Source organism: Lysinibacillus sp. NPDC097162 (assembly GCF_044762185.1).
GTDB lineage: Bacteria > Bacillota > Bacilli > Bacillales_A > Planococcaceae > Lysinibacillus.
The window spans coordinates 1,454,075-1,569,417 of the sequence record NZ_JBIWDT010000001.1 but is presented as its reverse complement, the minus strand read 5'-3'; the positions used below and the strand labels follow the sequence as shown (position 1 = coordinate 1,569,417).

Genomic DNA, 115,343 nt, shown 5'->3' with positions numbered 1-115,343 from the left:
AAACAGGGATGAATGTGGGGTTATTAAATATTCCACCGGAGACGACAATGAAAATTATGAGAGATTCGGTGGATTTCCCTTCGTGGATTACTGTTAATCCGAATAAGGCTGAAATTTATATTGACTTATCGCGAGTGAATATTGCATCAGGGTCTCGTGTACGTGCGAAGGAATTAGACTTACCAAACGATAAAATCTTATTAGAAATCATCGTCCCTGGAGAATAAGGAGTGAATATAAATGGCAATGAAAAAGGCAACATTTGCAGGTGGCTGTTTTTGGTGTATGGTCAAGCCATTCGATGAAACACCTGGCATTGAAGCTATAGTTTCTGGTTACACTGGTGGACATGTTGAAAATCCAACCTATGAACAAGTCTGTTCGGAAACGACAGGCCATGTAGAAGCGGTTCAAATTACGTTTGATGATGATATTTATTCATACGAGCAATTATTAGCTACATTTTGGACGTTAATTGATCCAACAGATGCAGGTGGACAATTTTATGATCGTGGACAATCCTACACTACTGCCATTTTCTATCATGATGAAGAACAACATGAATTAGCAGAACGTTCAAAGGCAGATTTACAGGCATCAGGTAAATTTGATAAGCCAATTGCTGTAAAAATTTTACCTGCAAGTACATTTTACGCTGCTGAGGACTACCATCAATTTTATTATAAAAAAAACCCAATGCATTATGAACGCTATGCAGTGGGATCTGGGCGAAAAGCATTTCAAGAACTACACTGGGGGCATAGAAAATGAATAAAGAACAACGATTAAAAGAACTAACAGATATCCAGTACTATGTAACTCAGGAAAATGGTACTGAGCCACCGTTTCGCAATGAATATGATCAACATTTTGAAGAAGGCATTTATGTAGATATCGTTTCAGGCAAGCCATTATTTAGCTCGCATGATAAATTCAACGCAGGCTGTGGTTGGCCAGCTTTCTCAAAACCGATTGCACAAGAACAAGTTATAGAGCATTTTGATACATCCCATGGCATGCGCCGTGTTGAAGTACGAAGCAAGGACGCGGATTCTCATTTAGGACATGTCTTCCCAGATGGTCCAGCAGAGTTAGGTGGCTTACGTTATTGCATCAACTCTGCATCACTTCGTTTTATCCCGAAAGCTGATTTAGAAAAAGAAGGCTACGCTGAATATTTATCATTATTTAAATAATAAAAAAAGTACGTAAGCGCGTTACGGTAAACCTAGGTAAATCGCCGGTAGAAGCTCGCAAATCGTCGGTTAGACAGAAAAAATCGCCGTTAAAAGTCTGTGAAACGCCGGTAAACTATCGGAAATGCTTGGCATAGCGGACAACGGTCACTGTAAAAAAGTGTTAGATTGATTGTAGTCAATCTAACACTTTTTCTTATTTGTCCCAACCTCGTTTTGAAGAGAAACTTTGTAAATAAAAAAGAATGCCTCTGCGGAGACATTCTTTTTTTGTTAAATTTTAAACGCACCGACGACATTGCGTAAACTATCTGCTTGGTGGGCTAGTTCCGTAGCGGCTGCATTAATTTCCTGCATGGATGCAGAACCTTGTGTAGCAGCAGCAGCAGACATCACCGTATTGGAAGCGGTTTGTTCAGCATAAGCGTTAATATGCACAAAATCATTTGCTACAGCATTACTATAATCAAGTGTTTGCGCTATTTTATCAACCATTGTAGCAATAATTGTAGTCGTTTCTTTCGTTTGCATTAGGATGTTGGACAATGACTGGTTTGTTTCATTCGTCACTTCGACTCCTCGAATAACTGATGTTACACCTTCATGATTTTGTGTAATAATTGATGCGACTTCATCTTGGATGGACGTCACAATCGTTGTTACTTCTTTAGCAGCCGTTTGTGATTGCTCAGCGAGTTTGCGCACTTCATCTGCTACAACAGCAAAGCCACGGCCATGTTCACCAGCACGTGCAGCTTCAATTGCGGCATTCAATGCAAGTAAATTTGTTTGCTCTGAGATGGCTGTAATGGTACCAATTATAGATGTTATATCTGCTGATTTTCGACCAAGTGCCTCAACTGTTGTAGAGGTAGAAGCAATCGTTTCTTCAATAGATTGCATAACTAATGTAGATTGATGAACTGACCGACTACCTTCATCAGCGGCTTGTTGCATGGCCAATGATGCCCGTTGAACAGCATTCGCCTGCTCATTTAATTGATGCATAGAATGATCTAAATCACTCATTTTTTGTTGGGCACTATTCATACTATTGATTGTATTTTCACTATCACTTGCTATATCTGCACTTGCATCCGCTATATTTTGGATTGTACGAGCATTCTCATCTGCTAATGTCATCAACTCCTGGCTACTGCTTGAGACGTGATCAGCGAGTTCGCTAACACGTTTAATAAGGTTTGAAATTGAAATGATAAGGGTATTCGTAGAGTTAGCAATAATAGAAAATTCATCGTTATTACGTACATGGACACGTCTTGTTAAATCACCACCAGCTTGGGCAATATCAAGAATAGAGTGGTTAATAGCATGCGTATTGTTTTTTAATGATTTAAATAACATAATGCCAAAAATAACGATTGCTATAAGACCGATAATTGAAATAATTAAAAACGTACTGTTTGACAAAGTAACCTGCTTATTCAACGTATTAAGTTTAGCTTTATTGGATTTATCCATTACATTGTTGATGGATTCAATATTTTGATCAATATGCAATTTCATCGTTTCGCCTGTACCTTCGATCATTAGCTTTCGAGCTTGTTCAAGCCCAAGCTCATCACGCATCGTCATTACCTTTTTCGAATACTCAAGGTAATTTTTATAATATTGACCGATTGCTTGTATATGTCCAAGCTCAACTTGGCGGTCTGCAAATTTTTGTTGTAAAGCAGCTATTTTTTTATTGATAGAATCGATTTTCATTTTGTAAGAAGTAGAATAACTACCATTTCCCGTAATTATATAGGCTTGTTCTAAGTTGGTTAATCTAGCAATTTCATAGGCTAGCTGATTAACGGTAAGTTGCTCCTGTACATTCTTCTCAGTAAAATCTTTCATTTGCTGTTGAAGATTCGTTATATTGTTGTACGACAATATACCCATTGCGGCGGTAATAAAAATAAGAAGAGAGAAAATAATAAGTACTTTGCCGCGAATTAAATGATAAAAACGTTGTCGTTTTTCTGTAGTAGGAGGGAGATTATGCCTACTAACGTTAGAATCAATAGCTTTCTTTCTTTTAAAAAAGCTAGAATCTAAGAGAGACGGGCGTTTTCTCGTTGGTTTACTTGATTTTTTCTTGTTTTTCATCGCCATCACCTTCCTAATTTTTGCAGTATTGTCTACAATTCTATCGCATAATACTAAAAATTTCTATCTTAAATTCACAAAATTTTCATTTTTCAGATAAAAAGCGTAATATTTTTGCATGACAAAAGTCTAATAAAGTGAAAAAGACTTTTCGCATTTTCCTTACTAGGAAAAATTACTTAAATAAAAATATGGGCCATTTTATGACGAAATCTATTTTTTTTGATAAACTAGCGGAAAGTAAAAATGACAAGAGGAGGGCACTTTTCAGTTATGAAAAAGAGCTTTTATTTATATGTATTAACATTTCGAGGAGGAGATTGGTCGGATGCTAAAGTTCGCTTTGCCGAAGAAGTATTTAATGAACATAACTTTCCTAAACAAAGCATAGATTTTGATGAGCTATCTACATATATCGAAACATATGCAACAGATAACTTAACGACAGAAGTATTTGATGAATTATGGGATTTATATATTGAACAAGGTAGATAATATCGGAATACTCTAATTATTCTTTCTTTTAGAGTTGCTAGACGTCTAGCATTGCGTAAATACGTGAAACAAAGTATTATTTATAATGATAACTGACAGAAAAGAGGGATTGCAGTATGAGTATTCATATTAATGCAAAAAAAGGCGAAATCGCTGACACTATTTTACTTCCGGGAGATCCACTACGTGCAAAATACATTGCCGAAACATTTTTAGAAGATGTTACTTGCTATAACGAAGTCCGCAATATGTTTGGTTATACAGGTACGTATAAAGGTAAACGTATTTCTGTACAAGGTACTGGTATGGGTGTGCCTTCCATTTCTATTTACGCAACAGAATTAATGCAAGAATATGATGTACAAAAATTAATTCGTGTAGGTACTTGTGGTGCAATTCAAAAAGATGTAAAAGTACGTGACGTTATTTTAGCTCAAGGTGCAACAACTGATTCTCGTATGAATCAAATTATTTGGGGTAACAACATTGACTTTGCACCGATCGCAAACTTTGACTTATTATTAAAAGCGTATAATGCTGGGAAAGAAGCAGGTTTAAGCCTTCAAGTTGGTAACATCTTCACAGCTGACCTGTTCTACTCAGATGAGCACCAAAATGAAAAGTTAGCTAAATACGGCGTATTAGCAGTTGAAATGGAATCTGCAGCACTTTACACATTAGCAGCGAAATTTGGCCGCCAAGCTCTTTCTGTCTTAACAGTAAGTGACCACATCATTACAGGCGAAGTAACAACGTCTGAAGAACGTCAAACAACATTCAACGACATGATCGTTGTTGCTTTAGAAGCAGCTATTCAAGAGTAGTTGATAAATCAACGTTTAAAGCAAGCATAAAACAATAAGAATAAGAGCAACCGACTAAAAAGTGACCATTTCTCAAAATGGGATCGAAAAAGTCGGTTGCTTTTTCTTTAAATGGATGGGTGTTATAGGCGATAAAGGCCATTTACAAGATGACATAGAACAAGTTACTTGCCTTTATTTTATTAAGGCTTTGTTATGTATCCTTTCTTTACAATCGAGCAATTAGCAATTTATTTATTTATTTTTTAAACCAGTTTTGAGTTTGAAATCTTCATAAAATCGAAGAAAGATAGATAAATAACATGGGAAAAAATATTGTCTTTGTTGTATTACTAGTTATGATAGTTAAAGTGATTTGTATGTAAAATATTGTATAATGAGCTACGTAATTAGAGAATAGGAGTTGGTTTGTTGTCTAAAAAAATAAATGTTCGGTTTGGCATCTGTTTTATTTTTGTAATGCTTTTAATAGGCTGTATAAATAAAGTTCCGAATAAGTTTGATTTAAAACAACTCACTAGGATAGATATTGAAGAGGTTAAGGCAGATGGAAGCTATGGAGAATCTGTAATGATTACTGAAGAAAAAACAATGGAGATCATAAGAAAAATATTTAAACAAATTAAATGGGAACCAAATGTAGAATTTAAAATGGCTAGAGAAAAAGATGTAAAGGCAACACTATTTTATAAGTATGATGAAAATATGCCTGAACGATTATTTGAATATCAGATTTGGTTCGATCAAAATAATGATACAGCAACAATTATTAGCAATAATGAAAAAGAAGGCTATGGAAATTTAGATAAAGAAAATGCACAGGCATTAGAAAATATTTTACTAAACAAGTAAAAGAGTAGGGAATCTCTACTCTTTTATTTGTGATTTTTTAAATTTGAATTCTATTTAACCTAGAGGTGCCAGAAAATGTGGTGCTTGAAGAAATTTTATATACCAGATATTTTTTCTATCTCGAAAAAGCTTATTCAGATTTTATCATGTGTCCAAAAATAGATAAAATTGAAGGAATAGATGGCGATACAAGAAGAAATATCGCTCATGCAAGTGCGATAAATTTTAGTGCACATCATGGTGGTGCTCCCTATGATAGAATCCATATGATATTGATGGATACTCCAGAAAATGGTGTTAAAATAAATAAAGTTACAATAGAAAAGGTTATTTTGGAAAAAGAAAGTGCTTATACAATGGAGGCGTGAGGGTTAAAGCATGTTGTTGAACTCAAATTGAGATAATAAAGTTGTTAAAAAATCCTTCTTTCACTCACGTGAAAGATCTCAATAAACTTTCATTTTCTGATATGTAGTGTTGATTGTATGTGACATGGGCTTCTAACTGTGCAGCATAGTAGAAGAAGGGGAAATTGGAAGCAATGTAGAATATAAGGATTAATACAGAGCCAATGGTTTTACCCCGGTACAACGAGACGGGGGACGGTATTATCAGAAAAAAGTCCTTTTAAGGGACACTACGATTTCATCATGTTGTATCCCTTGAAAGAAGCGAAAGGAGTGGATTTACGAATGAAAGAACCATCTGAACTACTCATTGAACTGCTTGGCCATCCGTATAATCCCAGGAATGTTCAAGCTTTACTGCAATCATTCGGTGTCAAGAGAATGCCATCCCCGAACAGCTATTTTAAAGACGATATTATTTGGTCTGTGAAAACATCGATACGCATCGATATTTATCGTGCACCAAAAATAAATGATCTGACTGGACTCAAATATACAAATCAAGATGAATGGATCATTGGCGCACTCCATTTTCTTGCGCCCGGGTCGGATGATAGAATTAAAGCTCCGTTTTCTGGAAAGCTTCCAAAGGGAATTACGATGAGCTCAACACCAGACCAGACGATAAAGGCATATGGTCAACCTGAAATGGATGAAGAATGTAGGTGGTCTGGATTTTCCGGTCGAATTTTGGCATGGCGCAAGCAGGGCGTAAATCTCGTAATTGAATATGCGGACAGTGAAATCGGTAGCGTAATGAGAAGCTACACGGTCTGTCTAATTGGCTGCATAGGCGCATGGCGAGGCGATAATCCAGAGGTCTTTGCACCCTGATTAACTGTCATCCGTATCCGCGGCGATGACAACCTTTCTCGTTCTCAAATGAATGGCTAACATAGAGATAATATCGCAGCGATATGATAAGCAGAAGAAGAGAAAGCTGTCTTTTTTCATAGCGGAACTATATAAAAATGTTGGATAGAAAATGATTTTTTAACAGTTGAGGAAAACAATAAACTACTTCATTTGCTCTTTTTAATGCATTTGAAACAAAGTTTAATAATTAGAATCATCAGTGACTAAGAGGGCTTATTTGATAGGCGTCTTGGCCTTTTTTATGCTAAAAATACAACGACTAATAAAGATATATTGTAAAAAATTAAGGACTACAGCCGTTATTGATGAGCAATGGTCCGTCCTTGTATACGTGTTATAATTAAAAAAATCTTGTTTCTTGCAAGATGTATTTTAATGAAAGTTTCGGGCGGTGAATTCATTTTCCTCTCAATCACCGCAACCATCCATAATAAAACGGTCACGCAAAGCATTTGACATAAAAAACGAAAATACGGGAACATTCTTCCCTCGTTTGGAGTGATATTATGTTTATTACTATATGTGATGTATTAAAAATGGAGGGGTATGAAGACGTAAAAGTGATTGCTGGCGATTCTGGTTTGAACCGCAGAGTTGAAAACGTGTATTTTATGGAAGTACCCGACATTTACGCATATATCGATCAAAATGGATTACTGCTTACCACATTGTATCCTATTGCGGATAAACCGGAGCATATTCAAACATTGATTCCAAAATTGGCAGAAATGAATCTTGCAGGAATTGCAATTAAGCCAGGAAGATATGTCGCTGAAATTCCCGAAATTATGGTGGAGCAAGCTAATGAGCTCGGGATTCCGTTAATGCAGCTCCCAGATGGTGCAAACTTATCAACACTTGCCAATCAGGTACTGACAAAGTTTTTAGATGTAAAGACATCTCTGTTGGAATTCCGAAATAAGATGCACCAGCAATTGCTAGAGCTATTATTGGAAGGCACTGATGTAAACAAGTTCGTTCTTTCTATTGCGAATCTCGTTAACGCCCCTATCTTGCTTCTAAACAATGATTTTGAATATGTTCGGTCTTCTATACAAAAAGAAAATGAAATATTAATTCATCGCAAGCCATATAATTCGGACTCGAGCTACAGCGCGTTTTCAGTTCAAGTGGGTAATACCTTTTATGAAAAAAATGACATTTTTATTCAGTGCATTTACGCTGGAGGCAACGAGTATGGCTTTTTAGTCGTTTTGTTGGATAAAGAAAAAAATCTGACAGAGGACATGATTATTGCCATCGAACAGGCATCCTTTATAATTGCTTTTTTATTTCAAACAGAGCAAACATTGCTTCAAAAAGAAAGGAATCATTTAAGCAGTTTTGTCAGGGACATTTTTCATAATCAATATTCCTCTCAAACCGAAATGATCGAAAAAGCGAAAGTGTTTAAATGGAACTTGCAATTCCCGTTTGTCTTGGTGAGCATCAAAACAAATGAGAAAGAAAGCGAAAAGAAATTAGCAATATTCCACAAAATGCTCGATTCAGGTTTGATTGAGAGGTCTGCTTCAAAAATTGTCGATGTTCCTATAGAAAATTGCAAGGTTCTTTATATTAATGACTCGTTAGTTTGTTTTATTAGTCTCGTTTCAGAAAATAATGTTCGACAAAAACTCCAAAATCTAGGGGATGTGATTCTTTCACTGTTTGAGAAGTACGGTAATCTTGGAGTCAGCATTTCCGATACAGTGCACCGTTTTAACCAGATTAAAGAGTATTACGACAATTCAACATTAGTATTTCAAGTGTATAAAGAAAACTTACAAAAACAATCCTATGTTCATTTTTATGGTGATATCGGCTTGTTCCGCCTTTTTCATTACGTTGAGAATCTTTTTATCCTAGAAGATTTCGTAATGGAGAAATTAGGTAAAGTGTTCGAATATGACAAAAAGAAAAATACTAACCTTATAGAAACCCTCAGGTACTACATTAAAAACAATACAAATGTGCAAAAAACATCAGAGGATATGTTTGTTCATTATAATACGATGCGCTATCGGATAAATAAGCTGAAAGAACTTGGAATAGACGGTGAGGACGGATTTGAATTAACAGAAATTGCATTGGCCTACCAATTGCATCAATACTTGCAACTGAAAAAAGGGTAAGGGTGGGGGAACTCCCAACTGTCGTTACTTTAGACATTGTCTATAAGACAATGTCTTTTTTTTGTTAAAAAGACGTTCCGCTTCGTAGAAAGTTGCCAATTAAAAGTGAAATAAATATCAACTTCTTACAATGATTAAACCGCTTTCAAGTGCTATTATTTAGGTATTAAAGGATGGAGGTAATCAATATTCAGCCGCCATAGAAACAAGATTCAAGTAATAGGTTTCTGTTTACACTTTGGGATACAAGGAGTGTTTAAAATGCGTGACTATCTTTTGTCTTTAGCAGGTGGTTTGATTGTAGGCATTTTATTTTCATTAGTTAAGTTGCCGTTACCTGCCCCTCCGTTAGTTGGAATATTTGGAATGGTAGGTATATTTTTAGGAGGTGTACTGATGGATTCTCTTTTCAAAGCTCTTAAAGAAAAGAGAAAGGTGAGTACATAAAAAAATTAAAAGTGTATGATTGGTCGCTATGTTTTTTGATAAATACATCCCACATAAAAAGGAGCAAGTAAGATGTTGCAGATCGTTCTGTCTTTAATTGGAGGTTTACTAGTAGGCATATTGTTCAAATTCATTAAGCTGCCAGTTCCGGCGCCTCCTCTTATCGGAATTGTAGGGGTAATAGGAATCTTTCTTGGCGCAGAGTTAGTAAACGCTGTCCTTCATCTTTTCTAAAGAAGACATTAAATCCTCCTTCCTTTATTGTATAACCGGTTAATAGAATAGTATCAGTTATTAACCTATGGAAGTTTGTATATATCTCAAAATAATGAACTATAGTTTTTTCTGTATTTTATTCAGTTCAACAAAAAGAATCTTTGTAAAAGGATTGCGGGTAGTATCCAAGATCTATCTATTTTAAATTACATTTGAGAGGGAGATTTACATGAGTAAAGTATATGCAATAGATGCGAAACCTTATAGTTTTGAATTTGAGTTAGAAAAAACTGCCCTAATTATCATTGATATGCAGCGTGACTTTTGTGCCCCTGGCGGATTTGGCGAGAAACTGGGGAATGATATTACGCTAACACGCGCCATCATTCCTACCACTCAGACAGTACTGGAAGTTGCACGTGAGAAAGGCTTGATGGTGATTTATACCCGCGAAGGGCATCGACTAGACTTATCGGATTGCCCACCAAGCAAACTGAAACGCGGCAGCAAGCAAGGTGCAGGCATCGGTGATGAAGGCCCAATGGGAAGAATTCTTATCCGAGGTGAATATGGTCATGATATTGTGGATGAGCTAAAGCCGGTTGAAGGCGAGATTGTTATTGACAAACCTGGGAAAGGCGCTTTCTATCAAACAGACCTTGAAGTGATTTTGAAAAATAAAGGCATTACACATTTGCTTGTCGCTGGCGTAACGACACATGTCTGTGTTCAAACAACAATTCGTGAAGCGAATGACCGTGGATTTGAATGCTTACTGCTCGAAGATTGCTCAGCGGCATTTGATCCAAGAGACCATGAAGATTCCATACACATGATTAACCAGCAAGGTGGCATCTTTGGGTGGACAGCATCTTCTCAGAATCTGCTTGCTTCACTAGGTAAATAAGGAAAGCAACTTTCCACCAGATAAATCCATGAAATTTTCTAATGTTGAATAAAGCTTTTTGAGGGCATGCTCTATTCCCATGTCCATAGCATGCCCCTATATACCTCTCAAACTCATTCTGCCCCATGATGATAAGTAAGAAGTCCGAAAATATCTATTATTGTTGTAGATAGGGAGAACAATTCTCGGTCGTTTGCTGAAATTGTCAATCTTGAAAATTTGGTGATATCAATGGTTAGAACTTATACAAGTAAAATCAATCAAATGGACGGCCGTCTGCTTGAATGGTTACGCCACCAACCGATTGGCGAACAAATCGGAGCAATCCACAGTATTTTTGATAAGGTGGTCAATTTCATAACCAATGACGGCACTTTGCTATTTTCTTTGGCAAAGAATGAGGTGATTCAATCACCAGGAATGATGAAAACCTTAGAAAATGATCTTTTTTCTGAGATGTGTTCAACTTTAAAGTCGACTAAAGAAATTTATTTAGTAGATTATAATCTCTTGAATATTAGCGATTGGCAATGGGATTTTTCAAATGCTGCGCTTTGGAACAGAGGTATTAAGCCGCGCTGGCAAGCTAAGCACGAGCCAACTTGTTACCACTTGTCGCTATTGAACCATTTCATTCTAAACAACGGAGCAACGGCAGGGATTTTTCCGGCATGGAAAAGTTTCACTTATCCAGATTGGGAAGTTCCTATTGCCACACGGAAGGATTTCTACTTTTCCTCTTTCTTGGAGGGGTTAAATCAGCTAAATCAGGAAATAAAGGCAGATAAGCTCGATACGTTTTTATTAAAGTTTGCCGGTCTTGGGATCGGGCTGACGCCAGCAGGCGATGATTTTCTAACAGGGCTGCTGGCAACTTGGAAGTATTTTGAAGCCCCTCTATACAAGAAAGTTGAAAGTTGCAGCGCCGAGTGGCTACAGAAGTTGAAAGGAAGAACAACCACTGTTAGCTATTTTATGTTAAAGCAATGCTTGGAGGGGCAGCTTAATGAAGCCTTGCTAGATGTATTGGACAGCATGGATAGTAATCCAATTCCTCATTTACAGCGAGTGTTAAAAATTGGATCTACCTCTGGGACGGATATGTTGACTGGTGTCAGTGTGGCATACCAACAGCTTATAGACCATAAGGAGGAAATACATAATGGCATCTAAAGTATTGATAGAAAGGAACGCCTATCATGATTCGGTAACGCTAATGTCACTGTCTAGCAAAATGAATAGTATCGAGGGTGTCGAACAAGCAGTTATCTCGATGGCGACCCAAATGAACAAAGATTTGCTGGCAAACATTGGACTGCTGACAGATGAGGCAAAAGAAGCAACAGCAAATGATTTGATTATTGCCTTGATTACAGATACAGATAAGCGTGCAGAGGAAGTGATGGAGCTCATCTATACAGAATTAACAGCTAAGAAGGAAAAGAAAGGGAAAGAAAATAATCATACAGCGAAAACTATAAATTCAGCATTGAATCTAATGCCGGGAGCAAATATGGCAATTATCTCTGTTCCTGGGAAATATGCTGCACGCGAAGCGAATCAAGCATTAAAGAAAGGCATGCACGTCATGCTGTTCAGTGACAATGTTAGTATCGAAGATGAAAAAGTGTTGAAGGAAAAAGGTAGAGACAATGGGTTATTCGTCATGGGGCCAGATTGCGGTACAGCAATTATTAATCGCAGCGGACTTTGCTTTGCGAATAAAGTAAGCGAAGGAGGCATTGGTTTAGTCGCAGCCTCCGGTACTGGGCTACAAGAAGTGACAGTGCAAATCGACCGCCTGGGGTTTGGCATTACACAAGCGATTGGCACAGGGGGTCGCGATCTCGATGAATCAATCGGCGGTATTATGATGCTTCAAGGGCTTAAAGCATTGGAGAACGATGAGAATACGAAGGTCATCACATTAATTTCCAAGCCGCCTGCCCCAAGTGTTCAGGACAAAATTCTTGCAGCAGTGAAAAAATGTAAAAAACCAGTAGTAGTCTGCTTCCTGGATGGAGATGCAAAAGCAGTAGAGGCAGCAGGAGCAACTTTTTCACCAACATTAATTGATGCTGCCCGCAAGTCTGTTAAATTGCTTGATGCACAAGCAGTAATTGAAACTGAAATTACGGATGGTGTGGAAAGATGGATCACTGCAGAAAAAGCAAAATTAAAGGATTCTCAACAGGACATTCGCGGATTATTTTGCGGCGGTACGCTGACGGCAGAAGCATTGTCAATTATCCGATCTACAGGAAAAACTGTCAAAAGCAATGTAGCAAAGAAAGTGGAAGAGAAACTTAGCGATATTACCTATAGTGTAGGCCATACGTTGCTAGATATGGGGGATGACGAATTTACAAAGGGGAAACCTCATCCGATGATAGAGCCCTCACTTAGAAATGATCGGATTCTTCAAGAAGCAAAAGACCCAAAAACGGCTGTCTTATTATTGGACTTTGAATTGGGATTTGGAGCTCATGATGATCCAGTAGGTGTGACGCTAGATACGATTAAATTAGCAAGGGATGAGGCCGCACAGGCAGGAAGGTACTTGCCGGTCGTTGCCTATATTTGCGGAACTTTCAAAGATAAGCAAGATTATCAGCAGCAGGAAAAAAAACTTCAATCTGTTGGTGTTTATGTAGCTGACAGCAATGAAATGGCAACGAGAATTGCAGCAATGCTTGTGCAAAAGGAGGTCAATTAAATTGAGTACGCTAAATGAGCTTTTTAATCAGCCATTACGTGTGATTAACATCGGAACGTCCAAATTTAAAGAAGATTTAGACCTGCAGGGCATCGAAACAATCCAAGTTGACTGGCAGCCCCCAGCAGGAGGCAATATTCAACTACTCAAAGCATTAGATTTCTTTCTGGACAATGAAAAGGTGGAAAAGGCAAACCAGGAAGCCATTCAACGCATTAAGGATGCCCATCCTTTCTTAATCGATATTGAGCGGGCTATCGATGTCATTCCAAGTATGCACAGCAAAAAAATACTGCACTCTGGACCTCCTATCGCCTGGGAAAACATGGCTGGTCCAATGCAAGGTGCAATTATCGGAGCACTCATTTTTGAAGGAATGGCAGCGAACGAGGAAGAAGCGAGAGCATTAATTAATGCTGGAGAAATTGAATTTGGCTCATGTAATGAGCATTCAACAGTTGGGCCAATGGCGGGCATCGTCTCCCCATCCATGCCAGTACATGTCATTGAAAACAGAACACATGGAAACAGAGCATATTGTTCGATTAATGAAGGTCTAGGCAAGGTATTGCGTTTTGGTGCTTTTTCCAGCGAAGTAATTAATCGGCTAAAGTGGCTGCGCGATGTTTTCACCCCTGCATTGAAAAAGGCGCTTGTGCTAACAGATGGAATTGATTTGAAATCCATCACGGCTCAAGCTCTTCATATGGGGGATGAATGCCATAACCGCAATAAGGCGGCAACAAGTCTTTTCTACCGGGAGATTGCTGATTATTTCATGCAAATCGAAATCGAGACTGACACATTACGAGAGGTCTTGCGTTTTATCCAAAACAATGAACACTATTTCTTAAATCTGTCCATGCCAGCATGTAAAGCTGCACTTGATGCAGGGCATGGTGTTCCATATTCCACTGTTGTCACGACAATGGCCAGAAATGGTGTGGAATTTGGCATTTGCATTAGTGGGCTAAGTGAAAAGGAATGGTTTACGGCACCTGCAAACTTTATCAAAGGTTTATTTTTCCCAGGGTATTCTGAGGAGGAGGCAACTCGGGATCTAGGAGATAGTGCCATTACAGAGACGATGGGAATTGGCGGGTTTGCGATGGGCGGTTCCCCTGCAATTGTTCAATTTGTTGGAGGCGAGGTAAAAGACGCAATTCAATATAGCGAGCAAATGTATGAAATTACGGTAAGTGAAAATAGCAATTATTCCATTCCAACTTTAAACTTTCGCGGAGCTGCCTTTGGAATTGATGTTAAAAAAGTAATTGAAACAAACATTCTTCCAGTCATTAATACAGGTATAGCACATAAAGTAGCTGGAATCGGGCAAATTGGCGCTGGTATCGTCCATCCTCCTATGGAATGCTTCGAAAAAGGCTTCCTTCGTTTCTATGAAGTTTATGGAGAGGGCGCTGTAAATGAGTAGAATCTTAATAGCGCTTGGAGGAAACGCTCTTGGTTCTACGCCCCAGGAACAGCAGCAATTAGTACACGGTGCGGCAAAACCGATTGTCGATTTAATTGAACAAGGCCATGATGTAGTTATTGCCCATGGAAACGGGCGGCAAGTCGGTTCTATTAATCTTGCATTTGAAAAAAGCTCGAAGGAACATGCAAGCATTTCCAGCATGCCATTTGCTGAGTGCGTGGCAATGAGCCAAGGGTATATAGGCTACCATTTGCAAAATGCAATCCAAGAAGAACTGTTAAAGCGCTCCATCAATAAATCAGTCGCAACGATTGTCAGTCAGGTGGTGGTTGATAAGAACGATCACGCCTTTCAAAATCCTACAAAACAGATTGGTTCCTTTTATTCAAAAGAAGAGGCACAAAGATTAATGGCTGAAACAGGTGACATTTATATTGAGGATTCTGGCCGCGGCTATCGCCGGGTTATTCCATCGCCTGTTCCTATTAAAATCGTTGAAAAAGATATTATTAACGACTTGGTGAATGCAGGCCGCATTGTGATTGCTGTTGGTGGCGGAGGTATTCCGGTAGTCGAGGAAAACAACCATTCCTTAATCGGCGTGGAAGCGGTCATTGACAAAGATTTGGCAAGTAGATGCTTAGCTGATGAGTTGAATGCAGACTTTTTGTTCATTTTGACAGCCGTCGAAAAAATCGCGATCAACTTTGGTAAGCCGAATCAGCAAAACCTTGATCATTTATCTGTTGACGAGGCTGAAAAATTGATTAGAGAAGGACATTTTGCACCTGGAAGTATGCTTCCTAAAGTCCAGGCAGCTATTTCATTCGTCAGAGGCAAGCAAGGCAGAAAGTCGATAATCACCTCGCTAGATAAAGCAAAGGATGCAATCCTTGGAAGGACAGGTACCGTTATTTTCGACTAAACGAGTATCGCACGGACATGAAAATATCATATAAGGAGTGATTGGAATGACCGAAAAAAAGACGAAGGTGAAAATTGGTGATGAATTAAAGTGGAATGCATTTACAGAGCACCGCAAAGTCCATCACCATGAGCTCCTAAGTGCCAAAGAGGCGGATGAACTAGGTGTAAGTGTCAGCTCTGTCTTAAGAGAACGCATTGAGGTGGGCGGAGCCGTATTGCCCCATTATCACGACGTGGCTGAAGTGATTCATATTACAAAAGGAAAAGTAAAACTCCTACAAAACGGTGAATGGAAGTCTTATAAAGAAGGTGACACATTCCTAGTTCCAAAAGGAGTCGTTCACTCTGTTGCTAATGACGATGTCGAACCTACCGAACAGATAAGCATCTTCATACCGGTTCATGAAGGAATCCATAACGAAAATTTTACATCACATATGGTAGATGTAGAAAATTAAATTCATCAATACCAAAAAGGGCAATCCACAAAAATAGTCGGGATTGCTCTTTTGTTGTGACGTGCATGGCGATTGGCTAAACGGTGAAAATATTAAATTAATAGAAAAAATAGTAAGGATTTTTTGCATCTGAAAGGTTTGATTTTATAGTTCCCACGTATCCGGTAATTAAATATTCTCGCCAATAGAATTTCACAAAACCATTTACATATCCATTTGTTCGCTGGAGAATCCAATTTCAATTCCTTCTAAAATACTCTTTGCCTTGTCAACTAAAGTCGCTTTCATATAAAACTCCTCATTTCTTACATTATTAGAAAGCCTCTAAAAATATAATAATCTATTCTAAAATAGATTCACCGTCAACTGTAAAAACCTTGGATTAGAAAACTCATTAATTAGGGTTTTACAAGCCAAGGTATCCTTTTGTTAAAGAAAAAACCGCTCATTACCATGCTTTTACTAGCGTTCATAGTCACGCTTTTCTAGCTTCAATTAACACGTTCTTATCAAATATAATGGCTAATTTATCCTTTGAGCCAAAACAAGGTCAACTGGAAATTGAGGTATGCTTTTCTAATTACATTTGTAATTTCTCATATAAGGCAATACAACCATAATTAATCTAAAAAATTGTAACTATATATTACCGTTTTATTATGTATTAATCATTGATAAAATAAATTCTTGATATTTATGGACAGAATATCAAAAATATATAATTTTTTAGGAGAGAAATGTAAGTGAAGGAATTTTGGGAAAAGTGGTTGAGTTGTAGCGTTGTACTTGCGCTCTTTATAGCGTATATTCCATTTGGAAACTTTACGCTACACGCAGAAGCAAAAAACAACAAGGAAGAAAATAAACATGAACAAAAAAAGCCAACTGAATTAGTTGAGTTGCGAACGGAGAATGCAAAAACGTTCGATAATATGGATGGGACGTATACCGCAGAGATTGCACAAGAACCTATTCACTTTCAAAATGAACAAGGTAAATGGGAAGACATCGATAATGATTTAGTTGAAACGAAGAATGGACAAACCGTGAAGAATAAGGCGAATGACTTCTCTATAGTGATTGATAAAGCTACGAGTTCTTCACAACAAAACATCACGATTACTGATGAAACGAGTAAAATCGATTTTGGCCTAGTTTCAGCCCAACATAAGAAGTCAAATATAACAGAACCAGTTCGAAATACAGAAGGTCTTGTACAAGACAATACAATAAAATATCCGAATATTTTAGAGGATACTGATGTCATTTACACAATAGGTTCTGATCGTGTAAAAGAAGATATTGTTTATCGTGAAAAGCCTACGGGTGGTTTTCCGCAGAAGCTTACTTATAAAGTAAATGTGGATGGGTTAACAGTCGAACAAGTTAACCAAACCATTTATTTAAAGGATGCCACTACCAATGCTCCTTTATATTTAATTGAAGCACCGTACATGTATGATAGCTATAAACCTGAAGGATACCAAAGTGTTGATGAAATACAATCAGTTCCTGAAGAAGCAAAATCATATTTATTAACATTAAGTTATGAAGTAATTGGACAAGATTTATTTGTTTACTTAGCACCAGATGCTACTTGGTTAAATAGTGAGGACCGTGTATACCCAATAACGATTGATCCTGCGATTGTGCGCCTACAAACTTCAGCAAACATGGAAGATACGACAATTCGTAGCGCTGCACCTACACAAACTGGGGGAAATGACTTTGAACTCGGCGTAGGGACTGCAGTAGGGGGCAATACGGTTAGGAGCTTATTAAAATTTGATTTAAGTGCTGTACCTTCAAGTACAACAATCGTATCTGCTGATCTAAATCTATGGTTTTCATCGACAAATAATAATTCACCTATTGCAATTAATTTGCACAATGTAACAAGCCCGTGGGAGGAAAATCAAGCTTCTTGGACCTATGCCAAAGTAACTCCATACACAACATGGAAAACTGCAGGTGGAGATTTCTCAAGTAATAAACTTTGTACGGTAAAGGATATTGGAACACCACCAACATCAATAGCAGACGCAATGGTTAACTGGAAGGTTCCACTTAATGTTGTACAAGGATGGATTAATAATCCATCTACAAACTACGGTTTGTTATTGAAGGGTGATAATGAAGCCACACAAATTTATAAAAAGTTTGCTAGTAGTGAACAATCAACTTTAAATAAATACAAACCACAACTAGTAGTCACGTATAAAACAACTGCAAGACTAGGTCTAGAAGATTACTGGGATTATGATTCACGACCATTGGTGAATGGTACAAATTATGTAAACTTAACAACAAATAATAATATTTTACAATATGAAGATATGTTTATTTTAGGGCGTGCTGATGCAAGCTTAACTTTTACTAGAACTTACAATAATAAGGACTATGAACAATCAGCTTTTGGTTATGGCTGGAGCTTTACTGGTGATGAGAAGATTTTCATTAATACAGGAAGTCAAGGTAATCAACTACAGTATAAAGATGCCGATGGTACAATTCATGTTTTCACTTATGATACACCAACAAACCAGTATAAAGGTGACTACGGTAATTACGACAAAATAAAGAAAAATACAGAAGATACATTTACTCTTTACGATTTATACGGCAACCAAACAATTTTTAAAGTTCGTGAGTCCACAACTGATACAGATGTAAAGGTTGCTTATATTACGACTCAAATAGATCGTAAGAATAATAAAATTAATTATGTTTATGATAGTAGTAATAAATTGACAGAGATTGCAACGGATTTAGGTAAGGATGTCTTAAATAAAAAACTTCAGTTTGGTTATGATAAAGATGGCTTAATTAGCACAATGACTTATGGTGACCAACAAATTACGTATCGATATACTACAGATGGCTATTTACAATATGTAGATGTGTTGAAAGACCGCAAGGATAACAAAATTTCAAAAACTACAACACAATTTATGTACACGAATAAATTTCTAACGACAATTGTTGATGCAAATGAAAAACGAACAAAATTCGAATACAATGGTGCAGATTTAAAATATGTGTACGAACCAACTGAAGATACTGTAAATCAACCGAAAACAGAATATTCATTGGATCGAGCAACGGGCGTTGCAACAATTACCGACCCAGAACAAGGTGTAACAAGATATTTTGTTAACAATAATTATGTTGTAGAAAAAATCATTTCTCCTTCTGGGGAGGAGAGAACGTATAAACTCGATCAAAACTACAACCTTTTGCAAGAAACAGAGACTATTGATGGTGTTTCTAAAGTTTTGCAGACGAATGAATATGATGTTAACGGTAATCTATTAAATACAACGGATGCGGAAAACAACAAGCAATCGTATACGTATACTGCATTCCAAAATGTTGAGACGCATACGGATTCGGGAAATAAGGTAAGTAAGTATTGGTATGATAAAGGGAATTTAACAAAGTCAGAAATACCATCTACTTCAGGTATTGCTACGACTAATTATAAATACGACAACTTTGGTGATTTAGAATGGATGGAGACATCCGATGGGGTTAGGGAAAATTACGCAACAAATTATAAGGATTCCCAAAAAGTCATTACCCATACGGATGCATTTACTAACATGACAACTACTGTGCAGGATTTGTCTGGCAACATTTTATCATCTAAAGACGGCAAGCTAAATGAAACAAAGTATCAATATAATTTGAAAAATGAACTAGAAACCGTAACCGATGCAAATCAGCAGAAAACTGCCTATGAATATGATGGAAATGGCAATTTAAATAAGATAACGAATGCAAAAGGTTTTACGACAACATTTGAATTTAATGGTAAAAATCAAATTACGAAAGAAACAAATCCCAATAATAATACAACTTCTTATCAATATGATGAAAATGGTGAGTTAGTCCTGCTTCAAACAGCTAATAAAAATCGTATTGAATATAAAATTGACCAAGAAGCCCCAAGTTCCACAGTTGTTGTTAATGGAAAAGTAGTATGGCGTTATACAAAAGATGGGGACAATCAGCTAATTTATGGAGAAAATGAATCTACTTTAAAACGGATTAGCTACTATGATAATGGGTTATTAAAATCGATTGATAAAGGGGATATTGACGGTGATATTAGCTACGAATATTTAGGTGATGAATATTTATCAAAACTGTCATACCCAGGATTTAAACGATATAATACATTAGAATATAAACCAGACGATGCTTATAATACTAAGCAGATAAAGTTAAACGACAATCCACTTGCAACCTTTACTTATGACGATGTGACCGGACAATTAAAAGATACTAATTTCACGAACGGTAGCAAACTATCAAAAGTTTATCAATCTGGTCGTTTACAAGAAGAGACATTATCGCTATCAAGCCCAACTGAATGGCATAAGTTCACATATGAGTATGATGCAAACAACAATATTAAAAGCATTATTAATAAAGTAAATTACACTTATGATGCTTTAAACCAATTAACGCAAGAAGCATATATTGATGGTCCACAAATGGACTACACGTATGATGAAGTTGGGAATCGTCTTACAAAAAGCGTGGAAAATGCAGGGAAAACTGAATCAACTACCTATAAGTATAATAAAGCGAATCAATTATCGCTTGTAAACAATCAGGAATACTTGTACGATCTAGATGGAAACTTAACAAGTGATGGAAAGTATACGTATGAATGGAATGCATTTGATCAGCTAACAAAAGTAAAAAATAATGCAGGTACTGTTATTGCTGAATATGGCTACGATGAAAAAGGAAGAAGAATTTATAGTAAAGATAGTAATGGACCTATTTACTATGCTTATGATGGAGATAGCAATCGTGTTCTTTATGAAAAGGATAAAAGCTCCTACGCAGTTAAAAGTTATGTTTACGATGATAACGGTCACCCACTCACAATGATTTACAAAGGCGAAACTTATCATTACCTTACAAACTATCGTGGTGATGTACTTGGGATGACAAATGCAAGTGGCAAGCTTGTAGCATCCTACACATATGACGCATGGGGTAACATTTTAACGCAGAGTGGTATAGATGATATGGACTCTATCAACCCATATCGTTATGCAGGATATCGTTATGATAAAGATACAAAGCTCTATTATTTAATGGTACGATACTATAATCCTAATACAGGAGTTTTTCTTTCATTAGATCCTGTGGGTGGGGATACGATGAATCCCCAAACATTAAATAGCTATAACTATGCTCATAATAATCCTGTATTGTTTGTGGATCCGGATGGAGAATGGGCTAAAATTGTTATTACTGTATTGAAAAAAGCAGTAACTAAGATTAAGGTTAAACCTAAAATTGGTGTAATTTCTTCAATTAAAAAGGATCAACGTTTAGTAAAAGCTGCTGAGCAAATGGGTAAAAATACAGCAGTTCAAAAAGAGGCTGATGATTTAGTAAATAAGTTTCTTCATGGTAATACCAATCCGGGATTGGGAAGTAAAAATTTATTTGGTAATATTTCCTATTTGAGAGGGAGAGAAGGGGCACGAGTTTTTTATAGAATGAATCACGGAAAAATGGAAATATTAGCTAAATCAAGTAAGGCAAATGAGCAAAAAGTAATTGATGTATTAAAACAATTGTACGGTAAATAAATTTATACATTGGAGATGAAGAAATGGATATTATTAGAGTAGAATTTCCAACTCCTCTTAGTGATATTAAAAATATTGAAGATGATAATATAGATGTTTTCATTGAATTAGAAGATGGCATGACCTATACGCTTGTAATAACTACGCCAAAAAACTTATATACTTTAATGAGAAATGAGAAAATTAGTTATATTCCTGCAGGACCTTCGTTTGTTATTGTCGAGTCGTTAACTGAAAAGAATATTATAGATGTGATTAAAACATATGTTGTTAATGAAGCATATTGGTTAAAACTCAATTTTATTTCAGGTGAACTTGATATAAATTTGTTGGATAAAAAGGTACAGCAGATTAGGGTAGATAATGATTTATAAAAAGAGCTCAAGGTGTTTGTTTTTATTTATTAAAACTTAATAATCTTTTATTAAATGTCTATTGGTATGGACTATTTTTATAGAGAATTAAATAACTTATATTTTGGAAGTTATTTTTGAACTCCTTAATTTATCAATTGCAAAAGCAAAAGCATTAAGGAAATATTATTACAACTCTTTATTTTCAATTTCCTCACCAAGTAGCAAGGGATACTGATAAATGAAACACTTTTTAAGTGAAATGATGGGATAGCATTGCTATGTCCTTTTCCTTAAAAAGTGTTTTTTATTTCTCAGGTAAGTAGGTGGAATGTAAATGGTTTTAATTGTATTAATTATTGTATTAATGATTTTTGTGATCGTTTCACAAATGGATTATACATAGATGAGGTTGGGAATCGTCTTACAAAAAGCGTGAAAAATGCAGGGAAAACTGAATCAACTACCTATAAGTATAATAAAGCGAATCGATTATCGTTTGTAAACAATCAGCAATACTTGTACGATCTAGATGGAAACTCAACAAGTGATGGAAGTATACGTATGAATGGAATGCATTTGATCAGCTAACAAAAGTGAAAAATAATGCAGGTAATGTTATTGCTGAATATGGCTATGATGAAAAAGGAAGAAGAATCTATAGTAAGAATAGTAATGGACCTATTTACTATGCTTATGATGGAGATAGCAACCGTGTTCTCTATGAAAGGATAAAAGCTCTTACGCAGTAAAAAGTTACGTTTACAATCAGAATGGGTATCCACTAACAATGATTTATAAATGCGTACCTTATCATTACCTTACAAACTATCGTGGTGATGTACTAGGGATGACAGATGCAAGTGGCAAGCTTGTAGCATCTTACACATATGACGCATGGGGTAACATTTTAACTCAAAGTGGTACAGATAATATGGACACTATCAACACATATCGTTATGCAGGTTATCGATATGATGAAGATACAAAATTATATTATTTAATGGCGAGGTACTATAATCCTGATACCGGAGTTTTTCTATCATTGGATCCTATGCTTGGGGATTTAACTGAACCAAAAAAGCTTAATGGATACAATTATGCAAATAATAATCCAGTAACGAATATAGACCCAGACAGGGAATATTGGAAAAACGCTTGGTGGAATAAAAAAGGTTTTTTATCTAAAACAATAAATGCACTAATATTTCTTGCAGCTGCAGCATTAGGCGGAGGTGCAACTAAAATATTAGCTAGCTATGCTAAAAAACAATTAAGTAAAGCTAAGCGATTGTTTTTGCTAATACCATAAAAAAATCATTAATTAGGAAAGGTGTATCTGCAAGTATTGATGGTTATATTGTTTCTGCGGTAACCTTTGCTGCTAATCTAGCTGGATTTTATTTCGACCCAGGCACGCACATTTTCGATTATTTAGATCGAAGAGATAAGTATCCTAAGAATGGTTATTACAATGGTTTCTAACATTATTAGAAATATAAGGGGTAAAATATGAATAATCAATTAATAAGAATGTCTTTGTACAGTTTATTTATACTAATATTATTATTTTTAAATAAATTAAATTTTTTATTGTTAGCTAGTTTATATTTTATATTTATGTCACTAGAATTTGTTTTTAGTATAATGGATTATAAGAAAGATAATAAATTTATAGTCGTAGGATGTCGAATACTCTTTGTTTTTATAACAATAATTGTAATTTTTAACAGAGAGAATATTATAAGATAATAATTTGGAATAACGAGGATTTTTATGTATACCGGAATAGGTAGTTAAACTTCTTGTCCTAAGTAAAAATGTTATATTTATTTTACTGTATGTAATTTAAATTTATTACCAAAATAAACCTACCCATTTTGATTAGCCTTTTTTTCAAAATGGGTGGGTTTTATCTATGATGTAAACTAGAGTTTTTAGCATACTCTTAATATTATAATTAGTGGTTTGTGAACCCTGTAATGTTGAATGTTTTAGTTATGCAAATTAGCTTGGTGAATAGTAGCAGCAATACCAGGAAGCGTTATGAACGCTTTACCTATGCTTTTAAATTATTTAGTTAAACATAAAAACTTAAAAGGATTTAATTGATATAGGTTTGGAACGGCTTTTGTGTAGGAGCCATTACAGGAATAGGGGGAATAGCGTTATCTATCACATCAAACCAAGAATGGATATTCATCACGATTTATTCACTATAGAATTTGGTAAAAATAAACCCAAGCTACCTTGGAAATAAACGGAGTGAAAAAATTGAAGTTACGCTATCATATTTATTTGTTAGAGGAATATTCCACTGTTGACATAATAAAAATTCAAGAGTTTATTGAAGAATATCTAAAGATGAATTCCGTAGAGGATGTATCAAATCAGATTTCTGAAGGTAAAATCATTTACTATGCACATTTAGAGACAAAGATTTTTGAAGAGTTAGCATCAAAAGTTTTGAATCAATTTGACTATGAACTATCTGAATATACGATATTTATACACAATCATTGCCATATTGATAGATATAATGATATTAATGATATCATTCATTCAGTAACAGCCTACCAAATAAGTGAAACTGTTTGGGAATTTTATTACGAAGATGGTATTTTAGATGTACCGAAAAATACCGGTATTGTAGAGGGGCAAACTTGTTATTTGTATAAATTGGAAATAGAATCCACTCAGAAGAATCTAATAAATACCATTGAAAATTCTTTTGATAATTGGCTTAATACTTTAGCTTAAAGTTTATTGAAGAATTTTATTTTAATACTTGATAGTAATGGACCTATTTACTATGCATATGATGGAGATAGCAATCGCGTTCTTTATGAAAAGGATAAGACCTCTTACGCAGTAAAAAGTTATGTTTACGATGATAACGGTCACCCACTCACAATGATTTACGAAGGCAAACCTTATCATTACCTTACAAACTATCGTGGTGATGTACTAGGGATGACAGATGCAAGTGGCAAACTTGTAGCATCCTACACATATGACGCATGGGGTAACATTTTAACTCAAAGTGGTACAGATAATATGGACACTATCAACACATATCGTTATGCAGGGTATCGATATGATGAAGATATTATATGGGATAAACAAACTTATTAAAGCTGGAAAACCTAAAAATGGTTTTTAATTTGTTAAAGGGGAAACAGAATACTCTTAAATTGAAAAGATATTTTACTCAATTAGGTGCAAAAATGAATGTAGCAATAGCTCTATCAGGAGTAATTGTTAATGAATTGATGACTGTTTTTAGTACTTCCATAGGTGGTATTGCGGTATGGGTAGTAAAGTGCTATTTCTTCCAATATTATAAAAAAGCAAAGAGATATGGTAGTTGGGGACCATTAGTGAAATATGAATATATTGACTTCGGTAAAAGAAAATAAGAAAGAGGCACACACATGCTCGAATTTTTCCAAATAGTTTTTTTAAAATCGATTATAGTAGTTACCATAATCATATTGGTTTTGTTAATTTTTGAAAATAAAAGAACAATAAAATTTATTAAAAATGATATCAATAAAACACTAAAAAACTTTAATATTATTATTATATTGTCCATAATAATTTGTGCCTTAAATATAAAATTAAGTATTATATACCTGGAATTTAATGTTCTGTTTCTGCTAAACATTATGATAGTTCTGATTAATTTTAAATTCAATAAGTTGAATAAATTTGGGGTGATAAATTTAATTGGAACATTTATAGCTTTAACAATTATACGATTTATTTATCAAAATCAATGAGTAGTTAATACCATCAACCCATATTGTTATGCAGGGTATCGTTAATTTTTTACGTCAAAGAGGTTTCAAAGTATAAAAATAAAAAAGAGGAATATCAGAACAGAATGTTTCAGTAAATAAAGGAGCAAATCATGAAAAAATTAGTTGATGAGGATGCTGGATCAGATGGGGTTTATATCCATACCCCTAACAATAATGATAACAACTTCCCGCTTAAGTTAGAAGATATAAAGTGGGATTGTACTATTCCAAAACAATACATGGATTTAATAAATCTAAATGAGTATAATGTAGGGCATTATACTGGAGAATCGAATAGTTACTTTATAATTCAATCAAAAAATCATGGGGTAAGATTATAGTTTTTTATTGAGCCGTAAATTATCAATAAGAATTGTGGGGATTGTATTATACTTGTTCTCAAGCACGGATAGTTTGATTTATATATAAGAATATATGAGATTAAGTAAGTATCAGGTATCTTTGCGATCATTTATAACCGAAAAAAGTCGAATTTTGTAACATTCTTCTCTATAATGAAAAGTAACACCTGTTATACTAGAAAGGATGCTTTTTATGACACGTATTTTAGCCATTAGTGATATACATGGGGAATTAGAACTTTTAGAAGAATTATTAATAAAGGTAAAGTTCGATGCTACACAAGATAAACTATTTTTGCTCGGGGATTATATTGATCGGGGACCTGCTTCATGTGGTGTGTTGAATATAGTTGCTGAGCTACAAGCCACTGGGGCACGTGTGCTACTGGGAAATCATGAGGCACTTATGCTAAAAGCATGTCGTTTAGGGACTCCAAAAGCTTGGAATCATTGGGCTGTAGTCAATGGCGGGGATGCGACACTTGCTAGCTATGGCTATCATATGGAAGATTTTGAAGATGCTATTCTCACTAATACATTACCTAGTTACATTCAAACATTACCGAAGCTCGAAGAACATTTACAGCTTATAGAAACTTTTGAAACGTATATAGAGTTAGAAGATGCAATTTTTGTCCATGGTGGTGTTGTACCGGGCGTAGCGTTAGCGGACACAGACCCCTTACGACTTTTATGGGTTCGAGAGGAATTTCATACTGGTTATAAAGGCGAGAAAACGGTGATTTTTGGGCATACACAAACATATGAGTTACATCAAGACCCAACAAATTACGATGTTTATTTTGGTGACAATAATATTATTGGTATTGATGGCGGTGCTGTATTTGGAGGGCGACTTCACGCACTCGAATGGCCGAATCGTCAAATTATATCTGTTGAAAGTAAAAATCCAACAAGGTTAGAGTAACTTGTTGGATTTTTTTCGGTTTTACCTATATAACGGTTAACTTATAAACATGGAAGTGGCTATTCAGCAAAGCTGTTGTATAAAATACATTCTGGATACTCTGAAAATTAGGGTGAGTAAAATCAATACGTTTAATGGACTTATACTGAGCTAAAAACTTAGACAGAGAATTAAATGTTGAGAAAATCGAAATTACAAAGCACAGCGCTGCCCTTCAATGGGCGCACAAAGCCAATAAAAAAACTACCTGTTTTTTATAGGTGGTTTTTATTTATGATTTAATTAGATTTGTATCTATCTTATTTACTTTTATAATTTGTTGATTTCCAACATAACGAGGTCCATCTTTATTTTGCGTTATTCGTTCTACAAAATTTAAGTCATTTTCTCAATTCGGTACTATCAAAACTTAGAGCAGATGATTCCCTCACTAATTTAATTCTCCTTTAAATTACAATTCGAAATTTTATTCCTACCGTCAAGTTAGAAATTCATATGCGCACTTTACCTATATATCTCAGCAATGTTAATAAGGATGCACATCGGATTGACAATCCTTTTTCTTTATGTTAACTTTACCAACATACCAATCATCCTACAAATTTAAGGAGGCGTAATTATGATTCAAAAAACAAACAGAATGAACCTAGTAGAACAGGTGGCTTCTCAAATAGAGCAGTTAATTGAATCTGGAAGCTGGCAAGTAGGGGAAAGAATACCTCCTGAAATGGAATTGATGGAAAAGTTTGATGTCAGCCGTAATACACTTCGCGAAGCAATTCGTGCCTTAGTACATGCAGGATTACTTGAAACGAAACAAGGCAGTGGAACAACCGTACGCTCTGCCAATTCTCTTGGAGCAGCACTTAAACGTTATGTAAAAAAATCAGCATTGCTTGAAATCCTTGATGTGCGCTTAGCTTTAGAAAAACAGGCTGCCCAGTTGGCTGCTGAACATAGGACAGAAGCGGATTTAGCAAAACTTGAATCATATATTCAAGAATCGCTTCAAGCTGCTGAAAAGAGTAATCGAGAACACTTTATAGAATTAGATATTAGTTTTCATAAAGCGGTTGTAGTGGCTTCTAACAATCAGCTCTTAATTGATTTATACGAGCCACTGTTAGAAATCATCTATTCGTTTGTGGAAGATTTAATGACAATGAATGCGCCTTTTAAATTTGAAGAAGAACTTCACATTGAGTTATATACAGCCATTCGTAGTCAGGATAAAGTAGCTGCTGCAACCTATGTTGAAAACTATATGGAGGCATTAAGAAAAGTAATTGTTAAATTGATGGAGGAATAACAACATGAATAAGGAAGCCATATCATCCACATTAAATAAAAATACAAGAAATAGTTGGTTATTACTGATTGGTATAATCTTAGTGGGGTCTAATTTAAGAGTGCCTTTAACTTCTGCCGGCTCACTTATACCTTTGATACGAGATGATCTTGGTATCAGTAATGCTCTTATAGGAACGATTACAACAGTACCTTTACTTGCCTTTGCACTGCTTTCACCGTTTGCTCCAAAAATAGCAAATCGGATTGGCATGGAATTAACGATTACTTTAGCCCTTATATTACTTATAATTGGTATTGTAATTCGCTCATTTTCAGGAATTTTCTCTTTATTTTCTGGTACTATTTTAATTGGGGTTGCAATTGCAATGGGTAATGTACTTATTCCAGGGATTGTAAAAATGAATTTTCCACAAAAAATAGGTTTGATGACTGGAATATACGCTATATTCATGAATCTTTTCGGTGCGCTTGGTTCAGGGGTAAGTGTCCCTATTGCTTCTATTGGCAATTTTGGATGGCAAGGGGCGCTTGGCATATGGGGAGTATTGACAATCATCTCTTTATTGCTGTGGCTACCACAACTTAGTAAACGACAAAAAGGTGAGAAAGTACAAGTCAATGTAAAAAACAAAAAAGGTAGTTTGTGGCGTTCTCCACTTGCTTGGAAGATAACAATATTTATGGGTGGACAATCACTAATGTTTTATACTTTAATCACATGGTTACCAGATATTTTAAATATGAAAGGGTATAACTCAAATACTGCTGGTTGGATGGTTTTTCTAATGCAGTTTGCACTCATCCCTGTAACGTTCATTGTCCCAGTACTAGCGGAAAAAATGAAAAATCAAGTTGGTCTAAGTATCACAACAACAATCTTATTTATCATTGGATTTGCAGGGCTACTGCAAGGAAGTTCTGTGCTAGTTCCTTTCTGCGCTATCATTCTTGGAATTGCAGGGGGGAGTGCCTTCAGCCTATCCATGATGTTCTTCACACTAAGAACAAGTGATGGAAAAGAAGCAGCAGAAATGTCAGGAATGGCTCAGTCTTTCGGTTACCTTTTAGCGGCAGTTGGACCAGTGTTGGTTGGCACACTGCATGATATAACAGGTGGATGGTCAATCCCTCTTATTTTACTCATTTGTATTTCATTCGTTCTGTTAATTGTTGGTATAGGAGCAGGAAAAGAAGGATATGTTACAAACGATTTAGATCAACATCATACTATGTTGAAGTAGTAATCCTGACACGAATGTTTGGTGTTGGAATTAGCTGTGAAATTATTGCAAATAAATTAAAGAACAGTGATTTTTCCATTTGAAAATAATAGTTTAATTGACTCGGGTATATCATTATTTTTCTATCGATAAAAAGGAGTATGTATTTTGGTCAAATTAATCATTAAAATACTTATTACGCTATTTGGTGCGATTGTAATTATTACTGATTTAAAAGAAAATACCGCATGGTTATTTAGCTTTTGGATTGTACTCGCTTTGTATATGATTTTCGAAGGATTTTTTTCTAAAAAGAAAAATTTGTAATGATATTTATAGGGAACTTAAAAAGGTGTAGGATTTGATTTACAAATGTTTTAAAAGCCTTCCACATAATCTGTGGAGGGCTTTTCTTATTTAAATTGGAAGGAGTGAAAGGCAAACAGATATATTATCGTATTAGTCGCTTATTTTGTTGGCTGGTTTGACCATTATTATTTCGTTTTCCTGATGCTCCTATAAGAATTCGTTTTTATTCTTTTTTCAAATAACTTTGATTAGTAAGGCATTTTCGATGGGATTTTGGATTTTTACTTTAAAGGAATTAATAATAAATCACATATTGGATAGCTTAACAATAGTATCAATTAATTTTAACAACGAGGAGGATTTCGATTGGCTGATTACAATAACCTTAATAGCCCAAAATTTAAAAGAAAATCGAAACCAAAGTTGAAAAAAGAAGAAATTACTGTTGTTGACACGAGTTCCGCCCGAAAGGCTGTTATAGCAACTGCTGTTGGTAATGGAATGGAATGGTTTGATTTTGGAATTTACTCTTATTTAGCTGCTACCATTGGACAAGTATTTTTTCCTGAAGTAAGTGGTCCTATGCAATTAGTATTTTCTTTTGCGACGTTTGCTGTAGCCTTTATTGCTCGACCTATTGGAGGTATTTTCTTTGGGATGCTCGGGGACCGTTTAGGCCGTAAAAAAGTCTTAGCTATTACCTTAGTCATGATGGCACTAGCGACATTGAGTATTGGCTTAATTCCAGCTCATTCATCCATAGGGTATACTGCCACTGTACTTTTACTCATTGCACGTTTAGTTCAAGGATTTTCATCGGGTGGAGAATATTCGGGTGCTATGACGTTTATTGCCGAGTCCACGCCAGATAAGAAAAGAGGGTTTATGTCAAGTGGTCTTGAGGTTGGAACCTTAGTTGGCTATATCGCAGGAGCTAGTCTTGTTACTTTACTTACTTATATTTTAGGGGAGCAAACAATGTTAGATTGGGGTTGGCGAATTCCATTTTTCTTATCAGCCCCTATTGGTTTAATTGGCTTTTATTTGCGAAATAATTTAGAAGAAACACCTGCTTTTGAAGCAATGAAAGAAAAAAAATCAGAAGATGATAATCATATATCTGTAAAAAATATTTTACAATTTCATTGGAGAGCAATAGTTGTCGGAATGTTTGTTGTTTTCTTTTACATTGTTGTAAACTATATCGTTTTATCTTATATGCCATCTCATTTAACGGCTGTTCTTGGATATGGAGAAGCAGAAGGGCTTTTATTAATTGTCATTGTAATGGTTATTATGATTCCAATTGTTCTATTAATGGGGTATTTTAGTGACCGCATAGGAGCGAAAAAGATTATTCAAGGGGGGTTAATCGGACTAATCTTTTTAAGTATACCTTCGTTTAATTTGATTGGTAGCGGAAACACATTACATGTATTTTGGGGGTTATTGATTCTAGCAGTATTTTCCGCTTCTTTTCAAGGAACAATGCCAGCACTATTGCCCTCCTTATTTTTTACAAATGTGAGGAATGGGGCATTGGCGATAACATTTAATATTTCTGCGTCATTGTTCGGTGGTACAACACCTTTACTTGTATCATGGTTAATTAGCAAAACGATGAATGAAATGGTACCTGCCTACTATGTTATATTTGCATCTGTTGTCGGTATTATTGTTGTTTCCATCTTTCTAAAAGATACTTCAGGCATGGCACTTCGAGGTTCCCCGCCAGCTGTTGAAGAGAAAGCTGAAATAAAAGAGATTTTAGAAGATCCCGAAGAAGCATTATGGTGGCACGAAGAAAAGAAAGAGATTGAAGGGCGAATTGAGGATCGCTTGGAAGGTGAAAAGTGAAATTAGGCAACATATTGGATGTTTGTAGAGGCTGCTATGCAAGAGTAGCTTATAGAGCAAGGGTTATAAAAACGCTAAAATAAGAAAAAAGCAACCGACTAAAAGCGACCATTTTATAAAATGGCATTGAAGAAGTCGATTGCTTTTTCTTTACATTTAATCTTTCGGTTAAGTATCAGAAAATTTATTGTCTAGGTGGAATTGCTTATTAGTTCTTCTATTACGTCTTCAACATTTCTATGCTCGAAAATTGTTACCTAACTTGTTACCAAGAGCAAAGTAATGACGGAAATTATAAATAAGTGGGCTCCATTTATTTGGATCAATATGATTTTCTTCAATAATAATTTCCGTATGTGCATGTACGTGTAGTGCTTGTGTTTCGACAATGGCAAAATGAGGAGAATAGTCTGGGATACGTATGTGTTTAACCTTTGCCTCAATTTGAATGGGACATTCCATAATCCGAGTAGGTTTTACTAAAGTAGCCTTAATAGGCGTTAATCCACTAATATCATATTTCTCTTTTTTATAAGTATAGCCATTTTGCTTTTTATATTCAGGAACTGGATTTTTCCCTGTAAAAGGGGCTAACTGTTCAACATTCTCCCAAAGTGAGGGGTCTGGTATATTAATGACACATTCAGGATGTCGTTCTAAATTTTCAATTGCCTTCCCACCAATGCCAACACCTAATACAATATAGTCTCCTAATGCCCAAGAAGATGATAAAGGGCTAATATTCACTGTTCCATCCTCATTCAAAGTACTTAGTAAAATTACAGGGAATCCATAATATAAAATTTTAGGATTAATATTTTTTGTATGCTGGATGGTTTTTTGCTTTATTATTTTCATTTTCATTCCTCCTACTAATTATTCTTATTTTCAAAATTCATTGTAAAATATTTATATTTCGAGAAGTATCGAAGTGTCGATTACATATGAAATTTTCTTTAACATTAGAGAATGTTGTTGTGCCTATTTATAAACTACCGAATAGAGCTAAAAATTAACTAGAAATATATTACAATAAAAGTGTGATATGCCACTAATAAGGAGAATGACAATTCCTGTTTATAATAAGTTAGTAAGAGATCAGATTTTAGAAATTATTGAAGCAGATGGTTTAAAGTATAATGCAAGAATTTTAGAACCACAGGACCTTCTAGTAGAAGTAAAAGCAAAAATGTTGGAAGAAGCGAAAGAGTTTCATGAGGCAAATAACGTTCAGGAGAGTGTTGAAGAATTAGCCGATCTTTTAGAACTAATACATACAGCTATCCATGCGTTAGGTGTAAGTTATGAAGATTTAGAAGCAATTCGTGAGCAGAAGAAGGCTAAACGTGGGGGATTTGAAAAGGCAATTTATTTAATTGATGTAGAGGATAGATGAAAATTGGAACTATTTGTCTAGCCTGAACGTCTAAATGCTAATTAAATGGAAATTGTAAGCATGAAGAGGGGGTTTTATAGTGATTGGTTTACTTAATATTGGCAGTTTAGTGATTGGTCTCATTGCATGGCTACTTCCTGTCGTTGGACTTATGCAATCTAAAAAGAACGACTTTAAAATATGGGGATTGCTTTCTAGTTTGAGTTTGAGTGCTTGTGCTATTTCTCTTATTTTTCAAATGTACTATCAATACCATCTCGTTAATATTGAGGATTGGAGTGCGCTTATGGACACAACAGGAGGTGTCATTTTTGCTGCAACAGTTCTTCTTGGCGTAACTGTCATTTTGAATATTTTAACGCTAATTGTATTTCGTAAAAGATTGCAAACTGCTAACTAGAAGTGCGAAAGGGTATGATTAATTGTTAAAAACCTTGAAAAAACCTACGACACTTTTGTTAATTTTTGTTTTAGCAGTCGATTTGCTTATTTTTCAATTAAGTATAAATCATTATTATTTTGCATTTCTTAAATATTCAGGAATACCAATCCCAGCAATGATAACGGTCATTGCAATTTTTTTGTTCGTTAGATCTTTTAATATTAGTACTTTTGAGTTAATTGCGATATCTATTATTGCATTTCTAATCCTCGTAGTAATTATTTTCGTTCATTCTATTAAGGATTTTACTATTGACTCTGTTACATCACCATCTGGAAAAGAAACATTGACAATCGAACATCGAAATGCCACATTAGGAGAAACTACCCATATATACAACTTTTATCGCAACACCACTTTTCCTGGAGTGATAAAGAAGATAAACAAAGATAAGGTAACAATAATAACACATGAAAGTAGTTCCACTCCTGACGATCTAGATGTACTCGGAATAGATAATGTCCAATGGTTAAATGGCGAAGGGGTTATTTTTAATTCAAGTTATGCTAAAACAAAAGTGGATTTTTTTGGACATTAATTTCATTGAAAACGAAGGAAAGCGATTGTGCGAATTAGGGCAATCGCTTCTTTTACAATCATCGCATATATATACTAAGTTCGTGAAAGTGGCACATTAACTTGCTTATTAAAAGTATTCCACTTGTATAAGATGTGCATGAAAGCCATTTATGCATTGAACCTGAGAAGGTTGAGCACAGAAATTGATTGAAGGGAGCAGAAAAGATGAAAAAATCGTATACGAAGTTTCAAAAGATAAAAATTATTTTTGGTGTTGTACTTTTACTGCTTGCACTACTTAGTTTTAGATATGCTCATCTTACGAATATCGTTATGACAATAGTAGCTATAATAATGCTAGTGACTAAAATACAAGATTTAAAAAAAGGCAAAAAAACAATCTCGGACTTTTTGCTAATTGGTTTATGGATATTATTAACCATCGCAATGTTCCTAACCACTGTTATGGAAATTATTAATTTTTAGGTTATAGAACACAATCCTTCACTTACATCAGAAGTAAGAAAGGATAGTGTTCATTTTTTTGGAGAAAATATACTTAAATATAATTTAGGAGCGATAAAAATGGCGAAAAATATACTGCTTTCATTGTTTTTCGTAAATATTTTCCTATATGGAACAATTAATAAATCAGTTTATGCAAATTTAAATGATCGTCCTCAACCGATAGAGCAATTTCTTCCTGAAATAGGATACAAAACTATTGAAGCTGCAATAAAAGATTTTGAACAATATTTTAATCAAGAACTTAAACTGCCACTTCGGGTTCCACCAATAACCTTTACACATCAGTTTGGACGGTTTAATTCTGATCATCATTTAGAAGTAATGATGATAAGTGATGAATGTCCTCAAAACCATTATAAAATTGATATTCGACCTATTGAGCAAAAAATCAACTTTGAAAAGTATATGTCAAATGTTTTCAAATTGGAAAATGGTAATAATGCACTTTATATTGATAATCCGAAAATTGGATTTAATTTATTAGTTATCGAAAGAGATAATTGGCAATACGTGTTTAGTATTGATAGAGATGTGGCAGATAAAGTAACAGCTGAAACGCTTGTTCAAATAGCAAATACGATAGACTATTGATAACATGTTCTCTATTATGTGGTGAGCTAGTAAGAAATTAAGTTGCTTAAAATCTTGTGAATGGTATCCACTTTAAAAACTGCTTCTTTTGCGGTCTTTTTGAAAAAAGCATTACTTCACTAAATTCGTCCATACTACAAATAATCATTGTTTTTATTTGAATAGGAGATATGTTGGTGAAGAAAATATTGCTAATTTCAATGCTGTCACTCGTGGTTGTGAATGCTTTATCGCTTGTTGTTCACGCGAATGAGCAACAAGAAGAAGATTTCATGCAAATTGTTAAGGCATTTATGCCGACGAACTCCTCACTTATCAATCCCAATATGCCTGTCTCCACAAAGTCCATTCAATTTTATGATTTTAACAACGATGGGCAGGAAGAAATCATTTTTACGTTTGAAATAAAAGCAAAAGATCAACCTGCTCCTTCCCATTTTGGTGCAATTGTTCTCAAAAAGGACCAGACCGGATGGCAAAAGGTGTGGGAAACAATAACGGAAGGTGTAAGTTTGGACTTTTCTGGTTTGATAGACATTACAGGTGATGGCATAAAAGAGTATTTATTCAGTGTTACAATCGGTGCAGCAATCGGAAGTGAACTTGAAGTTTTCCAATGGGGTAATCATTCATTAAAAAAGATTGCAGAAATTCCTTATAATAAAATGGATGTTGTAAATGAAAAACAAAAAGTGGCTATAGCAATTTGGCAACTTTACATTGGTGATAGCTATTTAGTGGATGTCCTAAAATGGAATGGCGAAAAGTTAGTTTATGATGAAGCTTCCTATTCGAAATACTATCCGAACATCGAAAAATTTTATCACGATAAAATTTCACAAATGGATGCTTGGTATTATTGGTATTGCCTCGCAGATGCCCAAATGAAGGCAAAAAAATTAGATGAGGCGAATCGTTCTATCCAAAAGGGAATTGAATTAGCTAAAAAATCTGCTGTGCACGAAGCAGTCCAATACTTTGATGATTTAATAAAAAAGTTAAGGAACAAGAAAAAATAATCGATTCATTCTAAAGCGCGTACCATAGATGGAACGCGCCTCTTTTTTGCAAATGAATCAAAGTGTTCAAAGGGGAGTTCAAAATTTTATGTACTAAAGCAAGACAATCTTGCGCGAGGGATAGCGATAGCCATTAATTGCGATTTTTTTTTAAATAAAACGCGAACCAAATAAAATACAAAGTGGTAACAGCTGAAAGACCTAATGAAGCATATCGATTTTGTTCATAAGGCAAAATTATAAAAAGTGCTATGGCAATGATTATTGCGGGGAAAACCGTGTAAAACCAAACCCTTACAGCTTTATTTTTAAATGAAACTTCAAACCTCTCCATGCAATCACCTCTTCAAAAAAATTATTGATGCCCAAATTTCCCGATTTAAGAAGGACAGCTACTATAATGAAAATCCAAACCTTTAAATGTTTCATTAAAGACAGTTATATACATAACAAGTGATCTAACAAAAAAATCACGACTATAAAAATAGATGTATTGTATCCATGTTTTGGTGTCAGCTAATAATCATAAGGCTTATAATGTTTTAATTGTTCTGGCGGCAGCGTTTTGCCGTAAATTGTATAGTGTTCAAACTGACCTATGTGTTCTTTATGATGAACAAAATAAATATAGACAACATCTGGCTCATCCGTAAAAATAACATCCACCGAATAGTTTGGTAATCCTCCTAAATACCATTGGCATTCAATTGATTGAATATCACCTTCTGTATACTTGATTTCTTCTATTAAATAGTTGTGAACTTTATGTTCATAAAATTGTTTCTTAATTTGCACAAGGCAATATGGACATAGCACAATGAAGAGTATCGTGAAAATAATAAATTTTTACAACTTCACCTACCTAGTCGAGCTAGTACTTTTTTTAATTCATTGTACCATGTGAAATGGGATATTACGGAAAAGACGCAAGGTATACTGAGCTATTAACTAGGGGAGTCAATAAATACTGGGGAAGAGCAGTATTTAAGGATTGTCAGTGATTCATCACAACTTATCGTAATACATGGATACAAAACGCTATTCACTATCCATATTGAAAACGATACTGTAAGAAATATTGAGTTTTGTATAAACCCACGATTCAAAGATTTTTTCTATGGTCATTTTCGTTTCTTCGTTATTCATCTTTTCGTCAATTCCTAATTGTGCAAAAGTAAATGTCTCTTGTATTCTTTCTTCATATTTAGTATTTACAGCAAAAGTGACTGTTCGGCTCATTTCGAGTATCCTCCATTATGTATGTAATACACTGGACTTACTTCTAGCTAATTCTGTCCTATATGCAAGTCCAGTATAAAAAGTAGAATCATTGTTTTATCATTTCGCTCTTTAAGGCTTCTTCATTACTATTTTGTTTCTTTTGGATACATAAAATAATTAGTGCTTGTACAGTCATCGCAAGTACGATGAAAATTAAATGCGTATTTTGATAGAACCATTTAGAAATGAAATAAAATATAGGTGCCGATGATAAATAAGAGATATATTGATTTTTAGTTGCAATAAAAACGATTGTTGCCATACAAGAAGTAACCAATAAAATTTCTACAATAACACCGATAGAACTACTGTCTAAGTAGTATTGTAAATCGTTCATATAGGACATGCCAGGTTCACCTCACTTTGTTACAAAGAAATATTTACAAAAATTGTAACATAAAAAAGTCTTATATGGAAGCTAATTGGAAAAATGGTAGTGATTGAAATATGTGTCATCAGCATGATTGTAAGATTGATTTTCACCTTTTCACATTGCTTAATTGACCAAATTTCTAGTTTGTCCTCTTCTAAAATATATAACTGTATATAATGATGAATTGGAGAATTTAATGAGAATGCACCAAGTTATTGTTCATTCAACAAAAAATCCAAACCTCTAGCTATAGAGGTTTGGATGAATGCTTCATTACGGATTTTCACAATTCACTATGGGAGCTTTAATTATGTAAATGGGTTAGATGCATGGCTAAAGATATTTGACGATCAATGCTTGTATTTTATTTCAAATATTTTTTTATATGTTTTAATTCAGCTATTAAATAATCGATTTGCTTTTGCATGTTTTCTGTCTGTTTTGTTTGGTTCGGTAAGTCTTGTGAACTTTGGTTGCTTGCTTTTTTTAATGATTCTAAAGTGAGCCCCGCGGCAATGGTTTGAATGCCATCTCCTAATGTTGAAATGGACGTCCCTATATAGGCAAGCTTTGCAGCGTAAATATCGAGTGAATCCGTAGATTGGTTTGAATTGTTTTGATTGTTGTTCATTGTAAAGCCCTCCCTAATTCCTTTTAATTCTCGGTTATCTTATGACTATCTTATGCGCCCGAGACAAAAAAGGGGAATGGATATCATGCTTTCTTGAGACATTCTGTTAAATAGTATGCTGAAGGGCATTTTAAAGAGCAACACTTGCAGATGATTTTCGTTCATGTCAATTTCAGAAAAAATGATGTTCTGTAACAAAACCACCTTTGGAATGACGCAACAATAAATCAAAAGGTGAGATGCAATAGCTTTAGGCGTTTTACGTAATAGAGTGGATATAAAAACACAACTGAACTTGGCAATAGCGCATACTATAGAATTAAACATCATTTCATATGGATGTTACTAATGGCAAGTGACGAGACTAGAGCAATAAGTTAAACAATAATGCTCGTTATTTGGACCGATTACAATTTAAGTAGTCGGTTTTCTAATGAATCACTATAAAGATATGAAATGTATTTTAATAGGAGGGGGGTAATCGCGTGGTATCAATAAGACAAAAATTAGTATCCGCAAATCAAGCAGCCAAGATTACGAATGGGAAAAACAATGCAAAAAAATATATTGTTGTCCATGAAACCGATAATACGAGCGTAGGAGCAGATGCAGATGCCCATGCTAGACTACAAATTAATGGTAATAGCAGAGCGGCAAGCTGGCATTGGCAAGTAGATGATCATGAGGCAGTACAATCTTTTGAGCACTATTGGGAATGCTGGGGAGCGGGAACTTATATAGGAAATACGCAAGGAATTCAGGTTGAAATATGTGTAAATAGTGATGGCAATTTTAATAAGGCTGTAGAAAATGCAGCAGCTTTAATAGCAAAAATCATGAAAGATGAAAATATATCAATCCAAAATGTCGTTCAGCATCATTATTTCAGTGGCAAAAACTGTCCGAGAAATATACGTGCGGGGAAAGTCTCCTGGACTAATTTTTTGAAAATGATTACAAGTATTGATACGCCACAGCCCGAAAAACCACCAACCGAGTCAATGAAGTACCGTATTATCACTGGAACATATAGTAATCGTAATGCAGCTGTCAGCGTAGTAGATATAATGCAGAAACGTTTTGGCTGGGTTGCTTATATTGAACAGGATGGCGCGCAATATCGTGTGAAAACGGGAACATTTACAGGTCTATCTGCTGCCAAAAGTGCAGAAAATAAAATAAAAACAGCTAAATTAGCACTAGTAACATATATTGTAGAAGCTTAATTACTATAAAACAAAATCTATGAGTATTTTAGTTGACTGCATATAGGAAATGAGTAAAATAGAAAAGCAGTACTATTATATACTTTAAACTTAGCAGCTAAGAGCATAGATGTGCCTCAGGAAGGTATCTGAGGCGCTTTTTATTTATAAATTGCAAATAGAAAGCTTTTATAGAGATGCTGTTCTATTCAGAGAAAATTGTCTAGGAAAAACGACGTTTTTAAGGTGCAATTTTATGAAGTTAATAGAGGGACAAGAGCTGTCATGAAATTTTGACACGCTTTTTCTTTTCGTCTTCTCTATAACCTGTTAAGATGGTAATAGTGTGACAACAAGTTAGTGTATATGAGAGTGGTGACAATCAAGATGGATGAACAGAAAAAAGATGGTTTAGAACAACAGCAAGAGCAAACTCAGCAAGTAGAGGTAAAACCAGCGGGACAATTTATTCAGATGAAACCGTTTAAATTTATTATGCTGATGTTCTTTACAATCTTAATTACCGCAGGCTTAACAATTTTTGCGTTAACATTCGGTGAAAAGAAAGTAGTAGAAGTAAAAGTTCCGATAGAACGTGCGGAATTTACAAAATTATACGAAGCATTTGATATGCTAAAAGACAAATACTACAAAGATATTGATGATGAAAAAGTAGTGGATGGTGCTATTAACGGCATGTTTGATGCATTAGAAGATCCATATTCTGATTTCATGGTGAAAGATGAAGCAGAACAGTTTAACTCTGGATTATCTTCAAGCTTCCAGGGAATTGGCGCTGAAATTCAAGAACGTAATGGTTTTATTACTGTTGTGTCACCTATTAAAAATTCACCTGCTGAAAAAGCGGGATTATTGCCAAAAGACATCATTTTAACTGTTGACGGCAAAAGTATACAAGGATTTAGCGCTTCTGAAGCAGTTGCACTAATTCGTGGTGAAAAAGGTACTCCTGTTAAACTAACTGTGAAACGCGGAGAAAATGCTGAGCCAATTCAAATGACGATTGTTCGGGATGATATTCCTGTTGAAACGGTGTATGGTGAAATGCTAGATGGAGATATTGCGCATATTCAAATTACATCGTTTAGTGAAGAAACAGCAAAAGAGCTAGAAAAAATACTTGCTGAATACGAAGGAAAAGGCATGAAAGGGATTGTCCTTGATTTACGCCAAAATCCTGGTGGGTATTTAAATGCAGCAGTTGAAATTTCTAATTTATTTGTGCCAGAAGGTAAACCGATTGTGCAAGTGCAACAAAAAGATGAAGAGCCTGAAATTACGAATGCTGCAGCAGGGAAAAAGTACAATTTACCTGTAACTGTATTAGTTGATAATGGAAGTGCTTCTGCATCAGAAATTTTAGCTGCCGCTTTAAAAGAGTCAGTTGGTGCTAAAATTGTTGGTGAAACTTCTTTCGGTAAAGGGACAGTACAAAATGTTACGCCGTTAAAAGATGGTTCTAATTTAAAATTCACTACTGGTAAATGGTTAACACCAAACGGTAACTGGATTAATGAAAAAGGTATTGAACCAGATGTAAAAGTTGCTTATCCTGCATATGCTTCTTTACCAATTATAGATCCAACGATTGAAATGAAAGACGGCTTGCAATCAGACTCAATTAAAGTGGCTGAAGAAATGCTTGAGGTGCTAGGATATGAGCCTGGTAAAGCTGACGGTATCTTTGACCAGTTTACAGAGCGTGCGGTGAAAAAACTGCAAGCTGACAATAAGCTTGAAGAAACAGGTATTTTATCGAACGAAACAACTTATGCATTAATGGATGCGTTACGTGCAAAAATGAAATCAGAAGATCCTCAACTTTTAAAAGCAAAAGAACTGATTTCTGATGCTAAAGATGAAACTGAGAAAAAAACTAACTAACACAGTAGCTGTCGCACAAGTCGTCTCGTACGGCCTATGCGACGGCTTTTTTTATAGGAGGAATGATTGTGAAGGACGTATATTTATTTAGTGGGTTTCTAGGAAGCGGTAAGACTTCGATGCTGACAGATGTAATTCGTCAACTAAAAGAAAAGGGATTAAAGCCAGCTGTTATTATGAATGAGCTTGGTAAGCTGCCATTTGACTCACAAGCAGTGGAAGAGGATGTTCCTCTTAAAGAGATGCTAGAAGGCTGTATTTGTTGTTCAGGTGCTGAAAAAACAGAGGCTCAAATTCAATCTCTACTATTAGATAGTGAATTTGATGTTCTAATTATCGAAACTACTGGTGCTGCTCATCCTGTAGAAGCATTGGATGCTGTCTATTCTCCCATTTTTGCCGAGCAGTTAAATGTAAAGGGTATTGTCACAGTTGCAGACTCTAAGCTATGGTTAGATCGTGAAACATTAACACCACAAGTTCGTACATTATTTATGGAACAAATACGCCATGCGCATTTATTACTGGCCAACAAAACGGATTTACTAAGCGAAGCGGAGCAAGCTAAAGTAGTTTATGAGCTACAAGGTTTTAATCCACATGCTTTTATTTTGCAAACTACTAATGGACGTGTACCATTACATTTACTTGAAAGTTTAACGGCTACGGTGCAAATCGATAAACAAAATATTATTAAAGCACCTATATCATCAATGCATTTAGGCTCTCGTTTAGTGGAGTTCGACGGTGTTCACTTTACACAGGAGCAATTTGAGGATTGGGTAAGAACATTGCCAGATTCGGTTTATCGGATGAAGGGCTACGTTCCAATCGAAGGTGTTAAAAATCCAATGCTGTTCCAATATGCCTATGGAATGGTGCAATGGCTTCCAGAATACATTAAAATGCCAGCGAAGCTTGTTTTAATAGGTGAAAATATTGGGCGTGTTAATGTAATTGGTATTGATTAAATTAAGCTGAAAATAGGTTTTAAGAGTATTTCTGCGCGTACACCTACAAGATAGCGTCAAGCTATCCAGTAGGTCCGAGCAGAATTTTTTTATTTTATCTCAGATTTTATAAAATTTTATTCCTACATTTAATGGATTGCTACAGTAATATACTGTTCTTTTTAAAAAAACATAGTCTATAAATAGCTTCATTTTGAGTATTGTCAACCCTATATAAAACGTAAGTATTGCATAGCATGGTGAAACTTGCTAAAAATTATAACAAAAAAACCCCTGTTTAACGTAAACTACTTTTCTATTGGAGAAGCTAGCAGATGTTGGGAACATTTTTAATAGAATCGTACTTTACGATAGGTTGCAGAGAGGAGAGATTGCAAAATGAAAAAAACACTTACTGCAATTTGTGCAACATTTCTTTTAGCAGCTCCAATTCAGTTGGCTTCTGCTGCTTCTAATACTACAGAGGGGAACACAGCAAATCAGACTACAAACTGTAAAGTTTACTATTATAATAATTGGTCAAATCACAAGTGGGTTGTAACTAAACCACATACGACAACACCATCTAAAGATACTCAAACAAATCAACAAACAAATCAACAAACAAATCAACAAACAAATCAACAAACAAATCAACAAACAAATCAACAAACAAATCAACAAAATAATACAACTACGACACCACCGACTACTTCTACACCGACGACAACAACATCGGATGTGAGTGCTTTTGAACAAGAGGTAGTAAAATTAACGAATGCTGAGCGTACAAAAGCTGGTTTAAAAGCATTACAAACAGATGATAAATTAATGGCTGCTGCTCGAGAAAAATCTCAAGATATGCAATCGAAAAAGTATTTCTCACATACTAGCCCAACTTTCGGTTCACCATTTGATCGTATGAAAGCTTTAGGTATTACTTATAAGAGTGCCGGTGAAAATATCGCTCAAGGTCAACGTACACCTCAAGAGGTAGTACAAGCTTGGATGGATTCACCAGGTCACCGCGCTAATATTTTAAATGCTAATTACACACATATTGGTGTTGGTTATGTGAAGTCTGGAAACTACTGGACACAACAATTTATTCAAAAATAATAATGTCAATGTTTACGAGAAACTAAACAATGCAATAATGGGATGTCCAATAAGTCTTTAAGACTTATTGGGCGTCTTTTTATGTTGAAAAGAACAGAAAACTGAACAATTAAAAAGAAGACATAGCAGTTTGAGAAAAGCCTTTTTTGCCTATACTTCCAAGTATAGGAGGCGTTTTATGGATAAAGTGGAATTAATGATGAAAAGCCTACAAAAAGCATTTAATCATTCGTCTGATTTTACAGTGAGACAAGTAGACTGGCGAGAAGGAACGTCTGCTATTTTATGCTTTTATTCCTCGCTCGTAGATGCAAAAGAAGTGCAAAGAGTACTCGATACTATTTATGCACGTTTAGATACAAACAAGCCCTTTTGGAGTGAAACGTTAATAACCACACTTGAGCCATTTTCTCTACCACTAGCTATTGAGCACATTTGTAATGGCGAAACACTAATTGTTATACCTGAATCTGGTGAAATGCTTTCTCTTACTGTTGTGAACCAAGTACAACGAAATCCTGACGAACCTAATAATGAGCATGTTCTTCGAGGATCACATGAGGGTCTTGTCGAGGGCCTCGAAACAAATCTAGCATTATTACGGAAACGAATTCATAATCCAGCGCTTGTAGTTAAATCTTTTTCAATCGGTAAAGAGACAAATACGAAAGCGTATTACTTATATATTGATGGGGTCATAAAGCCTGAAACTTTGGATGAGATTGAAAAACGTATTGACGCCATTAACATTGAATATTTTTATAGTGTTGGCCAATTAAGTGATGAGTTAGAGGATTCTGTTTGGTCGCCTTTTCCACAATTGCTAAATACGGAGAGACCTGATCGCGTTGTGGCTAATTTAGTAGAAGGTAAAGTCGTATTGTTAACGAATATTTCTCCAACTGCCTTAATAGCACCTGTAACGTTTTTTTCCTTTTATCAATCGCCTGACGATTATAATGGTCGTGTGTTGGTTGGTTCCTTTTATCGGATAGTCCGGTTAATGTCTTTTCTTGCAGCTGTTTTCTTACCTGCATTTTATATTGCGATTATCAGTTTTCACTTTGAAGTACTTCCTTTAGAGTTGAGTAATCAAGTAAAGAGTGACGTAAATGAAATACCTTATCGACCGTTAATCGAGGCTCTTATTTTAGAAATTATTATGGAGCTCATTCGAGAATCCAGTATACGATTGCCACAATCAGTAGGTCAGACAATAGGCATCGTGGGAGGATTAGTAATAGGGGATGCTATTGTAAGTGCTGGCTTAGTATCAAATTTAATGGTGATAGTAGTCGCTTTAACCGCAATTTCAAGCTATGTAGTACCTTCCGTAGAGCTAAATACATCAATTCGTATGCTTCGATTTCCATTTATGTTGCTCGCCTCATTATTTGGTTTTTTCGGTATTGTCATTGGCGTTGTTGTGTTATTGATTCACTTGATTAATTTAAGTTCTTTGAAACAACCATACTTTGCTCCAATTGTGCCATTTCAGCCAAAGGAATTATACAAAGTGTTTGTACGAGGGCCGTATTTCAAACCAACTGTCCAAGTCACAACGTTTAGTCCTCCGAAGGATAATAGCGTAAAGAATGGTGATACACCTTGAATTTTTCCCTATCTAAAGGACAATTTTTTTTACTATTATTTTTTATTGAAACAGGATTTATTTATATATCCTTTCAAACGCCATTAATTAGTGAAAGTAGAAATATGGCTTGGGTGCTATTTATCGTAGCAGCAATATGGCATTATTTTTTATTAATATTTTTTGAACGTTATTATCGTTATTTTTATTTGAATACATTTTTTCAATGGGTCTATAAAATTTACTGGTTTTTAATGTTGGCGTCATTTATAGCCTATATGGAATTTGTATTAGCATCATGGGTTTTACCTCAAACACCCGAATGGATTGTCATCTTTTTTATTGTGGCACTATCGTTATATGCCAATTTAAGTCGACCAGAAACAGTAATCAATATTGGTGTGATGCTTATTCCGCTCGTATTTATATTTATCATTTTTTTAATGCTAGCGGTACCAGATCTCACTTGGACAAACTTATTTCCGCTTGATTTTACTAATAAAAAAGAAATCATTCAGGGCTTTATTCATGGAGCATTTGCATTTATGGGCGCAGAAATGTTTTTAATATTTCGCCCCTTTTTACAAAAGGAGTTAACTTTAAAGGGCAAGCCGATATTTATATATCAGCTTGTAATTTTTGTATTTTATTTAATCTCAGTGCTTTTTTCTCAAATGTTTTTTACTATTGAGGAAATTAAACTAGTGCCAGAGCCGATCATTTATATTTTAAAATCGCAAGAAGTGACATTTGTGAAGCGACTTGATATTTTCTTTGTGTATATTTGGTTATCTTGGTCAATCGTGACTGTAATGATTGTGAATTTTACCTTTAGAATCATCCATTTTGTAAAAGAAAGAAAACGACCTAAGTTGCAAATTATTGTTTATCATGTGTTGCTAGCAATTGTCCCGCTTTTTTTTGTTAAATTTAGAGTGATTGAATTTATGAAAAGTTCCTTCCATTATATATTTTTAATTTTTACCTTTCTATTGCCGATACTCATTATTTTTTGGAATAAATGGAGGGGGAAAGAGTGCATCGAAAAGGGATAATATTACTGTTGATTGTATTCCTCGCTGGTTGTTGGGATGAGCGTTTATATAAAAACTCGTCAGTTGTGTCACTCGTTGGAGTTGAAGGGAAAGTAGGAGAATATAAAGGATATTACGCTTACCCTAAGTTAATTGATAACAAAAGCAAAATAATGGTAATAGAAGCGGAAGGTATTTCTCCACGCGATATCCGTAATAAAGCGGACATGAAAGTGGAACAAACATTAGATTTGTCTGAATTAGCGACACTGCTCATTTCAAGTGATACTGTAAAAGAACCTCTTTATGATATTTTAGATATTTATTTTCGTGATCCTCAAAATCCGATATCTATTAAAGTTGCGTTGACTGAAGGGGATGTAAAGCCTTTTATTGAGTTAACTAAGGAAGTAACAGACAATGCAGGGGGGTACTATCAGCGCTTTATTGAAAGTACTGAGAAAAATACAATTTACCCTAAACTTGATTTACAAATGATTGGCTCGACGCTGTTTGATGATGCAATAGATATATCAATCCCCTATATAAAAATGAATGAAGAAAAAAATATAGCAGATGCAGCAGGGGTTGCTTTGTTTTCTGGTCAGGTATTTACAGGGAAAATCTTAAATCCTAAACAATCGTTAAGTATGCTTTTATTAATGGATGAAGCAAGTCAACATGCACGTATTGAATATATGATGAATTTAAATGATAAGGAAATACCTGTCACTTCAGAGGTCATTCATTTAAAAAGAAAGTGGACAATCAACGAAGCCATGGGAAAAATAACGATGGACTATAAGATCGATTTAGAAATTGATGAGTTTTCAAAGAATCATTTGTATAAGAAGGATACGTTAAAAGCGCTAGAAGATAATTTTCAACAAAGAATTCAAGCTGACTTTGAGGAAGTGCTTCTAATACTACAAGAACAGAAGTCAGATACGTTAGCGATAGGTCGATATATTCGTGCCTATCATCCAAAAATGCTTAAGGATGACTGGCACGAGCAATTTGCATCACTTACATTAGAACCGAAAGTGAAAGTTTCGATTATTCGTACAGGGATTCTCCGATAGTAAGGACTTTAGTCTTTGATATAGAAAACAACGCAAAAATGTTCATATTCAACATTTTTGCGTTGTATTTATCGTAAAACGAATCTTTTTTGTACGAGCAGTAGGCGTATTAATAATGTAATAGCTCCAGCAGATAGGCCAGCTACAAGCCCAAGCCAATATCCAACTGGCCCGAAGTCAGTATAGTTAGCTAGTAAATAACCTGTAGGTAATCCGATAATCCAATAGGAAATAATCGCCATAATGAATGTTATCGTTACATCTTTGTATCCTCTTAAAGCTCCTTGTACTGGAGCCTGAATAGAATCTGATAGCTGGAAAATGGCAGCAAATACTAAAAATTGTTGTGCATATTTTAAAACTAACTGATCCGTTGAATACATTGTCGCGATTTGTTCGCGTAGTAAGTAAAGAATACAAGCTGAAAAAAAGCTAAATACAATGGCAGTCCCAACGCATAAATAACTATAAATTTTTGCATCACGTAGTCGACCAGCGCCAATTTCGAAACCTACTAAAATCGTAACACCCATTGAAATACTAAGAGGAACCATATATAACAACGATGTAAAGTTAATTGCGATTTGATGTGCAGCAATAATTTCAGTACTAAAGCTACTCATCATCATCGTCACGGCAGAAAATATACTTGTTTCCGCAAATAAGGAGATGCCGATTGGCACACCAATAACTAAAATCTCTTTCCAGCTTAACCATTCCAGCTTAGGCCATTCTCGGAATATATGAAAGTGTTCAAAAGGCACCCGCTTGGCTACTATCCAAACGGTAATAAAGAAAAGTAACCAGTAAGTAATAGCGGTAGCGACACCAGCACCAACACCGCCAAGCTCCGGCGCACCGAATTTGCCGAAAATGAAAATGTAATTTAATAAAATATTAATAGGTGTTGCAAGTAGCGTTATAATCATTGTTACACGTGTTTGACCTAACGCATCGATAAAGCAACGTAGGACAAAAAATAAAAAAAGTGGTATAAGTCCAACGCACATTGCATGAATATAGGATTTGGCAATGTTATGTACTGCTTCTTCTAATTGCATATTTCCAAGTATCCAATCGAGCCCGAAAAATAATAAAATAAATATTATGGCAGAAAGAACAAGTGCAACATATAAGCCTTGCTGTACAGCCTTTTTAGCAGCGTGTTCTTTCTTTGCTCCAACGAGTTGGGACACAATCGGCGTGATCGCCAATAGAATACCAGAAAGTCCCGTATAAATAGGCATCCAAATGGATGAACCTATTGAAACCCCAGCTAAATCGGCTGTTCCGTAGCGGCTAGACATTAAAATATCGAAAAAAGAGATAAGATAAATAGCTACTTGGGTGACTAAAATCGGCACAATGATTTTTAAAATTAAAGCATACTTTTGTTTTAACGTTTTAGTTTGATCCATAGTGAGTAACTTCCTTTATAAGCATAATGAATTAGTATAGCATAGAGTAGACATAATATGACTGAAAAATTAAAAGCTTCATCTATATCTTTTCCTTCGCATATAGTAAAATAAAAGACTGTAAACAAAAAGTAGCGGTTGGCTACAATGGCTTTTAAGGAATAGGAGAATTTACGTGAAACAACTTACAATCATTTTAACCGGTGGTGGGACAGCAGGCCATGTATCACTTAACCAAGCGATATTACCTTCTTTACTTGAACTAGGTTATGATGTCCACTATATTGGTTCAGAGCAAGGTATTGAAAAAGAATTAATAGGCGAGGCATTTCCTAAAGTCCCTTTCTATGGGATAGCAAGCGGGAAATTGCGTCGTTATTTCTCTATGAAGAACTTTACAGATCCTTTTAAAGTGCTTGCTGGGATTATGCAAGCGTTTAGTATTATAAAAAAAGTGAAGCCAGAGGTCATCTTTTCGAAAGGTGGTTTTGTCTCTGTACCTGTAGTAATGGCAGCTAAATTGGCTGGTGTACCAGTCGTTATACATGAATCCGATGTTACGCCTGGATTGGCAAATAAAATTGCCCTACCTTTTGCTTCTCATATTTTCACTATTTTTGAAGAAACGCTACAGCATTTACCAAATGAAAAAGCAACATGTACTGGTTCCATTATTCGTGAAGAATTATTTAATGGTGACAAAGCAAAAGGTCTTTCGTTCTGTGGTTTTACAGCAGCTAAACCCGTTCTTTTAGTTATGGGTGGAAGCCTTGGCTCTGTAGTGTTAAATGACGCATTACGCCATAATTTACCTGAATTACTTCAAACATTCCAAGTCATTCATTTATGTGGAAAAGGGAATAAAGATGAAAGCTTAGAGTCAATGCCTGGCTATAAACAATTTGACTACGTGACAACTGAATTACCTGATTTGCTCCATGCAGCCGATTTTGTCGTTTCACGTGCAGGATCTAATTCTATTTTTGAATTTTTAGCACTTCATAAACCAATGTTATTAATTCCTCTTTCTGCACAAAAAAGTCGTGGCGATCAAATTTTGAATGCAAACTTATTCAAAAAACAAGGATATGCCGAAGTATTGCAAGAAGAGGAACTAACGAAGGAATCTTTCATAAAATCGGTATATACATTAACCGAGCGAAAATCCGAAATGACAGCCACGATGGCAAAAACCCAAAGACCGAAAACGCCAGATGAGATGGCGAAGTTAATATTACAATATAAAAAATAAAAAGCAATGTGTGCTGTTATGATAAACAGTACACATTGCTTTTTTGATTGTTTCTATTACATTGCTTGTTCTTCGCCTTCTTGTGTTTGATTGGCAGTTGTCAGATAGAACAAGTCACGTGGGATTTTATATAAATTAAATTGTGCCTCTCCACTATTAACTTGTGCTAATAATGTAGGGTGACTATCATTTGCATCTACAACATAAGGTAACTTTAATGCGGCACGCTGTGATTTAATATTTTCTACTCGAATACGAAGGAAAACCGTATTGAAATTATAATCAAAAAATAATTCATTCAAAAAAAGCATTTTTGCCTTTTGGTTGTAACCTTGCCCTTGATAGGGGAGTCCTATCCACGTTCCGAGGAAGCCCGCACCGTCCTCAACATCATGAATGCTAATGGTGCCGATTGGTTGCCCCCAATCATCGGTAATTGTCCTTGAGATAGCGAGCCCTCTCGCTTCTTCTTCGATTAGTTGCTTGGTCATAAACCAGTATTCATCCGCCGATTTGGCTTTTTGACGGACGAAGGGAAAAACAGATGGATGCGATAATAGCTCATAAAGCTCTGTACATTCATGAAGGTCTCGATGTTTAAGCATACGAAACGCCTCCTTTACAAGGGTAGTCAAAACAATTCCGTTAAAGCATAAAGAATAAAACTAAAATTCGTACTGGAATTAAAAACCCAAAGAACTAGACGTTATAACTATGATATCCATAATCTCCCGCAGTCTTACTGATTTTGCGACCATACCGAAAAATGGCTAGTTTTATTGATATAATATAACAAGTCTACTGCTTGGTGCAATCAATTTGCTCTTTTAAACAAAAAATAAGTTTAATTGTCAGTTAATTCAGAATAATAGAGAAAAAACACCTTTTGTATTCTTATGTTATATATGGATAAAAAGTCTATTATAGTATTATATTACATCAAAATGGCGAAAATGGTATTACCTTAGTATCGTTTTCTTGATTTTTTAGTAAAATTTCATCAAATTTTTCTCCAAAAAGGATAGAATCTTTCTTAATTCAAGAAAGTTAAACGAATGTATATATGGTATAATATTAGTGTAATTTTTATGTTATAAATAAATACCATTTATAACGAATTTATATATATGTGACTTTATAATGGAGAGTGACATTATGGAATATCTTTTAAGCGAAAAACTTTTCAATCAACTATTTATTGGAGAAGATTTCGTCTATTTAATGAAAAAAGTAGGAGACGATTATCAATATGTTCGCTTAAATCAGGCTGCCCAAGTTCTGGTATCTACTAATGCCCTTGGGAAAATGCTGTCTGCTGTTACTTCTCGTCGGAATTTTGTCATTATTCAAGAAAATTATCACCGAGCTATTGAACAGCATCAACAAATCGATTATGTGGATTATGCTTATGTTAAATCAGAAGTTAGAAAATATGAGACCTCTGTCCGGCCAATAAAAGACGGGGATGATTATTATATTTTAGCTATTACAAAAGAAATCTTATATGACAGAAGTATTGAAGATAAATTTTTATTTATGCGATCAATGTTCGATCATGCTTATTTTTCAACAGTCATTTTATCTGCAGAAGGTACTATATATGAAGTAAATACAAGCTTCATAGAAGATTTTAATTTAGATAATGATATGGTGAAACATCAGCCGTTCATTGACTTACCTATTATCCCTCATGAGGAAATTGAGAAAATACAAAACTATTTACAAAGGGCTGCAATGGGCGAAAATATTGGTGAAAAGCTGATTAAGCTTCATACATTGGATAAACAGGAGCGCATGTATTTAGTATCGTTGTCACCAGTAATGCAAGGTGATAACTCCTTTGCTATTTTTCTTATCATGCAAGATTTTACACAATTTACCGAGCAAAAGGCAGAGCTACGTTCAAAAACCCATGGTCTCGAAGTGTTTAAGGCGGCTTTAAATTTCGCAACTTCTATTGCTATTTTAGATAACGAAGGCACGATTATGGAAGTTAATGATTTATTTTTAAATGCTTCGGGATTTACAGCTGAAGAGCTAATTGGTCAACCTTATAATCTTATCGAGCCACGTAATAATAAAAAAGGAGTTTTTCAAACAATCAACGAATCCCTTGTATTGGGGGAGGTTTGGAGAGGGGAGCTGTGCTATCGCACCAAATATCATGCAGACTATTGGGTAGAGGCAGCCATTGTGCCATTGAAAAATGAATTTGGCAAAGTGGAACAATATTTATCCATTAACTATGATATTACGGACAAGAAGAGAATGTTAACGGAATTGAAAAATATTGAGCGTACTTTCCGATTAATTACTGAAAATACAAATGATTTAATTGTCATCATCAATGAGGATGGCATTATTATTTATGCTTCACCGTCCTATAGGATGTATTTAGGCTATGAGATTGTTGAATTACAGGGACAGTTTTACAATAGTATAATCGAGGAGCAAAGTAAGCCAGCGTGGCAAGCATTTCTAAATGATTTTACTGCTAAGTCGGACACGCAGTTTGAACTTTTGCTTAAGTCAAAGGATGGTACGCCTGTTTGGACTGAAGGAAATGTAACGGTAGTGCATGATACAGAACGCGAAACAATTTCCCAAATAATAATGGTTTCACGTGAAATTACTCATCGAAAAGAACGAGAAAATGATTTGCTATATTTAGCCTATCACGATAGCCTAACTCAGTTACCGAATCGAAGGTTTTTATTGAAAGAATTCCCTAAACTACTTTCGGACGCACATGCAAAAGGTACTTGTATTGCAATGCTTTATATTGATGGAGATGACTTTAAGGATGTAAATGATCGTTATGGGCATGATATGGGTGATGATTTTATCCGTAATTTCGGTAATGTGCTAATAACATCTGTACGTAGTCATGATTTAGTCATCCGAATGGGTGGAGATGAATTTATCATTATTTTAACGGGTTTAACGCGGAATCCAGATGAAAGACAAGTTCAGATAATGCATATTATTAACCGTATTCGCAATGAATTGAAAAATGGATGGACTATAGAAAAGTATTTCTTTGCACCTACTGCATCTATTGGGATTGCTTATTATCCTGACCACGCAACAACTCTTGAGTCGCTAATGGATCTAGCAGACCAAGCTTTATATAAAGCGAAGGAATGCGGAAAAAATAATTTATTTATTACTGGACCACTTTAAAAAAAGTCTGTACAAACGAGTATTTACTTGTGGTACAGGCTTTTTAATTGATGTTATGCTAGTACTATAATAAAGATGATGTTTATATTTTGAAATTAGAAGGTGATCAGATGCCTAAAAAAATACTTTTAGTAGAAGATGAGAAGCATATTGCCCGATTTGTAGAACTAGAGTTACAACATGAGGGCTATAATGTAAACGTTGCCTTCGATGGGCGAGAAGGGCTAGCATTTGCCACAACGGAAGATTATGATGTGCTATTACTCGATGTGATGCTACCTAGTATTAATGGAATTGAAATTTGTCGCAGGGTTCGTACTCAATCCCAGGTACCGATAATTTTACTTACCGCTAGAGACGCAGTAATGGATAGAGTTGCTGGTTTAGATGCTGGGGCTGATGATTACATAGTGAAGCCATTTGCAATCGAAGAATTGCTTGCACGTATACGAACTATTTTGCGCCGTGTAGAGCCTAACGAAAAAATAGGAGGGGACACACTTCAATTTCGGGATATTGAAATTGACATTGATGCATACGAGGTATTGGTTCAAGGTAAAAAACTTGATCTGACTAAAACCGAATATGATTTGTTAAAGCTATTAATAGAACAAAAAAATCGTGTATGTACACGTGAGCTAATTCTAACTTCTGTTTGGGGATATGATGCTGATATCGAGACAAATGTCGTTGATGTATATATTCGCCATTTACGGACAAAACTACCCGGTAATTCAAATGCCTATATTGAGACTGTTCGTGGAGTAGGGTACGTGATGCGCGAATGAAAAAAATAAAGGAATACTTAAGCAATCTATCATTACAAAGAAAATGGATGTTAACATCTAGTGCAGTTATTTTTATAAGCTATGCGATTATTTGTATAGTCGTATATGTATCACTGCATACTTGGCTTTTAAATGATGAAGGAAGTAAAGTGAAACGAACAAGAGATGATGTCGTTTCATTCTTAGAGTCACAAGGGCCAAACATCTCAATACAACAAATTCAGCAAAATACGGGATTATTGAAATCAATTGTCGATCGTGACCAAACTGTCCGACTATTTAATAATGATGGTATTGAAATTTTACGTATTAATAATGCCTCACAAGCTGCACCGCTTTCTTCGATGGGGTCAATTGTCCAGACGACTATTGACAAAAAAGATGCGTATGTTGTGAACGAACCGTTACAACTTGGTTTTTTTCAAGTATATATTCAAGTGATACATCCGTTAACACGTTTTGAATCATTAATGCGTTATTTGTTGACTGCTATGCTCATTGCAGGAGTTGGCGCATTATTACTTTCAGGTTCCATTGGGTATTATTTAGCAAATTATTTAACGAAGCCACTTCATGCATTACGTGCATCAATGAAAACAGTAATGGATCAAGGTTTTAATGAACCAATTCAGCTATCCTATACATCAAATGATGAAATTGGCGACTTGTTAAAAATGTACAATGCAATGATGAATGAACTGCAAATATCATTTGCTCAACAGCAACAATTTGTCGCAGATGCTTCCCATGAATTACGGACACCGATTCAGGCGATAGAGGGACATCTCTCATTATTGAAACGCTGGGGCAAAGACGATCCTGCTATTCTTGAAGAGTCAATAGACACATCACTGACGGAAATTACAAGAATGCGTAAAATGATTGAAGAGTTACTGGAGCTTGCACGACGGGAAGAAAAAGATGAGATGAGTGAAGCAAACCCAATAGATGTAATTAAAAGTGTGATAGAAGAAATGGCGCTATTATACCCAACAGCAAAAATAACGCTGTCGAAAAATGGTGGAATAGGGGCGGTGTTTATAACATCTAATGCACTTAGTCAAGTAGTTCGCAACATTGTAGAAAATGCGATTCGTTATTGTGAAAAAGTTCCGGAAGTAAATATTTCCCTTTCGATACAGGAAGATGAAATGCAAATTCAAATCGCTGATAACGGTATTGGTATAGCTGAAAATAATTTGCCATATATTTTTGATCGTTTTTATCGGGTTGATGAGGCAAGAAATCGCCAAATTGGCGGTACAGGCTTAGGTCTCAGTATCTCTAAAATGTTACTTGAAAAATACAATGCTTCGATAGAAGTCAAGAGTGAAGAAAATGTTGGAACCGTTTTCTTGTTGAGGATACCGCTAAAATATTAAAGAAAATGCGCGGTTTATTTAAGATTTTTAGCCTTCGGGAAAAAAATTGCTTAATTTGCTAAAAAGTGTTGTATTTTTTGTGAAGAGTAGTAAGATTGAGATGGAAAAAACGTTCTTTAAAATATGGATAACTTGTGTCAAACATCCTTTAAAAGAACGGGATAATATTATATAATTAATTGTAATTTAATTAATGGAACTGCCGATAGGCAAAATTTGGAGGTCATTTTTCATGTCGAACAACGTTACAACTGTAAGTTCTCCATGGTCAGCTTTCTCTGGTCCTAACTTAGGATATGTGATGGAGCAATACGACTTATTCTTACAGTCTCCTGAAGAAGTAGAACCGGAGTTAGTATCATTATTCCAACAATTTGGTGCACCAGTAGAAGTAGAAGGTGAAGTAGCTGTAGTAAGTGGTTCAGCAGCTCCTGCTGGCGATTATAAAAAGGTATTGGCAGCTGTTAAATTAGCTGATGCAATTCGTTCTAAAGGGCATTTAGCTGCAGATATTTATCCTTTGAAAAATCGTGCACTTCAAACAGCACAAATTGAAGAAAGTGCGTTCAACTTAAGTCCTGCGGATTTAGCAGAAATACCTGCTGCTATCTTCTTCAAAGATGTGCCAGCGGGCGTGAAAAATGGTAAGGATGCTATTGACTATTTGAAATCTGTCTATACAGATAAAGTAGCTTTTGAATATGAGCATGTTGTAGCAACTGAAGAACGTGAATGGATTCAAGCACAAATCGAATCTGGTTCTTTAAAACAAGCACTAACTTCAGATGAGAAAAAAGCGTTATTAGATCGTTTAACACGTGTTGAAAACTTTGAAAAATTTATTCACAAAACATTTGTTGGTCAAAAACGTTTCTCTGGAGAAGGTTTAGATACTCAAATTGTCCTTTTTGATGAAATTTTAAAAACAGTAGAAGCAAACAATGTTGAAAATGTTCGTATAGGAATGGCGCACCGTGGCCGTCTAAATGTACTAACACATATTTTAAATAAACCATATGACATGATGTTCTCAGATTTTGCACATGTTTCAAACGATTTATTTATGCCAGAGCATGGTCGACTTGAAATTACAAAAGGTTGGACTGGCGACGTGAAATACCACATGGGTGCTTCATATACTCGTGAATCAGGCATGAACGTAAAACTAGCTTATAACCCTTCTCACTTAGAAGTTGGAAACCCAGTTGTATTAGGTTCTACTCGTGCAACACAAGATGATACATCAAAACCAGGGCAAGCTGTGCATAATCCAGCTAAAGGCTTAGGTATTCTTGTACATGGTGATGCTGCATTCCCTGGTCAAGGTATTGTTACAGAAGTGTTAAACTATTCGAAAACAGAAGGTTTCTCAACAGGTGGGACAATTCATATCATTGCAAATAACATGATTGGTTTCACTACAGAGCTTCAAGACTCACGTTCATCTGTCTATTCTTCTGACCCAGCAAAAGGTTATGAAGTACCAGTTGTTCATGTGAACGCAGACAGCCCAGAAGCTGTTTCTCAAGTAGGTCGTTTTGCAGCAAGCTACCGTCAAAAATTCGGAAAAGATATTGTTGTTGACTTAATTGGTTACCGTCGACATGGTCATAATGAAACAGATGACCCAACTGTAACAAATCCAGAAACATACAAACTTGTTTCGAAACATGAGACAATTCGTGCATTATACGGAGCGCAGTTAGTAGCAGAAGGATTAGTTACTGCTGATGAAGTTGCGGCACTTGATTCAGCTATTTATGCTGAGATGCAGGTTGCTTATGATCACGTTAAAGAAATGGCAGAAAAAGATGAACATAAACATTTAGAAATGCCAGAAGAATTAAAAATTAATTTCCCACAAATCGATACAGCAGTAGGTGCGGAGCGTTTAGAAACGATTAACGAAGAACTACTTGTGTTTGAACAAAACTTCGAGCCACAAAAGAAATTAGGCAAAATTTTAGAAAAACGTCGTGATGCATTTGCATCTGCAAAAATTGATTGGGGTCATGCTGAAACATTAGCATACGCAACAATAATTCAAGATGGCACTCCAGTACGATTTACTGGTCAAGATGCTCAACGTGGTACATTCTCACAACGTCATTTAGTGTTACATGACAAAAATAACGGTAACGTATTTACACCACTTCACCACATTTCTGGTGCAAGCGCTTCATTTACAGTACACAACTCACCATTGACAGAAGCTGGGGTTGTTGGCTTTGAATACGGTTACAATTTAGAAAAAGGTAACGTACTTTCAGTATGGGAAGCGCAATTTGGTGACTTCGCGAACATGGCTCAAGTGATGTTTGATAACTTCATTTCAGGGGCACGTTCTAAGTGGGGTCAAAAATCTGGCTTCGTCATTCTTTTACCTCACGGTTACGAAGGGCAAGGTCCTGAACACTCTTCAAGCCGTATGGAGCGCTATTTACAAATGTCTGCTGAAAATAACTGGTTTGTTGCAAACTGCTCGAATGCAGGGAACTACTACCACTTATTACGTCGTCAAGCAGCATTGTTGGAAACAGAAGGTGTGCGTCCATTAGTGGTTGTATCACCAAAATCGTTACTTCGTCATCCATTAGCTGCAGCAAATGCTGAACAATTAGCAAATGGCTCATTCCAAGAAGTAATCGAGCAACCAGGTTTAGGTTCAAAAACTAAATCTGTTGAACGAATTGTATTAGGTACAGGTAAAGTAATGATTGACTTAGCAGACCGCGTGAAAGATGGAGAAGGCTTCGATCACTTACACATTGTTCGTGTAGAGCAACTTTACCCATTCCCAACAGCGCAAGTTGCTGATATTATTGCTAAGTATCCTAACGCTAAAGAAATCGTATGGGTACAAGAAGAACCTAAAAACCAAGGTACTTGGAATTACGCATTGGAAACATTATATGAACTATCTGAAGGTAAAAAGCTTCGTTATGTAGGTCGTCCTGCAATGAGCTCAACTTCAGAAGGTGATGCAGATTCTCATAAAGCAGCTCAATCAGCTCTAATTGAAGAAGCAGTTGCTGAAACGGTAAAAGTAAACTAAATATATTTTTATTACTGGAAGCTGGGCTACATGCCTAAGGCGGTAGCCCTTTTATGTGCATGATACGCATGCACGTTAATCAAAGGAGGAAATGAAAGTGGCTGAAATTAAAGTCCCTGAATTAGCAGAATCGATTACAGAAGGTAGTATTGCACAGTGGGTTAAAAAAGTGGGAGACCGCGTGGAAAAAGGTGAATTCATCGTTGAACTTGAAACAGATAAAGTAAATGCTGAAATCATTTCTGAAGAAGCTGGGGTGTTAACACAAATTTTAGCTGAAGAAGGCGATACTGTTCTTGTAGGTCAAGTAATCGCAGTTGTAGAAGCGGGCGAAGGGGCAGCACCTGCACCAGCAGCACCAGTTACGGAAGCTCCAACACCAGCGGCTCCTCAAGCAGTAGCTGCACCAACACCAGCAGCACCAGTTGTGGAAGAAACTTCTGGCGAGCGTGTAATTGCATCTCCTGCAGCACGTAAACTTGCTCGTGAAAAAGGTATTGATCTTGCAGCTGTATCTCCAGTTGATCCACAAGGTCGCGTACGTGTACAAGACGTTGCAGCTCACGGTACAGCACCTGTAGCAGCACCTCAAGCGACACCAGCAGCACCAAAAGCAGTAGTAGCTGTTGATGAGTCACGTGTTACAGTTGAAAAAATGAGCCGTCGTCGTCAAACAATTGCTAAACGTTTATTAGAAGTTAAGCAATCGACTGCTATGCTTACAACATTCAATGAAGTAGATATGACAAATGTTATGGCACTACGTTCTCGTAAAAAAGATCAATTCTTTGAGTCTACTGGCTCTAAGCTTGGTTTCATGTCATTCTTCACAAAAGCTGTTGTTGCGGCGCTTAAAAAATACCCTTATGTGAATGCTCAAATCGTTGGCGATGAAATTCACTTAAATAACTTCTTTGATATTGGTGTAGCTGTATCAACTGAAGAAGGTTTAGTAGTACCAGTTGTACGCGATGCTGACCGCAAAAACTTTGCTGAAATTGAAGATTCAATTGCAGACTTAGCTAAAAAAGCACGCGATAAAAAATTAGGTTTAGCTGATCTTCAAGGTGGTTCATTCACAATTACAAATGGCGGTGTATTCGGTTCATTAATGTCAACACCTATTATGAACGGTACACAAGCTGCTATTTTAGGAATGCACTCAATTAAAAAACGCCCTGTAGAAGTAAATGGCGAAGTAGAAATTCGTCCTATGATGTACTTAGCATTATCTTACGACCACCGTATTATCGATGGTAAAGATTCTGTAGGCTTCCTTAAAACAGTTAAAGAGTTACTTGAAAATCCAGAAGATTTATTATTAAATTCTTAATTCGATAAATTAAGTATTCAAACCCTGCAAACTTAACTGTTTAGCAGGGTTTTTCATTTAGATTGATTTACGCTATAATGAAATTTGCTTGATGGTCTTAATGGCCTTTATTTGACTGGGAAATCGATTCTTATGGTTTATAAATCTTGTTTTTTATAATAAAAATTTGTGAAATGATGACAAACATAGTTAATGTTATTCTACTTTATTTATGGATTTTAAAAGGATTAAAGGCTAATTTTGTAATTAGTCAGAAAAATGATAAAACTATCTTGACGACTATGCTAGCTTTATAGTAATATCTATATATCAATTAAATAAACAAACCTCACTTTTGTTTTTTGTGAGGTAGAGGCGCGGTATTTATTAGTCCATTGCTGAGTATAAGCAAGCGAAGACGTAATGGAGAAGGAAATATCGCCGAAGTATAAAAGGAGCTCGTACTTTTATGCTGGGTCTGCAGTGAATAAGTGCAGGACTGTCCTAGTAAATTCAATTCCAGTTTACTAGGTTGTGCTATCTCGGAAACATGGAAATTATAGTGAGGATTTGGGCAACTGTCAATAAAAGGTAAGACCTAAGTTCAAAACTTAGGTCTTTTTTTGTACAGTTGCTTTATTTTTTTTACAGAAAAGGGGAGTTTTAGATGAAAAGAAAATGGTTGTTATTTATGTTAACAGCAATGACAGCAATCGTGTTAGCGGCTTGTGGTTCTGGTGACAAGGATGAAAAGACAACAGGTGATGGTTCAAAGGAAGAAACTGGTGGAGAGTTCCGCATTGGGATGGAAGCAGGTTATCCTCCATTTAACTGGACTCAGCAAGATGATGCAAACGGAGCAGTGAAAATTGCTGATAATGCAGAGTATGCAGGCGGTTACGATGTACAAATGGCGAAAAAAATCGCTGATGGCTTAGGTAAAAAATTAGTAGTAGTAAAAATGGAATGGGACGGTTTAGTACCTGCGCTTCAGTCAAAAAAAATCGATGCGATTGTAGCAGGGATGTCTCCAACAGAAGAACGTAAACAAACAATTGATTTCACTGAAAACTACTACACTTCTGATTTCGTAATGGTAATTAAAAAAGGTAGCAAATATGAAAATGCAAAATCAATTCAAGATTTTTCAGGTGCAAAAGTTACATCTCAGCTAAATACATCTAACTATAATGTTATCGATCAAATTAAAGGTGTAGAAAAGCAAACAGCGATGGAAAACTTCTCTGCAATGCGTGTAGCTCTAGAAGCTGGCAAAATTGATGGCTATGTAGCTGAACGTCCAGAAGGTATTTCGGCAGCAGCAGCTAATGACAAATTCACATTTGTATCTTTTGAAGAAGGATTTGATACAGATATTTCAAATACTTCAATTGCAGTTGGTTTACGTAAAGGTGATGCTAGTCTAGATAAAATTAATGAAATCTTAAAAGGTATTTCAGAAGATGATCGCCAAAAAATTATGGAAGAAGCTATTCTTCAACAACCTGCAGCTCAGTAATACAAAAAGAGATAGGGTTGTCCTTAACGAAAAAACAGCATACCGGAAATTTCAAGTATGCTGTTTTCTCTAAGTGAAAATTCACTTACAACATATAGAGAAGTTGATTTTTACTGATTGAAAGTCGTGACATTTTGCTAAGAGCGACTGGGACAGCCTTTATCATATTTAGTTTGTTCAGAAAGGCAGTCATTCTGAATAAAGTCATGTCTAAGAAGTGTGTCACATATTTTGAATAAAGCAAATGAATTCAAATGAAGAGATGATTTCACAAAAGGCATAATTGATATAAAGCAACAACACGTTGTTAGGAGGAACATCATGAGTTTAGAATGGATCATTTCTATTATAGAAAACAACTGGCAAATGTTTTTACGAGGAGCGTATTATACGTTACTCATTTCAACAATCAGTACAATTATTGGTGCATTCATCGGATTTTTTATTGGGATTATGCATACCATTCCAGTTCGTAAAAAAAGTATAAAACATTTTTTATTAAAATGTATTAATTTTATACTGACATGCTATGTTGAATTTTTCCGTGGTACACCAATGATTGTACAGGCAATGGTAGTATTTTACGGGCTAGATATTGCTTTTGGCATCGATATGCACTTTATTACTGCTGGTATTTTAGTCGTTTCACTAAATACGGGTGCGTATATGGCTGAAATCGTACGTGGTGGGATTGTCTCTATCGATAAAGGTCAATACGAAGCTGCTTCTGCGATTGGCATGGGGCATGTGCAAATTATGATGCATGTTGTATTACCGCAAGTTGCTCGTAACATCTTACCTGCAACAGGTAACCAACTCATTATGAATATTAAAGATACTGCCGTTTTAAGTGTAATTGGTGTAACGGAATTATTCTTTCAAACAAAATCGATTTCGGGTAATAACTTCCGTTATTTCGAATCGTTCTTTGTCGCATGTGTGCTTTACTTCATTATGACATTTACGGCTTCAAGAATTTTACTATATGTAGAAAAACGTCTTGACGGTCCGGATGCTTATCAAAAAGAACTGAAAGAAATTGACTAGGGGGAACGAACAAATGGCAATCATTCAAATAGAACATTTAAGTAAATCATTTGGTCGTAACCAAGTATTAAAAGATGTGAATTTTAAAGTAGAAAAAGGAGAGGTTGTATGTCTAATTGGTTCATCAGGATCCGGCAAGTCAACACTCCTTCGTTGCATTAATTTACTTGAAACACCAAATGGTGGGGAAATTATTTATAAAGGGGAAAATATTTTACACGCAAAACATAACGTTCAAGCTTATCGTACACATTTAGGAATGGTTTTCCAACAGTTTAATTTGTTTAACAATCACAATGTGCTAAAAAATTGTACAGTTGGACAGGTAAAAGTGTTAAAGCGATCAAAAGAAGAAGCTGAAAAAACAGCTTTAAAATATCTTAAAATCGTCGGGATGGATCAATATGTTAATGCAAAACCACGTCAACTTTCTGGTGGTCAAAAGCAACGTGTAGCCATTGCTCGTGCATTATCTATGAACCCAGATGTAATGCTTTTCGATGAGCCAACATCCGCTCTAGATCCAGAAATGGTTGGGGAAGTGTTAAAAGTAATGCGTGAATTAGCAGATGCGGGAAATACGATGCTGATCGTTACACATGAAATGGAATTTGCGAAGGAAGTTGCAGACCGTGTTGTGTTTATGGATAAAGGTGTAATTGTTGAGGAGGGGCCCCCTTCAAAGGTGCTAGTAGACCCGGAACACGAACGTACAAAAGAATTTTTAAAACGAACGCTGAAGTAAGTTTTATAGTATTTCAATTGTTTTCATATGTTTGTATAAAATAATGCCTAAAAAAGTGAGTCCAGAGCGAAGGACTCACTTTTGCTTATCGTATCCGCACGCAGCGGAAGTCAACAGCTTTTGCAATCATGTTAATAAAATGGAATTTATTTATTGATATGTTCAGTTGATTGGAGCGGAGGGCGACGACTCCTGCGGGAACGCACAATACGTAAGACGCAACAATCCGCGCTAGCGAGGGTTGCGGCTTACGGTGTGCCCGCGGAAAGCGTCCGCACGTAGCGGAAATCAACGGCAATAGACAACTATACTTATTTTCTAGAATTCCATTCTGCATATAAAATGAAGCAAATGGCAAATGCGACCGCGATGATAAAAAACCATTGTGGGACTCCACCGAAACTCATAACAACACCTCGAGTATAGATTTTATAGTATGAAATATGCAAACAATTCGTTATTAAGGACAAAATATAGACTTCTATAGTTTTTTCTCCACAAAAGAGCCAAAATCGTATAAAATAAACAATAGATGTTAGCTAATGGCTAGTAAAGAGAGGTAGAGAATTTATGTTACATTTAAAATGGAAAGATGCACCAACACTTCGTACAGTTACTTGCAAACATACGAACGCATCTAAATATTTAGTATCAAACGTATTAACAGTTGGGAAAGAATATGAAGTGAAAAATGAAACAGAAGAGTTCGTTTTCATTATCGACAACACTGGTAATATTGGTGGTTACTATAAAGAGTATTTCGCATAATAAGATAAAGGGGTGTCTCACATAATTGCTGAGACACCCCTTTATATAATTTAGCGCCCCATAATATTATTCCATCGTTTTTGATTGTTTCATGCCAGCTACATCCTGTTGTAGATGTTGTTTTTCCTTTTCGGTAGCTGTATGTAAAGCAAAAACATCTTGAATGGCCATTTTAAGCTCATGCTGTGTTTCTTTAAATTTCGTTACTTGTTGTTCAAAAGATGGGCTTGTAAATCGTTCATTTGTACGTGCTAGTCGTTCTTCTAGCTGTGCATAATGATGATCCATATTCATTGAAAGCATCATTGCTAATTGATTTTTCCAAAGAGGTATAAGTGTGACGATTGAAAACTCGATTTTCTCAGCAAGTGTTTGATTGGCTTGTTGAATCATGCGTATTTGAGGTGCTGTTTGTAATGCTACCTGTTGTGAAACTTGTAAATCATATATACGCTGATCAAGACGTTCAAGTTGCGCCGTGAAATCATTGAGCTGTTGAATAGCGAGCGGTTGTTTAGTCGTTTGTACGATGCTGACTTTTGAAGGTAGCTCAACTTCAATAGCTTGGTGTTTTTTCATCTGTCCAGCTGCAATGGCAGTTGCTAGTTCTTCAAAAAATCCCCGATTATGTGTATATAATTGCTCCAGTAATTCAACGTCTCTTATTAGCTGTAGCTGTGCACGTTCGAGCTGGACACCTATTCGTTCAACCTGAATACTAATTCGTTCAAACTCAGTAAGGGTTTGTTTTACAGTTGGTTCTGTTTTACCGAACATTTTTTTAAAGAAGGAAGGTTTTTTTGGCTCTAGTGCAGCAGGGTCTACACGGTCTAATGTTTGCATTAATGAATCAAGCATCTGTCCAATCTTAGTGACATCCTTATCCTTTACTTGTGCAAGCATGCGATCTGCAAATTGAGAGACGGCGCGTTGAGAGTCTTGGCCTAAAGATAACACTGATTCAAAATTAGTTAGGTCAATTTGACTTGCATATAAAAGTGCTCGACTTTGAGCAAGAGGTGATAGCGTTTCATAGGTAGTCATTGCCTCTTGATTTGACGATCCTAAATAGGTTTGTACAAGAGGTGAGATTCCTGGCAACGATTCTAATGGAAAGATAGAATCTCTGTTAGCTGTCATTTTTCATCGCCTCGCCATTCCAGTTGTTCTTTCCTTCTTAAGTTGGAACGGTTTGCAAATTCAATTTCCATTTGAAGATGATCGATATCGTTTGAAAGTGCATCTTTCAAGTCAATTTGAAATGTAGAATTTAAATCCGATAACGTTTCGCGTGTTTTTGATAATGTCACTTGGATTTCTTTATCTTTGACAGGTTGCTTTGATAGCATTGTATACTTATCAGTCAATTCAACTGCAGAAGGGAGGTGAGCATAAAAAAACGGCTCCACATTGTAAAACTTTTGCGGATCAGTTTTTACAATTTTAACGATATTTTTTGAAATACGAGTCATTTCGAGTAATTGTTTAAAAGCAGAAACTGAACGTACGCGTAAATAGTTTTGACTTAATGTTTGAATATGCTTGTTAGCTGTTGAAAGCTGTAGTTCTATATGTTTGTACTCATCCTTCGAAATACCTGCTATGTGCATAACTTTTCTTTTTTGATTATGTTTTAGCAACGTTGTACTCGTTGCATATGTTCCAGCGAACAATAAACCACCAAGGAAGTATCCTGGATTTGCTGCAAACGCTGTAATAGAAACAGTTGATAGAGAAATTAAAAGGCTAGCGGTATGTCTAGAGAAAAACTGTCCTATACTGAGCATAGTTTCTTCCTCCTTGCTTTTCAGTATGTCTATCTTCTAATACGTAATAATCGACATAAAGTTTCATTATTAATAATTGTACTTATATTAATTTTACTGCTGTTTGTTAAGTTTCTCAATGAATACACCTGCGCAAAAGCTCCAAACTTGCCTAATGGTGTACTTATAACCTTTATAGTATGTTCGATTTATAAAAAGACCATTACCAATAGTCCGTTAATCTTAAGTTTTTCTTGCGATTAAAGGGAAGTAGAAAAAAAGAAGCCAGACTTAAACAATGTCCGACTCCATACGTACATAACCTTTTAAATCGTCGTAAAGTTCTAAAGTAAATGAGTTAGAGTCTGCCTGAGGGCTAACACCCTTTTGAACAAATAGTAGAAATTCGTCAATTGCTTTTTTTGAACCTTCTACTTCTACTTCAATTTGCTCTTGTGCATTTAACTTGCAATACCCTTTTAAACCAAGCTCAATTGCTTTTTGTTTAATAAAAAAGCGATAGCCAGTCCCGTAAACATCTCCGAAAAATTTAATCAGCGCTCTTTTGTTCACGCTAAAACCTCCCAAAAGTAGTAGAGGGATAATCCCTCCAACTTACTGCATAACACGTTCTTTTTCCAAATAAGTAATTAGGTTATTAATAAAGAATAGAACTCGCTCTGAGGCTTCATCCACCTCTTTTAAATGGTCCTCAGCTTTTTTAATATTACCAACTTTAAAGGCTTCTGCAGCTAGTTTGGCAGATTGGTGTACTCGTAAGTGATAGCCATCTAATTCACGATAATCCTGTAAATGGCCAAAGCGTTCAACAGTACGAGAAGCAGTATACCATTTACCTAGGCGACATTCCGTATGTGAAGATACATCACTTGGCTGTACTTCTTCTAAACCAAGGAACATATTATAAATACGCCATTTCCATAAAATATGATCAGCTTTCGAAAGCTGTAATAGGGCAATTGAAGAAAGTTGGACATTATTATTCGAAATAATGTCATTACGGAAACGATTAATCTCTTTTCCTAATAAGTGAATATCGCTTGATGTATTAGAACTATAATTGCGAATATCATCTTGAAGGTTAGAAATTTCAATCATTCGGGCAGATACTTCATCAATTGCGGCAGCTTGCTCTTGCGAAATAGCAGCGGTATTTGTAACATCAAGATTAATGCCTTCAATTGCAGAAACAATGGCATTTAACAAAGGTAACGATTCTTTTGCCTCAATTGTTGCTTCTTTAATAATAGAAGTTGTTTCTGTAATAGAATGTGACACTTCATTTGAATAACTTTTTAAATGGTGAACATTTGTAGAAACCTCACTAAGAGCAGTAACGGTGCCTTCAGCCAGCTTACGTACTTCTTGGGCAACAACTGCGAACCCTTTACCATGTTCACCAGCACGAGCAGCTTCAATCGAAGCATTCAATGCTAGTAAATTTGTTTGATCTGCAATTTGGTTTATTAAAGTTACAACGTGTTCAATATCATTTACACGTTTTTGCAACTCAGTAAACGAGTCAACGATTGTTGTAAACGTTTCTTCTGTTTTGAAAATTTCTGATAAAGCATGTTCAATCGCATTTTTTCCTTTAACGGCATGGTCAACTGATTCCGTTGTTTTCTCTGATATATGAGAAGACATTCGGGCTACTTCATTGATCGATGCGGCAATTTCCTCAGTTGCAGCAGTAGATGATTGGATTTCCTCATTTTGCTTGTCTAAGCTATAAACTAAATCTTTCATGTACATAATTTTCGCATTGACATCCATTAGTGAAGAAATTTCAGAGACAACGTTTTCAACAATACGCTCTGTTAATACTTCTACAAGTAATTCTTGGTCCACATTGACAGCTGATTGGAAAGATTTCATATACTCAAAAGCTTTGTTTGGTTTTAAACCAAAGTTATGTAAAATATATGTCGTAATATAAAAGGCAAATTGATTGAAAACAACGATTAATTTACCAGGTTCATATTGGTTTTTTCGAAACAAATTATAAAACTTAACTGTTTCATCTACATATTCATCATCACGAGTAGCTAAAAAGAATTGAGTTAAATATTGATTTATATTTTCTTCGCTAATCGTTTGTTGGGAGGAAGGTGAAATCTCACTTAAATAATTATTAAATATTGCATTCATAGAAGGGGTAATATCTTTCAATTTATAAAAGAGTGCTTTTAAATTTTCTTCATCTTGTGAATTAAAGTGATTAAAAGCTAATGTCTTATTGAATCGCCCTGTTGCACTTAAATTTGTTCCACGTTTTAATAATTCATCTAGTTCGGCCTTAGGTCGAATACTTGAAAACATAAAAAAAACCTCCAAAATAAATAATGAATAATAAGGTAATAATAGCATATTGCAGGGTGTTTTAATAGACATTTCAGGAGCGTTTGCTAAAATTAGAATATCTTATTACAGCAAGGAATGTGGCAAATATGTATACAATACTTTACATGAAAGCTGATTATGAGCCTTGGTGGAAATTTGAAGGCTGGGAAGCTTTTATTCAAACGAAAGAAACGTTTGAAACAAAAGAACAATTTGAGCAAGCATTACAACGGAAATTAAATCATTTCCGATCAGCATATGAACATGAGGCGAGTAAGGAAGGTGGATATTGGGCATTTTGGTCTGAAGATGAAAGCTTTTACTGCGAGGCATGTGATGATGATGCACAAGTATATCATGGAATAATGGTATTTGAAGAACAAAGTTAAAGTAATTTTCAAATTAATTAAAAAAACAATTTTCTTTATTTGACAAAATTATGAATGGTGGTATACTTAACTTAACAATTTAATTGCTTCACCGGAAACATGGATTCACATATTACAAAAAGTGATCGCGTTAGTTCGGTACTCTTTGTAATATGTGAATTTTTTTAATTCGTTGAAGAAATTACATATTGTTCACTTTTATTTTTTTGGAGGTTTTTTTACATGAAACAAGGTACAGTAAAATGGTTTAACTCAGAAAAAGGTTTTGGATTCATCGAAGTTGAAGGCGAAAACGACGTATTCGTACACTTCTCAGCTATCCAAGGCGAAGGTTTCAAAACACTTGACGAAGGTCAAAAAGTGGAATTCGAAGTTGTAGATGGCAACCGCGGACCACAAGCTGCTAACGTAACTAAACTTTAATTCTCAGTAATTAAAATTACTTTCGTTAAAAAAAAGCACCCTATAAATATAGGGTGCTTTTTTCTATACATTTCGGCAATTGCAACTTAGCAATTGCTGGTATATTACTATTGACTTACATTATAACAACTCCTTTTTTCCTACAGTTTCGATTAAATTTTTGAATTTTGGGTAATAGGTAAAGAGAGCAGGAGGAGGAAGATCAATGGAGGACTATCAAAACATTCCTAATGAGCAGGAGCAAAAAGATTTTTATCAAAAATTGCGAAAAAAATTGGAACAATTTCTTGTGTCAAAGACGGGGATGAAGCACAAATATGCTGATTATTTGTTGTTCGTTCCTGATATTTTTCATTTATTAGTTAAGATAGTAGCAGATCCTGCTATCGACTCGAAAAGTAAGTCATTAATTGGCGCTACAATTGCATACTTTATTTTCCCAATGGATTTTCTACCAGAAGGTATATTTGGCTTTGGAGGCTTTCTCGATGATATTATGCTGGCCACTTTTGTCCTCAATATGACAATTAATAAATTAGGGCCAGAAGTAATCGAAAAACATTGGACAGGGGATGAAAAATTGCTTGAGCTATTACAGAAAATCACTGAAACGAGCAATCAATACTTAAGTAAAATGCCTGTAAAATCAATATTTACTAAATATATTAAAAATAAATCTAAATAATAATATTATGTAAACTTGACTACTAACATGTAAGACCCCCAAAAAAAATGGGGGTTTTATTGTAATAATCGAGCTTTTAAGTAAACATTTCAAAACTCGAACCTATCGTGGATTTTTTGTGATATAAAATTAAATTATAGTTTGACCTTAACCTCGGTCCCGTCTTGCGCTTTAACATCTACAAGTATAATGCCTTTATAATTTTTCAGTTCATTGACAATAGGTTTAAGTGTTTCTTTATCTATAAGTGGGATAGTAAAGTCTATTTTTTTTCTATCGAAGTGCTCTTTTGTCCATTTGTTTGCAATTTGCTGAACAAACTTTGAAAATAAGATAGAAATAAGGATATTTAAAATTGCATATGGAATTGGAATAGTAAAATTAAAGCCTTTTGTTTTCACTTTTACATGCATCATAAGCAAATCACTACTCAATAATGACTGAAACGGTATCCCCGTTTGCAGATTTAATATCAACAATTTGGCCATCTAATTCATTTTCGATTGCTTCAATTATAAGGTTGATATCTATATCTTTAACGTATTTTTCCGATTGGGGGATACTAGCTGCGATGCTGTGACCAGCCATTAATACTACTTTGACAAGTTTTATTGGTAAATTGACCATGACGTTATCATTTTCGGATGATACAACACGAACTTTTAATGTTTTATCTAAATATTTTGTTGTTTTTTCTAAAAAATTATTTCCTGTATCTTCCTTGTCTTTTAATGCTTGAATAAGTTCTGATCCCTTCTCTGCATCAAGCTTTCCTTCTTGTATCATTGTTAACACTCTTGCAATTTCCTCTTTCATAATAAGTTCCTCCTTATTCTTCTTTTAAGAGCTTAATGGCTTCTTCTGGTGTGATTTCGCCATTTTCCAACATAGTGACAATTTTTTTCTCGTCCACTTCATTTTTCTTCTTTTGTACATATCCAAGCGATGAGATGATTTCTGTTAACTTACCTCGAACAGTAGGGTACGAAATCCCTAATTCTTTTTCAACTTCTTTAATATTCCCTCTACATGTTAAAAACACTTCCACAAAATGAAGTTGATCTTTTGATAGAGAGGCGAGCTTTGATAATTCAAATTCATTTTCGATCGTCGTGTGACAATGAGAGCAATGGAGCTTGGTAATTTTTAATGTTTTATTACAGACAGGACAATTCGTAATTACTTTATAAGCCATATTGAAATTTCCTTTCTTTAATTTAATTTGATTATACAATAAGGTATTAAGAAAATAAATAATAAAATTTAATTTATTTAATTTTATTATTAATAATTTTAATTTTAAGTTTAAGATAATTAATTATACCTTTATTAATTGTGTAGTTATTACTTAAAAAATTGAAGGAACTTTTATATATGGGACCAGAGCGAAGAAAATAAGTTTGACTGGACACCAATTAGTGTCCTATAATTAAGGTCACCAATTGGTGTCCTATTTTAGGAGAGGATGATTTTGAACGATAAAGGTCAAGAACGTGATGTTTATGTAGCAGTCGCTGACCCAACAAGACGGAAATTGCTACGTTTGCTATCAGAAGTAGAAGAATTACCTCTTCACGAATTAACAGCACAATTTCAAATGGGTCGGACTGCTGTTTCTAAACATTTGGCTATACTAAAAGAAGCTGGTTTAGTTTCAGATCGTAAAGTTGGTAGAGAAACAAGATATCGATTAAATGCTGCTCCTTTAAGTGAAATTAAGGATTGGGTAAGCCATTACGAAAAGTTTTGGAAAGAAAAAGCGTTACTTTTAAAAAATTTATTAGAGGAGGAATGAAAATGGCAGAATTGTCATTAGATTTTCAGTTCACAAGTTCAATCGAGAAAGTATGGAATGCATTAACGGATTCAGAAACACTTGCAAAATGGATAATGGAAAATGATTTTAAACCAGTTGTAGGACACCGTTTCCAGTTTCGTACACAACCGACAGAATGGTGGAATGGTATTATTGATGGGGAAGTGCTAATAGTTGAAGAACCATACAAATTATCATATACGTTCGCAAGCGGTGAAGAGCATACGGTAACATGGACATTAAAAGAATTAGAAGATGGGAAGGTAAATCTTCATCTTGAGCAAACGGGTATTTCAAGTGCTCAAGCAGTAGAAGGTGCAAGATATGGCTGGTTAAATTGGTTTAACGGCTTTGAAAAAGTGTTAGAGGAATTATAAACCTAACCTCAAAACCTGTTGATTGTACGAAGTTAATGTATAAAAAAGCAAACGGCTAAATATGGAACAAAGCCGTTTGCTTTTTTTAATAATTTTTTGTGCTGACCATTTCCTTCACTAACATCAAGTTGAAGTCGCTGAATTGAAAAATAGAGAGGATATTACGATGAAAATAAATCATTTAATAGCAAATAATATTAACAATTTAAATGCTCTATTACCAGTAAATCAATCGTTAGGTATTGCTGGTTTGTCTGGGTCTGGTAAAACAACATTTTGTCAAACAATTGGCGAAGAATCGAAAAAACGACTCGTATCCTTATTGCCGAAGGCTGAATATCAGTATTTATTTCCTAATATTATGGAAACGAACTTCAGTGCGATTAATATGGAGGACTTGCCACTTGTTCTTTTTCTAGGTAGATCATCCATTTCCTCCAATCCACGTTCAACTATTGGCACTCATACTGGCGTGTTTACAGAAATCCGTGTAACGCTAGCAGAAAAATATCAACTTTCTCCAGAGGTTTTTTCTTTTAACAATGTATTAGGATGGTGTCCTGATTGTAAAGGACGCGGGACAACTAAAAATGTTGAATGTAAAAAGTGTAAGGGCAAGCGTTTTAATCAAGAAGTTGAACAATATAAATTGGCTTTAATGGACACAGAGCTCAGTATTTCCGATATCAATGACTTAAGCATTGAAACCATTCTCTCACAAGCGGAAGTTTTAAATATTAGTGAAGGGAAGCAACAAATCCTTCAAAATATTATCAATATGAATGTAGGCTATTTAACATTAAATCGAATAATGGGAACATTGTCAGGTGGAGAGTTAACACGCTTATACTTGGCCGAATTTATGGCGACTAGTGAAAATACCGTTATTATTATCGATGAAATTTCTGTTGGCCTAGATCACCAAACACTTCTGACAATTTTAAAAGAAATCGAGCAATTAGGCTACAAAAATCAAATTTGGCTCATTGATCATTCGGATACAGTGCTTGACATAACGGACGAGCAACTATTTTTTGGACCAGGTAGTGGAAAATATGGAGGGAAAATTGTTGAACAATCTCCACGCCCTAAACCAATTATTTGGGAACGAAATCATGCAATACCTGAAGAATACTACTCATTTCAGGATCTTTACTGTCGTAATATTCAAATGGATCATATTGATATTCCTAAAAATAGACTTGTCACCTTTACCGGAGAGTCTGGATGTGGTAAATCGACACTCGTAAATGTATGTCTGGCCAGTGATTTTCAAAAACGATATCCTAAAGATAAGTTAGTCATGGTGGGGCAAGATCGGAACCAATCGATTACGAGTCGTTCAACTGTTGCAACGTTTCTTGATATTAAAAGGAAGCTTACAAAATATAGTGACGATATTGATGATATTTTTCAGCGTTCAATTGAAGATATTATTGAAGAGTTGCCTACAGAGGATATCGCTTTTAAACGCCTAAGTTTATTGATTAAATTAGGACTTGGTTATTTGACGTTGGAGAGAAAAACACAAACATTATCGACAGGAGAATTTCAATGTGTCCATCTTGTTTCGGAGCTATTTGCTAATACAAGAAATCCTCATACACTCTTTATTTTTGACGAGCCTTCAAAAGGACTATCACAAAATATTTTAAACCAATTCATTGATAGTATAAGGGGAATATTACAAGATGCATCTGTCTCCATTATCATGATTGAACATAATCCATATATGCTAGAAAGCTCTGATTTTATCGTTGATTTCGGTAAACGACAGCTAGCGCCTGTTACGCATCTTGATGTTGTCAGTTATGATGACTATCAACATAAACAAAGCCAAGCAGAGACAAAGACCGATTTGCATATAGCTTCGTCCATTAATCAACAAAATGGTATTGATTATGAAAAAGAGAATCCAATTGCTTATTTTAAAAATGCAGAAAACATCTATAAAGGTGGTATTTTAAAAAGTTTATCATCAATGGCTCGTTTAATTTATGGTGAATATGACTCTGAAACAATAGCTCCTGTGATCGCAATTGATTTAGAACGACACTTATATAGTCAATATACGTTTCTCTATGAAATTGGTGGATTAATCAATTATATTGTGGGAGCACATCCTTCAAACAAAGATACAAGTAGCTTCGATTTTTATTCGCAACATAATCATTGTCCTTGTTGCTCGGGGCGTCGTGTAATTGATAAATTTGATTTTGATATTGTTATTCAAGATAAAAATGCATCATTTTGGGATGGTTTATTGCACCCTGATGTGATGGCAATTTTGAAATTTTATAAATTCGATAAATTACAATTCATCTTTAATGAAATTAATAATGAGCTTGGTCAGGATATTAGTAAAAGTTTTAACGACTTGTCGGAAGAAGAAAAGCATACTTTTTTATATGGTTATTGGGAAAAATCATTTTATGATAAAGCGGGCAAGGCATCAAGGACATGGGAAGGTTTTAATCATATAATTGGTAACTATATCGTTATTTCAAAATCCATTATAAAAGAGCAAATTAAAGAGTCGAAAACAAAAATAACATGTCCAATTTGTCAAGGAACCGTACTAAACCATCGTAAAAAGCTAAAATTTGGCGATACAGATATTCGGGAGATTATTCAACTGCCAATAGACGAAGTGATGAAAATCGTTGGGAAATTACCCGCATTAGAAAAAATGAAAGCTATCGTTGGTGGTAATACGGTATTGACAGAAGATGTATCTCTTTTCCCAAGAGAAACTCAAGTCGCATTGAAAATGTTAGAATTAGAGCTCGCAAGCTTTGCAAATTATGAAATGGTTTTACAAAACGCGCTGCCATTTTGGGACAATATTCGTGGAAATATTGAAACTATCAGCATGCAAAATCGAATGACTATTTGTGATTTTGCCAACATTACCGAGACGAGAGAAACCATTATTGATAAGTATTTCACCAATGGCAAATACAAAAAGCTAACCTATGTCTATGAAGCATTCGGTTACAAAAAAATTGTGACATCCATTAATAAAATAAAGGCAAGTCATCCATGCCCATTTTGTAAAGGGAAGAAAGTAATTTCGGAAGATGGTCTCCATGATGGCGTATATAAACTATCGGTACCTTGTGTGAGTTGTTATGCAAGTGGCATCAATGATGAAGGGCGCCAGCAAGCCGTTGAAGGCATAGATGTGCAAACATGGCTAACTGGCATTGTAAGTGATGTAGTAGCGGAAAGTACAGATGCCGTTGCAAATATCCCCATTTTTAATCGCATTCGAGAATTGAACAAACGAGATATGATGGCGATATACGAGTGCCTTGAGCAAAATAATTAAACTTTTTTAGCTATATGTCAGCAAGCCCAGCAACTAGTTGTTCATCGCTAGCTGCTGGGCTTTCATTGTCGGTAGTGAATCTAATTTTACTTCATCATTCCGATAAAGAGAGGAAGCAACACTTCCATAGAAGGAGTGGGTTATTTAAAATTTTCACTTTGTGTATGCCCATATTGTAGGATGTACTCTTCTAACACATGTACAGGAATAAATAATCCTACTCGTCCATAAGGTTCCTTTTTCATCGTGGCAAAAATAATGCCGATTACCTCACCATCACTATTTAAAACAGGGCTACCACTATTGCCTTTGTACACAGGTGCTTGCATCATCATGACGGGTTCCTGCCAATCGTCAAGGTAAGTTTCTTTAAGTAATGTACCTTTATTAGCAATACCAGTGAAGGATAGTGGATTACCTATGAAATAAACAGACTCATTCTCTTGGTAACTAGGGTTATTTGCAAGAGTTAGTGAGGGTAGATTGGTACTAGTAACTTGCAAAAGTGCTAAATCAACTTCAGGAAAGCTTTGTAGTAACTGAGCTTCCATAAGCCCTTGTTCAGGAAATACAACGGACAATGTAAGGGCGTTTTCTACTACATGGGCATTCGTTACAATAAGACCTTCAGGAGAAATAACAAAGCCTGTACCTTTACTTGAGCCTGTAGAAACCTCTACAATCGCCTTTTTATATGTTTGAATATCTTCTTGTTGCGATAATTGACTTGATACCTTTATAAATTCGATAGCAGGAATGGAGTAAATTTGAAAAATAAGCGCAAACGTATTAAAAAATAGTACGAACGCCATAACCCACATAATCCATTTCATAATTGGCTTTTGTTTTTTAGCCTTTTTACCATGGGTAAGTCGTTCTCTTTCCTCAGCTAGCGCTTTTTGTTGCTCTGCCAGTACAAGTTCGATAAACTCTTCTTCCGTTAGTTCTTCCTCAGTAGTGTGCTTATGTATGTCGCTCATAAATGCTACCTCCTTACTTAAGAAAAAGGCGCCATGCGAGACGCCTGTTCAGACATTTTATTCAATTTTTTGCAAAGTTGACGTAATGATAAATGATTCTCCGTTATTTGTTACCATTTCGTCTTTTGTACGGATTAGTCCCACACCTTTGGCAAAATATTTAGAAGTCGTCATGTTGTCCTTTGTTTTAATAAGTTCAATAACATCGTGGAAAGTGGTTAAGCCCGTGGGTATAGAAGCAGTAGTCGAAAGTATTTCCCACCCATTAAAATGGCTTCCAACTTCCAAAGGCTGTTGTAAAATGATTTCAATAACTGGAAAAGTTGCTATATCGTGTGCTGTTGGCAATGTTGGCGTTTCATCTGCTGCTTCCATATAGACAAGTTCTATAGCAGATTTCGTAATACGATAGACTTTTAACAATGTGACGCCACCGTTATTTTCCACTTGAGCGATTGACGTTTCATCGATGTAGGTAGTTTGAAGTGTGTAACTAGCAAACTCGTTCCCTTCACCTTGAAAATAAGCAGTTGTTCCATCCTGTGGGAAATAGGAAGCGAGAACACTACTGAATGGTTGATTAGTTGCTTGTTCTTTATCGTTTTGCTCATCAGTATTAGTCGGATGGCTGGGCTGTGGATTTGTACTCGGACTAGTTGTACAGCCGACAAGTATTATTGCTAGAGAAAATAAGAATAAGATTCGAATACTATCAAACTCCTTTAGCAATTTTCTTTAAGTATACGTGAAAGGGCTCCTATATACGAATATTAAGAGAACCAGCTTTCTAACAACAAAATACGTTTATTCGTTGCATCTACTTTAATACGCAAGCCGATTGGCAATGGATGCAGTGGATGTGTATGGCAACAATCCACCTCAGCTAAAATTGGTATAGGATTCCCATCCAGCTGTTCTAATAAAACATCATAAGGTTTTCGACCTGTGCCTTCATCATCATACTGCTCATGCTTACCTAAAATAATTGCTGCAATTTTGTCGAAGTAACCATGTAACTTAAGCATTGCAAAGTTTTTTTCCACTACAGCAATTGTTTTGGATGTATCCTCTAATAATAAAATATCGCCCTCATTAATTTGAGGGAAGTAGGGGGTTCCAATAAAGCCATACATCGTATTGATATTCCCACCGATTAAACGACCTTCGGCACTACCTTGTTGAACTGTTATCCAAGAATTATCATGCTGCGTTTTTTCTACTGTTTTTTCAAGCCAATTGATTCGATCATCTGTCCAAATAGGAGGAGTCGACATTTCATAAGGAATTGAAACAGTTTGCATAAAGAGATCGATAAAATATTGTTCTGTGTAATTCACAAATGGTGGGAATTCTCCAAATGTAGATGCAACAGAGGGTCCGTAAAATACTGGTACGCCGGTTTTAGCATAGACGGCAAGGAGAATTGCTGTCACATCCGATAAACCAACTAGTATTTTGGGGGATTGTTGAATCGCTTTATAGTCTATATAAGGCAACATACTATTTGCATTTGTGCCACCCATTGTAGGTAAAATCATTTTCACTGTAGGGTCGTGTAATAGGTCATTGAGCTCCTGGGCGCGCTCCTTAGGTGTGCCAGAACGATAAATATCATTCATGCCAGTTAATGAACCTTCTTTAATTGTAAAGCCAAGTGCCTGTAACCGTGCCTTTCCTCGCTCATATCGGGCACGGGCAATAACTGAAGCTGGTTTTGAAGGCGAGTAAATGCCAATTGTATCGCCTTTTTTTAATGGGGAAAACATAAAATACCTCTTTCTATTAGTTTAAGTTGTAGCCCATTATACATGATTTAACAAAAATATGGGCAAAGTCTTTAACTTGAGGAAAGAGAGGTGAAAATCTACTGAAATTTAGAACAATCGTAGTAAAGGGGAGAATAAATAATATTTTTATGTAAACTTAATAATAGAAACTTGCGATACAATTAGGATTTTACTATGATAATAAGGAGTTAAAATTTTGGGGGGCGATAATATGTATCGACAAGTAGACGATTTTCTAAGTGAATGGACAATTGCAACAGAAGGAACTGCTCAAGTACTGAAAGCAATGACTGATGAAACATTAGATCAAAGCATTGTTGAAGGTCATAATTCACTTGGCTGGTTAGGCTGGCATTTAGTTGGTGCGGCAGGCTATTTTAGTTATTTAGTAGGTTTAAAGGTGCCGATGATTCGCCAAGAAGATCCTGTTCCAGCTACAGCAGCTGAAATTGTAGCGACATATGAAAAGACAGCTAATAGTATTAAAGAGGAAGCTGCCAAGCTTTCAAATGAAGACTTACTGGAGGAAGTGAACGGTTTTAACGGACCAATCCCTCGAGGTATATTATTACGCAAACTAATTGACCACCAAACACACCATCGTGGCCAAATGACTGTATTATTACGTCAAGCTGGCTTACCAGTACCAGGTGTACTTGGACCAACGAAAGAAATGCAAAAATAGTATCAGGCGGCAAATACATGATGTATTTGCCGTTTTTTTTTTTATGTTTATAATTAAAAACCTCCCCCAAGCGAGTGGGGGAGGTTTTATTTAAGAATGGATTAGTTTAAGCCTTGGCTATCTTTCCACTCTAAAAACTCATCGTATGTTAATTGTTTGTCTAAAATTGAACCATCTTCACGGATTTCAATGACACGGTTTGCAATCGTTTGAATGAACTGATGGTCATGAGAAGTGAAAATCATGGCACCTTTGAAGCGAATTAAGCCTTCATTTAGTGCTTGGATTGATTCAAGGTCAAGGTGGTTTGTTGGTTCATCTAGTAAAATAACATTGGCTGTTGCTAGCATCATTTTTGAAAGCATACAACGTACTTTTTCTCCCCCAGATAATACAGAAGGGGATTTTTTCACTTCTTCACCAGAGAATAGCATACGACCTAAGAAACCACGTAGGAAGCTTTCTGTTTCATCGTCAGGTGAATATTGACGAAGCCATTCTACTAATGATTTTTCTGAACCTTCAAAGTATTTATCATGATCGTTTTCGAAATAGCTTTGAGATGTTGTAACACCCCATTTAAATGTACCAGCATCAGCTTCTTTATCTTCCATTAAAATATCAAGAAGTGCTGTTTTAGCCATAGGGCTACCAAGTAAAACGATTTTATCATCTTTATTCATTGAGAAACGAATGTCTTTAAATAACGTTTGACCGTCTTGACTTGCTGTAAGACCATCAACTGTTAATACATCATTACCGATTTCGCGGCCGATTTGGAAGTTGATGAATGGATATTTACGGCTAGAAGGTCTAATGTCATCAAGCTCGATTTTATCCAACATTTTTTTACGTGATGTTGCTTGTTTTGACTTTGACGCATTGGCAGAGAAACGAGCGATAAACGCTTGTAATTCTTTAATTTTTTCTTCTTTTTTAGAATTTTGGTCTTGCGCCATTTTTTGTGCTAATTGAGAAGATTCATACCAGAAATCATAGTTACCCACATATAATTGGATTTTTGAGAAATCAAGATCCGCGATATGTGTACATACTTTGTTTAAGAAGTGACGGTCATGGGATACGACGATAACTGTATTTTCAAAGTTAATTAGGAATTCTTCTAACCACTGAATCGCTTTTAAGTCAAGGTGGTTGGTAGGCTCATCCAGTAATAATACATCTGGTTGACCGAATAATGCTTGTGCTAATAATACTTTGACTTTGTCAGAACCTTCAAGATCACCCATTAACATATAGTGAAGATCATCTGAGATGCCTAAACCGTTTAATAATGTTGCTGCTTCTGATTCAGCTTCCCAACCGTTTAGCTCCGCAAATTCACCTTCTAATTCAGCAGCACGCATGCCATCTTCATCAGAGAAATCTTCTTTTGCATAAATAGCATCTTTTTCATTTTTCACATCATACAGGCGTTTGTTACCCATAATAACAGTATCAAGCACTGTATGCTCATCGTATTCAAAGTGATTTTGTTTAAGGACAGATAAACGTTCGTCCTTACCCATTGATACATTTCCTTCTTGTGCTTCAATTTCACCAGAAAGAATTTTTAGGAATGTTGATTTTCCTGCCCCATTTGCCCCGATTAAACCGTAGCAATTTCCAGGGTTGAATTTTATATTTACGTCTTCAAATAGTTTACGATCGCCATAGCGAAGACCTACATTACTTACTTGAATCATGCAAGTTCCTCCTTTTTTCACAATGGCTTTAGTATATCATGAAATATGTTCCATAGTCTATAAACATTATGACATCAACGTTTACCGATAATAGTAATGTATCTAATAGTGCAATCACTAGTACAAGTCGTTGATTATCACTGAATAAAGATACAAATATTCATTTTAGAAGAAAAAATAATGTTGAAGTTGACTTTCAAGATTGGATAATATAGAATATTCCAAAATCAATAGTTGCTAAATTCTGTGAAAAAGAAAGTAATTCATTTTGTGCTGCTAAGCGAATTAGGGATGGTGGAAGCCTAATGCAGACCGTATGAATGAAACGCACTTTGGAGAAGTTTCTCGAAATGTCAGTAGAGAATATCGGGGAGTCACCTCGTTAACAATAGAAAGTGGTCATAATGATGGCAACTAGAGTGGTACCACGGGAATCTATGCTCTCGTCTCTTATTGAGACGAGGGCTTTTTTTTATTTTGTAAAAGGGGGAAATGGACAAATGAATTCACAAATTGCGAAAAGTATTGCTATAGCGCTCAAATATCAAGTGAAAGTAGAAGAGATTGAAAAATTACTTGAAAAACCTAAACATGTAGACCTTGGTGATTTTTCATTACCATGTTTTAAACTGGCTAAAGAGCTTGGAAAATCTCCTCAAATAATTGCATCTGAAATTCAAAAAAATTTAACGTGTGATTTGATTCAGTCGATTGAAATAGTTGGCGGATATATCAATTTATTTTTAAATCAACATATCATTACACAACAAATACTAAGCAAAATAATGAAAGAACAAAAATTATATGGAGCGAGCCCAATAAATAAAGGCAACGTTGTGTTCGATTTTTCTTCTCCAAATATTGCGAAGCCTTTTTCAATGGGTCATTTGCGCTCAACGGTCATTGGGAATGCACTCGCCAATATCGCTGAGAAAAATGGCTATAATGCCATTCGCATTAATCATTTGGGGGACTGGGGAACACAGTTTGGAAAACTAATTGTTGCTTATAGACATTGGGGAAATCAACAGACAATTAAAGCTGCACCTATTAAAGAATTATTGAAAATTTATGTGAAGTTTCATGAAGAAGCGGAAAAAGATTCTACTCTAATTGAGCAAGCGCGAGCTGCATTTAAATCGTTAGAGGATAAGGATGATGAGGCACTTAAGCTTTGGCAATGGTTTAGAGATGTTTCATTGGAAGAATTCATAACACTTTATCAGCTTCTTGGAATTAAATTTGATGCTTACGATGGTGAAGCTTTCTATAATGATAAAATGCAAAATGTAGTAAATGAATTACAAACAAAAGGGTTGCTGACATTATCAGAAGGTGCTTATGTTGTTGAATTAGAGGAAATGCCGCCTTGTATCATTACTAAAACAGACGGCGCGACACTTTATGCAACACGTGATTTAGCAGCTGCCTTTTATCGCATACAACAGTATCATCCTAAAAAAATATTTTATATTGTAGGACATGAACAAACACTGCATTTTAAACAGTTATTTAATGTGGTGGAGAAAATGGGTTATGAATGGGCAAAAGATTTAAGTCATGTAGCTTTTGGGATGATCTTAAAAGACGGCAAAAAAATGTCAACGCGTAAAGGCAAGGTTGTTTTACTCAATGACGTATTGACTGAAGCTATAGAGACGGCAAAACAAAATATCCAATTGAAAAATCCAAATTTACAAAATAAAGAAGAGGTTGCTAAGGAAGTAGGTGTCGGTGCAGTTATTTTCAATGATTTAAAAAATTATCGCTTACATGATATTGATTTTTCAATTGAGCAAATGCTGCACTTTGAAGGAGAGACAGGTCCATATATTCAATACACGTATGCTCGTATTTTCTCAATTTTAGATAAAGCTGATGTTCAACTTGAGGAAATGACTTATCAATCATTAGGTGTGCAGGCATGGCCAGTCATTCTATTACTAGAACAATTTCCTCGAGTTGTTACAAATGCTTATGAACAAGCGGATCCGTCATTAGTTGCTAAATATGCATTACAATTAGCACGCGCCTTTAATAAATATTATGCTAATAATAAGATTTTATCGAATGATGATCTACAAAGTTCTCGTTTAACTTTATGTCATTGTGTAGCAATCATGCTAGAAGAATCGTTAGCACTTTTAGGCATTAGTGCACCAAAAAATATGTAATGTTGTTTGTATTATAATGCACAGCGTTATTTTCTTGAACTGAGCAATTTTATATGTAATTTACCGAAATATTGACGATATGCAGAAAAAATGGTAAAAATAATATAAGAAATCAGATGTCTGACAACGACGGAAGTTAATCAAGTGCTGGTTGAAAGAGAAATAATGAATTTGGCGTGAAGAAAGGTATTAATCGCATGAATAATAAACAATGGACGACTTCAATAGTATTTGCTGTTGTCAGTATATTTTTCGTTGCCCTCAATATGCGACCTGCTGTAACAGGGATTGGCCCCTTGTTTAATGTGTTAATAGAGTCGCTACAAGTATCCAATACACAAATGAGTTTACTGACATCCATTCCAGTGTTCTGTATGGGACTATTTGCACCATTGGCTGTCCCGCTACAAAGACGTCTTGGTACGAAGTCTGCTATTGCACTGCTTTTAGCCCTGCTTGCCCTAGCTAATGGATTACGATTGATAAAAGAAAGCTATGCATTGCTAGTCGTGACAAGTTTTGTAGCAGGATTTGTAATTGCTATTATCGGTCCGATGCTAAATGCATTTATTAAAGAAAAATTTCCTAGTCGATTTACTACAGTTGTTGGAGTATATTCTTTTGGCATCGGGACAGGTGCAACATTAAGTGCGGCATTAACGGTATCATTTTATAATGGTTTTCATAACAACTGGACAATTGCACTTGGTAGTTGGGCAGTACTTGCCGTATTCGCTCTTATTATTTGGTTGCTCGTTATTCAAAACAAGAAAGGTCAACTGTCTGTACAAGAGGAAAATATTACAAAGGAAGCAGCACGTAATCCGTGGAAAAACGGTCGAGCGTGGACGATTTTACTTTATTTTGGTCTGCAAACATCGCTATTTTTCTCAATGATGTCTTGGCTAACGCCAATGCTACAAGATAAAGGCTTCTCACTTGTTGCTGCTAGTTCCATGCTAACTTTTTTATCTATCGTACAAATGATAGGGAATATTGTCGTACCGTTGCTAATGGAAAAATGGTCAAGTCGCATTCATTGGCTTCTATCATTAGGCATTATGGGGGTCATCGGTTTTGCACTATTGTGGATAGGAACAGGATTAATGTTATGGGTAGCTGTCCTAATTATTGGGATAGTGCTTAGTGGATTGTTTCCAATCGGTTTATTATTACCATTGGATGAAGCACGTAACAATGAAGAAGCCAATAGCTGGTCATCAATGGTGCTGTCCGGGGGTTTTATGATGAGCGCCGTTATTCCGACGTTAATTGGTTATTGCTATGATTTAACGGGTAATCATTCGTTCACCTATACAATATTTTTAGTTTTAATGCTCGGTATTATTGGTACAACACTCGTATTAAAGAAAGAATAAATACATGACGGGCATGCTTGAATAATAGGGCATGTCTTTTTTTATAAATCATATTACAAAATGCATCCAGTAGTTCTCTCTTGATGCCTAAATTTTTCAGTTGTATAGAGTGGAGGGAGGCGACTCCTGCGGGAACAGCACAAAATGTAAGCCGCAACAGACCGCGCGTTTGCGAGGGTTGAGGCTTACATTTTGCCCTCGGTAAGCGTCCGCCCGTAACGGAAATCAATTGCAGTTAAATGAAGGAGGAAGAATTCTGTTTTGTGTTGAAATCCTGCTTCAAAAGAACAAGACTACATATTTCGAGTTTTTGGTATTCCAGTAGAAAAACAGAATTAAATTCTGTTTTTCTTTTTTTATGGAGTATAAGGAAAATAAGTGAAAAAATCAGTTAGTTGTTACTATTATTTAAAATAGGTTTTTTCTCTTTTTTAATAGGAAGCGTTTGTTCTAAAGAAAAAAATCAATAATGATATTATGTAAACTTGAAACGAATGAAATCCTTGTTTATGATAGAATAGGAAAGAAGATGAGAAAGAAAGTACTGGTGAATGTATGCGAAACAAAATGCTAATCGTTGGAGCGGCAACCTTCCTATTAACTGGCTGTAGTGATCAGTCCGTTGCAGAAATGTTTAACAAGGAAAAGGCTGAAGTGAAATCGGAAAAGCCTGTGGAGAAGCAGGAGGAAAAGCTTGTTCCAGAGGTGAAGGTTGTAGGAGAGAACGGAATTGGTGCAGGCATTATAGTGAAAAAAGAGCCAAAGATGCTCTATATTGTAACGAATGGAGCACTCGTATCATCAAAGCCTACAGCGCTTGTGCAATTTAGTAACGATAAGCTTGTAGAAGCTGAAGTACGCTATATGTCGACAGCCTATAATATAGCCGTGCTACAAGTGAAATATAACGCTTCGGTTAACGTTCCAACAGTTTATAATGGGAATTTGGATAACCTAGCTGTGTATGTCGATGGTTTACCACACACAATCAAAAAATATAATGACAAAGTAGCTGCTTATTATATTGATGGAGAGGAAGCCTTACCACCAGGTAGCCCTGTGATGGAGGCCGAGAAAGGTCAAATCGTGGGTATTTATTTTAATCGGCAGCAACAAGGTGTTTCACAACCATACATATTGCCACTGAAGGATATTGTACAATTACTTGATGAATGGATTACTGACGGCATGAAGGCAAAAGATCGTTTGTCCCAATCAAAAAATCTATACACGTATAGTGAAGACGGGGACAAAGAAGCAGTACAACAAGCTATCGAGAAATATGGTAAGGATGTTTTTGCTTATAACGAGGACGAAGTAAAAATATTTATTGACACATTTCATGAACATCTAAAAGCAGCTGTTGCGATTAATGATGCAAGTGTAATGAAGACTGTCACTGGAGCAGATGATTTACAGAGCACGCTGAATGACATGGTTGCCTATTATGCGTCTAAGCAAGCAAAAATTCATTTTTCGAATACGACAATTAAACGTATAGAGAAAGTTGGGCAAAATATTGTTGTGCGCGCAAAAACGGAATATGTGCTGACCAATTCTGCTGGGCAGGAGGCACTGGCCAATTCCATCATGACATATGAAATTTTTAAAAATGATCAGGGCGAGTATAAGTTAATTCGTCTTACAGCAGAGGAGTGAGAAAAATATGGAGCAAGCAAAACAAATGCTACAGCACCACTTTGGGTACGATTCGTTTCGCACCGGACAAGCCCAAATTATTGAGCAAACGTTAAGTGGACAGTCGAGCCTATGTGTCATGCCAACAGGTGGGGGGAAATCGATTTGCTATCAAATTCCTGCCCTGATGCTTGATGGCTTAACGATTGTTATCTCACCGTTAATATCACTCATGCAGGATCAGGTAGAGTCGTTGCGAGCAGCAAATATACCAGCTGCTTATATTAATAGTACGTTATCTACACAAGAAGTAGATGAAACAATGCAGCTAGCGAGTGCAGGCTATTTAAAGCTTCTATATATTGCCCCTGAAAGATTAGAAAGTGCCTCCTTTTTACAGGCGTTATCACAATTATACGTTCCATTGCTAGCAGTCGATGAGGCTCACTGTATTTCACAATGGGGACATGATTTTAGACCAAGTTATCGTGCGATTCAAAAATTGTTTACACTGTGGCCACAAAAACCAACTGTTCTCGCATTAACTGCTACTGCGACACCTGCCGTTTGCGAGGATATCCGTCAATTATTAACGATTGATGAAGAGGCAACGCTTATTACTGGTTTTGAACGTGAAAACTTAGCTTTTACCGTATTAATCGGTGAAAATAAAGAACGATATATTAAAAATTATATTGAAAAAAATAAAACAGAAGTAGGTATTATTTACGCAGCGACACGTAAATCGGTCGATAGTTTGTATGAAATATTTGTTCGTGCTGGTGTATCGGTCGCAAAGTATCATGCAGGGCTATCAGAGGACATGCGCATGTCTGAGCAGGAACGTTTTTTAAAGGATGAAGCTCGTATTATGATCGCAACGAATGCGTTCGGGATGGGAATAGATAAAAGTAATGTTCGCTTTGTTATTCACTATCAAATGCCGCGCAATATGGAGAGCTACTATCAAGAAGCGGGGCGTGCAGGGCGTGATGGACTGCCAAGTGCCTGTATATTGCTTTATGCTTCAGGAGATGTACAAACACAACGATTTTTAATAGAGCAAACACGTGATGAAGCACGAATTGCACAGGAATTAGAAAAATTACAAACAATGGTTGATTATTGTCATACAGAAGGTTGCCTTCAAAATGCGATATTAACGTATTTTGGTGAAGAACCAGGCGAACCTTGTAATCGTTGCAGTAATTGTAATGACAGCCGTGAAGTGAAAGATGTCACTGTAGATGCGCAAAAGGTTTTGGCTTGCGTCGTACGGATGGGGCAAAAATTCGGTAAAACGATGGTTGCGCAAGTATTAATCGGCTCTAAAAATCAAAAGGTTCTTGAATTTGGGTTTTCAAGACTTTCAACATATGGCATTTTAAAAGGTCAGTCTTCAAAGGAAGTTTCAAATTTTATTGAGTTTTTAATTGCGGAAGGATTACTAGCTGTGAAGCATGGGACATTTCCAACGATTTATGTTTCAGAGGAAGGGAAATCTGTCCTGTTAGGCAGTCGAATAGTTATGCGAAAAGAAGCGGTTACTGTTCGGGTCCTTGCAGATAATGACCCGTTATTTGAACACTTACGATTATTACGAAAAGAGATTGCGGATGAAGAAAAGGTGCCACCATTCGTTGTGTTCTCTGACAAAACGTTGCGTGAGTTATGTGATAAAAAGCCGCTGGAGCTCGAGGGACTAAGACAGATTAGTGGTATAGGTGAAGTGAAATTTGAGAAATATGGTAAGCGTTTCTTTGAGGCAATGCAGTCATTTAACCTTACCTCAAAAATTAATGAGTAAAAGAAAAAGAATCCATTGTGTTTTTTTACAATGGATTCTTTTCTTGTTGAAATGAAATAGAAGGGCCTCGCTACACTAAATCCGCTTATTTCTTCCAATGGTCTGCAATAAATTCATCACGCCCAGATATAGCGCGATCTTGCTTATAATGTTCTGATTCTTTTTTATAATAATCTTGATGGTAATCTTCAGCTGGATAAAAGTGTTGAGCATCACGAATAATGGTTACAATAGGTTTATCAAAGCGACCACTATTCGCAAGTTTTTCTTTCGATGCCTCTGCAATTCGTTTTTGTTCTTCTGAATAAGTAAAAATTGCAGTTGAGTATGACTCACCTCTGTCGTGAAATTGACCATAGGCATCTGTTGGATCAATTTGCATCCAATAAATATCAAGTAATTGTTCGTAGCTAAATATCGACGAATCAAATTCGATTTCTACTACTTCTAAATGACCGGAGTTGCCCTTTTTAACATCTTCATATGTTGGATTTTCTAAATGGCCACCCATATAGCCAGATGTGACCTTATGTATGCCGTCCCACTCTACAAATGGCTTAACCATACACCAAAAACAGCCACCTGCAAACGTCGCTTTTTCAATCATGTTCATCATCCTTTCTACCGTGAAAATATTATAGCATTATTTTGCTCATAACTGGCAAATAGGGTGTAAAATAACGAATAGAGAGATGTTGATGAGGTTAGAAAGAAAAATGAAACTTTCCTTACTAGCAATCGTTACATTACTATAAAAAAATAGAGGAGTTATTTTGATATGGAAGAGCAAGACTATACAAGACGCTCGCAACGTCCAAAAAAACGTCGATTGCGTAAAGGGAGAGCATTGTTTACGTTCTTATTACTCTGTGTCATTGTAATTGCGGGATATAGCATTATGCAATATCGTAGTGGTTTACAATTAGCAACTGACACAAAGGTAGCACAAGAAGATTTTAGTGGGGACAAAATCAATAGTGATATTGAAAACTATTTATTATTAGGAATTGATACACGTGGTGAAGAAAAATCACGAACTGATACAATGATGGTATTATCTTGGAATAAGAAAACCAATGATGTCAAGCTTGTTTCATTTATGCGTGATATTTATGCAGACATTCCTGGCTACCAATCCTATAAACTAAATACCGCATACTATTTAGGTGGTGTTCAGCTATTAAAAGATACATTAACTAATATGTTTGGATTACCAATTCATCACTACGCACTTGTAGATTTTAAAAATTTTGAATCACTTGTTGATATTTTAGCACCAAATGGTGTGGAAATAGATGTTGAAAAAGATATGTCTGAAAAAATTGGCGTTACGCTTACTAAAGGTACTCATAACCTCAATGGGCAGGAATTACTAGGCTATGCAAGGTTCCGTCACGATGCGGAAGGAGATTTTGGTCGTGTTGCCCGCCAGCAAAAAGTAATTGAAGCATTAAAAAATGAAATATTAGCACCCCAAAATGTATTCAACTTACCAAAATTTATTGGTGCAGCCCAAGGCTATGTGACAACTGATTATTCATCTTCAGGCGAAATACAACAAGTTTTAAAAATGGTGTCTAAAGGGAAAATATCAATAGAGAAAGCGACAGTACCAATTGAAGGCAGCTATGATTTCCAAAACTTTAGCCATGCAGGGTCTGCGATTGTTATTGATGAACAGAAAAATAAAGAGTTTTTAAGTAAATTTTTAGGTATTTCTTTAGAGTGATGTTTCGCAAAAGCCAACATTATCCTGTAAAATATAGGTGAGCATTTGGATTGGGGTGTGAATATGAGAGAACAAAGACCAAAGGAGCATTCAAACTTTTTTTCGACGAAGTTTATCCGCTTTTTAGGTGGTAAAAATTTATTATTTACGTTGATTATTTTATTATTACTCGCATGTGTGATTTTTATGTTTGGAAAAGTTTCCTTCATATTTACCCCGCTACAAGTATTATTCGAAGTTGTAATTTTACCAGGGGTGCTTGCCGTAATAGGATATTATTTATTACGACCATTATTAGGAATACTTGAAAAGTGGCGTATCCCTAGAGCTTGGGGCATCTTAATTTTGTATATCGGTGTCATTGGCGTCATTACGTTACTTGTCGTGCTAGTTTATCCTTTTTTACGTGATCAATTTACGAATTTAGCACAAGAATTCCCTGTGTATTTTATGGCACTAACCCAAAATATTGTGGAATACTTGAATAACTCACGCGTAAATGAGTATTTAGCCAATATGGATTTTAACTATGAAAAAGTAGTGATGAATTTCACTACAGACATTATCGAAACAGTAAAAGATACAGCAGCAAATTTAGCACAAGGTGTTGCTACTGGTATAACAGGATTTCTTTCAACCTTAACGGGCATTATTTTGTCGCTCGTTACAGTACCTTTTATTTTATTTTATTTACTGAAAGATGGAGAAAAACTGCCGAGATTCGTCATGAAAATTTGCCCACCGCGCATGCGCACAGGTTTACATGATGTTTTACACGATATGGACAAGCAAATTAGTTCTTACATACAAGGGCAAATTTTAGTTTCAATGTGTATCGGAGCAATGGTCACGATTGGTTTCTTAATTATCGGCATGAAATATGCATTGCTACTTGGCTTCCTAGCGATGATTACAAGTGTAGTACCATATTTAGGACCGGTTATAGCTATTACACCAGCAGCCATTATCGCGCTTGTTAATTCTCCATTCATGCTAGTGAAACTTGCCATCGTTTGGACAGTAGTGCAGTTGATTGAAGGGAAGTTTATATCTCCACAAATTATGGGGAAATCATTAAGCATCCACCCAGTTTCCATTATTTTCGTATTATTAACAGCAGGTTCGCTATTTGGTGTACCAGGTGTTATTTTAGGGATTCCAGGCTATGCAATCTTTAAAGTCCTTGTAACACATTTATTTAAATTATTTAAGAAGCGATACAATCGATATGAGGATGAAGAAGTACAAAAATATGATGTATAAAAGAAACAGCTACTGCGAGCATGCGGTAGCTGTTTTGTTAATTAATAATAGAAATAATAAAAGCATGTGAAATGGGAGTACCCTATATCACATGCTTTTTGTATTGTTATTAAATTGAAACGTTTTTCAGACGATCTACTGCTTCTTGCAATACGTCCTTTGGCTGCACAAGTGCAAGTCGCAAGTAACCTTGTCCTGCTGTTCCAAAGACAGTTCCAGGTACTGTGACAACACCGATTTGCTCAATTAGCTTAAATGCTAATTCGGTACAGTCAATATCGTACGGATATTTTGCCCAAACGAACATGCCACCATCTGAAGGCGCTGCATCCCAACCTAGTTCATGTAAGCCGTTCATTAGTGTTTTATGACGTTCTGAGAAAGTTGCACGCAAGTTCGCTGTAATTTCTTCTGCATTATCTAATGCTACTACAGCAGCATCTTGAATCGGTTCAAAAATACCGAAGTCTAAATTCGATTTAAGTTGCTTTAAGACAGCAATCATTTCGGCATTACCAGCAATATAAGCAATTCGCGTTCCAGCTAAGCTGAAGCTTTTTGAAAGCGAATTAATTTCCATCCCAACTTCTTTTGCACCAGGTGTTGCTAAAAAGCTAATAGGACCATCACCCGTAAAATAAAACTCTGAGTATGCTGCATCATGAAGCACAATTACGTTATATTTTTTAGCAAAAGCAATTACCTTTTCGAAATATGCAAGAGAAGGCATAGCAGGTACAGGATTTCCTGGTAAATTTAAAATAAGTAGTTTAGCCTTAAGTGCAATTTCTTCCGGCACTGCGTCTAAATCCGGTAAATAATCGTTTTCAGCTGTTTGAGGCATATAGTAAGGTGTTGCACCAGCTAAATGTATGCCAGCATCGTAAGCGACGTACGCTGGATTCGTTGATAGTACGATGTCTCCTGGATCACAAAAGGCGATAGGTAAATGTACTAAACCTTCTTGAGAACCAATCGTTTGAATAATTTCATTAGTAGGATCTAAATCGACGTTACTACGACGTTTATAGTAACGGCTTACCGCATCGTAAAAGCGTTGTGTTCCTGATAGCGTATAGCCATATGATTCTTCTAAGCTAGCTCGATACGATAAATGCTCACGAATTTTCGCATGAGGTGGAAGATCTGGGCTACCTAAGCTTAAATCGATTAAAGACATTCCTTTTTCTTGTTGTTGCTTTGCGAAGCTCTTTAAATCTCCGAAAATTGCTGGGGTGAATAATGACATTTTTTTTGATGGTACGATTTTCAAAACTAGTACACTCCTTATAGTTGTATAACAGAATAATAGTAGTTCACATTTTAACATACTAAAGCACAGAAAGGGAAAGTTATTCTGAAAAAAGAATATATTCTATTAATGGAGAAGATGCTTGCATAGACTAGCGGAAAAATTTAAGCTAATATGAGAAAAGCTCGCGCATATGATAGCGTCTGGCCCATATCAGCAAAAATAGAGTGATAATTCTGCTATTATTAAGCGAGGAAGGTGTGTGTGTGGATGAAGGTATGTTCGTTAAGTGGACCGAGTGGAACAGGGAAAAGTACTAGTGCTCTAGTTTTTGCACATAAAATAGGGGTAGAAGCAATAATTGATGATGGTTTACTAATTGTCAATGGAGTTAAAGTAGCGGGCATATCCGCGAAATTTGAAAAAAATACGATCACAGCTGTACGACGCGCGATTTTCACAGAGGAAACTCACCGTGAGGAAGTCATTAAAGCACTCGATTCATACAGTGTTCAATCTATTTTAATCATCGGCACGTCTGATAAAATGACAAAAAATATTGCCCAGCGTTTAGCGCTAGGACCAATTGAAACATATTATTACGTCGAGGATATTCGTTCACAAAAGGAAATTCAAAAAGCGAAATTTATTCGCCAGACACAAGGAAAGCATGTTATGCCGATACCATATCGCCAAGTTGAGCAAAATTTCTTTAAACGACTCATTCAAAAGGGGAAAGAGATTTTCACTCCGAAGCGCGAAAAAATTGGTGAAACAACAATTGTTAGACCTGATTTCCAACAAGAATATATTGAAATTGAAAAGCAAGTGTATGTACAGTTACTCATGTACTGTTGTAATCAGCAAGATATTGTGCAAAAGGTTGAGCAAATACAGTTTAGTCTAGGAGAACAGGCAAAGGCGACCATTTCACTGCAATTAAAAATGCCGATTGATTATTTATTACCACGTCGCTTATATCAATTACAAGAAGAAATACAACGTTCGTTCTTTCAACATTTTGGCTATGAACTAGATGTCATCAATCTTTATGTTCATGCCGCTTTGCATAAACGAAAATAAAATACAGGTACTCCATACGCGAAAAGGCGAGAGTACCTGTATTTTTATTTTGATGGTCGTGTAAATTGCGGTTGACGTTTTTCGACAAAAGCGCGACAGCCTTCTGTAAAATCATTGCCTACAAATGGTGTAGAACCTTGCCAAAGTGCTGGTACACTATCAATACATTCTTGTACAGATTTTTTTACAGCTAGTAATGATTCTGGTGACATACCAGCAACAAGCTTACCCATCCGAATCATAAATTTATTTATGTCCTTTTCAGCAACTAAGTAGTTGAGCATGCCAAGCTTAAATGCTTCTTCCGCTTTAAACATCCGACCAGTAAATACTAAATCCTTCGTTGTAGAAGGGCCGACAAGTTGGACAAGGCGCTGAGCGAATTTGTTGTTTAATGTAATGCCTAACTTGCCTACGGGAATACCTAATTTCGCTTTTTCAGAGCCGATGCGAATATCACAAGCTAATGCTAGCTCTAAACCAGCACCCATCGCCGGACCGTTAATAACACCAATAGTTGGAATTGGTAAACGTTCAATTGTTGAAATCGTTTTTTCCATATGTAAAAATGCTTCCTCTGCTTTTTCAAGTGAAATGGCGTTAAATTCTTTAATATCAGAGCCTGCCGTAAAGTTTTCACCTGATCCACGTAAAATAAGCACTTTATTTTTCGGATTATCCAACACTTTTAGGGCAATGTTAGCTAATTGATCCCACATATTTGCTGTTAGCGCATTTTTCGCCTGCGGTCGGTGAATCGTAATGATCGCAAGTCCAGCCGTTTCCTGATAAATAATTTTGGCATCTTCAGCTTCAAGACGAGTCGTTCTTACTTGCATAATTGAAAAGCCCCCTATATTTAGATAGTACTTATATTATATAACACAAAGGAGGGTAAACACTAAATAATACGAATTTTCATGTATTTTCAGCCTGTTATACAAAATTACAAACATTTTCAAGCGATTGTACTACAACAGAATATTGCTATTGTAATAAAGCAAAAGATATGAGAAACTACTATAGGAACATTTGTTTCTTTATTAAAAAAGGGACTTTTCCATAGGAGAAGCGGTAATCTATCACTTTATAACAGATTATCCGACACTAAAGTTATTAAAAAAAAATAGACTACACGCTCAAAAAATATTATAAAATTAAATTAACTTACGCCCTATCTAATAAGGAGGAAGCAAAATGGTGACATTGAAGGAGGCATGGCAAAGCTATTTATTGCTTTTAGATTCATTAAAGAAAAGTGCTGCTACGAAAAAACAATACAATATTGATGGACAGCAATTTTTAGCTTTTGCTAGTGAGCAAAACGTTGAACATGTTGACAACGAATTCAAAGAATTAATATGTATATATAGTAATTATTTAAAAGAGAACTATCCAAATGTTAATACATTCAATCACAAAATCGCTTCACTTCGGAGTTTTGTAGACTTTATTTTTTTGAGAGAATGGGCAGAACCGTTCGATTATGAAAGCATTTTACAGCCCAAAAAGAGAGGTAAGAATTCCTTAAAATTGCTTACGAAAGAGCAATTAATGAGCATTACAGAAGTATGGCCAACTTATTTTCAATACGCAAAAACACAAGAGCATGCTTGGTTAGCAAGAAGAAATGGCTGTATTGTTCAAATGTTTATCGAAACAGGTTGTAAGCCAGCAGAAATTGTTCGCATGAAATGGGCGCATCTTGACCTTGATAATTTACATATTTCTATTGCCAATCATAACGGTAAGAGAGAAATTAAGCTTTCAATTGTTTTAGTAGAAATGTTGTTGCATTATCAAGCTGCAACGGAGGAATTACATCAGAAAAATGTGGGGGAATGGCTTTGGGTAAGTGAGGCAAGCCAAACGAAAGCAATCACGACAAAAACAATAGAACGAATTTTCCAAACGATATCTAAAGATATTGGCACTAATGTGCGAGCAACGGATGTACGTTACACTGTGCTTCAAAAAGCGTTACAAAGCGAAAAAACAATAGAAACGATACAGCAAAACATGGGGTATGTTCGAAAATGGGTGTTAACGGAACGAGGAGAAAGATTTAAATAGACGTGCAGTAAAAGATGTTTTCACACGTTTCACTGCACGCTCTATTAAAAATGCGTTAAAGCTTTAACATTTACTTTGACTGTCAAATCATGCTTGCCGCCTGTATATACACCTTCGACGGGACTAATATCTGTATAGTCACGGCCAATGCATAAAATAATGTGATTTTCTAATACTTCTACATTATTTGTTGGGTCTAAACCAATCCAACCGATGCCAGGAATCATCACTTCAACCCAGGCATGTGTAGCACTATCACCGATGAGAGCTGAATTTTCATCGACATATAAATAGCCACTAACATAGCGAGCAGGTATTCCTTTAGCACGTAAAATCGCTAGCATAACATGTGTGAAATCTTGGCAAACACCTCGTTTTAAATCAAATGCCTGGCTTGCAGTTGTCATGACATTTGTTGCTGTTGGATCATATTCAAATGTCGAATATAAATACTGCATTAAATTAAGCGAAAACAGTACTGGATTTTCTGCGTGACCAATGGCATGAAAAACATCTTCTATCTGTGCATCAGTCATAAACGTAAAGCTCGTTGATTTTAAATAGGGCAAATAATGCTCATAAAATAGCTGGGAATGGAAAATCGTCTGCATCTCTGGTGAATATTGAATCCGATGAATAAATGGTGCTCGTTGAATACTGACGATAGACGTTGTTTCTATTTCTAGTTCTTGATGTTGCTCAGGAATATAAAATGTACCGACCGTATTGCCCCAAATATCTGCATGCTCGCGCGTCAATGATGAGGGCGAAATAGCAATGCGATAGGACAGCAAGCGCTGACGCTCATCACTTCGAGGCTTTAAGCGGATTGTATTCAAGCTTTGATCGACTTCAGATTCATATTGAAAAATATTTGTATGTTGAATTTCAAATTTCATCGTGTCCGCTTCCTTTTGATTACTGACTTGCGTGTTGAAAAGGAGCTGTGAATTGTTCCTTTCAAGATTGTAGGCTGGGTTCATATAAGTGATAAATTGTCGAAAATGTATGACCAAAATCAATACATTGACACAATCTTTCCTCCATTGAAAATATTGCTTCCTCTAAGGAAGATGTCGATAAATCGATATTGTTTATAGCAATTAACAAAGCTCTTAACGGCGTGTTAAGTGCTAAAAATCGTTCTGTTAAATGGTCTTCTTCGATATGTGTAAATGCCTCTTCTAGTTTTTTGAGACAAACAATTACTGAGCGAGGAAAATGATCATCATGTAATAAATATTGTATAACATTTTGTAAATGTGTTTGATGATGCTTACGCAGGTAGGGTTCTGTTGCTTTTGATAAATCGAGCAAAAATGTTCCGTCTGCTTCTTGTAAATCGCTAGCCATTAGTTTTTGTTGCTCTAGCATAATTAAAATCATTCGAATCATTTTTTCTGCACGTTCAAGCCATTTGCCAACTTGCATAAAATAAAAAGGCAAATCCCGTTCCATTGAGCCCTCAATTAATCCAGTAACCGTCAAAGATGTCTTACGAACATTGTGTAAAAAATAGTTTAAAGATATTAACGGAAAAGGGCGTTCTCGCACTGTGATCTCTTGCTGCATATATAAATAAAAGGCATTGTGTAATTCCCATAACTCAATAGGGATACTATCACGTGTAATGCGTGCATTTTCCCGAATAGCTCTTAATGTTGCATGTATAGCATTGCTATTGTTCTCCGAAAATAAAAGGTATTCAATAAGAGGATTGACACGAATGACTTCATAGTATGATATAAACTCTTCTTTCGATGCACAAATGTCTAATATTGCTTCCCAGTGATCAAGATATTCATTTTCCTTACCTGATTGCTCCAACATATTCAACAGCTGTACTTGTAATATATGTGCATTAGTTTCTGTTCGTTCACTATATCTTGCCATCCAATATAGTGCGTCTGCTACTCGACTTAGCATGTTGCAATTCCTCCTTTAATATCCACGTATCTTTTGCTCCACCACCTTGAGATGAATTAACGATTAACGAGCCTTCTTTAAGTGCAACACGCGATAAACCTCCGGGAAGTACAAAAATATCACCGCCGTTCATAACATAAACCCGTAAATCGACATGACAAGGATAAAATTTGCCATGCTGATATGATGGTGCACGTGATAGCTGAATAGTCGGTTGCGCAATGTATTGATTTGGATGTTTTACTATTTTTTCATAAAAGCTTGCGATTTCCTCTTCACTTGCATGTGGTCCAATTAGCATATCGTAGCCACCTGAAGCACTTACATTTTTAATCACTAATTCTTTTAAATGGTCAAGAACCCATGCTCGTTGACTTTCATCTTCAAGATGATAGGTCGTCACATTTTCTAAAATCGGCTCCTCATTTAAATAATAACGAATCATATCAGGTACATAGGCATACATCGCTTTATCATCCGCAACACCATTGCCAACCGCATTCAAAATTGCGATATTGCCCGCTTTATAGGCTTCTATTAAATAGGGTACTCCTAGTAAAGAATCTTCTCGAAAGACAGTAGGATCTAAGAAATCATCATCAATACGGCGATAAATAATATCTATTTGCTCAAGACCATATATAGTCTTCATATAAACTTTAAGATCCTGAACGATTAAATCTCGTCCTTCCACAAGCTGAATATTTAATTGTTGCGCTAAAAATACATGATCGTAATAGGCAGAATTATACATCCCTGCTGTTAAAAGCACTGCTTTCGGTTCTACATTTGCTTTTAAAGCTGTTGGCCGATGTGCAAGAAGGGCATTCTTCATAATTGTCATCTGTTTCTCAAGAGATTGGATTGTATGTTTTGAAAAGAACTCAGGATACACTTCCTTCATAACATATCGGTTTTGAAAAACGTACGAAATGCCAGAAGGATTACGTAAATTATCTTCCAGTACACGATAAACACCATTTTCATCGCGAATTAAATCAATTCCAGCTAAAAAAATATGATTATTAATAGGCACTTGTACACCTAGCATTTCTGGATAATAAAATGGATTTTGTTCGATAAGGCTTTTTGGAATAATCCCGTCTTTAACAATTAGCTGTCTATTATAAACATCATGTAAAAAACAGTTTAAGGCTTTAACACGCTGTTTCATACCTGTTTCAATGATGTTCCATTGTTCATGTGGGATAATAATTGGGACAAAATCAAAAGGCATTGTCCGCTCCGTCCCACCCTGTGCACCATATACAGTAAATGTTATACCTTGTCTAAGAAAGCTTGATTGAGCTTGCTGGTATTTTTCTTCTAGCTGATCTTGTGAAAAAGCACTAAGCTTACGATGGAAAGAGCGATAATGTGGTTTCGGCTGATCACCATCTAACATTTCATCAAAAAAAGAACCTGAATCATACAATTTCATCATGTGAACCGCCTCCGAATTTAAGTAGTAGAAAAAACGTGTTACACTAATAGGAAATACATAAAAGGAGCTAGTAAAAATGACAAATATTAACTTAATGCAAGCTTATGAGTTAGACAAGCTATCAAAACTCAATTTATCTGACGAGAAGATTTTACAGACTTTACGAACTGGGGATGTGTCATCATGGCGTAACCTAGAACCAAAGTATGAATTTAATGAAACGTTGGCTCTTTATCAAGAAGGGGAACAAACATTTCTTGATGCCTATCACGGTAATTATCGAATTAAATATGTAACATTACCGGGCATTCAGCGTTTACTACATCTGCGTTTTCAATTAGAAGAAACAAAGAATTTCCAATTAGAAGATACAGGAATTAACAATTTATTTTGCGATGATGAAACTATTTCGAAAATTCAAAATATGTTATCTACTAATTGGAAGCTAACAAAGCAAAATGATGGTACATATAGTATTTTCGCCAAATAAATACAAATACCCAAAAATTTACACGCGCGTTATGAGACGAATCGACTCGCATCGTTACCCGACGTTTGATTTTTCGATTCGTCTCAGCGCATACTAGTATACTAGAGTTTAATATTCATTCTACGAACGCTTTATGCATAAAAAGTGAAACCTAATAAAAAAATAGTGAAAAAGCTAATTTTTTATTACGAAAATATTTTCATCATTAGCTAATAAATTTCCTCGGGTTAGTGCTTAACATCCTATGGAAATTAATAGCTTCTTTTTATGAAGAAGAGGGGACACCCTAAGCTGCAATGTTCGCAATTCGAGTGATTCTTTAATGTCGATAATAAAAAACAGTTGGCGGCTAACCGAGATGATTTCTATTACTTAGAAGTCATCTTTTTTTTATTCCGAATAAGAACATATGTTCTAATTGTTATAAATAGGCACTTTTTTATCAATAAAGTTCCCAAATTTATATTTGGGAACGTTTTTTCGTGGTAAAATAGAGAAAATAGAGGTGATTTTATGCAGAAGACTCAACTACCTAAAATAATGAAAGATTTCCTTGTCTACTTAACGACGATCAAAGGGAAATCGCAACGCACTAGAAAAGAATACGAATACGATCTCTCATTATTTTTTCGTTTCCACTTAGCTATGCAAAACGATATTGAGATAGCGCAATTAGAAAAAATTAATATTGCTACTATTACAATAGAAGAAATCCGTGATATTACTTTGGAGGATCTCTACTTATTTATGGAATATTGCGAAGTGCAACGTCAAAATTCCGCTTCTGCTAGAGCACGGAAAGTAGCTACATTAAAATCGTTTTTCAAATACATTAAAGGAAAACGCCGTCTCATTGAAGAGAATCCAGCCGAAGAGTTAGAAACGCCGAAGATTGGGCGCAGAAAACCAATTTATATGAATATGGAAGAGGCAACACAGTTTATCGAGGGCATTCAAATACATCGCGCATCTCCACGCAATTATTGCATGATGATGTTTTTCTTAAATCTAGGTATACGAGTATCCGAGCTTTGCCAACTAAATACATCGTCAATACAAGGACGCTATTTGACTGTTATCGGAAAAGGCAATAAAGAACGGACAGTTTATTTGAATGATAGCTGCATCCAAGCACTAAAAAATTATGAACAAAGCGGAAAAGCGCCGTACAAAGGCGAAGGAGAAGAGCCCCTTTTCGTTTCACAAAAAGGAACACGTTTTACACGGCAAACAGTAGCCAAAATCGTCAAACAAATAAACAAACAATCGGGGCTACAAAAAGATCGGCTAACGCCTCATAAATTGCGTCATACATCCGCAACAATGATGTATAAAGCTGGGGCAGATATTCGAAGCTTACAACATATACTTGGGCACTCTAGTGTCGCTACAACCCAAATCTATACGCATATTGAGGATGAGCAATTACAGCATGTTCTAGAGAATAACCCATTCAATATTGTAGAGAATAACTAATGTAAGAGAATACTTGCTAGATTAGTGCATATATAAAAAGTAGAACCTTAAATTAGAAAGGGGATATCGTATGATAGCATTATTGCTGGAACAACTAAGTGCAACAAGAGCGCAATTACTAAAGGAAATTACAATATACAATAATACACAATTTAATCAAAAACCTGATGAAAACAGTTGGAGTATCGCACAAATATGTCATCACTTAGTGCTAGTAGAAGCATCGACTATCAAGGCAATTACTTGGGGGTTATCCTCACAAGAAAATTCAGAACCAAAACGTCTAAATGTTCAGCTGATAAAAGATAGAACGAGGAAGCTTAAAGCGCCAAAAATTGTTGAACCTTCAGATGAACCATTTGAAATACAGCAAATATTGACATTACTAGATGATACGCGAGAACAATTCACTACCTATCTGCAAGCGATTGAAGATCCATCTCTGCTAGCAAAAAAAGCCGTTCAACATCCTGCTTTTGGTAAATTACCACTCGACCAATGGATTGAGCAGGTGTATTTGCATGAACAACGACATATTGAACAAATCCATGAAAGGAAAGGTATTGTAAGTTAAAGTATAATAGGAGTTAACATGAAAAGAAGAAAGATCAAGTTGTATACGAAAAAAATCTTAACAGAACTTAGAAACACTATTTTATTTGAAGTAATCTGGAATATCATTTTATGGATTCCAAGACTAGTCATTCGGTTATTGAAACATCTATGGTAATACAAACAACTATAAGCCCGACTTCTCACACTTGAATTTTACTGAGAAATCGGGCTTTTTTTCATCATCCTACATGAATATCCTCTTGACGAACGACATAATCTGTTATATATTAAATAAAAATAAAAACAACTGTTATAAAACAGTTTGTACAGGAGGAATTTATGATGTCGAAATATCGTGATGGTTATGAGTTTTATTGTGAAATGTGTGAACGTTATGGTTTAGAGCCAATTTCATTCCGTTATTATGTTATCCAATTATCGCAAGAACAGCTTTCCGCTTATAATATGCAAGCGAAACAACTTGGAATATAAAACATTAGCTACAAAGGATGTGGTTAAAACGGACGCCAATGTGAATAGTTTATGAAAAGCCCAGCCATACTAAATTAGTAGACTGGGCTTTTATTGATATAAAAGAAATTTCAGAATTATTATTGACTTGAAAACATATCTGTTATATATTATTTATACAAATAAACAACTGTTATAGTACAAAGAAAAGAGGGAACGGAATGGCACAGTATAGAGAAGGTTACGAGTTATATTGTAAAAAATGCGAGCAATTTAATTTAGAGCCAGTTAATATTTATTACTATATTAATAAGTTATCGCAAGAACAATTAAAATATTTTAATGAAGCAGCACACGAAAGGAAGTTAGTCGTATGACAGACTATCGACAAGGCTATGAGTTTTACCGACAAGTATGTGACAAACACGAGTTAGAGCCAATTAATTTTCACTACTATATTTTAAACTTATCACAAGAGCAACTTGATGCTTATAATGAACAAGCGAAAATTGTAGGAGGTCATATAGCATATGATATCTCTTAACATGTAAAATGCCTTACTGCCCAGCTGCGACAGTAAGGCATTTTCACTTATAAATAAATTTAGGCTTTTGTCGTTAACAAGGTAAATAGTATTTCTATAGTTTAAACAGTAGTACAAATGTAATTATTGAAAATGGAAAAATGGTGAAACACGTGCGTTTAAAGTCATTCTTTTTTGTCTAATTTATAGAAATCTATTAAATTTGATATATGCAGATTGTATATTTGGGTTGAATTAACTGCTTTTCTAAGACTATAATATAATTACATAAAAAAGGGCCATCTACCACAACTTTATACCTCACTGTAATATAAAGAATAAGTACTAAACCCTCTTATTTTAACGAACGGAGAATGAAGATGATGAATATCACGCCTAGTAGTATTAATCAAGTTAACTACAGCCTGAAAGAATTACAAGATATTTTTTCAGCAATGAACAGTTCGATCATAGTCGCTATTACAGATCGGACAGGAAAAATTACCTTTGTTAATGATCATTTTTGTAAAATTTCTAAATATAAGCGTGAAGATTTAATTGGACAAGATCATCGTTTATTAAACTCGGGTTTCCATCCCAAATCATTTTTCAGAGAGATGTGGAAAACAATCGGAAAAGGTGACATGTGGAATGGTGAGGTGTGCAACCGTGCTAAAGATGGTAGTCTATACTGGGTGAAAACAACAATTATTCCTTTTCTCGATGATAATGACAAGCCTTATCAATATATTGCCATTAGAGTAGACATTACCGCACAAAAGGATATTAAAAAAATTACACATATTGCGTATCATGATGAATTAACAGGGTTACCAAACCGTCGTAAATTAGAACAACGTTTAGAAAATGAATTCCATCAATCTCGACGTACAGGAGATAAGTTTGCGTTATTTTTCATTGATGTGAATCGTTTTAAAAACATTAACGATGGACTTGGCCACATCATAGGCGATATGTTCCTAGTGGAAATGGCAAATCGATTACGCAATGTAGACTTCACATCCAATTCATTTTATCGTCATAACAGTGATGAATTCGTCATGATCTTAAATGATGTTTCACGTATCGAGGAAATGGCAAAAGAAATCATTGCTGTTTTCGATGACAGTTTCATCGTAGATGCATATGAATTTTATGCGAGTATTAGTATTGGTATTAGCATTTTCCCTGATCATGCTAATTCAATTGAAGATTTATTAAAAAATGCTGATATCGCCATGTATGCAGCAAAATCGACACGAGGTAATCAATATAAGCTGTATCGACATAATATGGATGAGGCAAATGATAAATGGTTATTACTTGAAACCAAACTTCATCAGGCATTAAAAAAGGATTTATTAGAGCTACATTATCAGCCCAAAATTGATTTAAAAACAGATCAAGTGGTAGGTATGGAAGCATTGCTTCGTTGGTATGATTCTGAATTAGGACAGATGCCACCAGATCGTTTCATCCCGTTTGCGGAAGAATGCGGTCTTATAAATGATATTGGTATATGGGTATTACATAAAGCTTGTGCGCAAGTATGTGCATGGAACGAAACATTTCAATCAAATTTACGCGTAGCTGTCAATATTTCTCCTATCCATATTAGCACACCAGGTTTTGTTGAAATGGTACGCGATGTAATTGAAAAAACAAAAATTGACCCGCATTCATTAGAAATTGAAATTACCGAAATGAGTATGCTTGATTATACAGAAGAGTTGATAAATACGATTGAGCAGCTACGGGCATTAGGCATTACCATTGCATTAGATGATTTCGGAACAGGCTATTCATCATTAAATTATTTAAAAAAATTCCCTGTGGACGTATTAAAAATAGATCGGGCATTTGTGCGTGATATTGTGCCTGAGAAAACAGGGATAGCGATGATTTCTGCAATGATTTCATTGGCACATGCTTTAAACCTCAAAGTAGTAGCAGAAGGAGTCGAAGAAGAAGCTGAATTAAACGTTCTTCGTGAGCATGGCTGTGAGTTCGTCCAAGGCTATTATTTTAGCAAGCCGCTTTCTGTGGAAGACTTTACAACTAACATTTTAAATCAATCGCTAACAATTACATCTAGCTCCTAAGAGGGGCTAGTTTTTTTATCCTTTTTTAGTTTACATAATAAAATTATAAAAATATATTTACATTTTCCAAAAAATACATGGTACAATTTGTATATAAATACTCTGGAAAAGGAGGATTGGTCGTATGAGAAAGCATACTATTTTTGCATAGCAAAGGCTATTGCATATAATTTTTAAAATCAAATAGCCTTTGCTCTTCCTAAACGAACGATAATATATTTAGGAGTGCAAACATGAGCTATAAGAAAGCAAATAATCTGTTACCAGCAGAGTTAATCGCGTTAATTCAAAACTATGTAGATGGTGAATATATTTATATCCCGAGAAGACAAGATAGTAAAAAGAGTTGGGGGGCTGGCACTACTACAAGGAATGAATTAGATGTAAGGAACATTAATATTTATCAGGAATATCTTTCAGGCACCGATATGGAGACTTTAAGTGCAACCTATTATTTGTCTTTAAAGAGTATTCAACGAATTATCCTAAAGGAAAAAAGAAAAAGAACAAACATATAAAAATAAGCTATGTGGTTTTTACCACATGGCTTATTTTCTTTTATGAAACAAATATGAGGTTTTTTCATTGAATGTCAGTCATTTATAATCGAATTAACAATATGAGCTGATAGGAGAAATAAATCATGTCTTTGTATATAACGAAAGAATTAAACGATCAAGCTAAACAGATAGTAAATAATGAGCTTTACAAATTTAATTTAAAGCATTTTCCAGTAGATTTAAGAGGCAATTACGAAGAAATGAATGTATTCCTTAAAGATGAAAATGACAATGTTCGTGGTGGTATTCTTGCTGAAGTATGTTGGAATTGGCTAGAGATTCACACGTTAATGATAGATGAGGACATACGAAAATCGGGATTTGGCACAAAATTATTACTAGAACTCGAGCATATGGCTTTAGCAAAGCAGTGCGATTTTATAAAGGTAGATACATTAAGTTTTCAAGCGTTAGAATTTTATGAAAAGCACGGTTATCAAATATTTGGGACGTTAGATAATGTAGGTAGAGACTTTAAGCATTACTATTTGAAAAAAGATTTAACTAAGAAATAAATGGAGGTTTAACAATGCACAATTTATTTACAATCGACTGTGGTGAAATTTTATTGAGAGAGTTTAATAGTGAAGATGTCGATGGAATTTATAAGCTTACTTCACAACCAGAAGTATATGAGTTTTTGCCAGATTGGCGTTCTACGAGAGAACAACGATTAAACTGGATAATAAATGACGAAATACCTTCCAATAAAGCATTTTTATCTGCTATTCCTAATATCAATGGTCAAAATTATTTGAAACTAGCAATCATATTAAAGGAAACTGGGGAATTCATTGGTTTTTGCAATACCGGGCCAAAAGAAGAGCTAAGTGAACCAAATCAAGAAATTGCCTATGCTATGTCAAAACATTTCAGAAATCGTGGCTACACAACTAAAGCAGTAAAAGGTTTACTACATTTCTTATTTGAACAGACAAATATTGAACAATTGAATGCTATCGTTCAACCCCGCAATGTAAGTTCTATGAAGGTGATTGAAAAATGTGGCTTTGTTTTTAAAGAAAATATAGAGATAGATGCTCTAATATATCGACATTACATATTGCATATAGAGGATTGGAAAAATAGAAAAGTTCATTAATTGTATCTAATAGTGCATGTGACTCTTAGTCACCAATTATTAGAGCTAATCGCATACCAAATTTACAATAATTATAATTAATGCTACTATTTATGTACCATTTAATATAACAATACAATAAGTAATGCTACTATTAATTTGGATAAAATATAATGGGAGTAGCTGCCAATAACATATACCTATTTTAATATTTTTGTCTTTAAAATTACGTCAAAAATGATAATAGGAGAATAAGTATGATTGAATTGAACACAGAAAGATTAAGAATACTTGCGCTAAATGCAGAAAGCCTAAGATTTCTCATTGATAACCCAAAGAAGTTGGAACTTCAATTATCATTAAAGGAATCAGATAGCTTTTTAGATGCGGAACTTCAACAAGCGATGGAAATTCGACATGCTAAGTTGGTACGTGATAAGGAAAATTATATGTGGTATACCAATTGGTTAATTGTGTCGAAAAGTCAAAACTGTAGTGTTGGAGGAATCATGTTAAAAGGTCTTCCAAACGACTATGGTGAGGTAGTAGTAGGGTATTACACGTTGCCTGAATATCAAGGAAATGGCTATATGACAGAAACGATTAATTCTATGAAAAACTGGTTGTTAAGCAAGCCTAATGTGAAATTTGTTGTTGCTGATACTGAAAAAGATAATATCGCATCTCATAGAGTATTAGAAAAATCAGGTGCTGTACTTTATAAAGAAACTGCGGAATTATTGTATTGGAGATTTGGCTGAACATAATTTCTACTTACTTGCTAATCCTAAATTAGCTCTATGGTGGGAGAACGCAAATATTTTACCATAAGGGTTGAAAATGTATTTTAACATTAGTTAAACTAAAAAATTAAAGAGCCATCGTATTTACGATGGCTCTTTTTGTTATGAAAAAGTCAAAAAAATGCACATTTTAGTCTGAAATCGTACTATACGCTTCATTGTATTAATCCCTATCATTAAGCACATTTCGTGTCCTTCGATTAATTACGTTTAATATTGTAATATAGTTCTGAAAATCTTCCACTGTAAATTGCTCAAGATTCTTCAAATGGCTTCCGTACTCTTCTTCATCGAGCTTTTTATGATATTCATACACTAACTTTCCTTTTGATGTTAATTCGATAGTCAATTCTCGATAATTGTTAGGATTTCTATATTTAATTGCTAAATCCTTTTTGATAAGTTTATCGACCATTTGAGAAACAGCACTTTTTGTGCGATTCGTTATTTCCGCAATTTCAGAAGTATTTGTTTTTACTTTATCGCCAATTAAGTTCAGAGTATGTACTTCTATCATGTAAAGCTCATCATCAGTACCATATTTTCTTGGGATATTTTCGTATGAACTAATCAGCCTAGATGTCTCGTAAAGCGTTTCCATTAGTTCATAAAAAACTTTCTCCTTATCCATCACCCAGCCTCCTTTCAATAATTTATAGAGGATTATTATTTTATTCTAACATATTAGAAAATCTTATAATGAAAGTTACTTGCAAAACAAATAATTTTTAAAAAAATCTGAATTTTTATATTGACCATTTTACAGTTAAGGTGCTAAACTGAGAAAAATTAATTTTAAACGTTTAAAAAAATGTATTTAAACAGAATTATTTGTGAAATGTTAGAGGGGGAGAAAGTATGCAATACAATTTTGATGAAGTGGTTCAGCGCCGAAATACGTATTCCTTAAAGTGGGACGGTGAGGAGTTAATCAAACAAATTGGTTATACAGAGAGATATGATCATGAAACGATTCCACTGTTTACAGCTGATATGGATTTACCAGTACCTCAACCATTGATAGAGGCGCTTCATAAAACCGTCGATCATCGTATTTTTGGATACTCTATTTTTCCAAACGAGTATTATGAAGCGATACAGCATTGGTTTAAAAAAAGACATAATTGGACGATTGAAAAAGATGAAATTGTTTTCAGTCCTGGAACTGTTCACGCATTAAATATCGCGGTAAGAGCATTAACTAAGCGCGGTGAAGGTATCATAATCCAACGTCCTGTTTACCCACCATTCACAGCTGCTATTGAAGGGAATGGCAGGGTTGTTCGTAATAATGCATTGATTCGAAAAAGTGATGGCAATTACACGATTGATTTTGAAGATTTTGAAGCGAAAGCTCAAGAAGAGAACACTAAAATGTTTGTTCTTTGTAATCCACATAACCCGACAGGTAGAATTTTTACGAATGAAGAATTGAAAAGGCTTTCACATATTTGTGAAGAAAACAATGTCATCATTGTTGCGGATGAAATACATGGAGACTTGATTAGAAAAAATCAAACCTTTACACCATTAGCTAAAATTGCAAGTAATACAGACCATATTATTACTTGCACGGCCATCAACAAAACGTTTAATGTCGCTGGTCTACATTGTACGAATGTAATTATTTCAAATCCTAAAATTCGAAAGACCTTTAGCGAAAAAATGAGCATGCAGTTACCATCTCCATTTACAATTGCTGCTCTTATAGCTGTTTACAATGAAGGGGAGGAGTGGTTAGAACAATTAACCGAATATATTGACGACACAATGATCTATGTGAAAAGTTTTCTAGCTGAAAAACTGCCAACGGTGAAAGTCACTATACCTGAAGGAACTTACGTCATGTGGATGGACTTTAACGGATACGGTCTTTCAGCAAAAGAAGTTCATCACCGAATTTATAACAAAGCGAATGTACTGCTTGAAGATGGATACTTATTTGGAAAAGAAGGGGATGGATTCCAACGAATTTGCATTCCATCACCGAGACCACTTATTAAAGAAGCACTTGAAAGAATTGCTAAGGAATTTCAGGATATCGAAACAAACACTTAATTAGAAAGGTGAGAATAATTATGAAAACTTCCTATGAACTTGAAACGTTAAAATGGGCACAAGAAATAGAGGACTATGTAATTGGAATAAGACGAGATCTTCATAGATACCCCGAGATTGGTTTACACGAAGTAAGAACAATCAAAGTAGTAACAGAAGAGTTAAGCAAACTTGGGATTGATTATGAGATTGTCCCTGACGGTGGCATTATTGGCTTTATCGATGGAAATCAAGCTGGAAAAACTTTAATACTTAGGGCAGATTTAGATGCACTACCGATGAAAGAGGAAGCTACTAATTTAAAAATGAAAAAAGTAGTCGTTTCTAATACCGATGAAGCTGCTCATACTTGTGGTCATGATGGACATACCGCCATGCTATTAGGTGCTGCGAAAATCTTAAGTCAACATAAAGACAAAGTGAAAGGTAGAGTGCTACTCGCTTTTGAGCAAGGGGAAGAAATGGGCGGAGGCATTTTTAACCTTTTAAAGCGATTATGCGAAATTGGGGCAGACGGTGTTTGGGGCATCCATTTAAAATCTGATATGCCGACAGGAAAGATATCTGTTGAAGCAGGGCCGAGAATGGCAGCTTCGTTTAGTTTTAATGTTGTCATAAAAGGAAAAAGTGGTCATGGCTCACGACCAGATTTATCAGTTGCGCCATTAGATTGTTTTACAGACTTTTATAGTAATTTGAAAGCGATGCGATTAAGCTCTTTAGATCCGTACAAAACGATTACTTATTCAATCGGAACAATTAATTCGGGCACTGCAATAAATATTATCCCAGAAAGTTTACAGTTTTCAGGCACTGCAAGATATTTAGATTTTGAACAAGGTGCTCATGCTGCAAATGAATTTAAGAGAATACTAGAAAAGGTTTGTGAATTACATCATTGTACTTTTGAATTTATTACAGAGCCTAAGGAATGTGATTTAATTGTCAGCAACCAAAAAGATTGTGCTCAACTAGCCATAGCTGCAGTAGAAGGTGCAGTTGGGGTAAATGCTTTACATTCCACACCAGCGTGGATGGCTTCCGAATCATTTGCCTTTTACGAAAAGTATTTTCCTGGTGTCTTTGCATTCGTTGGTATACAAAATATAGAAAAAGGAATAGGGGCAGAACATCATAATGTTTATTTTGATATCGATGAAGATGCATTAAAGCTTGGTGTAGCGGCTACTGTTCAATACACAATCAATTTTTTAGATAATGAAAATCAAATAGAATTTACTCCTGACAAAAGAGATATTAAAAGTTTATTTGTTGAGAACGGTTTTGCGCAGTTAGTAAGACAATAAGCTACATTCAAAAATTGATTGAATAAAAGGAGATAGAAAAATGACACGAAAAAGACTTTGTTACTTACTATCGTTCATTGCATATTTTGGAATGCCTTTAGGAATCCCCTTTATTAGAAGTTCCGAACCTTACGTTCTAGGTCTTCCATTTCTGTTATTCTGGATGGTTTTATGGATTTTGTTAGGGACAGGCTTAATGCTAATAGTGCACCGATTAAACCCTAATGCTAGAGAGGAGTTAGAATAATATGATTATTTCAGTAGGAATCATTGCATTTTTCTTATGTGTTGCTTTACTTTTAGGTGTTATAGCGAGTAGAGGAAAAGATATGAGCCTAGAGCAATGGAGCGTTGGTGGCAGAGGATTTGGCTCAATTTTCATTTTTCTATTAATGGCTGGCGAAATATATACAACTAGTGCATTTTTAGGTATTAGTGGCTGGATGTACGGAAAAGGCGGCGCTGCATTTTACAATATTATGATGCTCAACTATGTTATTGCATATTGGTTAACACCTAAAATATGGGGTTATGGAAAGAAACATAAATTACTATCGCAATCTGACTTTTTTGAAAAAGCCTATAAAAGTAAAGCGCTTGGCATGCTTGTAGCTGTTGTAGGGTTAGCGGCTTTAATCCCTTATTTAATTATCCAACTAAAAGGTCTAGGCATTATTGTTTCTGAAGCTTCCTATGGTGCAATTGATCCGAAAATTACGATTTGGATTGGCACAATTGCTATGATTGTCTATGTAATGGTTTCCGGCATTCATGGCTCAGCTTGGACAGCGGTTATTAAAGATTTTCTTATTCTTGGTGTAGTGTTATTTTTAGGGATTTATTTACCTTTCCATTATTATGGGGGCATTCAACCAATGTGGGAGGCAATAGAGGTTGCTAATCCAGGGTTTTTATCACTGCCAGACTCAGGTTTGAGTGCATCATGGTATGTATCAACGATGATGTTGACTTCATTAGGGTTTTATATGTGGCCACATACATTTGTTGCTACATTTTCAGCGAAAAGTGGGAATGCCTTAAGGAAAAATGCGATTATGCTCCCTATTTATGCTTTATTTATCTTATTTGTTCTTTTTGCGGGAGCAGCAGCTATTTTACAAGTTCCAAATCTTTCAGGTGGGAATGTAGATTTAGCATTATTTAAAATTTCCACACAAACATTTAATCCAGTTATTGTTGGCTTTATTGGTGCAGCAGGGCTGTTAACTGCCATTGTTCCAGGTTCATTAATCTTAATGTCTGCATCAACGCTCTTTGCAAAAAATATTTTAAAACCGCTTCGACCTCAAACTACTGATCAGCAAATTGGAATCATTGCACGTTATACAGTTCCTGTGGTGGCATTGATTGCATTGTATTTTACGTTTAGTGGTGGTGGAGCTATTACATTATTATTCTTAATGGGTTATGGTCTCGTTACGCAATTTGCACCTGCCGTTGTTTTTAGCTTTTTTAAGAAAAATCCATTCACAGTACAAGGCGTATTTGCAGGGATTATAGTTGGTGTCGCGATAGTTGGTTGGCAGGCTGCTACTAGCACAAATTTAAGTAAACTGTTCCCAAGTTGGCCATCCTATTTGCAAGACATCAACATCGGTTTCCTTGCATTAGGTGTTAATATATTTGTAAGTTTAACAGTTAGCGGGTTTACGAGAAAGGGAATCGTTATGAATGATGAATCTTCCAACGAAAGTGCAGTAGAAAGTATTTCATAAGTATTATTTTCTGAAAATTATGAATATTATTTATAAATTAAAAGATAAACGGAGGAATTTCTAATGGAGAATAATAGTCTATACCAAAAATCATCTATTCGTAGATTACCTGAGCTTGCAAAACTAACACCTGAGACATTTAAAGCATTTGCTGAATTCGATAAATTAGCGCTTTCTGATGGCATAATTCCTAAAAAAACGAAGGAGTTAATTGCGATTGCAGCTGCGCATGTCACTGGTTGTCCTTATTGCATCGATGCTCATGTTACGAATGCAAAAAGATTAGAAATTTCTAAAGAAGAAATAGCAGAAGCGATAATGGTGGCCACTGCTTTAAAAGCTGGCTCTGCTATAGCGCATAGCTTAAATGCATTACAGGCATATGATGGAGAGAATAATGAAGATTTATATCAAAAATCAAATCTTGCTCGCTTTAAAGAACTGAATCAATTAAGCCCTGAAGCTTTTCGTGCATTTAATAAGTTTGATTTAGAAGCATTAAAGCCAGGACTTTTAAGTAAGAAAGACAAAGAGTTAATCGGTGTTGCGATTGCCCATATAACTGGTTGTGCATATTGTATTGAAATTCACGTCAAAAATGCGAAGAAGTTAGAAGTTTCCCGAGAAGAATTAGCAGAAGCTATTTTTGTTGCTACAGCGTTAAAAGCAGGATCAGCGCTTGCTCATAGTGTGAATGCACTTAATGCGTATGACTTGTAACAATAAACAATTAGAATAAGGATGGATTAGCAAATGACACAAATCATTTATACGGACATGGCACCGAAAGCGATTGGACCCTATTCTCAAGGGGTAATTGTAGGAGAGTTATTATTTTTATCAGGACAAATTCCTGTTGATCCAACATCTAATGAAGTAGTAGAAAGCGAGATTATAACACAAACAAATCAAGTTATGAAAAATATAGCAGCTATTTTAGAATCTCAGCATCTTTCTATAAAGAATATTGTTAAAACGACAATTTTTTTAAAAGACATGCAACAATTTTCACTTGTAAACGAGGAATATAGCAGACATTTGGGAAATCATCGTCCTGCGAGATCCACTGTAGAGGTAAGTCGACTTCCAAAAGATGTCCTCGTAGAAATTGAAGTGATTGCAACATTTAAAAACTAAATGAAATTATTTTAAAACGATGAGACATTGCCTATCAATTTGAGGGAATGTCTCTCTTCGTTTTATTCTTTCAAGCCTGCTGCAAAAAAAGGACCATTGAGCGTAATGGTGGATAATATTTGAGCCATTTCTTGTGGTGTTTCTTTTCGATCTTCCAGCAACCATTGTTGAATAACGCCGATATGTGCTGAAGCGATATAAGAAACTAAGTATTCCCCTGGAACTCGTAATTTGGCGGGCTTTATTGGATTGTCAGTACTTTCAAATAACGTTTTCCACATAAAGTTTTTTAATTTTGTTTGAAAAGATAAATCTCCATTGGGGCCTAAAATCGCCTTCATAAATTTTCTATTGCGCTCCAAAAATTCAAATATTAATACGGCAATTTCAAGTGGTTGTAAGCTTGAATTTTTCGCATTTAAGCTTGCCATTAATTTTGCTATATTTTGCTTTGCGATATTTGATATTTCTAGCATAAATTCTTCTTGGTAGCGATTCATTAAATCGTACTTATCTTGATAATGTGCGTAAAATGTTCCTCTATTAATTTTGGCTTTTGTTGTAATGTCCTTAACTGTAATCGACTCAAAGCCTTTTTCTTCAATTAATGCTACAAATGCATCTTTAATGGACTCAATTGTACGAACTACACGTAAATCATTGTAATTTTCTTTCACATTCACTCCTCCTAAATTTTATCCGACATATTGCTGGAATGTGTTCTGTAAACGACATCAAGACCATTTTTGATCATTGAATGCATAAGATGTCGCACTTATAATTCAAGTTGTAATAAACAACAGGTTGTTCATTATTATAACTCAAAAGAGGAGAGGTAATGAAATGTTCAAAAATAAATTGGTTTGGTTTGCGCCCATTCTTGCATTAGTCGTTATTTTTGTTTTTTCGCTCACTTTATTTCCATCAGTGCAAGCAAAACCAAAAAATTTACCGATAGCGATTGTCAATGAAGACCAAGGGGTTGATATTCCGAATCAGCCACATGTAAATTTAGGTGAAAGCATTATTGAAATGATTCAAAATTCAGTAGAAGCGGGGAAAGATGAAGAACCTGCAGTTAAATGGGTTATTGTAAAAAGTAATGAAGATGTTCAAAAGGGATTAGATGAACAAAAATACTATGCAGCGCTTGTATTTCCGAAAGATTTTAGTGCAAAACAAGCATCTTTACAAACTGCAGAGCCTACTTTACCCGAAGTTCATATATATATTAATCAAGGTATGAATATGGCAGCTTCAACGATAGCAGGGCAAGTTGTAAATGGGGTAGTTGATAATATCAACAATAATGTACGTACACAACTCTTTGCAGGATTTTCATCACATGGAGGAACTTTAACGGTAGAGCAGGCTTCGAATTTAGTCACACCCATTTCAAAAACCATTACGAATGTAAATGAAACGGGAGACCATAGTGCAAACGGCAATGCGCCTATTTCTTTGTTTCAACCATTATGGATGGCTATTATGGTAAGTGCAGCCATCGTCTATCTTGCAATCAGTAAAATAGCTATTACTACACGTAAAGAAAAGCTTTCTGTAATGATAGGTCAAATTATTATTGGGGCGATGGTAGCTTTCGTTGTAGGTTTCGGACTTACATGGATAGTAGACGGTATGGTAGGAATCGAAATTCCTTCATATATGGATACTTCCTTATTTTTAACTATTACCTCCTTTAGTTTTTTCTTATTAATAACAGCCGTAATTTCATGGCTTGGCATTCGAGGAATAGCTATTTTTGCACTAATGCTATTCTTTGGTGGACCACTGCTTGCATTAGCTCCTGAAATGATGTCTTCTTTTTATCAAAATTGGATATACCCATGGTTGCCAATGCGGTTTATGGTTGAAGGTTTACGAGAACTCTTTTTCTTTGACAAAGGTTTTTCTTGGAACAACGCCGTATCAGCCCTTGTATGGATTGGAGCAGTTAGTTTAATTGCTATTTTTGCATCCGTTTTAAAAACTAAAGCAGTGCGTTTGGAACAAGTAGTACAAGATTGAATAATCATTATATTTAAAAGTCAAATAGGGTTTCAGAGTGTAGACAAACGGCATCAAGTATAATTTCTTGATGCCGTTTGTCATTTTTTTAAACATTTAATAGATATAAATTAGAATCTCTTTTCAATGTGTTCTGTTGATTGAAGTGAAAGGCTAGCGACTCCTGCGGGAAAGCACAAAACGTAAGACGCAACAATCCGCGCGTATAGCGAGGGTTGTGGCTTACGCGTGTGCCCGCGGAAAGCGCTAGCCTGTAGCGGAAATCAACTGCAGGAGACGTCTTCTATTTTTATATTGACTATATATCATGTTTATACTTTTTCTCTCATTGTTCTCTTTATCATCAGCCTATGACCATTGCCTATTAAGTTGATTGAAGCGAAAGGCTAGCGACTCCTGCGGGAAAGCACAAAACGTAAGACGCAACAAACCGCGCGTTAGCGAGGGTTGCGGCTTACGTATGTGCCCGCGGAAAGCGCTAGCCTGTAACGGAAATCAACTGTAGGAGACGTCTTCTATTTTTATTTTAACTATATCTCATGTTTATACTTCTTCTCTCATTAGTCTCTTTGCCATCATCCATAACCACAAATTTTTCATTGCCTATTAAGTTGATTGAAGTGAAAGGCTAGCGACTCCTGCGGGAAAGCACAAAACGTAAGACGCAACAGACCGCGCGTATAGCGAGGGTTGTGGCTTACGTATGTGCCCGCGGAAAGCGCTAGCCTGTAGCGGAAACCAACTGCAGGAGACGTCTTCTATTTTTTTTGATTATATCTCATGATGTTTATACTTCTTCTCTCATTAGTCTCTTTGCCATCATCCTATGACCATTGCCTATTAAGTTGATTGAAGCGAAAGGCTAGCGACTCCTGCGGGAAAGCACAAAACGTAAGACGCAACAGACCGCGCGTTAGCGAGGGTTGTGGCTTACGTGTGTGCCCGCGGAAAGCGCTAGCCTGTAGCGGAAACCAACTGCAGGAGACGTCTTCTATTTTTTTTGATTATATCTCATGATGTTTATACTTCTTCTC

110 protein-coding genes, 3 pseudogenes, 1 riboswitch and 1 other annotated feature (1 of these 115 cut by a window edge) are annotated in these 115,343 nt (G+C 35.5%); of the genes and pseudogenes, 86 read left to right on the top strand and 27 right to left on the bottom strand.

What is annotated here, in order from left to right; all coding sequences use genetic code 11:
- The 3 genes in view from ACIQXW_RS07845 to msrB are tightly spaced (at most 13 nt apart) and all read left to right on the top strand, a layout consistent with a single transcriptional unit that may run on beyond the window.
- Positions 1-227, top strand: the end of a protein-coding gene (locus ACIQXW_RS07845) for a YpmS family protein (protein ID WP_340824411.1). It extends 355 nt beyond the left edge of the window; 227 of the gene's 582 nt are visible here — the last part of the coding sequence; the start codon falls outside the window, past its left edge; its stop codon occupies positions 225-227.
- 13 nt (positions 228-240) lie between these two features.
- Positions 241-771 carry a peptide-methionine (S)-S-oxide reductase MsrA gene (gene msrA, locus ACIQXW_RS07840; RefSeq protein ID WP_401011854.1) on the top strand — a complete coding sequence of 177 codons (531 nt, stop codon included), beginning with the start codon at positions 241-243 and terminating at the stop codon, positions 769-771.
- Positions 768-1,196 (top strand): peptide-methionine (R)-S-oxide reductase MsrB, encoded by a 429-nt coding sequence (msrB, locus tag ACIQXW_RS07835; RefSeq protein ID WP_340824414.1) that lies wholly within the window; start codon positions 768-770, stop codon positions 1,194-1,196. Before msrA (ACIQXW_RS07840) ends, msrB begins: the two co-directional genes overlap by 4 nt.
- Positions 1,197-1,469: 273 nt before the next feature.
- Here msrB and ACIQXW_RS07830 read toward each other — a convergent pair whose 3' ends face one another.
- The gene (locus ACIQXW_RS07830) at positions 1,470-3,311 is read right to left on the bottom strand and encodes a methyl-accepting chemotaxis protein (protein WP_340824421.1); all 1,842 of its coding nucleotides are present in this window, start codon (positions 3,309-3,311) and stop codon (positions 1,470-1,472) included.
- A 273-nt stretch (positions 3,312-3,584) separates the two neighbouring features.
- Here ACIQXW_RS07830 and ACIQXW_RS07825 point away from each other — a divergent pair, with 273 nt between their 5' ends.
- The 26 genes and pseudogenes from ACIQXW_RS07825 to ACIQXW_RS07695 all read left to right on the top strand — a co-directional run bounded on the left by ACIQXW_RS07825 (position 3,585) and on the right by ACIQXW_RS07695 (position 31,770).
- Positions 3,585-3,806 (top strand): YozE family protein, encoded by a 222-nt coding sequence (locus tag ACIQXW_RS07825; RefSeq protein WP_401011849.1) that lies wholly within the window; start codon positions 3,585-3,587, stop codon positions 3,804-3,806.
- 116 nt (positions 3,807-3,922) lie between these two features.
- On the top strand, positions 3,923-4,630 hold the full coding sequence (deoD, locus tag ACIQXW_RS07820) for a purine-nucleoside phosphorylase (protein ID WP_172771600.1): 708 nt from the start codon (positions 3,923-3,925) through the stop codon (positions 4,628-4,630).
- 411 nt (positions 4,631-5,041) lie between these two features.
- Positions 5,042-5,482: a hypothetical protein gene (locus tag ACIQXW_RS07815; RefSeq protein WP_402760880.1), complete on the top strand. Its 441-nt coding sequence runs from the start codon at positions 5,042-5,044 to the stop codon at positions 5,480-5,482.
- Positions 5,483-5,559: 77 nt separating this feature from the next.
- Positions 5,560-5,850, top strand: a complete 291-nt coding sequence (locus ACIQXW_RS07810) for a hypothetical protein (RefSeq protein ID WP_402760878.1) — start codon at positions 5,560-5,562, stop codon at positions 5,848-5,850.
- Positions 5,851-6,174: 324 nt separating this feature from the next.
- Complete coding sequence (locus ACIQXW_RS07805) at positions 6,175-6,723, top strand: hypothetical protein (protein WP_340824439.1); 549 nt, start codon at positions 6,175-6,177, stop codon at positions 6,721-6,723.
- Positions 6,724-7,271: 548 nt separating this feature from the next.
- Positions 7,272-8,900: a PucR family transcriptional regulator gene (locus ACIQXW_RS07800; RefSeq protein ID WP_402760876.1), complete on the top strand. Its 1,629-nt coding sequence runs from the start codon at positions 7,272-7,274 to the stop codon at positions 8,898-8,900.
- Between the two features lie 261 nt (positions 8,901-9,161).
- Positions 9,162-9,347 (top strand): XapX domain-containing protein, encoded by a 186-nt coding sequence (locus ACIQXW_RS07795; RefSeq protein ID WP_172771583.1) that lies wholly within the window; start codon positions 9,162-9,164, stop codon positions 9,345-9,347.
- A 72-nt stretch (positions 9,348-9,419) separates the two neighbouring features.
- Positions 9,420-9,581 (top strand): XapX domain-containing protein, encoded by a 162-nt coding sequence (locus ACIQXW_RS07790; RefSeq protein ID WP_172771582.1) that lies wholly within the window; start codon positions 9,420-9,422, stop codon positions 9,579-9,581.
- A gap of 211 nt (positions 9,582-9,792) precedes the next feature.
- Entirely contained in the window at positions 9,793-10,470 is a 678-nt protein-coding gene (locus ACIQXW_RS07785) for a cysteine hydrolase family protein (RefSeq protein ID WP_340824444.1), read from the top strand.
- 231 nt (positions 10,471-10,701) lie between these two features.
- Positions 10,702-11,643, top strand: a complete 942-nt coding sequence (locus ACIQXW_RS07780; RefSeq protein WP_402760874.1) for an oxamate carbamoyltransferase subunit AllH family protein — start codon at positions 10,702-10,704, stop codon at positions 11,641-11,643.
- Complete coding sequence (gene fdrA / locus ACIQXW_RS07775; RefSeq protein WP_402760872.1) at positions 11,633-13,186, top strand: acyl-CoA synthetase FdrA; 1,554 nt, start codon at positions 11,633-11,635, stop codon at positions 13,184-13,186. The genes ACIQXW_RS07780 and fdrA overlap by 11 nt, the downstream gene beginning before the upstream one ends.
- Position 13,187: 1 nt before the next feature.
- Positions 13,188-14,621, top strand: coding sequence for a YlbE family protein (locus ACIQXW_RS07770; RefSeq protein WP_402760870.1), 1,434 nt, complete (start codon positions 13,188-13,190; stop codon positions 14,619-14,621).
- Entirely contained in the window at positions 14,614-15,549 is a 936-nt protein-coding gene (gene arcC / locus ACIQXW_RS07765) for a carbamate kinase (RefSeq protein WP_402760868.1), read from the top strand. The genes ACIQXW_RS07770 and arcC overlap by 8 nt, the downstream gene beginning before the upstream one ends.
- 46 nt (positions 15,550-15,595) lie before the next feature.
- Positions 15,596-16,009 (top strand): cupin domain-containing protein, encoded by a 414-nt coding sequence (locus ACIQXW_RS07760; protein WP_402760866.1) that lies wholly within the window; start codon positions 15,596-15,598, stop codon positions 16,007-16,009.
- 743 nt (positions 16,010-16,752) lie between these two features.
- Entirely contained in the window at positions 16,753-21,627 is a 4,875-nt protein-coding gene (locus ACIQXW_RS07755; RefSeq protein WP_402760864.1) for a DNRLRE domain-containing protein, read from the top strand.
- Between the two features lie 23 nt (positions 21,628-21,650).
- A complete protein-coding gene (locus ACIQXW_RS07750) occupies positions 21,651-22,001 on the top strand; it encodes a hypothetical protein (protein ID WP_402760862.1) in 351 nt (116 codons plus the stop codon).
- A gap of 736 nt (positions 22,002-22,737) precedes the next feature.
- Positions 22,738-23,292, top strand: a pseudogene (locus tag ACIQXW_RS07740) (RHS repeat-associated core domain-containing protein); the annotation flags it as partial.
- A 953-nt stretch (positions 23,293-24,245) separates the two neighbouring features.
- Positions 24,246-24,740, top strand: coding sequence for a hypothetical protein (locus ACIQXW_RS07735; RefSeq protein ID WP_402760858.1), 495 nt, complete (start codon positions 24,246-24,248; stop codon positions 24,738-24,740).
- 6 nt (positions 24,741-24,746) lie between these two features.
- Positions 24,747-25,115: a hypothetical protein gene (locus ACIQXW_RS07730; RefSeq protein WP_402760856.1), complete on the top strand. Its 369-nt coding sequence runs from the start codon at positions 24,747-24,749 to the stop codon at positions 25,113-25,115.
- Between the two features lie 92 nt (positions 25,116-25,207).
- Positions 25,208-25,399 carry a hypothetical protein gene (locus tag ACIQXW_RS07725; RefSeq protein WP_402760854.1) on the top strand — a complete coding sequence of 64 codons (192 nt, stop codon included), beginning with the start codon at positions 25,208-25,210 and terminating at the stop codon, positions 25,397-25,399.
- A gap of 494 nt (positions 25,400-25,893) precedes the next feature.
- Entirely contained in the window at positions 25,894-26,124 is a 231-nt protein-coding gene (locus ACIQXW_RS07720) for a hypothetical protein (RefSeq protein ID WP_401016858.1), read from the top strand.
- A gap of 214 nt (positions 26,125-26,338) precedes the next feature.
- Positions 26,339-27,073 (top strand): metallophosphoesterase, encoded by a 735-nt coding sequence (locus ACIQXW_RS07715; RefSeq protein WP_401016856.1) that lies wholly within the window; start codon positions 26,339-26,341, stop codon positions 27,071-27,073.
- A 619-nt stretch (positions 27,074-27,692) separates the two neighbouring features.
- Positions 27,693-28,382, top strand: a complete 690-nt coding sequence (locus ACIQXW_RS07710) for a FadR/GntR family transcriptional regulator (RefSeq protein WP_340824466.1) — start codon at positions 27,693-27,695, stop codon at positions 28,380-28,382.
- Positions 28,383-28,386: 4 nt separating this feature from the next.
- Complete coding sequence (locus ACIQXW_RS07705) at positions 28,387-29,625, top strand: CynX/NimT family MFS transporter (protein ID WP_402760851.1); 1,239 nt, start codon at positions 28,387-28,389, stop codon at positions 29,623-29,625.
- A 147-nt stretch (positions 29,626-29,772) separates the two neighbouring features.
- Complete coding sequence (locus ACIQXW_RS07700) at positions 29,773-29,931, top strand: hypothetical protein (protein ID WP_402760849.1); 159 nt, start codon at positions 29,773-29,775, stop codon at positions 29,929-29,931.
- A gap of 348 nt (positions 29,932-30,279) precedes the next feature.
- Positions 30,280-31,770: an MFS transporter gene (locus tag ACIQXW_RS07695; protein ID WP_340824471.1), complete on the top strand. Its 1,491-nt coding sequence runs from the start codon at positions 30,280-30,282 to the stop codon at positions 31,768-31,770.
- Between the two features lie 237 nt (positions 31,771-32,007).
- Here the strand turns inward: ACIQXW_RS07695 and ACIQXW_RS07690 are convergent, their stop codons facing one another.
- The gene (locus ACIQXW_RS07690; RefSeq protein ID WP_402760848.1) at positions 32,008-32,628 is read right to left on the bottom strand and encodes a flavin reductase family protein; all 621 of its coding nucleotides are present in this window, start codon (positions 32,626-32,628) and stop codon (positions 32,008-32,010) included.
- 211 nt (positions 32,629-32,839) lie between these two features.
- Here ACIQXW_RS07690 and ACIQXW_RS07685 point away from each other — a divergent pair, with 211 nt between their 5' ends.
- From ACIQXW_RS07685 to ACIQXW_RS07660, 6 genes are all read left to right on the top strand, one after another.
- On the top strand, positions 32,840-33,166 hold the full coding sequence (locus ACIQXW_RS07685; RefSeq protein WP_402762479.1) for a pyrophosphohydrolase domain-containing protein: 327 nt from the start codon (positions 32,840-32,842) through the stop codon (positions 33,164-33,166).
- A 79-nt stretch (positions 33,167-33,245) separates the two neighbouring features.
- Positions 33,246-33,566, top strand: a complete 321-nt coding sequence (locus tag ACIQXW_RS07680; RefSeq protein WP_402760846.1) for a hypothetical protein — start codon at positions 33,246-33,248, stop codon at positions 33,564-33,566.
- A 22-nt stretch (positions 33,567-33,588) separates the two neighbouring features.
- A complete protein-coding gene (locus tag ACIQXW_RS07675; RefSeq protein ID WP_402760844.1) occupies positions 33,589-34,146 on the top strand; it encodes a hypothetical protein in 558 nt (185 codons plus the stop codon).
- A gap of 206 nt (positions 34,147-34,352) precedes the next feature.
- Entirely contained in the window at positions 34,353-34,613 is a 261-nt protein-coding gene (locus tag ACIQXW_RS07670) for a hypothetical protein (protein WP_401016844.1), read from the top strand.
- A 99-nt stretch (positions 34,614-34,712) separates the two neighbouring features.
- Positions 34,713-35,246 (top strand): hypothetical protein, encoded by a 534-nt coding sequence (locus tag ACIQXW_RS07665; protein ID WP_401016842.1) that lies wholly within the window; start codon positions 34,713-34,715, stop codon positions 35,244-35,246.
- A 170-nt stretch (positions 35,247-35,416) separates the two neighbouring features.
- Positions 35,417-36,265: a hypothetical protein gene (locus tag ACIQXW_RS07660; RefSeq protein ID WP_402760841.1), complete on the top strand. Its 849-nt coding sequence runs from the start codon at positions 35,417-35,419 to the stop codon at positions 36,263-36,265.
- 516 nt (positions 36,266-36,781) lie between these two features.
- Here ACIQXW_RS07660 and ACIQXW_RS07655 read toward each other — a convergent pair.
- From ACIQXW_RS07655 to ACIQXW_RS07640, 4 genes are all read right to left on the bottom strand, one after another.
- Positions 36,782-37,102, bottom strand: a complete 321-nt coding sequence (locus ACIQXW_RS07655) for a DUF3139 domain-containing protein (protein ID WP_402762477.1) — start codon at positions 37,100-37,102, stop codon at positions 36,782-36,784.
- 201 nt (positions 37,103-37,303) lie between these two features.
- Positions 37,304-37,504, bottom strand: a complete 201-nt coding sequence (locus ACIQXW_RS07650) for a hypothetical protein (protein ID WP_340824480.1) — start codon at positions 37,502-37,504, stop codon at positions 37,304-37,306.
- 88 nt (positions 37,505-37,592) lie between these two features.
- Positions 37,593-37,892 (bottom strand): hypothetical protein, encoded by a 300-nt coding sequence (locus ACIQXW_RS07645; protein WP_401016838.1) that lies wholly within the window; start codon positions 37,890-37,892, stop codon positions 37,593-37,595.
- 391 nt (positions 37,893-38,283) lie between these two features.
- Positions 38,284-38,550 carry a translation initiation factor 2 gene (locus tag ACIQXW_RS07640; RefSeq protein WP_340824483.1) on the bottom strand — a complete coding sequence of 89 codons (267 nt, stop codon included), beginning with the start codon at positions 38,548-38,550 and terminating at the stop codon, positions 38,284-38,286.
- Between the two features lie 485 nt (positions 38,551-39,035).
- Between ACIQXW_RS07640 and ACIQXW_RS07635 the strand changes: the two genes are divergently transcribed.
- The 7 genes from ACIQXW_RS07635 to ACIQXW_RS07605 all read left to right on the top strand — a co-directional run bounded on the left by ACIQXW_RS07635 (position 39,036) and on the right by ACIQXW_RS07605 (position 47,436).
- Entirely contained in the window at positions 39,036-39,776 is a 741-nt protein-coding gene (locus tag ACIQXW_RS07635; RefSeq protein ID WP_401016835.1) for an N-acetylmuramoyl-L-alanine amidase, read from the top strand.
- Between the two features lie 366 nt (positions 39,777-40,142).
- Entirely contained in the window at positions 40,143-41,660 is a 1,518-nt protein-coding gene (locus ACIQXW_RS07630; RefSeq protein WP_340824485.1) for a lmo1851 family serine protease, read from the top strand.
- A 68-nt stretch (positions 41,661-41,728) separates the two neighbouring features.
- A complete protein-coding gene (locus ACIQXW_RS07625) occupies positions 41,729-42,631 on the top strand; it encodes a CobW family GTP-binding protein (RefSeq protein ID WP_340824486.1) in 903 nt (300 codons plus the stop codon).
- A 378-nt stretch (positions 42,632-43,009) separates the two neighbouring features.
- A complete protein-coding gene (locus ACIQXW_RS07620) occupies positions 43,010-43,729 on the top strand; it encodes a CAP domain-containing protein (protein WP_402760838.1) in 720 nt (239 codons plus the stop codon).
- Between the two features lie 178 nt (positions 43,730-43,907).
- Positions 43,908-45,341: a spore germination protein gene (locus tag ACIQXW_RS07615; RefSeq protein ID WP_401016827.1), complete on the top strand. Its 1,434-nt coding sequence runs from the start codon at positions 43,908-43,910 to the stop codon at positions 45,339-45,341.
- On the top strand, positions 45,338-46,375 hold the full coding sequence (locus tag ACIQXW_RS07610) for a GerAB/ArcD/ProY family transporter (protein ID WP_340824489.1): 1,038 nt from the start codon (positions 45,338-45,340) through the stop codon (positions 46,373-46,375). The genes ACIQXW_RS07615 and ACIQXW_RS07610 overlap by 4 nt, the downstream gene beginning before the upstream one ends.
- Positions 46,357-47,436, top strand: coding sequence for a Ger(x)C family spore germination protein (locus tag ACIQXW_RS07605; RefSeq protein ID WP_402760835.1), 1,080 nt, complete (start codon positions 46,357-46,359; stop codon positions 47,434-47,436). Before ACIQXW_RS07610 ends, ACIQXW_RS07605 begins: the two co-directional genes overlap by 19 nt.
- 68 nt (positions 47,437-47,504) lie before the next feature.
- Here the strand turns inward: ACIQXW_RS07605 and ACIQXW_RS07600 are convergent, their stop codons facing one another.
- Positions 47,505-48,854 carry an MATE family efflux transporter gene (locus ACIQXW_RS07600; RefSeq protein ID WP_340824491.1) on the bottom strand — a complete coding sequence of 450 codons (1,350 nt, stop codon included), beginning with the start codon at positions 48,852-48,854 and terminating at the stop codon, positions 47,505-47,507.
- 175 nt (positions 48,855-49,029) lie between these two features.
- Between ACIQXW_RS07600 and ACIQXW_RS07595 the strand changes: the two genes are divergently transcribed.
- Positions 49,030-50,106, top strand: a complete 1,077-nt coding sequence (locus tag ACIQXW_RS07595; RefSeq protein WP_402760833.1) for an undecaprenyldiphospho-muramoylpentapeptide beta-N-acetylglucosaminyltransferase — start codon at positions 49,030-49,032, stop codon at positions 50,104-50,106.
- Positions 50,107-50,162: 56 nt separating this feature from the next.
- Here the strand turns inward: ACIQXW_RS07595 and ACIQXW_RS07590 are convergent, their stop codons facing one another.
- Positions 50,163-50,711 (bottom strand): GNAT family N-acetyltransferase, encoded by a 549-nt coding sequence (locus tag ACIQXW_RS07590; protein ID WP_340824494.1) that lies wholly within the window; start codon positions 50,709-50,711, stop codon positions 50,163-50,165.
- 550 nt (positions 50,712-51,261) lie between these two features.
- Between ACIQXW_RS07590 and ACIQXW_RS07585 the strand changes: the two genes are divergently transcribed.
- The 9 genes from ACIQXW_RS07585 to ACIQXW_RS07545 all read left to right on the top strand — a co-directional run bounded on the left by ACIQXW_RS07585 (position 51,262) and on the right by ACIQXW_RS07545 (position 63,905).
- Positions 51,262-53,289, top strand: a complete 2,028-nt coding sequence (locus ACIQXW_RS07585; protein WP_401016819.1) for a diguanylate cyclase domain-containing protein — start codon at positions 51,262-51,264, stop codon at positions 53,287-53,289.
- A 110-nt stretch (positions 53,290-53,399) separates the two neighbouring features.
- On the top strand, positions 53,400-54,077 hold the full coding sequence (locus ACIQXW_RS07580) for a response regulator transcription factor (RefSeq protein ID WP_401016817.1): 678 nt from the start codon (positions 53,400-53,402) through the stop codon (positions 54,075-54,077).
- The gene (locus ACIQXW_RS07575) at positions 54,074-55,459 is read left to right on the top strand and encodes a sensor histidine kinase (RefSeq protein ID WP_402760830.1); all 1,386 of its coding nucleotides are present in this window, start codon (positions 54,074-54,076) and stop codon (positions 55,457-55,459) included. Before ACIQXW_RS07580 ends, ACIQXW_RS07575 begins: the two co-directional genes overlap by 4 nt.
- 232 nt (positions 55,460-55,691) lie before the next feature.
- On the top strand, positions 55,692-58,514 hold the full coding sequence (locus ACIQXW_RS07570) for a 2-oxoglutarate dehydrogenase E1 component (protein WP_340824500.1): 2,823 nt from the start codon (positions 55,692-55,694) through the stop codon (positions 58,512-58,514).
- Positions 58,515-58,611: 97 nt separating this feature from the next.
- The gene (gene odhB, locus ACIQXW_RS07565) at positions 58,612-59,847 is read left to right on the top strand and encodes a 2-oxoglutarate dehydrogenase complex dihydrolipoyllysine-residue succinyltransferase (protein ID WP_402760828.1); all 1,236 of its coding nucleotides are present in this window, start codon (positions 58,612-58,614) and stop codon (positions 59,845-59,847) included.
- A gap of 341 nt (positions 59,848-60,188) precedes the next feature.
- Positions 60,189-60,374: riboswitch (Lysine riboswitch) on the top strand.
- A gap of 119 nt (positions 60,375-60,493) precedes the next feature.
- Entirely contained in the window at positions 60,494-61,345 is an 852-nt protein-coding gene (locus tag ACIQXW_RS07560; protein WP_340824504.1) for a transporter substrate-binding domain-containing protein, read from the top strand.
- A gap of 321 nt (positions 61,346-61,666) precedes the next feature.
- Entirely contained in the window at positions 61,667-62,392 is a 726-nt protein-coding gene (locus ACIQXW_RS07555) for an amino acid ABC transporter permease (RefSeq protein WP_340824506.1), read from the top strand.
- A 13-nt stretch (positions 62,393-62,405) separates the two neighbouring features.
- A complete protein-coding gene (locus tag ACIQXW_RS07550) occupies positions 62,406-63,137 on the top strand; it encodes an amino acid ABC transporter ATP-binding protein (protein WP_340824508.1) in 732 nt (243 codons plus the stop codon).
- Between the two features lie 570 nt (positions 63,138-63,707).
- Positions 63,708-63,905: a DUF6501 family protein gene (locus ACIQXW_RS07545; protein ID WP_340824510.1), complete on the top strand. Its 198-nt coding sequence runs from the start codon at positions 63,708-63,710 to the stop codon at positions 63,903-63,905.
- 66 nt (positions 63,906-63,971) lie between these two features.
- Here ACIQXW_RS07545 and ACIQXW_RS07540 read toward each other — a convergent pair whose 3' ends face one another.
- The 4 genes from ACIQXW_RS07540 to ACIQXW_RS07525 form a co-directional block, all read right to left on the bottom strand.
- Positions 63,972-65,045: a toxic anion resistance protein gene (locus ACIQXW_RS07540; RefSeq protein ID WP_401016811.1), complete on the bottom strand. Its 1,074-nt coding sequence runs from the start codon at positions 65,043-65,045 to the stop codon at positions 63,972-63,974.
- A complete protein-coding gene (locus ACIQXW_RS07535) occupies positions 65,042-65,692 on the bottom strand; it encodes a 5-bromo-4-chloroindolyl phosphate hydrolysis family protein (RefSeq protein WP_340824514.1) in 651 nt (216 codons plus the stop codon). The genes ACIQXW_RS07540 and ACIQXW_RS07535 overlap by 4 nt, the downstream gene beginning before the upstream one ends.
- 270 nt (positions 65,693-65,962) lie before the next feature.
- Complete coding sequence (locus ACIQXW_RS07530; RefSeq protein WP_340824515.1) at positions 65,963-66,244, bottom strand: acylphosphatase; 282 nt, start codon at positions 66,242-66,244, stop codon at positions 65,963-65,965.
- A gap of 42 nt (positions 66,245-66,286) precedes the next feature.
- On the bottom strand, positions 66,287-68,014 hold the full coding sequence (locus ACIQXW_RS07525) for a methyl-accepting chemotaxis protein (protein ID WP_402760825.1): 1,728 nt from the start codon (positions 68,012-68,014) through the stop codon (positions 66,287-66,289).
- Positions 68,015-68,142: 128 nt separating this feature from the next.
- Here ACIQXW_RS07525 and ACIQXW_RS07520 point away from each other — a divergent pair, with 128 nt between their 5' ends.
- From ACIQXW_RS07520 to ACIQXW_RS07510, 3 genes are all read left to right on the top strand, one after another.
- Positions 68,143-68,424 (top strand): DUF1033 family protein, encoded by a 282-nt coding sequence (locus ACIQXW_RS07520; RefSeq protein WP_340824518.1) that lies wholly within the window; start codon positions 68,143-68,145, stop codon positions 68,422-68,424.
- 222 nt (positions 68,425-68,646) lie between these two features.
- Positions 68,647-68,847, top strand: a complete 201-nt coding sequence (locus tag ACIQXW_RS07515; protein ID WP_004230088.1) for a cold-shock protein — start codon at positions 68,647-68,649, stop codon at positions 68,845-68,847.
- 205 nt (positions 68,848-69,052) lie between these two features.
- A complete protein-coding gene (locus ACIQXW_RS07510) occupies positions 69,053-69,532 on the top strand; it encodes a YkvA family protein (RefSeq protein WP_402760823.1) in 480 nt (159 codons plus the stop codon).
- A 134-nt stretch (positions 69,533-69,666) separates the two neighbouring features.
- Here ACIQXW_RS07510 and ACIQXW_RS07505 read toward each other — a convergent pair whose 3' ends face one another.
- From ACIQXW_RS07505 to ACIQXW_RS07495, 3 genes are read right to left on the bottom strand one after another with little or no spacing between them, the layout of a single operon-like run.
- On the bottom strand, positions 69,667-69,948 hold the full coding sequence (locus ACIQXW_RS07505; RefSeq protein WP_340824522.1) for a hypothetical protein: 282 nt from the start codon (positions 69,946-69,948) through the stop codon (positions 69,667-69,669).
- A 10-nt stretch (positions 69,949-69,958) separates the two neighbouring features.
- The gene (locus ACIQXW_RS07500) at positions 69,959-70,348 is read right to left on the bottom strand and encodes an SHOCT-like domain-containing protein (protein WP_340824524.1); all 390 of its coding nucleotides are present in this window, start codon (positions 70,346-70,348) and stop codon (positions 69,959-69,961) included.
- Between the two features lie 13 nt (positions 70,349-70,361).
- Positions 70,362-70,727: a DUF2089 domain-containing protein gene (locus tag ACIQXW_RS07495; protein WP_337981186.1), complete on the bottom strand. Its 366-nt coding sequence runs from the start codon at positions 70,725-70,727 to the stop codon at positions 70,362-70,364.
- 276 nt (positions 70,728-71,003) lie between these two features.
- Between ACIQXW_RS07495 and ACIQXW_RS07490 the strand changes: the two genes are divergently transcribed.
- The 4 genes and pseudogenes from ACIQXW_RS07490 to ACIQXW_RS07475 form a co-directional block, all read left to right on the top strand.
- Complete coding sequence (locus ACIQXW_RS07490; RefSeq protein ID WP_340824526.1) at positions 71,004-71,327, top strand: ArsR/SmtB family transcription factor; 324 nt, start codon at positions 71,004-71,006, stop codon at positions 71,325-71,327.
- Complete coding sequence (locus tag ACIQXW_RS07485; RefSeq protein WP_401016803.1) at positions 71,324-71,725, top strand: SRPBCC family protein; 402 nt, start codon at positions 71,324-71,326, stop codon at positions 71,723-71,725. Before ACIQXW_RS07490 ends, ACIQXW_RS07485 begins: the two co-directional genes overlap by 4 nt.
- A 166-nt stretch (positions 71,726-71,891) precedes the next feature.
- Positions 71,892-73,548: pseudogene (locus tag ACIQXW_RS07480) on the top strand (ATP-binding cassette domain-containing protein); the annotation flags it as partial.
- 77 nt (positions 73,549-73,625) lie between these two features.
- Positions 73,626-75,056 (top strand): annotated as a pseudogene (locus ACIQXW_RS07475) (excinuclease ABC subunit UvrA); the annotation flags it as partial.
- A 140-nt stretch (positions 75,057-75,196) separates the two neighbouring features.
- Here the strand turns inward: ACIQXW_RS07475 and ACIQXW_RS07470 are convergent.
- Genes ACIQXW_RS07470 through ACIQXW_RS07460 form a run of 3 tightly spaced genes read right to left on the bottom strand, consistent with a single transcriptional unit; the run spans position 75,197 to position 77,802 of the window.
- The gene (locus ACIQXW_RS07470) at positions 75,197-76,036 is read right to left on the bottom strand and encodes a S1C family serine protease (protein WP_340824531.1); all 840 of its coding nucleotides are present in this window, start codon (positions 76,034-76,036) and stop codon (positions 75,197-75,199) included.
- 57 nt (positions 76,037-76,093) lie between these two features.
- Positions 76,094-76,765: a hypothetical protein gene (locus tag ACIQXW_RS07465; RefSeq protein ID WP_402760819.1), complete on the bottom strand. Its 672-nt coding sequence runs from the start codon at positions 76,763-76,765 to the stop codon at positions 76,094-76,096.
- Between the two features lie 41 nt (positions 76,766-76,806).
- Positions 76,807-77,802, bottom strand: a complete 996-nt coding sequence (locus ACIQXW_RS07460; RefSeq protein WP_402760817.1) for a S66 family peptidase — start codon at positions 77,800-77,802, stop codon at positions 76,807-76,809.
- A 232-nt stretch (positions 77,803-78,034) separates the two neighbouring features.
- Here ACIQXW_RS07460 and ACIQXW_RS07455 point away from each other — a divergent pair, with 232 nt between their 5' ends.
- Positions 78,035-78,508: a DinB family protein gene (locus tag ACIQXW_RS07455; protein WP_402760815.1), complete on the top strand. Its 474-nt coding sequence runs from the start codon at positions 78,035-78,037 to the stop codon at positions 78,506-78,508.
- 101 nt (positions 78,509-78,609) lie between these two features.
- On the opposite strand, the gene ACIQXW_RS07450 is transcribed toward ACIQXW_RS07455, so the two are convergent.
- Entirely contained in the window at positions 78,610-80,214 is a 1,605-nt protein-coding gene (locus ACIQXW_RS07450) for an ABC-F family ATP-binding cassette domain-containing protein (protein WP_340824539.1), read from the bottom strand.
- A gap of 237 nt (positions 80,215-80,451) precedes the next feature.
- Positions 80,452-80,668: a binding site (T-box leader), on the top strand.
- Between the two features lie 46 nt (positions 80,669-80,714).
- On the opposite strand from ACIQXW_RS07450, the gene argS reads away from it, so the two are divergent.
- The 4 genes from argS (at position 80,715) to recQ (ending at position 87,212) form a co-directional block, all read left to right on the top strand.
- The gene (gene argS / locus ACIQXW_RS07445) at positions 80,715-82,388 is read left to right on the top strand and encodes an arginine--tRNA ligase (RefSeq protein WP_402760813.1); all 1,674 of its coding nucleotides are present in this window, start codon (positions 80,715-80,717) and stop codon (positions 82,386-82,388) included.
- Between the two features lie 197 nt (positions 82,389-82,585).
- Positions 82,586-83,767: an MFS transporter gene (locus ACIQXW_RS07440; RefSeq protein ID WP_402760811.1), complete on the top strand. Its 1,182-nt coding sequence runs from the start codon at positions 82,586-82,588 to the stop codon at positions 83,765-83,767.
- 555 nt (positions 83,768-84,322) lie between these two features.
- Entirely contained in the window at positions 84,323-85,426 is a 1,104-nt protein-coding gene (locus tag ACIQXW_RS07435; RefSeq protein ID WP_401016770.1) for a TcaA NTF2-like domain-containing protein, read from the top strand.
- Positions 85,427-85,433: 7 nt separating this feature from the next.
- Positions 85,434-87,212 carry a DNA helicase RecQ gene (recQ, locus tag ACIQXW_RS07430; protein ID WP_401016768.1) on the top strand — a complete coding sequence of 593 codons (1,779 nt, stop codon included), beginning with the start codon at positions 85,434-85,436 and terminating at the stop codon, positions 87,210-87,212.
- A gap of 85 nt (positions 87,213-87,297) precedes the next feature.
- Here recQ and msrA (ACIQXW_RS07425) read toward each other — a convergent pair whose 3' ends face one another.
- Positions 87,298-87,819 carry a peptide-methionine (S)-S-oxide reductase MsrA gene (msrA, locus tag ACIQXW_RS07425; protein ID WP_401016766.1) on the bottom strand — a complete coding sequence of 174 codons (522 nt, stop codon included), beginning with the start codon at positions 87,817-87,819 and terminating at the stop codon, positions 87,298-87,300.
- 171 nt (positions 87,820-87,990) lie between these two features.
- Between msrA (ACIQXW_RS07425) and ACIQXW_RS07420 the strand changes: the two genes are divergently transcribed.
- Positions 87,991-88,941, top strand: coding sequence for an LCP family protein (locus tag ACIQXW_RS07420; protein ID WP_402760808.1), 951 nt, complete (start codon positions 87,991-87,993; stop codon positions 88,939-88,941).
- A gap of 63 nt (positions 88,942-89,004) precedes the next feature.
- A complete protein-coding gene (locus ACIQXW_RS07415; RefSeq protein ID WP_340824550.1) occupies positions 89,005-90,204 on the top strand; it encodes an AI-2E family transporter in 1,200 nt (399 codons plus the stop codon).
- Positions 90,205-90,313: 109 nt separating this feature from the next.
- Here ACIQXW_RS07415 and ACIQXW_RS07410 read toward each other — a convergent pair whose 3' ends face one another.
- Entirely contained in the window at positions 90,314-91,477 is a 1,164-nt protein-coding gene (locus ACIQXW_RS07410) for an aminotransferase class I/II-fold pyridoxal phosphate-dependent enzyme (protein WP_340824551.1), read from the bottom strand.
- A gap of 249 nt (positions 91,478-91,726) precedes the next feature.
- Here ACIQXW_RS07410 and ACIQXW_RS07405 point away from each other — a divergent pair, with 249 nt between their 5' ends.
- On the top strand, positions 91,727-92,539 hold the full coding sequence (locus tag ACIQXW_RS07405; protein ID WP_402760806.1) for a hypothetical protein: 813 nt from the start codon (positions 91,727-91,729) through the stop codon (positions 92,537-92,539).
- 44 nt (positions 92,540-92,583) lie between these two features.
- On the opposite strand, the gene ACIQXW_RS07400 is transcribed toward ACIQXW_RS07405, so the two are convergent.
- Positions 92,584-93,378 (bottom strand): enoyl-CoA hydratase/isomerase family protein, encoded by a 795-nt coding sequence (locus tag ACIQXW_RS07400; RefSeq protein WP_340824554.1) that lies wholly within the window; start codon positions 93,376-93,378, stop codon positions 92,584-92,586.
- 358 nt (positions 93,379-93,736) lie between these two features.
- Between ACIQXW_RS07400 and ACIQXW_RS07395 the strand changes: the two genes are divergently transcribed.
- On the top strand, positions 93,737-94,612 hold the full coding sequence (locus tag ACIQXW_RS07395; protein WP_402760804.1) for a tyrosine-type recombinase/integrase: 876 nt from the start codon (positions 93,737-93,739) through the stop codon (positions 94,610-94,612).
- A gap of 44 nt (positions 94,613-94,656) precedes the next feature.
- Here ACIQXW_RS07395 and ACIQXW_RS07390 read toward each other — a convergent pair whose 3' ends face one another.
- The 3 genes from ACIQXW_RS07390 to ACIQXW_RS07380 all read right to left on the bottom strand — a co-directional run bounded on the left by ACIQXW_RS07390 (position 94,657) and on the right by ACIQXW_RS07380 (position 97,982).
- Positions 94,657-95,511: a transglutaminase family protein gene (locus ACIQXW_RS07390; RefSeq protein WP_401016756.1), complete on the bottom strand. Its 855-nt coding sequence runs from the start codon at positions 95,509-95,511 to the stop codon at positions 94,657-94,659.
- Positions 95,512-95,572: 61 nt separating this feature from the next.
- Entirely contained in the window at positions 95,573-96,538 is a 966-nt protein-coding gene (locus tag ACIQXW_RS07385) for an alpha-E domain-containing protein (protein WP_340824560.1), read from the bottom strand.
- The gene (locus ACIQXW_RS07380; RefSeq protein WP_402760801.1) at positions 96,492-97,982 is read right to left on the bottom strand and encodes a circularly permuted type 2 ATP-grasp protein; all 1,491 of its coding nucleotides are present in this window, start codon (positions 97,980-97,982) and stop codon (positions 96,492-96,494) included. The genes ACIQXW_RS07385 and ACIQXW_RS07380 overlap by 47 nt, the downstream gene beginning before the upstream one ends.
- Positions 97,983-98,058: 76 nt before the next feature.
- Between ACIQXW_RS07380 and ACIQXW_RS07375 the strand changes: the two genes are divergently transcribed.
- From ACIQXW_RS07375 to ACIQXW_RS07325, 11 genes are all read left to right on the top strand, one after another.
- Positions 98,059-98,472, top strand: a complete 414-nt coding sequence (locus ACIQXW_RS07375) for a hypothetical protein (RefSeq protein WP_402760799.1) — start codon at positions 98,059-98,061, stop codon at positions 98,470-98,472.
- Positions 98,473-98,985: 513 nt separating this feature from the next.
- The gene (locus tag ACIQXW_RS07370) at positions 98,986-99,948 is read left to right on the top strand and encodes a tyrosine recombinase XerC (RefSeq protein ID WP_402760797.1); all 963 of its coding nucleotides are present in this window, start codon (positions 98,986-98,988) and stop codon (positions 99,946-99,948) included.
- 70 nt (positions 99,949-100,018) lie between these two features.
- Positions 100,019-100,522, top strand: a complete 504-nt coding sequence (locus tag ACIQXW_RS07365) for a DinB family protein (RefSeq protein WP_340824565.1) — start codon at positions 100,019-100,021, stop codon at positions 100,520-100,522.
- A gap of 320 nt (positions 100,523-100,842) precedes the next feature.
- Positions 100,843-100,995, top strand: a complete 153-nt coding sequence (locus ACIQXW_RS07360; protein WP_402760795.1) for a transcriptional regulator — start codon at positions 100,843-100,845, stop codon at positions 100,993-100,995.
- A 200-nt stretch (positions 100,996-101,195) separates the two neighbouring features.
- Positions 101,196-101,351: a transcriptional regulator gene (locus ACIQXW_RS07355; protein ID WP_340824568.1), complete on the top strand. Its 156-nt coding sequence runs from the start codon at positions 101,196-101,198 to the stop codon at positions 101,349-101,351.
- Positions 101,348-101,518 (top strand): transcriptional regulator, encoded by a 171-nt coding sequence (locus tag ACIQXW_RS07350; protein ID WP_340824569.1) that lies wholly within the window; start codon positions 101,348-101,350, stop codon positions 101,516-101,518. The genes ACIQXW_RS07355 and ACIQXW_RS07350 overlap by 4 nt, the downstream gene beginning before the upstream one ends.
- A gap of 359 nt (positions 101,519-101,877) precedes the next feature.
- Positions 101,878-103,599 carry a sensor domain-containing protein gene (locus ACIQXW_RS07345; RefSeq protein WP_401016747.1) on the top strand — a complete coding sequence of 574 codons (1,722 nt, stop codon included), beginning with the start codon at positions 101,878-101,880 and terminating at the stop codon, positions 103,597-103,599.
- Positions 103,600-103,832: 233 nt separating this feature from the next.
- Positions 103,833-104,117, top strand: a complete 285-nt coding sequence (locus ACIQXW_RS07340; protein WP_402760793.1) for a CD3324 family protein — start codon at positions 103,833-103,835, stop codon at positions 104,115-104,117.
- 125 nt (positions 104,118-104,242) lie between these two features.
- Positions 104,243-104,674 (top strand): GNAT family N-acetyltransferase, encoded by a 432-nt coding sequence (locus ACIQXW_RS07335; RefSeq protein WP_340824575.1) that lies wholly within the window; start codon positions 104,243-104,245, stop codon positions 104,672-104,674.
- Positions 104,675-104,688: 14 nt separating this feature from the next.
- Entirely contained in the window at positions 104,689-105,261 is a 573-nt protein-coding gene (locus ACIQXW_RS07330) for a GNAT family N-acetyltransferase (RefSeq protein ID WP_402760791.1), read from the top strand.
- Positions 105,262-105,497: 236 nt separating this feature from the next.
- Positions 105,498-106,001, top strand: a complete 504-nt coding sequence (locus ACIQXW_RS07325) for a GNAT family N-acetyltransferase (protein ID WP_402760790.1) — start codon at positions 105,498-105,500, stop codon at positions 105,999-106,001.
- Positions 106,002-106,206: 205 nt separating this feature from the next.
- Here ACIQXW_RS07325 and ACIQXW_RS07320 read toward each other — a convergent pair whose 3' ends face one another.
- Complete coding sequence (locus ACIQXW_RS07320; protein ID WP_340824578.1) at positions 106,207-106,674, bottom strand: MarR family winged helix-turn-helix transcriptional regulator; 468 nt, start codon at positions 106,672-106,674, stop codon at positions 106,207-106,209.
- Between the two features lie 227 nt (positions 106,675-106,901).
- On the opposite strand from ACIQXW_RS07320, the gene ACIQXW_RS07315 reads away from it, so the two are divergent.
- The 6 genes from ACIQXW_RS07315 to ACIQXW_RS07290 all read left to right on the top strand — a co-directional run bounded on the left by ACIQXW_RS07315 (position 106,902) and on the right by ACIQXW_RS07290 (position 112,281).
- Complete coding sequence (locus tag ACIQXW_RS07315; RefSeq protein ID WP_402760787.1) at positions 106,902-108,101, top strand: MalY/PatB family protein; 1,200 nt, start codon at positions 106,902-106,904, stop codon at positions 108,099-108,101.
- Between the two features lie 20 nt (positions 108,102-108,121).
- Positions 108,122-109,408: an amidohydrolase gene (locus ACIQXW_RS07310; protein WP_402760785.1), complete on the top strand. Its 1,287-nt coding sequence runs from the start codon at positions 108,122-108,124 to the stop codon at positions 109,406-109,408.
- Positions 109,409-109,448: 40 nt separating this feature from the next.
- Positions 109,449-109,655, top strand: a complete 207-nt coding sequence (locus tag ACIQXW_RS07305; RefSeq protein ID WP_340824582.1) for a DUF3311 domain-containing protein — start codon at positions 109,449-109,451, stop codon at positions 109,653-109,655.
- A 1-nt stretch (position 109,656) separates the two neighbouring features.
- On the top strand, positions 109,657-111,144 hold the full coding sequence (locus ACIQXW_RS07300) for a sodium:solute symporter family protein (protein ID WP_402760783.1): 1,488 nt from the start codon (positions 109,657-109,659) through the stop codon (positions 111,142-111,144).
- 63 nt (positions 111,145-111,207) lie between these two features.
- Entirely contained in the window at positions 111,208-111,864 is a 657-nt protein-coding gene (locus ACIQXW_RS07295; RefSeq protein ID WP_402760781.1) for a carboxymuconolactone decarboxylase family protein, read from the top strand.
- A 33-nt stretch (positions 111,865-111,897) separates the two neighbouring features.
- Positions 111,898-112,281, top strand: coding sequence for a RidA family protein (locus tag ACIQXW_RS07290; RefSeq protein WP_402760779.1), 384 nt, complete (start codon positions 111,898-111,900; stop codon positions 112,279-112,281).
- 62 nt (positions 112,282-112,343) lie between these two features.
- Here ACIQXW_RS07290 and ACIQXW_RS07285 read toward each other — a convergent pair whose 3' ends face one another.
- Complete coding sequence (locus ACIQXW_RS07285; RefSeq protein ID WP_340824588.1) at positions 112,344-112,958, bottom strand: TetR/AcrR family transcriptional regulator; 615 nt, start codon at positions 112,956-112,958, stop codon at positions 112,344-112,346.
- A 166-nt stretch (positions 112,959-113,124) separates the two neighbouring features.
- On the opposite strand from ACIQXW_RS07285, the gene ACIQXW_RS07280 reads away from it, so the two are divergent.
- The gene (locus ACIQXW_RS07280) at positions 113,125-114,309 is read left to right on the top strand and encodes a YhgE/Pip domain-containing protein (protein ID WP_402760777.1); all 1,185 of its coding nucleotides are present in this window, start codon (positions 113,125-113,127) and stop codon (positions 114,307-114,309) included.
- Positions 114,310-115,343: the final 1,034 nt, after the last annotated feature.

Coding starts and splice junctions, on each gene's coding strand:
- msrA (WP_401011854.1), top strand. CDS start 241: ATGGCAATGAAAAAGGCAACATTTGCAGGTGGCTGTTTTTGGTGTATG.
- msrB (WP_340824414.1), top strand. CDS start 768: ATGAATAAAGAACAACGATTAAAAGAACTAACAGATATCCAGTACTAT.
- ACIQXW_RS07830 (WP_340824421.1), bottom strand. CDS start 3,311: ATGAAAAACAAGAAAAAATCAAGTAAACCAACGAGAAAACGCCCGTCT.
- ACIQXW_RS07825 (WP_401011849.1), top strand. CDS start 3,585: ATGAAAAAGAGCTTTTATTTATATGTATTAACATTTCGAGGAGGAGAT.
- deoD (WP_172771600.1), top strand. CDS start 3,923: ATGAGTATTCATATTAATGCAAAAAAAGGCGAAATCGCTGACACTATT.
- ACIQXW_RS07805 (WP_340824439.1), top strand. CDS start 6,175: ATGAAAGAACCATCTGAACTACTCATTGAACTGCTTGGCCATCCGTAT.
- ACIQXW_RS07800 (WP_402760876.1), top strand. CDS start 7,272: ATGTTTATTACTATATGTGATGTATTAAAAATGGAGGGGTATGAAGAC.
- ACIQXW_RS07795 (WP_172771583.1), top strand. CDS start 9,162: ATGCGTGACTATCTTTTGTCTTTAGCAGGTGGTTTGATTGTAGGCATT.
- ACIQXW_RS07790 (WP_172771582.1), top strand. CDS start 9,420: ATGTTGCAGATCGTTCTGTCTTTAATTGGAGGTTTACTAGTAGGCATA.
- ACIQXW_RS07785 (WP_340824444.1), top strand. CDS start 9,793: ATGAGTAAAGTATATGCAATAGATGCGAAACCTTATAGTTTTGAATTT.
- ACIQXW_RS07780 (WP_402760874.1), top strand. CDS start 10,702: ATGGTTAGAACTTATACAAGTAAAATCAATCAAATGGACGGCCGTCTG.
- fdrA (WP_402760872.1), top strand. CDS start 11,633: ATGGCATCTAAAGTATTGATAGAAAGGAACGCCTATCATGATTCGGTA.
- arcC (WP_402760868.1), top strand. CDS start 14,614: ATGAGTAGAATCTTAATAGCGCTTGGAGGAAACGCTCTTGGTTCTACG.
- ACIQXW_RS07760 (WP_402760866.1), top strand. CDS start 15,596: ATGACCGAAAAAAAGACGAAGGTGAAAATTGGTGATGAATTAAAGTGG.
- ACIQXW_RS07750 (WP_402760862.1), top strand. CDS start 21,651: ATGGATATTATTAGAGTAGAATTTCCAACTCCTCTTAGTGATATTAAA.
- ACIQXW_RS07725 (WP_402760854.1), top strand. CDS start 25,208: ATGAATGTAGCAATAGCTCTATCAGGAGTAATTGTTAATGAATTGATG.
- ACIQXW_RS07720 (WP_401016858.1), top strand. CDS start 25,894: ATGAAAAAATTAGTTGATGAGGATGCTGGATCAGATGGGGTTTATATC.
- ACIQXW_RS07715 (WP_401016856.1), top strand. CDS start 26,339: ATGACACGTATTTTAGCCATTAGTGATATACATGGGGAATTAGAACTT.
- ACIQXW_RS07710 (WP_340824466.1), top strand. CDS start 27,693: ATGATTCAAAAAACAAACAGAATGAACCTAGTAGAACAGGTGGCTTCT.
- ACIQXW_RS07705 (WP_402760851.1), top strand. CDS start 28,387: ATGAATAAGGAAGCCATATCATCCACATTAAATAAAAATACAAGAAAT.
- ACIQXW_RS07690 (WP_402760848.1), bottom strand. CDS start 32,628: ATGAAAATAATAAAGCAAAAAACCATCCAGCATACAAAAAATATTAAT.
- ACIQXW_RS07670 (WP_401016844.1), top strand. CDS start 34,353: ATGAAAAAATCGTATACGAAGTTTCAAAAGATAAAAATTATTTTTGGT.
- ACIQXW_RS07665 (WP_401016842.1), top strand. CDS start 34,713: ATGGCGAAAAATATACTGCTTTCATTGTTTTTCGTAAATATTTTCCTA.
- ACIQXW_RS07660 (WP_402760841.1), top strand. CDS start 35,417: ATGTTGGTGAAGAAAATATTGCTAATTTCAATGCTGTCACTCGTGGTT.
- ACIQXW_RS07650 (WP_340824480.1), bottom strand. CDS start 37,504: ATGAGCCGAACAGTCACTTTTGCTGTAAATACTAAATATGAAGAAAGA.
- ACIQXW_RS07645 (WP_401016838.1), bottom strand. CDS start 37,892: ATGTCCTATATGAACGATTTACAATACTACTTAGACAGTAGTTCTATC.
- ACIQXW_RS07640 (WP_340824483.1), bottom strand. CDS start 38,550: ATGAACAACAATCAAAACAATTCAAACCAATCTACGGATTCACTCGAT.
- ACIQXW_RS07630 (WP_340824485.1), top strand. CDS start 40,143: ATGGATGAACAGAAAAAAGATGGTTTAGAACAACAGCAAGAGCAAACT.
- ACIQXW_RS07620 (WP_402760838.1), top strand. CDS start 43,010: ATGAAAAAAACACTTACTGCAATTTGTGCAACATTTCTTTTAGCAGCT.
- ACIQXW_RS07615 (WP_401016827.1), top strand. CDS start 43,908: ATGGATAAAGTGGAATTAATGATGAAAAGCCTACAAAAAGCATTTAAT.
- ACIQXW_RS07600 (WP_340824491.1), bottom strand. CDS start 48,854: ATGGATCAAACTAAAACGTTAAAACAAAAGTATGCTTTAATTTTAAAA.
- ACIQXW_RS07590 (WP_340824494.1), bottom strand. CDS start 50,711: ATGCTTAAACATCGAGACCTTCATGAATGTACAGAGCTTTATGAGCTA.
- ACIQXW_RS07585 (WP_401016819.1), top strand. CDS start 51,262: ATGGAATATCTTTTAAGCGAAAAACTTTTCAATCAACTATTTATTGGA.
- ACIQXW_RS07580 (WP_401016817.1), top strand. CDS start 53,400: ATGCCTAAAAAAATACTTTTAGTAGAAGATGAGAAGCATATTGCCCGA.
- ACIQXW_RS07575 (WP_402760830.1), top strand. CDS start 54,074: ATGAAAAAAATAAAGGAATACTTAAGCAATCTATCATTACAAAGAAAA.
- ACIQXW_RS07570 (WP_340824500.1), top strand. CDS start 55,692: ATGTCGAACAACGTTACAACTGTAAGTTCTCCATGGTCAGCTTTCTCT.
- ACIQXW_RS07560 (WP_340824504.1), top strand. CDS start 60,494: ATGAAAAGAAAATGGTTGTTATTTATGTTAACAGCAATGACAGCAATC.
- ACIQXW_RS07555 (WP_340824506.1), top strand. CDS start 61,667: ATGAGTTTAGAATGGATCATTTCTATTATAGAAAACAACTGGCAAATG.
- ACIQXW_RS07550 (WP_340824508.1), top strand. CDS start 62,406: ATGGCAATCATTCAAATAGAACATTTAAGTAAATCATTTGGTCGTAAC.
- ACIQXW_RS07545 (WP_340824510.1), top strand. CDS start 63,708: ATGTTACATTTAAAATGGAAAGATGCACCAACACTTCGTACAGTTACT.
- ACIQXW_RS07540 (WP_401016811.1), bottom strand. CDS start 65,045: ATGACAGCTAACAGAGATTCTATCTTTCCATTAGAATCGTTGCCAGGA.
- ACIQXW_RS07535 (WP_340824514.1), bottom strand. CDS start 65,692: ATGCTCAGTATAGGACAGTTTTTCTCTAGACATACCGCTAGCCTTTTA.
- ACIQXW_RS07525 (WP_402760825.1), bottom strand. CDS start 68,014: ATGTTTTCAAGTATTCGACCTAAGGCCGAACTAGATGAATTATTAAAA.
- ACIQXW_RS07520 (WP_340824518.1), top strand. CDS start 68,143: ATGTATACAATACTTTACATGAAAGCTGATTATGAGCCTTGGTGGAAA.
- ACIQXW_RS07515 (WP_004230088.1), top strand. CDS start 68,647: ATGAAACAAGGTACAGTAAAATGGTTTAACTCAGAAAAAGGTTTTGGA.
- ACIQXW_RS07510 (WP_402760823.1), top strand. CDS start 69,053: ATGGAGGACTATCAAAACATTCCTAATGAGCAGGAGCAAAAAGATTTT.
- ACIQXW_RS07505 (WP_340824522.1), bottom strand. CDS start 69,948: ATGATGCATGTAAAAGTGAAAACAAAAGGCTTTAATTTTACTATTCCA.
- ACIQXW_RS07500 (WP_340824524.1), bottom strand. CDS start 70,348: ATGAAAGAGGAAATTGCAAGAGTGTTAACAATGATACAAGAAGGAAAG.
- ACIQXW_RS07495 (WP_337981186.1), bottom strand. CDS start 70,727: ATGGCTTATAAAGTAATTACGAATTGTCCTGTCTGTAATAAAACATTA.
- ACIQXW_RS07485 (WP_401016803.1), top strand. CDS start 71,324: ATGAAAATGGCAGAATTGTCATTAGATTTTCAGTTCACAAGTTCAATC.
- ACIQXW_RS07470 (WP_340824531.1), bottom strand. CDS start 76,036: ATGAGCGACATACATAAGCACACTACTGAGGAAGAACTAACGGAAGAA.
- ACIQXW_RS07460 (WP_402760817.1), bottom strand. CDS start 77,802: ATGTTTTCCCCATTAAAAAAAGGCGATACAATTGGCATTTACTCGCCT.
- ACIQXW_RS07455 (WP_402760815.1), top strand. CDS start 78,035: ATGTATCGACAAGTAGACGATTTTCTAAGTGAATGGACAATTGCAACA.
- ACIQXW_RS07450 (WP_340824539.1), bottom strand. CDS start 80,214: ATGATTCAAGTAAGTAATGTAGGTCTTCGCTATGGCGATCGTAAACTA.
- argS (WP_402760813.1), top strand. CDS start 80,715: ATGAATTCACAAATTGCGAAAAGTATTGCTATAGCGCTCAAATATCAA.
- ACIQXW_RS07440 (WP_402760811.1), top strand. CDS start 82,586: ATGAATAATAAACAATGGACGACTTCAATAGTATTTGCTGTTGTCAGT.
- ACIQXW_RS07435 (WP_401016770.1), top strand. CDS start 84,323: ATGCGAAACAAAATGCTAATCGTTGGAGCGGCAACCTTCCTATTAACT.
- recQ (WP_401016768.1), top strand. CDS start 85,434: ATGGAGCAAGCAAAACAAATGCTACAGCACCACTTTGGGTACGATTCG.
- msrA (WP_401016766.1), bottom strand. CDS start 87,819: ATGATTGAAAAAGCGACGTTTGCAGGTGGCTGTTTTTGGTGTATGGTT.
- ACIQXW_RS07420 (WP_402760808.1), top strand. CDS start 87,991: ATGGAAGAGCAAGACTATACAAGACGCTCGCAACGTCCAAAAAAACGT.
- ACIQXW_RS07415 (WP_340824550.1), top strand. CDS start 89,005: ATGAGAGAACAAAGACCAAAGGAGCATTCAAACTTTTTTTCGACGAAG.
- ACIQXW_RS07405 (WP_402760806.1), top strand. CDS start 91,727: ATGAAGGTATGTTCGTTAAGTGGACCGAGTGGAACAGGGAAAAGTACT.
- ACIQXW_RS07400 (WP_340824554.1), bottom strand. CDS start 93,378: ATGCAAGTAAGAACGACTCGTCTTGAAGCTGAAGATGCCAAAATTATT.
- ACIQXW_RS07395 (WP_402760804.1), top strand. CDS start 93,737: ATGGTGACATTGAAGGAGGCATGGCAAAGCTATTTATTGCTTTTAGAT.
- ACIQXW_RS07390 (WP_401016756.1), bottom strand. CDS start 95,511: ATGAAATTTGAAATTCAACATACAAATATTTTTCAATATGAATCTGAA.
- ACIQXW_RS07385 (WP_340824560.1), bottom strand. CDS start 96,538: ATGCTAAGTCGAGTAGCAGACGCACTATATTGGATGGCAAGATATAGT.
- ACIQXW_RS07380 (WP_402760801.1), bottom strand. CDS start 97,982: ATGATGAAATTGTATGATTCAGGTTCTTTTTTTGATGAAATGTTAGAT.
- ACIQXW_RS07375 (WP_402760799.1), top strand. CDS start 98,059: ATGACAAATATTAACTTAATGCAAGCTTATGAGTTAGACAAGCTATCA.
- ACIQXW_RS07370 (WP_402760797.1), top strand. CDS start 98,986: ATGCAGAAGACTCAACTACCTAAAATAATGAAAGATTTCCTTGTCTAC.
- ACIQXW_RS07365 (WP_340824565.1), top strand. CDS start 100,019: ATGATAGCATTATTGCTGGAACAACTAAGTGCAACAAGAGCGCAATTA.
- ACIQXW_RS07360 (WP_402760795.1), top strand. CDS start 100,843: ATGATGTCGAAATATCGTGATGGTTATGAGTTTTATTGTGAAATGTGT.
- ACIQXW_RS07355 (WP_340824568.1), top strand. CDS start 101,196: ATGGCACAGTATAGAGAAGGTTACGAGTTATATTGTAAAAAATGCGAG.
- ACIQXW_RS07350 (WP_340824569.1), top strand. CDS start 101,348: ATGACAGACTATCGACAAGGCTATGAGTTTTACCGACAAGTATGTGAC.
- ACIQXW_RS07345 (WP_401016747.1), top strand. CDS start 101,878: ATGATGAATATCACGCCTAGTAGTATTAATCAAGTTAACTACAGCCTG.
- ACIQXW_RS07340 (WP_402760793.1), top strand. CDS start 103,833: ATGAGCTATAAGAAAGCAAATAATCTGTTACCAGCAGAGTTAATCGCG.
- ACIQXW_RS07335 (WP_340824575.1), top strand. CDS start 104,243: ATGTCTTTGTATATAACGAAAGAATTAAACGATCAAGCTAAACAGATA.
- ACIQXW_RS07330 (WP_402760791.1), top strand. CDS start 104,689: ATGCACAATTTATTTACAATCGACTGTGGTGAAATTTTATTGAGAGAG.
- ACIQXW_RS07325 (WP_402760790.1), top strand. CDS start 105,498: ATGATTGAATTGAACACAGAAAGATTAAGAATACTTGCGCTAAATGCA.
- ACIQXW_RS07320 (WP_340824578.1), bottom strand. CDS start 106,674: ATGGATAAGGAGAAAGTTTTTTATGAACTAATGGAAACGCTTTACGAG.
- ACIQXW_RS07315 (WP_402760787.1), top strand. CDS start 106,902: ATGCAATACAATTTTGATGAAGTGGTTCAGCGCCGAAATACGTATTCC.
- ACIQXW_RS07310 (WP_402760785.1), top strand. CDS start 108,122: ATGAAAACTTCCTATGAACTTGAAACGTTAAAATGGGCACAAGAAATA.
- ACIQXW_RS07305 (WP_340824582.1), top strand. CDS start 109,449: ATGACACGAAAAAGACTTTGTTACTTACTATCGTTCATTGCATATTTT.
- ACIQXW_RS07300 (WP_402760783.1), top strand. CDS start 109,657: ATGATTATTTCAGTAGGAATCATTGCATTTTTCTTATGTGTTGCTTTA.
- ACIQXW_RS07295 (WP_402760781.1), top strand. CDS start 111,208: ATGGAGAATAATAGTCTATACCAAAAATCATCTATTCGTAGATTACCT.
- ACIQXW_RS07290 (WP_402760779.1), top strand. CDS start 111,898: ATGACACAAATCATTTATACGGACATGGCACCGAAAGCGATTGGACCC.
- ACIQXW_RS07280 (WP_402760777.1), top strand. CDS start 113,125: ATGTTCAAAAATAAATTGGTTTGGTTTGCGCCCATTCTTGCATTAGTC.